This window comes from Geodermatophilus sp. SYSU D01176, from assembly GCF_054050015.1.
Genome location: NZ_JBJGYN010000009.1, coordinates 1 through 112490 on the forward strand (window position 1 = coordinate 1; position 112490 = coordinate 112490).

Here is a 112490-nt window from a genome sequence, read left to right on the forward strand (position 1 = left end):
GTCGTGGCCCACCCGGACCTGCCGGATCCGCTGGCCGCTGTTGTTCACCGCGCGGAGCTGGTGGTGGCTGGCCGCGGAAACCGCCGGGAGGACGGGGCTGGACACGACGACGGCGCCCGCCCCACGCGAGGTGGGACGGGCGCCGTCGGGGGGACTACTGGCCGGCGTTGGCGTTGCGCTTGCCGAACCGCTTCTCGAACCGGGCCACGCGGCCGCCGGTGTCGAGGATCCGCTGCTTGCCCGTGTAGAAGGGGTGGCAGGCGGAGCAGGTCTCGACGGTCAGCGTGCCGCCGGGCGCGGTGCTGCGGGTGGTGAAGGTGTTCCCGCAACCACAGGTCACCGTGGTGGTGTGGTAGTCGGGGTGGATGCCGGGCTTCATGTCGCCTCTTCCGGTGGTCTGTGCCGTTCAGGTGGTCGAACGCCGGTGGCCGGCCGGTCATTCCGGCCGCGGCGCGGGGCTCGGCCGCTCAGTATCCCTGAGTGGTGAGGTGCTGGAACGGCCACCCTTCAGGGACCCGCGCCGAGCTTGCGAGGCGTGGGGGGAAGGGTGGTCCTTCCATCAATCGCGCTCCGGGCCGAGCGTGGTCTTCTGGATCTGCATGAGGAACTCGATGTTGTTGCGCGTCTTGCGCAGCTTGTCGAGCAGCAGCTCCAGCGCCTGCTGCGGCTCGAGCGCGGCGAGCACCCGGCGCAGCTTGATGACGATGGCCAGCTCGTCGGGCGACATGAGGATCTCCTCCTTGCGCGTGCCCGACGCGTTGACGTCGACGGCCGGGAAGACCCGCTTGTCCGCCAGCCGGCGGTCCAGCTTGATCTCCGCGTTACCGGTGCCCTTGAACTCCTCGAAGATGACCGTGTCCATCGTGGAGCCGGTCTCCACCAGCGCCGAGGCGATGATGGTCAGCGAGCCGCCGTTCTCGATGTTGCGGGCGGCGCCGAGGAAGCGCTTGGGCGGGTACAGCGCCGTGGAGTCGACACCACCGGAGAGGATGCGCCCGCTGGCGGGGGCCGCCAGGTTGTAGGCGCGGCCCAGGCGGGTGATCGAGTCCAGCAGGACGACGACGTCGTGGCCCATCTCGACCAGGCGCTTGGCCCGCTCGATGGACAGCTCCGCGACCGTGGTGTGGTCCGACGGCGGCCGGTCGAAGGTCGAGGCGATGACCTCGCCCTTCACCGAGCGCTGCATGTCGGTGACCTCCTCGGGCCGCTCGTCGACGAGGACGACCATGAGGTGGCACTCGGGGTTGTTCGTCGTGATCGCGTTGGCGATCGACTGCAGCACCATCGTCTTGCCGGCCTTGGGCGGCGACACGATGAGGGCGCGCTGCCCCTTGCCGATGGGCATGACCAGGTCGATGACCCGGGTGGTCAGCTGGTGCGGCTCGGTCTCCAGCCGCAGGCGCTCCTGCGGGTAGAGCGGGGTCAGCTTGGTGAACTCCGGGCGCTGCCTCGCCTGCTCGGGCTCCAGGCCGTTGACGGTGTCCAGCCGGACCAGCGCGTTGTACTTGTCCTTCCGCTCGCCCTCGCGGGGCTGCCGGACGGCGCCGGTGATGGCGTCACCGCGGCGCAGGCCGTAGCGGCGCACCTGCGACAGCGAGACGTAGACGTCGTTCGGGCCGGTCAGGTAGCCGGAGGTGCGGACGAACGCGTAGTTGTCCAGCACGTCGAGGATGCCGGCGACGGGCAGCAGGACGTCGTCCTCGCTGACGGTCGGCTCGTTCGGCTCGAACCGCTCGCGGTTGTTGCCCCGGCGGTTGCGGTCCCGGTAGCGGCGACCCCGGCGGCCGCGGCCACCCTCGAAGTCGTCGTCGTCCTCGTCGGTGCGGTCGTTCCCGCGGTCGGTGCGGTCGCTCCGGGTGTCGGTGCGGTTCTCCGGCCGGCCGCCGCGCTCGGCGCGGTCGGGGCCCCGGTTGCCGTCGCGCTCGGTGCGCTCGGTGCGGCCGCGCTCGCCGCCGTCCCGGTTGCCCTCGCGGTTGTCGCGGGCCTCGCTGCGGTTGTCGCGCGTCTCGCTGCGGTTCTCGCGGTTGCCGCCGTCCCGGTCGGGGCGGCTGCGGCCACGGTCGCGGTTGCGCTGCGGGCGGTCGCCCTCGGCGCGCTCGCCGTCGGTCCGCTCCGGGGCCGTGTCGGCCGCCGGCGCGGGCGTCCCGGTACGCGACTCGGGGGTCTCGGTGCGCGGCTCGGGCGCCGCGGGCGCGGCCTCGGTCGCCGGGGCGGTGCCCTCGGCGGCCGGCGCGCCGGCGGGCCGGCTGGCCGCACGACGGCGGCGCGGCGCGGGTTCGGTCGACGCGTCGGGCGACGCGGTCAGCGGGCCGCTGTTGGCGCCGCCGCTGATCGGGGCCTCGAGCGGCGCGGCCGTGGCGGCCACTCCGCGCGCGGTGTCGGCGCCGCGCGCGGCCGGGATGTCGGCGGGGGCGCTCTCGGTGGCGGCGCCACCACTGCCCTCGCCGCCGACCTGGCGGGCGGAGATGGCGGCGACCAGGTCGCCCTTGCGCATCCGGCCGGTGCCGGAGATGCCGAGCTCGGCGGCCAGTCGCTGCAGCTCGGGCAGCAGCATGCCGGAGAGCCCGCTGCCGCGGCGACGGGTGCGGCCCGTCGTCCCAGAAGCGGCAGGTGCCTCGTCGGTGCCTGCGCCCTGCGGCGCGGTGACGAGGTCGGTGGTCTCGCTCACGTACAGGTCCTTCCCTGCGGAGACCTGCGCCTACCGGCGCAGGGGGTGACCCGGTCCCTCCCCCGCCCGATCCTCGATCGGACACAGGGGAAAAACGGGATCAAGTGGGTGCGAGGCGGAATCTGCGGCGACGGACATGCGATCGTCTGCAACGCCCCGCGCGAGGCTCGCCCGACTGGGCGGCTACGCCGTGAGCCTAGTGCGGGCTCACGGACACGACAACACCGGTCGGAACGGGAGTGTTCCTCGTTATCGAGACGATACCTCAGCCGCCCCGACCTGCACGTCCGCCCCGGAGGGATCGACGTCCAGGGGCAGCACCGACCACCCCGGTGGAGTGAGATCTCTCACGTCGCGGACGCCGGTTCCCCCGTCGGTGCGGCGGGCGAGCACCAGCAGGCTCGGCCCGGCACCGGAGACGACCGCGGCGTGCCCGGCGGCGCGCAGCCGCTGGAGCAGTTGCGCCGACCCCGGCATCGCCGCGGCGCGCTGCCCCTGGTGGAGGCGGTCCTCCGTGGCCTCGACCAGCAGGTCGGGTTCGCGGGTCAGCGCGTGCACCAGCAGTGCGGCCCGGCCGGCGTTGAACGACGCATCGGCGTGCGGGACGGCGTCGGGCAGCAGGCCGCGGGCGACGTGCGTGGACAGCGTGGTGTCCGGGACCAGCACGACCGGCAGCACGTCGGGAGAGACGTCGAGCCGCGCGGCCCGGGCGCCGTCGCCGGTCATCCACGACAGCGTCGCCCCGCCGAGCAGGCACGGCGCCACGTTGTCGGGGTGCCCCTCGAGCTCGGTGGCCAGCCGCAGGACGGCGTCGCGGTCCACCCCCTCGACGTCGGGGCACAACGCCCAGGCGCCGACCAGGCCGGCGACGACCGCGGCGGCGGACGAGCCCATCCCCCGCCCCTGCGGAATCCCGTTGTCCGCGACGACCCGCAGGCCCGGCGGCGTCCAGCCCAGCTCGGCGCAGCCGGTGCGGAAGGCCCGGACCACGAGGTGCGACTCGTCGGTGGGCAGGGAGTCCGCGCCCTCCCCCGACAGGACGACCTCGAGCCCCTCGGGTGCGGGAGCGAACTCGACGACGTCGTGGCGGGTCAGGGCCAGCCCGGCGCAGTCGAAGGCCGGACCGAGGTTGGCGCTGGTGGCGGGCACGCGGACCCGCACCGACGGCGAGGTCACAGGCCGAGCTGCGCGGCGGCGGCCGCCGCGTCGACCGGCACCGTCACCGGGGCCGGCGCACCGGAGATCGCCCACTCCGGGTCCTTGAGGCCGTTCCCGGTCACCGTGCAGACGACCCGCTGCCCCGGCTCGAGCTGCCCCGCCTCGGCCACCTGGAGCAGCCCGGCGACCGACGCGGCGGACGCCGGCTCGACGAAGACGGCCTCGGTGCGGGCCAGCAGCCGGTAGGCCGCGAGGATGGCGCGGTCGGTGACCGCGTCGATGCGCCCACCGGACTCGTCGCGGGCGGCCAGCGCCTTGGTCCAGGACGCCGGGTTGCCGATGCGGATGGCGGTGGCGATGGTCTGCGGCTGTTCGACGACCTGCCCGGTGACGATCGGGGCGGCGCCGGCGGCCTGGAAGCCCCACATGCGCGGCGTCCTCGTGGCGGTGCCGTCGGCGGCGTACTCGCGGTAGCCCTGCCAGTACGCGGTGATGTTGCCGGCGTTGCCGACGGGCAGGCAGTGGACGTCCGGGGCGTCGCCGAGGACGTCGACGATCTCGAACGAGGCGGTCTTCTGCCCCTCGATCCGGTACTGGTTGACGCTGTTGACCAGGCTGACCGGGTAGTCGATCGCCAGCTTGCTGGCCAGCGCGAGGCAGTCGTCGAAGTTGCCGTCGACCTGCAGCAGCTTGGCGCCGTGCACCAGCGCCTGGGCCAGCTTGCCCAGTGCGATCTTGCCCTGCGGGACCAGGACGGCGCAGACCATGCCGGCGCGGGCGGCGTAGGCGGCGGCGCTGGCGCTGGTGTTGCCGGTGGAGGCGCAGATGACCGCCTGCGCGCCCTCCTCCTTGGCCTTCGTGATGGCCATGGTCATCCCGCGGTCCTTGAACGACCCGGTCGGGTTGGCGCCCTCGACCTTGAGGTAGACGTCGCAGCCGGTGCGGCGGGACAGCTCCGGCGCCGGCACGAGCGGGGTCGCGCCCTCCTGGAGGGTCACCACCGGGGTGCTGTCGCTGACCGGCAACCGCGAGCGGTAGGCCTCGATGAGGCCCGGCCACAGCGGGGACACGGTGCCCCGGGCGGGCAGCTGCGTCGTCATGACAGTCCTTCCACACGCAGGATGCTGGTGACGCCGCGGACGACGGGCATCTCGCGGAGCGCGGCCACCGTGGCCGACAGGGCGGCATCCGGCGCGCTGTGCGTCACGAGGACCAGCGTCGCGGCGTCCCCGTGCCCGTCCTGGCGCACGGTGGCGATGCTGACCCCGTGCCGCGCGAACTCCTGCGCCACCGTCGCGAGCACGCCCGGCTTGTCGGCCACATCGAGGCTGACGTGGTACCGGGTCGGGGTCTCGGCGATCGGCCGCGCGGGCAGGCCCGCGTAGGTGGTGACGCCGGGGCCGGCCACCCCGGCGACCCGGTTGCGCGCGACGGCGACCAGGTCGCCCAGGACGGCGCTGGCGGTGGCGTCCCCGCCGGCGCCCTGGCCGTAGAACATCAGCTGCCCGGCGGCCTCGGCCTCGACGAAGACGGCGTTGAACGCGCCGCCGACCGAGGCCAGCGGGTGCGTCGTCGGGATCATCGCCGGGTGCACGCGCACGGCGACGGAGTCCCCGCCGTCCCCCGCGACCCGCTCGCAGATGGCCAGCAGCTTGACCGTGCAGCCGATCTCCGCGGCGCGCGCGACGTCGGTGGAGGTCACCGCGGAGATGCCCTCGCGGTACACGTCGGCGGCCGAGACCGGGGTGTGAAAGGCCAGCGAGGCCAGGATCGCGGCCTTGGCGGCGGCGTCGAAACCGTCGACGTCGGCGGTCGGGTCGGCCTCGGCGTACCCGAGGTCGGTGGCCTCGGCCAGCGCCTCGGTGAAGCCGTGCCCGGTCTCCGCCATCCGCGACAGGATGTAGTTGGTCGTGCCGTTGACGATGCCGACCACCCGGCGCAGCTGGTCACCGGCCAGCGACTCGCGCAGGGGGCGCAGCAGCGGGATGGCTCCGGCGACCGCGGCCTCGTAGTAGAGGTCGACGCCGGCCTTGGCGGCGGCTGCGTGCAGCTCGCCGCCGTCCTCGGCGAGCAGCGCCTTGTTCGCGCTGACCACCGGCTTGCCGGCCTCGAAGGCGGCCAGCAGCAGCGAGCGCACCGGCTCGATGCCGCCGATGACCTCGACGACGAGGTCGACGTCGGGCCGGGTCACCAGGCCGTGCGCGTCGGTGGTGAGCAGGTGGGCGGGCACGTCGGGGTGCCGGTCGGGACGGCGGACCGCGACCCCGGCGACCTCGACCGGGCGGCCGATGCGGGCGGCGAGGTCGGCCGCCTGCTCCTCCAGCAGCCGCAGCACGGCGCTGCCGACGGTGCCGCAGCCCAGCAGGGCGACCTTCAACGGTGCGTTCACGATCGGAACCCCACGGGGTGCTCGGGTGCGGGCTGGTCGATCGCCGGGGACGGCGCGGGGACGTCGGCGAGGACGGCGTCGAGGGCGAACACGTCCGACAGTGTCTGACGCCGGACGATCTCCGTGGCGACGCCGTCCTGCACGGCCACCACCGGCGGCTTGAGCAGGTAGTTGTAGTTGCTCGCCATCGACCAGCAGTACGCGCCGGTCGCGGCGACCGCGAGCAGGTCGCCCGGCTGGACGTCGGCGGGCAGCCACAGGTCGCGCACCAGGACGTCGCCGCTCTCGCAGTGCTTGCCGACGACCCGGCACAGCGCCGGCGGGGCCTCGGAGGTCCGGTTGGCCAGCACGCAGCTGTAGGAGGCGTCGTAGAGCGCGGTGCGGATGTTGTCGCTCATCCCGCCGTCGACCGAGACGTAGTTGCGCACCTGCGGGGCGCCGTGCCCGCCGCTGCCCAGGCGCACCGGCTTGATGGTGCCGATCTCGTAGAGCGTCACGGTGCCGGGGCCGGCGATGGCCCGCCCGGGCTCGACCGCCAGCCGGGGGACCGGCAGGTCCAGCGCCGCGCACTCACCGGCGACGACGGCCCGCAGCCGCCGGGCGACGTCGTCGGGTCCGACCGGGTCGTCCTCGGGCAGGTAGGCGATGCCGAAGCCGCCACCGAGGTTCAGCTCCTCCAGCACCTCGCCGGTGGCCTGCCGCACCTGGCCGAGCAGCCCCACCACCCGGTGCGCGGCCGCCTCGAACCCGGCGGTGTCGAAGATCTGCGAGCCGATGTGGCTGTGCAGGCCGGTCAGCCGCAGCGCGGGCTCGCGGATCACCCGGACCGCGGCGGTCAGCGCGTCGCCGGTGGCCAGCGAGAAGCCGAACTTCTGGTCCTCGTGGGCGGTGGCGATGAACTCGTGGGTGTGCGCCTCGATGCCCACCGTCGTCCGGACGAGGACCGGGACCGGCGTGCCACCCTCGGCGACCCGGGCGGCGGCCATCGGGACCAGCCGGTCGATCTCGTCGAAGGAGTCGAGCACGACGTGCCCGATGCCGGCGTCGACGGCCAGCTGCAGCTCGACGAGGGACTTGTTGTTGCCGTGCAGCGCGATCCGCTCGGCCGGGAAGCCGGCGGCCAGGGCCAGGGCGAGCTCGTTGCCCGAGCAGGCGTCGAGGTGCAGGCCGTCGTCGGCGATCCAGCGGGCGACCTGACCGCAGAGGAACGCCTTGGAGGCGTAGTGCACGTCGGCGCCGTCGAAGGCGGCAGCGAAGTCCGCGGCGCGGCCCCGGAAGTCACCCTCGTCGAGGACGAACAGCGGGGTGCCGTGGGTGCGCGCCAGCTCGGTGACCGGCCGGCCGCCCAGGTGCAGCTCGCCGTCGACCCGCCGCGCCGAGCGCGGCCAGACCTGCGGGTCGAGCGTGCCGAGGTCGGCCGGCGGAAGGCCGACGGACGGTGGCGGGGAGATGCTGCCGTGCAGCGGTCCCGCCGGGTGCGCCCTCACATCCGCTCCGGGGCGCTCACGCCCAGCACGCCGAGGCCGTTGCGCAGCACCACCGCGGTGGCCGCGCACAGCCAGAGCCGGGCGACGTTCAGGGCGCCGGCCTCCTCGTCGCCGCGCGGCAGCACGCGGCAGGAGTCGTAGAAGCGGTGGTAGGTGCCGGCCAGCTCCTCGAGGTAGCGGGCGACCCGGTGCGGGGCGCGCAGTTCCGCGGCCGAGGTCAGCACCCGCGGGAACTCGCCGATGGCGCGGAGCAGGTCGTTCTCCCGCTCGTGGGTCAGCTGGGCGACGTCGACGTCCCCCGGCTCGCCGAGGGCGATGCCGAGGTCGGCGGCGTTGCGCAGCACCGAGGAGATGCGGGCGTGCGCGTACTGGACGTAGAAGACCGGGTTGTCGTTGCTCTGCCGGCTCCACAGGTCGAGGTCCAGGTCGATCTGCTGGTCCACCGAGGCCCGGGCGAGGGCGTACCGGGCGGCGTCGGCGCCGACGGCCTCCATGAGGTCCTCGAGCAGGACGACGGTGCCGGCCCGCTTGCTCATCCGCACCGGCTCGCCGTCGCGGACCAGGTTGACCAGCTGGCCCAGCAGGATCTCCAGGTGGGCCTCGGGGTCGTCGCCGACCGCGGCCACCAGCGCCTTGTACCGGCCGATGTAGCCGGCGTGGTCGGCGCCGAGCATGATCACGACCTTGTCGAAGCCGCGGGAGCGCTTGTCGAGGTAGTAGGCGCAGTCGGCGGCGAAGTAGGTGGGGTCGCCGTCGCTCTTGACCAGCGGCCGGTCCTTGTCGTCGCCGAAGTCGGTGGTGCGCAGCCAGGTGGCGCCGTCGGCCTCGTAGACGTGGCCGTTCTCCCGCAGCCGCGCGATCGCCTTCTCCAGCGCGCCGGTGTCGTGCAGCGTGCGCTCGCTGAAGTAGACGTCGAAGTGGACGCCGAACCCCGCGAGCGTCCGCTTGATCTCGGCGAACATCAGCTCGACGCCGCGCTCGCGGAAGCGCTCCTGCTGCTCCGGTTCCGGCAGGTCGAGCACGCCGGGCTCGGCCGCGACGACCTGCGCGGCGATCTCGCCGATGTAGTCGCCGGCGTAGCCGTCCTCGGGCACCGGGCGGCCGGCCGCGGCGGCCATCAGGCTGCGGGCGAACCGGTCGATCTGCGCGCCGGCGTCGTTGAAGTAGTACTCCCGCGTCACCGACGCACCGCTGGCCTCCAGCAGCCGGCCGAGGGCGTCGCCCACGGCGGCCCAGCGGGTGCCGCCAATGTGCACCGGACCGGTCGGGTTGGCCGACACGAACTCGAGGTTGAGCCTCTGGCCGGCCAGCGCGTCGGTGTGCCCGTAGCCGGGGCCCGCGGTGACCGCCTCGACGGCGATCCTCCCGAGCGCGCCCTGCGCCAGGGTGATGTTGAGGAAGCCGGGGCCCGCGACGTCGACGGAGGCGATGCCCGGGTGCGCCCGCAGCTCCTCGGCGAGCAGCTCGGCCACCTCGCGCGGCGGCCGCCCGGCCGGCTTGGCCAGCCGCAGCGCCACGTTGGTGGCGTAGTCGCCGTGCTCGGGGTTCTTCGGCCGCTCGACGACGGCCTCGGCGGGCACCTCGACGGACAGCGCGCCTCGCTCGACGACCGCGCCCACGGCGGTGCGGACGACGGCCTGCAGCTGCTCGGGTGTCACCGCACGAGCGTACTGACCGGCCTCCTGTGCCCCATGCGGGCTTCCCCACCCCAGGAACCCCGCGCTCCCAGGGACCGTTCACCTCGCGCACCTAGACTCGGCCCTCGGACAGCCGCGCGGGAGTCGCCGCGCCACCCGGCCGGCCCCCGCGGGCCCGCGGCCGGAGACCTCTGTCACACACCGAGCACCGAGGAGAGGCCTTGGCCAAGGACCGCAAGCCCGAGCCCGGCCGCCCGAGCGGCGGAGCACGTCGGTCGGGCGCGGCAGGCGGCGGGAGCGGGCGCACCCGTCCGCCGGTGACCAACGTCGTCGCCCCGCAGCGGCCGTGGGGGCTGATCGCCGCCGCGGTCGCCGTCCTGGTGTTCGCCGCCGCCGTCCTCACCTACGCCGTCGTGCAGGTCAACGAGGCCGAGGCCGGCCGGGTGGACTCCGTCGAGGAGATCGGCGGCGTCCAGACCTTCGACTACGCCGCCGGTCAGGAGCACGTGACCACCCCGGTCACCTACGAGCAGTCCCCGCCCGTCGGCGGGCCGCACGACGGTGAGTGGGCCGACTGCACCGGCACCGTCTACGACGTGCCGATCCGGCAGGAGAACGCCGTCCACAGCATGGAGCACGGCGCCGTCTGGATCACCTACGACCCCGACGTCATCAGCGGGGACGCGCTGGACACGCTCACCGCGTACGCCGACGAGTCCGGCCGGATGGTCTCCCCCAACCCCGGCCAGGCCTCCCCGATCAGCCTGCAGTCTTGGAACCACCAGCTGCAGGTCGACTCGGCCGACGACCCGCGGATCGAGCAGTTCGCCGACTTCCTGACCTACAACCAGGAGTTCTTCCCGGAGCCCGGCGCGAGCTGCGAGAACCCGCAGTTCATCAGCGACCCGCTCGTCGTCGGCGACGGCAGCCGCGGCGCCGACGCCATGACGACCGACGCCCCCACCACGCCGACCCCGTGACCGCTGCGCGCAGCCCGCTGCGGGCCCTCCTGCTGGCGGTCATCGCCGTCGGGCTGGTCCTGATCGGCGGGGGCGCCGCGGTCGCCCTGGGCATCGGCCGCGGGGAGCCGGCGCCGGCCGGGGACTCGGTGGCGGCCGGCTTCGCCCGTGACATGTCCCGGCACCACCTGCAGGGCGTGGAGATGGCCAACCTGGCGCTGGAGCGCAGCACCGACCCGGAGGTCCGCCGGCTGGCGTTCGACATCGCCGAGACCCAGCAGAACCAGGTCGGGCGGATGCAGGGCTGGCTGGCGCTGTGGGACCTGCCGCCGACCGGTGGCGAGACCATGGCCTGGATGTCCTCCGGCAGCCACGCGGGCCACGACACGGCGGCCGCGGACGGCGGCCCGATGCCGGGCATGGCCACCGAGGAGGAGCTGGCGCAGCTGCGCGCGCTGTCGGGGACGGCGTTCGACGTGGAGTTCCTCCGGCTGATGATCCGGCACCACCAGGGCGGCTACGACATGGCGCGGTACGCCGCCGAGCACGCCGGCCTGCCCGCCGTCGCGAGCCTGGCCGGCACGATCGCGGAGACCCAGACCGCGGAGGTGACGACGATGGAGCGGATGCTCACCGCGCGCGGCGGCGCCCCGCTGCCCGCGCCCTGACGCACCGCCGTCGGGACGCCGCGGCGGTGCTGGTAGGTTCTACGACGCCCCACCGCAGAGCCCCCGTAGCTCAGGGGATAGAGCACCGCCCTCCGGAGGCGGGTGCGCAGGTTCGAATCCTGCCGGGGGCACCCAGCAGCACCGAGAGGCCCCGCCGTCCGCGGCGGGGCCTCTCGCGCGTCCGGAGGGCTCCCGGGGCACCGGTCCCGCGGTGGTCGGGGCCAGGCATCCAGCTCAGCTGGTGAGCAGCCCGCCCTCGACCGGCAGCGTCGTCCCGGTGACGTAGCCGCCCGCGTCGCTGACCAGGAAGACCAGCGCGGCGGCCAGCTCCATCGGATCGCCCTTGCGGCCGGCCAGCACGCGCGACATCTGGCCCTCGATGTACCCCTCGGGGTACTGGTCGGTCATCTCCGACTCGAAGAAGCCGGGGGCCAGCGCGTTGACCCGGATGCCCCTGCGGCCGGTCCACTGCTGGGCCAGGTCGCGGGTGAGCCCGATCAGGCCGGCCTTGCTCGCCGCGTAGGCCGCCTGGGGCAGCCCGGCCGTGGTGAGCCCGAGGATGCTCGAGATGTTGACGATCGAGCTGCCCGGCTGCATGACCCGCGCGCAGGCCTGCGCCATCCAGTAGCAGCCGTTGAGGTTCACGTCGATGACCTCGCGGAACTGCTCCGGCGTCTCGCGGGTGGCCGGCACGGCGGTGCCCACGCCGGCGTTGTTCACCAGGACGTCGACCTTGCCGAATTCCGCCACGGTCGCGTCGACCAGGCCCTGGCAGTCCTCGGGCCGGGAGACGTCGGTGCGCACGGTGATCGCCTGCCGGCCGGCCGCCTCCACGGCCGCGCGCGTGTCGGCCAGGCGCTCCTCGCGGCGCGCGCCGAGGGCCACGTCGGCGCCGGCCTCCGCCAGGGCGCGGGCGAACACCGCGCCGAGGCCGGAGGACGCCCCCGTCACGATCGCCACCCGGCCGTCCAGCCGGAACATGTCGAGGACCGTCCTGTCCGTCACGTGCACTCCTGTCGTCGTCGGTGGGCCCTGAGCCTGTCGCCCCGGCGGCTCCCCCGCCACCTGCGGCCCCCATCGGTGTGTGGGGTAGACCACGGACGAGACGGGTAGGGGCCGGACCCGTTCCGCGAACCGGTGGGAGGACCCGTGGCCAACCTGGCGCAGCACCTGCTCGACACCGCGGCGGAGCACGGCGACCGCCCGGCGCTCCGCATGGACGACGCCGTCCTGACCTACGACGGCTTCCGCGAGGCCGCCGCCGGGGTGGCCGCGGGTCTGCGGGCCCGGGGCGTGCGGCCCGGCGACCGGGTGGGGATGGTCCTGCCGAACGTGCTGAGCTTCCCGGTGGTGTTCTACGGCGCGCTGATGGCCGGCGCCGCCGTCGTCCCGATGAACCCGCTGCTCAAGGCCCGTGAGGTCGAGTACTACCTGCGCGACTCCGGCGCCCGGCTCGTCGTGGCGCTGGACGCGACCGCCGACGCGGCGACCGAGGCGGCGGCCGCCGTGGGCGTCGACGCGGTGACCGTCGGCCCGGTCGACGTCGCCGGGGGGCTGGGCGGGTCCGGCAGCCGGGAGGCCGAGCCGCGGGAGGACCGGGACGCGGCGGTCATCCTCTACACCTCGGGGACCACCGGCCCGCCCAAGGGCGCCGAGCTGAGCCACGCGAACCTGCGCGGCAACGCCCGCACGACCCAGGAGACCCTGCTGGAGGGCACCCCGGACGACGTGATCATGGGCTGCCTGCCGCTGTTCCACGTCTTCGGGCTGACCTGCGCGCTCAACGCCGGCGTGCTGGCCGGGTCCTGCCTGACCCTGCTCCCCCGCTTCGACGGCGCGAAGGCGCTGTCGGTCATCGAGCGCGACCGGGTGACCGTCTTCGAGGGCGTGCCGACCATGTTCGCGGCGATGCTGCACCAGGCCGACCGGGACCGCTACGACGTCTCCAGCCTGCGGCTCTGCGTCTCCGGCGGGTCGGCCATGCCGGTCGAGGTCATGCGCGGCTTCGAGGAGGCCTTCGGCTGCATCGTGCTGGAGGGCTACGGGCTGTCCGAGACCTCTCCGGTGGCCTCGTTCAACCACCCGCACGCCGAGCGCAAGCCGGGGACGATCGGCACCCCGATCCGCGGCGTGGAGATGCGGCTGGTGGACGACGAGGGCCGCGACGTCCGGCGCGACGAGGTCGGGGAGATCGCCATCCGCGGCGAGAACGTCATGACGGGCTACTGGGGGAAGCCGGAGGAGACGGCCAGGGCGATCCCGGACGGCTGGTTCCGTACCGGCGACCTGGCCCGGCAGGACGAGGACGGCTACTACGCCATCGTCGACCGCAAGAAGGAGATGATCATCCGCGGGGGCTACAACGTGTACCCGCGGGAGATCGAGGAGGCGCTCTACGAGCACCCCGCGGTCGCCGAGGCCGCGTGCGTCGGCGTCCCCCACCCCGACCTCGGCGAGGAGGTCGCCGCCGCGGTCGCGCTCAAGCCCGGTACGGAGGCCGACCCCGGCGAGCTGCAGGCCTGGGTCAAGGAACGGGTGGCCGCCTACAAGTACCCGCGGCACGTCTGGCTGGTCGAGGCCCTGCCCAAGGGCCCCACGGGGAAGATCCTGCGCCGCGCCGTCGAGGTGCCCGCGGAGGTGCGCGCATGACGGAGCCGCCGCTGTGGCGACAGGCGTTCGACGCCGTCGAGCGCCGGGTGACCCCGCGCGCCGAGGAGTTCGTCCGCACCGAGACCTTCGCGGTCGGCGCGGCCCTGACGCGCCGGGCGGTGACCCTGGCCCGGGACACCGCCCGCGGGGCCACGACCCGCGCCTGGCACCTGCTGAACCTGCCGGCCGGGACCGACGTCAGCCGGCTGCGCGCCCAGGTCGGCGCGCTGGACCGCGAGGTCCGCCGGCTCACCCTGCAACTGGAGGCCGCGCGACGGGAGAGCCCGCAGCGCGGGACACCGCACCGCCGCACCCCCGAGGAGACCGATGCCGACAGTGCCCAGCCCGCAGACGGTCCTCGACCGCGTCCGGCGCGACGTCGAACGCAACGCCCTGCGCGCCCGTAACGGGCTCCGGCTGGTCAGCGGCGTCGCCCGGCCGGACGTCGGGCAGACGCCCAGGGACGTCGTCTGGCAGCGGGGGCGGACCCAGCTGTGGCACTACCGCAACGACCCCGACACGTACGGCGGGGTCCGGTACTCCCCGCCGCTGCTCGTCGTGTTCAGCCTGGTGAGCCGCAGCTACGTCCTGGACCTGGCGCCGGGCAACAGCTTCGTCGAGCAGCTGCTCGGCGCCGGCTTCGACGTGTACCTGCTGGACTGGGGCGAGCCGGACGAGCGCGACGCGGGCAACACGCTCGAGGACTACGTCGACGACTACATCCCGGCCGGCATCGACCGCGTGCTGGAGCTCTCCGGGGCCGACGAGGTGAACCTGTTCGGCTACTGCTTCGGCGGGGACCTCGCGCTGCTGCACGCCGCCCACCACCCGGACTCGCCGCTGCGCAGCCTCACCGTGCTGGCCACCCCGGTGGACTTCCGGCACATGGGCCCGCTCGCCGACCTGTTCCGGGTCGGCGGCCTCGAGGTCGCCGACGTGCTCGACGCCGACGGCAACGTGCCCCCGCGGGTCGTCGTCCAGGGGTTCCGCGCCCTCACGCCCACCTCGGAGGTGACCCGCTACGTGACCCTGTGGGAGCGGCTCTGGAACGACGAGTACGTCGCCGGCTACCAGGCCATGACCGGCTGGGCCGACGACCACGTGCCCTTCCCCGGCGCCGCGGCCGAGGAGACGGTCCGGATGCTGGTGCGCGACAACGGCATGGTCACCGACCGGCTGACGGTGGGCGGCGACCGCGTGCACCTGTCCGACATCCGGGTGCCCTTCCTCACCATCCGGGCCGACCGGGACCACATCGTCCCGCCGGAGGCGACCGCGCCGCTGATCGACCTGGTCGGCTCGCCGGACAGGCACGAGCTGCGGCTCCCGGCCGGCCACATGGGCCTGGTCGTGGGCCGGACGGCGGCCCGGACGACGGTGCCGCAGATCATCGACTTCCTGCGGCGGCGCAGCAAGCCGCTGGAGGCCGGGGAGGTCGCCCGGTGACCGCCATCGCCCCGCTGACCGGGACGCACTGCGACGCCCTGCTGCGCTTCTTCGCCGAGCTGCCCGAGGGCGACCGGACGTTCATCCGCGAGGACGTGACCGACCCCGACGTCGTGCGCGGCTGGGCGGCCGGCTCCCCCGCGGTCGACCGCTGGGTCGCGGTGGACGACGGCGACCGCGTGCTGGGGTACGTCGCCGTCCTGCGGCTGCCCGGCTGGTCCGACCACGTCGGCGAGGTGCGGCTGGTGGTCGCACCCGACGCCCGGGGCTCCGGCCTGGGCCGGGAGCTGGCGCGGCACGCCATGGTGCAGGCCCTCGGGGCCGGGCTGACCAAGCTGGTCGTCGAGGTCGTCGCCGACCAGGCGCCGGCGCTGGCCCTCTTCACCGCTCTAGGCTTCACCGGCGAGGCGCTGCTGGTGGACCACATCCGCGACCGGGACGGGCAGCTGCGCGATCTAATGGTGCTGGCCCACCACGTCGGCGAGACCTGGGCCGGCATGAGCGCGGTCGGGCTGACCGAGGCGCTCGGCGACCCCTCCTGAGGCCGACGGCGGACCGTCCGCTCCCCGACCACCGGGTGTCACCGCACCGACACCTGCGCCCGCGACGCTCCCCGTGTGACCCGATCCGCCACGGCCCGTCCCGCTCCGACCTGGTTCCGCGTCGGCGCGACCGTCGCCGCCGGCCGTCTCCGTCCGCCCGTGGGCAACAGCCGGCGCCGCAGCGTCTGCGGCGCCGCCCGGGTGCTGACCCACCTCGGCGTGCGTGTCCAGGTGTACGTGCCCGCGACGGCCTGGCCGCGCACCGGCACCGGGCTGCTGCTCGTGTCGAACACGGCCACGGCCCTCGATCCGCTGGCGCTGCTGACCGTCGTCCCCGGCGCCGCGGTCGCCGGCGTCCCCGACCGGCTCGCCGGGGTGCCCGTGCCGACCGTCCCCGCGGTCTCCGCCCGGGTCGCCACCCACCTGCGCCGGGGGACGACGGTCAGCGTCCGTCCCGAAGAGGGCCGGCACGGCGGCCCGGGCCTGGGCCGCTTCTCCCCCGCCCTGCTGGCCGCGGCGGTGGACGCCGGTGCGGCAGTGTGCCCGGTCGCCGTCCGCTGGCGCGGGGCGGCGTCCCCGCCCCCGGGCGGCCGTTCGACGGTGGCGGCGCTGCACTGGCTGGCCGCCTCCCCGGGCACCGTCGTCGAGGTGCACCTGCTGCCCGCGCTGTCCTCCGCCGGCGCGACGCCGCAGGAGCTCGCGACGACGGCCGAGTACGCGGTCGCGGCGGCCCTGGAGGCCCCGTCCCCGGCCCCGTCCCGAGGCTCGCGCCGAGCGTGCGAGGCGTGAGGAGGACGGGGTCCTCCTCCTACTCGCTGACCCGGCCGTCCGCGACGGCGAGCCGGCGGGTGGTGTCCACCGCGGTCAGCATCCGCCGGTCGTGGGTCACCAGCAGCAGCGTGCCGCGGTAGCCCGCGAGCGCCTGCTCGAGCTGCTCGATGGCCGGCAGGTCCAGGTGGTTGGTCGGTTCGTCGAGGACCAGCACGTTGACCCCGCGGGCCTGCAGGAGCGCCAGCCCGGCCCGCGTCCGCTCCCCCGGCGAGAGGGTGTCCGCCGGGCGCAGCACGTGCTCGGCGGTCAGCCCGAACTTGGCCAGCAGCGTGCGCACCTCGGCGGTCGGCCAGTCGGGCACCTCCGCGGCGAAGGCCTCCAGCAGCGGCTCCGAGCCGAGGAAGGCCCCGCGGGCCTGGTCGATCTCGCCGATCCGCACCGCCGGTCCCAGGCCGCCGCGGCCCTCGTCCAGCGGCACCCGGCCGAGCAGCGCCGCGAGCAGCGTGGACTTGCCGCTGCCGTTGGGACCGGTGATCACCACCCGGTCGCCCCAGTCCACCTGCAGGTCGACCGGGCCCAGGGTGAAGTCGCCGCGGCGCACGACCGCGCCGGAGAGGGTGGCGACCACCGCGCCGGCCCGCGGCGCCGCGGCGATCTCCATCCGCAGCTGCCACTCCTTGCGCGGCTCCTCGACCACCTCCAGCCGCTCGATCCGCCGCTCGGTCTGCTTGGCCTTGGCCCCCTGCTTCTCGGCCGTGGCGCGGTTGTGGGCCTTGATGAACTTGTCGGGGTCCTTCTGCTTCTTCACCGCGTCCCGCACGCCCTTGGCCAGCCAGTTGCGCTGCATGCGCGCCCGGCCCTCGAGTTCGGCCCTGGTCTCGGCGTACTCCTCGTACTCCTCGCGGGCGTGCCGCCGGGCCACCTCCCGCTCGACCAGGTACGCCTCGTAGCCGCCGTCGTGCACCCGCACCAGCTGCTGGGCGAGGTCCAGCTCCACCACGCGGGTCACCGAGCGCGCGAGGAACTCCCGGTCGTGGCTGACGACGACGATGCCGCTGCGGGCCCCGGTGACGAAGCGCTCCAGCTGCTCCAGGCCGGTCAGGTCCAGGTCGTTGGTGGGCTCGTCGAGCAGCAGCACGTCGTAGCGCGACAGCAGCAGCCCGGCCAGCCCGACCCGGGCCGCCTGACCGCCGGAGAGCCCCGTCATCGACGCGTCGAGCGGGACCCCCGGGGCGACCTCGGCGACGACCTGGTCCGCGCGCTCGTCGAGGTCGGCCCCGCCGAGGGACAGCCAGCGCTCGAGCGCCTCGGCGTAGGCGTCGTCGGCGCCGTCCCCGCCCGCGGTCAGCGCGTCGGTGGCGACGTCCAGCGCGGCCTGCGCGGCGCCGACGCCGGTGCGCCGGGCCAGGGCCTGGCGCACCGTCTCCCCCGGACGGCGCTCGTGCTCCTGCGGCAGGTACCCGAGGGTCGCCGTCGGCGGGCTGACGGTCACGCTGCCCGACTCGGCCGGCAGCTCGCCGGCGAGGGTGCGCAGCAGGGTCGACTTGCCCGCACCGTTGACCCCGACCAGCCCGACGACGTCGCCGGGGGCGACGACGAGGTCGAGGTCGGAGAACAGGACGCGGGCACCATGACCGGCGGCCAGGCCGCGGGCGACGAGCGTGGCACTCACAGGAGACCAGGGTGCCAAGCCGCCCGGGAACGACGCGACCCGGTTCAGTCCTCGCCCCCGACATCCTCCTCGAGGACCTCGTCGGCCATCTCGTCGAGCATGGACTCCAACGCGAGGTCGGCCTGCCCCGGGGGACGGCGCTGCACCAGCCAGGGCCGCAGCTCGTCGTAGCCGCGCACCGACACCCGGCGCAGCGGCCGCACCCGGTAGCGGGGCAGCCCGCGCAGGTGCCGGGCGAGGTCCCGGTCGACCAGCAGCGCGCCGGGCCGGGCGAGCGACGTCAGCCGGCTGGCCAGGTTCACCACCGGGGAGTAGACGTCGCCGAGGTGGGTCAGCACGGTGCCGTGGGCCGCGCCGACCCGCAGCGGCGGGCGGTCCTCGGCCTGCCAGGCCTCGGGCAACTCCAGCCCGATCTCCACGGCGTCGATCGCCGAGGCAGCGGTGTAGAGGACGCCGTCCCCCACCGTCTTCACCACCCGGCCGTGGTGGCGGGCGATGACCTCGCTCGCGGTGCTCTCGAAGTCCTCCACCATCGCGCCGAGCTCCCGCCCACCCATGCCGCGGCTGCGGCTGGTGTATCCGACGAGGTCGGCGAAGCCCACGGCGAGCTCCCGGCGGTCCCCGCCGCCGCTGTCCAGCAGCCGCCCGGCGTTGGCGGCCAGGTGGCGCCGCCACACGTAGTCCTGCAGCGCCCGCAGCAGCGGCAGCAGCCGGCGGGTGCCCTCCACCGCCCGCTCCGGGTCGATGGGCGCCGTCCCCGTCTCGTCACCCCGGCCGAGCACGTCGGCGAGCATGTCGGTCTGCCAGTCGGCCAGGCGGGACAGCGACTGCGCCATCGCCCGGACGATCGAGGCCTCGGCGTCCTCGTCGACGAAGCCGGTGTCGATCAGCGCCGAGAGCAGGGCCAGGGCCTGGATGTCGGCGTCGGTGAAGACCAGGTCGTCGTCGGCGGCGTCGGGGAAGCCGAGCGCCCGCCAGAGCCGCCGGGTGCGCTCCGACGGCATGCCGGCCATGCTGCCGACCTGCAGCCGCGTGTACCGCCGCGGGCCGCCGAGCAGCAGGCGCTCCAGGGCCTCCCGGGCGTCCGGCGCGTCCGGGAGGTCGTCGGGTCCGACGGGGGGCAGGGCCGTCAGCCCGTGGTGTGGACGACCAGGACGTCGACCGACGAGCGGCGGGTCACGTCGGCGGGGACCGACCCCATCAGCCGGCCCTTGAGGCTATTGAGCCCGCGGTTGCCGACGACCAGCAGGTCGGCCCGTGCGCGGGTGACGACGTCGAGCAGCGTCTCGACGGGCGAGCCGACGACGGCGAGCGGCTCGACCTCCCCCGCACCGGCGGCGAGGGCCTCCTCGGCGGCGACCCGCACGGTGTCCTCGGCCGGCGCGGTGCCGACGACCTGGTAGGCGTCCTCGCCGAGCTCGTCCTGCGCACGGCGCACCTGGCGCTCGTCGGCGCGGGGCGGCAGGTAGGCGCAGACGATGACCAGCCGGGCGGCGCAGGCGCCGGCCAGGGCCCCGGCCCGGCGCACCGCCCGCAGCGAGGAGTCCGACCCGTCAGTCCCGACGACCACCGTCCGGTAGGCGCTCACGGGCCCTCCTCGCTGGCGTTCCCGGGCCGCCCCGGGCGGCGCTGCTCTGGCGTGCGGGAAGCGGCTCGCCCGCCCGACCGGCCAACCTACCGAACCCGCCGGTCAGGGGATGTGCCCGGGGTCACGCCGCAACACGCCCCGGAGCGGACCGGAGGGTGCCGTTAGGGCCCTCCGGTGCGCTTGGATGGACGCGTCGCCCGGCCACACGAGGAGAGCGCCATCCACCCCGGCAGCAGCCCCCACCGCGGCCCCGTGCGGGTCGAGGTCCGCGGCCTCAGCAAGAGCTTCGGCGCCGTCCGCGCCGTCGACGACCTCAGCTTCACCGTCGAGCCGGGGTCCATCACCGGCTTCCTGGGCCCCAACGGGGCGGGCAAGACCACCACGCTGCGCATGGCCCTCGGTCTCGAGCGGCCCGACGCGGGGACGGCGACCTTCGACGGCGTCGCCTACGCCGACCTCCCGTCGCCCGTGCGCACGGTCGGCGCGGTGCTCGAGACCGCGTTCCACCCCGCCCGGTCCGGGCGCAACCACCTGCGGGTGTACTGCCGGGCCGCGCGCCTGCCGGTCTCGCGCGCCGACGAGGTGCTCGCCCAGGTCGGGCTGGCCGACGCCGGCCGGCGCCGCGCGGGCGGCTACTCGCTGGGCATGCGCCAGCGGCTGGCGCTGGCCACCGCCCTCCTCGGCGACCCGGCGGTGCTGGTGCTCGACGAGCCGGCCAACGGGCTGGACCCCGAGGGCATCCAGTGGCTGCGCGGCTTCCTGCGCCACCTCGCGCACGCCGAGGGGCGCACCGTGCTGGTCTCCAGCCACCTGCTGGCCGAGATGGAGCAGACCGCCGACCGCGTGGTGATCGTGGGCGCCGGGCGGCTGGTCCGCGAGGGCTCGGTCGCCGAGCTGCGCTCCAGCACGCGGGGCAGCGGTGCGGTGCTGGTGCGCAGTCCCGAGGCCGGCCGGCTGGCCGAGGTCCTCACCGCCGCCGGGTTCGCGGTCACGCCGGCCGAGGACAGCCGGGTCACGGTGACCGGGACGACACCGGCGGCCGTGGGGGCGCAGGCCTTCCGGGCGGGCGTGGAGCTGCACGAGCTGCGGGCGGAGACCAGCGGCCTCGAGGAGCTGTACTTCCGGCTCACCGCCGGCCAGGAGCAGTACGCCGCCACCGAGAGGAGCCCGCGGTGACCGCGCTCGTCCGCGCCGAGTGGACCAAGCTGCTCACCACCCGCGTCTGGATCGGCCTGCTGCTAGGCGCCTGCGTGCTGGTGACCGGGTTCGTCGTGCTGTTCACCTCGTTCGCCGGCGGGACCCCCGGCAACGGTCAGGGCGGCCCGCCTGGCGGGCTGCCGCCGGTCGGCACCGAGCAGTTCGAGCAGCTGGTGCTGGCCATCGGCGCCAACGTCACCGTGCTGTTCCTGATCCTCGGCATCATCGGGATGACCCAGGAGTACCGGCACCGCACGGCCACGCCCACGTTCCTCACCACGCCCCGGCGCGGTCGGGTCGTCGTCGCCAAGCTGACCGCCTACGCGCTGGTCGCCGTGCCCTTCGCACTCGTCGTGCTGGCCGTCAACTACGGCGCGGCCGCGGTCGCCGCCGGCGCCCGGGGCGCGGTGCCGGCGCTGACCGGCGACAACCTGCGGGTGCTCGCCAGCAGCGGTCTGGCGCTGGTCATCTACACCGTCATCGGCGTCGGCCTCGGCGCCCTGGTGCGCAACCAGGTGGGCGCGATCGTCGGCGGGCTGGTGTACCTGTTCGTCGTCGAGTCGATCGTCCGGCAGATCAGCGCGATCGCCGGCGCCTACAAGTGGCTGCCCGGCGGTGCGCTGGAGGCGCTGACGGCGACCTTCCAGGGGCCGGACCTCCTCGAGCCGTGGCAGGGCGGCCTGTTGCTGCTCGGCTACGGTCTGGTGGCGGCACTGCTGGGCACCCTGCTCGCCGTCCGCCGCGACGTCGTCTAGCGCTCGCGCACGAGACCGCTCCCACCGGAACGGGGATCCCCCATGACCACGCGCATGACCGGCCCGCGACTGGGCCGGCTGATCGCCGACGGCGACGTCGAGGCCGTCCGCACCGCCGTCCAGGACTCGCCCCGCCTCCTGGCCGCCACCGTGGAGCGCGACGGGCAGGGCGGCTGGACCCCGCTGCACCTGGCCGTGGCCGAGGGGCGGGCCGAGGTCGTGCGGCTGCTCGTCGACGCCGGCGCCGACCTCTCCGCCCGCACCGAGCACGGCCGGGACCCGCTGCACACCGCGCTGGAGTCGGCGTCCGCCCTCGTCCCGCTGCTGCGTGAGCTGGGTGCGCCGGTGGACGCGGCCAGCGCGGCCTACCTGGACGACGCCGAGCGGCTGCGCACGGAGCTGGACGACGGCGCGCCGCTGACCGACCCGGTGACCGGGGTGGACCTGCTGACCCTCGCCGCCGCCGGCGGCGCCGCGGACAGCGCCCGGACGCTGCTGGACCGGGGAGCCGACCCCGACGGTGGGGCGTTGCACGCCGCCGCGGGCGGGACCCGGCTCGAGCTGGTCCGGCTGCTGCTGGCCGCCGGCGCCGACGTCAACCGGCGGGACCCCGACACCGGCCGCTCCGCGCTGCACGCCGCCGTGGCCGCCGGCGGGGGACGCGACGCGCCCGAGGTGGTCCGCGAGCTGCTCGACGCGGGAGCCGACGTCAACGCCACCACCGCCGACGGCGCCAGCGCCCTGGACATCAGCCGGGTCGCCGCGGCCCGCAACCGCCGGGAGGACGCAGGTCAGGCGACCGCGCACGACGCCCTGGCCGACCTGCTCGTGGCCCGCGGCGCCACGGACTGAGAGGACTCCCCTGTCCCCCGGCGATCGTCCGCCCTGGTCCCCCGGCCGCTGGGCGCCCGATCCCGGACCGCCCCGGGCGTAGAATCCAGCCCCCGGTCCAGAGACGTCCACCGACGACGAAGAAGGCACCCGACTCGTGTCAAGCGTGAGCTCATCCCGGCCGTCCTCCACCTCCAACTCCTCAGCGGTGGCGGGATTCGGCACCAACGAGTGGCTGGTCGAGGAGATGTACCAGCAGTACCTCGCCGATCCGTCCAGCGTGGACCAGGCGTGGCACGAGTTCTTCGCCGACTACCGGCCCGGCAGCCCGGTCTCCGCGAGCGACGACCGGAACGGCCCGGCGACCGCTCCGCAGGAGGAGCCCGCCCCGGCACCGGCCGAGCAGCAGGCAGCCGACCAGCAGCCGACCGCCGGCGACGGCGCCCCCTCGCGGGCCACTCGGGTCGAGGAGCGCACCGAGGACACGGTGGTGAGCCGGGCCGCCGACCGGACTGCGCAGCAGCAGCCGGCCGTCAAGGCCGCGCCCACCGCTGAGCCCGCGCCAGCCGCGAAGCCGGTCCCGGCCGCCGAGCCCGCCGCCAAGGCCGCCGCGAAGCCGGCGTCCAGGGCCGACCAGCCCGCCGGTGACGGTCCGAAGCGCGTCCCGCTGCGCGGGGCGGCGGCCAGCGTCGTCAAGAACATGAACGCCTCGCTGACCGTGCCGACGGCGACCAGCGTGCGCGCGGTGCCGGCCAAGCTGCTGGCCGACAACCGCATCGTCATCAACAACCACCTCAAGCGCGCCCGCGGCGGGAAGGTCTCGTTCACCCACCTGATCGGCTACGCACTGGTCCGGGCGCTCGACGACTTCCCGAACATGAACTCGGCCTACGCCGAGGTCGAGGGCAAGCCGACCCTCGTGCAGCCGGAGCACGTCAACTTCGGGCTGGCCATCGACCTGCCCAAGGCCGACGGCTCGCGCTCCCTGGTCGTCGCGTCGATCAAGGCGGCCGAGGAGATGGACTTCGCCCAGTTCTGGGGCGCCTACGAGGACATCATCCGGCGCGCCCGCGCGGGCAAGCTGACCCTCGAGGACTTCTCGGGCACCACGGTCAGCCTGACCAACCCGGGCACGATCGGCACCAACCACTCCGTGCCGCGGCTGACCGCCGGCCAGGGCGCGATCATCGGCGTCGGGGCGATGGAGTACCCCGCCGAGTTCCAGGGGATGAGCCAGGAGGCGCTGACCGACCTCGGCATCTCCAAGATCATCACGCTGACCTCGACCTACGACCACCGGATCATCCAGGGCGCCGAGTCCGGCGACTTCCTGCGCCGGCTGCACCAGCTGCTGCTCGGCGAGGACGGCTTCTACGACGACGTCTTCCGGTCGCTGCGCATCCCCTACACCCCGGTGCGGTGGATGCCCGACGTGCGGATCAGCCGCGAGGGCGAGATCGACAAGGAAGCCCGGGTCATCGAGGTCATCGAGGCCTACCGGCGCAACGGCCACCTGATGGCCGACACCGACCCGCTCGAGTACCGGGTCCGCAGCCACCCCGACCTCGACATCCTCGAGCACCACCTGACGCTGTGGGACCTCGACCGCACGTTCCCCGTCGGCGGGTTCGCCGGCGAGAAGCTGATGGCGCTGCGCGACGTCCTGGGGGTGCTGCGCAACTCCTACTGCCGCACGGTCGGCGTGGAGTACATGCACATCACCGACCCCGAAGAGCGGGAGTGGATCCAGAAGCGGGTCGAGGTCAAGGCCGAGCAGCCCGACCGGGAGAAGCAGAAGCACGTCCTCGGCCGGCTCAACGCCGCCGAGGCGTTCGAGACCTTCCTGCAGACCAAGTACGTGGGCCAGAAGCGGTTCAGCCTCGAGGGCGGGGAGTCGGTCATCCCGCTGCTGGACGAGGTGCTCATCGCCGGCACCGACCACGGCCTGGACGAGGTCGCGATCGGCATGGCGCACCGCGGCCGGCTCAACGTGCTGGCCAACGTCCTCGGCAAGAGCTACGCCAAGATCTTCGGCGAGTTCGAGGGCAACATCGACCCCGGCACCGTGCAGGGCTCCGGGGACGTGAAGTACCACCTGGGCGCCGAGGGCACCTTCGAGAACCCGTTCAAGCCGGGTGCGGCGATCGCCGTCTCGCTGGCCAGCAACCCCTCGCACCTGGAGACGGTCAACCCCGTCCTGGAGGGCGTCGTCCGCGCCAAGCAGGACATGATCGACAAGGGCGAGGAGGGCTTCACCGTCCTGCCGGTGCTGCTGCACGGCGACGCGGCCTTCGCCGGGCAGGGGGTCGTCGCCGAGACGCTGAACCTCTCGCAGCTGCGCGGGTACCGCACCGGCGGCACCGTGCACGTCGTCATCAACAACCAGGTCGGCTTCACCACCAGCCCGGCGCAGTCCCGCTCGAGCCTCTACTCCACCGACGTGGCGCGGATGGTCAACGCGCCGATCTTCCACGTCAACGGTGACGACCCCGAGGCATGCGTCCGGGTGGCGCGGCTGGCCGTGGAGTACCGGCAGGCGTTCAAGAAGGACGTCGTCATCGACCTGGTCTGCTACCGCCGCCGCGGCCACAACGAGGGCGACGACCCGTCGATGACCCAGCCGCTGATGTACGACATCATCGACCGGAAGCGCTCGGTCCGGAAGCTCTACACCGAGGCGCTCATCGGCCGCGGCGACATCACGCTGGCCGAGGCCGAGGAGGCCCTCAAGGACTACCGCGACCAGCTGGAGCGGGCCTTCGCCGAGACGCACGACGCGCAGGAGACCTCGAAGCCGCAGCCGGTCATGGACCAGCCCGCGCAGGAGGAGCCGGTCGCCACGGCGATCACCACCGAGGTGCTCAAGGCGATCGGCGACGCCCACGTCTCCCTCCCGGAGGAGTTCACCGTCCACCCCAAGCTCCAGCGGATGCTGGAGCGGCGCGCGGCGATGGTCAGCGAGGGCGGCATCGACTGGGCGATGGGCGAGCTGCTCGCCTTCGGGTCCCTGCTCATGCAGGGCGTCCCGGTGCGGCTGGCCGGTCAGGACTCCCGCCGCGGCACCTTCGTGCAGCGCCACTCGGTGCTCATCGACCGGCAGACCGCCGCGGAGTACACGCCGCTGGCGAACCTGTCGCCGGAGCAGGCGAAGTTCTTCGTCTACGACTCGCTGCTCTCCGAGTACGCGGCGCTCGGCTTCGAGTACGGGTACTCGCTGGCCAACCCGAAGGCCCTGGTGCTGTGGGAGGCGCAGTTCGGCGACTTCGTCAACGGCGCCCAGATGGTCATCGACGAGTTCATCAGCTCGGGCGAGGCCAAGTGGGGCCAGCGCTCCGGCGTCAGCCTGCTGCTGCCGCACGGCCTGGAGGGGCAGGGTCCGGACCACTCCAGCGGGCGCATCGAGCGGTTCCTGCAGATGGCGGCGGAGAACAACATGACCATCGCCAACTGCTCGACGCCGGGCAACTACTTCCACCTGCTCCGCCGGCAGGCGCTCTCCGACGTGCACCGGCCGCTGGTCGTGTTCACGCCGAAGTCGCTGCTGCGCGCCAAGGCCGCCGTCAGCCCCGTCGCGGACTTCACCGAGGAGTCCTTCCGGCCGGTGCTGCCCGACCCGGGCGTGGGCGGCGAGCCGCTCGACGACGGCGCGGTGCGCCGGGTCCTGCTGTGCAGCGGCAAGGTCGCCTACGACCTGATGGCCCAGCGCGAGGCCACCGGCACCGCCGACACCGCCGTCGTGCGGGTCGAGCAGCTCTACCCGCTGCCGGCCGCGGAGATCGTCCAGCAGCTGGAGCGCTACCCGAACGCGGACGACGTCGTCTGGGTGCAGGAGGAGCCGGCCAACATGGGCGCCTGGCAGTTCATGGCCGTGAACCTGCCCGAGCACCTGCCGGCCGGCCGTCGCCTGCGCCGGGTCAGCCGCCGCGCCTCGGCCAGCCCGGCCGTCGGCTCGGCCAAGGTGCACGAGGTCGAGCAGAAGCAGCTCGTCGGCCAGGCCTTCGCCGACTGACGTGTACTTCACCGACCGCGGCCTGGAGGAGCTGGCCGACCGGCGGGGCGAGGAGCAGGTGACCCTCGCCTGGCTGGCCGACCAGATGCAGGCGTTCGTCGACCAGCACCCCGACTTCGAGGTGCCCGTCGAGCGGCTGGCCACCTGGCTGGCCCGCGGCGGTACGGAGGACGACGCGGAGGAGTAACCCTCCCGGCGAGATCGGCGGTCTCGCACGTTCTGGCGGGTCCAGGCGTGCGAGACCGCCGATCTCGTCGTCTCCGGGGGCGCGCCTGCACGCACCCGGGGTCGGACGACGGCACGCTGTGTCCGTGCTCGGTCACTCCCACGCGCTCTCCGGGCTCGCCGCGGGCGCCGCCACGCTGCCCTGGGCCCCGGTCGGGGGCACCGTCGGACAGGTCGCCTGGATCGCCGCCGTCGGCGGGATGGCGATGCTGCCCGACCTCGACCACAACGGCTCGACCGTCTCGGACATGTGGGGTCCGCTCACCGACGTCCCCTCCGGCGCGGTCGGGCGGCTGGCGCAGGGCCACCGCTGGGGCACGCACGACGCCGTCCTCGCGCCGCTGGCCTTCGGCGCGCTCGCGTTGGCCGCGGCGAACGCCTTCTGGTCCAGCCTGCTGCTCCTGGCGCTCGCGATCGGGCTCGCACTGCGGGCGCTGCACTTCGTCATCCCGGGGCGGGCGGAGAACACCGTCGTCGGCAACCTGGTGCTCTCCTGGGCCGGCGCCTGGCTGCTGCTGGAGCATGCCCCCGGCCCCGCCTGGCTGCCCTGGGCGGTCGCGCTCGGGGTGCTGACCCACATCGCCGGGGACGCCGTCACCACGCAGGGCGTGCCGGTCCCGGTGCTCTGGCTGCTGCGCCGCTCCCGGCTGTCGCTCACCCCGCTGCGCACCGGGACGACGCTGGAGAAGGTCGTGCTGGTGCCGGCGTTCGTGCTCGTGACGGTGTGGTGCGTCTACCTCAACACCGACGTCCGCGGCGCGGTCGACCCGCTGCTGGCCGACCTGGGCGGCCTGGGCGGCCTGGGCTGAGAGTGGCCCCCGTGCAGGATCCCGCCGCGAGCATGCGAGTGGCGGGGGGGCAAGGGGGCCTCTCTCAGCGGGTGACGCCCTGCTCCCGGGCGCAGGCGGCCACCGCGGTGGCCACGGCCTCGGCGACCCGGCGGTCCAGCGGGCTGGGCACCACGTAGTCCGGCCGCACCTCGTCGCCCACGACGTCGGCGATCGCGGTGGCCGCGGCCAGCTTCATCTCCTCGGTGATGCTGGTCGCCCCGGCGTCGATCGCACCCCGGAAGACACCGGGGAAGGCGAGCACGTTGTTGATCTGGTTGGGCTCGCCGCTGCGGCCGGTGGCGACGACGGCCGCGTACCGGGCCGCCATCTCCGGGTCCACCTCGGGGATCGGGTTGGCCAGCGAGAACACGATGCAGTTCGCCGCCATCGAGGCGATCGCCGACTCGGGCACCGAGCCACCGGACAGGCCCAGGTAGACGTCGGCCCCCTCCAGCGCACCGGCCATCGTGCCCGCGTAGCCGGCCCGGTTGGTGTTCTCGGCGAGCCAGCGCTTGATCGGCGTGAGGTCGTCCCGGCCGGTGTGCAGCACGCCGCGGGAGTCGGCCACGGCGATGTCGCCCACGCCGGCCTCCAGCAGGATCTTCGTGCAGGCGACCCCGGCCGCACCGGCACCGGAGACGACGGCCCGCAGGTCCCCCAGTTCCCGGCCGACCACCCGTGCGGCGTTGCGGAGCGCGGCCAGGACGACGATCGCCGTCCCGTGCTGGTCGTCGTGCATGACGGGGATGTCCAGCCGCTCGCGCAGCCGGTCCTCGATCTCGAAACAGCGCGGCGCGCTGATGTCCTCGAGGTTGATCCCACCGAAGGACGGCGCGATCGCCGCCACGGTCTCCACGATCGCGTCGACGTCGGACGTGGACAGCACCACCGGCACCGACGACAGACCGGCGAACTCGCTGAACAGGCAGGCCTTGCCCTCCATGACCGGCAGCGCCGCGGCCGGTCCGATGTCGCCCAGCCCCAGGACGGCGGTGCCGTCGGAGACCACCGCGACCACGCGTGGCGCCCAGGTGTACCGGTCGGCCAGGGCCGGCTCGGCGGCGATCGCGCTGGAGACCCGGGCGACACCGGGCGTGTAGGTGAGCGCGAGGTCCGCGGTCGTCTCGATCGGGCGGGTCGGGCGTACGACCAGCTTGCCGCCCTCGTGCACCGCGAACGCCGGGTCGGCGGCGAAGCGGTCGGCAGTCCCGTCCTGCTGCTGCGCGCTCATGGACCCGGGAGCGTAATCCCCCTCGCCCTGCGCCGTCCTGCCGCACGGGGGACACGGACCGGTCCGGCCGACCTCCGCTGCCCGGCCCCCCGCACCGGGCTGGCTACCGTCCAGGCGTGCAGATCCGTCAGCTCGCCGTCGGCGACGCCTACGCCCTCGACCTCGTGCCGCACGGCGACGCGCGGGGCCGGTTCACCGAGTGGTACCGCGCCGACGTGCTCGCCGACGCCGTCGGCCACACCCTGCCGCTGGCCCAGGCCAACCACAGCGTCTCCGCCCGCGGCGTGCTCCGCGGCGTCCACTTCGCGCTGGTCCCGCCGGGGCAGGCCAAGTACGTCTACTGCCCCTCCGGCCGGGTGCTCGACGTCGTCGTCGACGTCCGGGTGGGCTCCCCCACCTTCGGTGCGCACGACGCCGTCGTCCTCGACAGCGCGCAGCCGCGGGCGGTGTACCTCGCCGAGGGCCTCGGCCACGCCTTCCTGTCGCTGGCCGACGGCAGCTCGGTGACCTACCTGGTCTCCAGCGGGTACGACCCGACGCGGGAGTTCGGCATCTCGCCGACGGACCCGGCGCTGGACCTGCCGTGGCCCGGCGACGTGGAGTTCGAGCTGTCGGCCAAGGACCAGCAGGCACCCACCCTGGCCGAGGCCCGCGAGCAGGGGCTGCTGCCGACGTACGAGCAGTGCCGCGCGCGGTACGCGGAGCAGCGCGCGGGCTAGCCGGGACGCCGGCCGAGCCGGCCCGGCCGCGGCCACAGCCGGCCCACGACCCGGCCGACGACGACGGCCGGGCCGAACGCGCGGCTGTCGTCGGTGACGAGGGAGTTGTCGCCCTCGACCCAGTGTCCGCCCGCCACGGCGTGGCGCACCCGCTTCACCACCAGCAGCTCCGGCCGCGCCGGGAAGCGGGCGAGGACGACGGCGTCGTCGGCCACCGTGCCGCCCGGGGGGACCCGGCGCACCAGCAGCCGGTCACCGGAGCGGACCGTCGGCGTCATCGACGGGCCGGCCACACGGGCCACCACCCACGGCGTGACCAGCGCCTCGACGCCCGCCGTCCGCCCTGTTCCGGACGTGTCCCCGCTGCTCACCGGGAGTAGGGTCGCAGACGAACCGACCCCACAGAACCGGAGGCTCAGCCCATGCGTTTCCGCATGTTCTCCGCCGTGGAGGCCACCGCTCACTGCGACCTCCCCTGCGGCGTGTACGACCCGGCCCAGGCCCGCATCGAGGCGGAGTCCGTCAAGGCCATCCAGGAGAAGTACCAGGCCAACGAGGACCCGGCGTTCCGCACCCGCGCGATCCTGATCAAGGAGCAGCGGTCGGACCTGGTCAAGCACCACCTGTGGGTGCTGTGGACCGACTACTTCAAGCCCCCGCACTTCGAGAAGTACCCGCAGCTGCACGAGCTGTTCAACAAGGCGACCAAGCAGGCCGGCGCCGCCGGCGGCAAGGGCAGCATGGACCCCGCCGAGGGCCAGAAGCTGCTGGACTACATCGCCGAGATCGACAAGATCTTCTGGGAGACGAAGGCCGCCGCCTGACAGAGGGCCACCCTGCCCCCACCGTCCGAGGCCCCCGTCCTCCGCACCCCCGGTGAAGGACCCTCCCCCCACGCCTCGCCCGCTCGGGGCGGGACCCGGGAGGGGCCCGAGCCTCGGGAGGGGGCCGGCGGCGGGACCCTGCAGGGAGGCCGCCCACGCAGCACCGACGACGGCCGGCGAGCACTGCGCTCGCCGGCCGTCGTCGTCCCCGCCACCTGCCTGCGGGCGCTCACCTGGCTGCGGCGCACGTCCGCCGCCGCCCTGGTCGCACGGGGCGCCCACCTCGCCACGGCCGAACGCTGAGCGCCGCCCCCACCGGCAGCCGATGAGTTCCGCGGCCCACGGGGGTCCTCCTCCCGACCCCCTCACCCGGACGCCGTCCGGAAGACCCCTGGAGACCCCATGGCCACTCGCCTGAACCCGTACCTGCACTTCTCCGGCAACGCCCGCGAGGCGATGGAGTTCTACCGTTCCGTCCTCGGCGGCCGGCTGGACGTGATGACCTTCGGTGACGTCGGCGGCGGCGGGGGCCAGTACCCCGACGACGGCGTCATGCACGCCTCCCTGCGCACCGACGACGGGCTCGAGCTGATGGCCTCCGACGGCCACGACCCCGACGCCGCCGGGCCCGACCGGGTCTCGCTGTCCCTGTCCGGGGACGACGCGGCGACCCTGACCCGCTGGTTCGAGGCGCTGGCCGAGGGTGGCAAGGTCGACGTCCCGCTGGAGAAGCAGGTGTGGGGCGACACCTTCGGTCAGGTGACCGACCGCTACGGCGTGCGCTGGCTGGTCGACATCGGGTCCGCGCAGGCCTGACCACCCGGACGTCCGGTCACCGGCCCGCGGGGCCGGTGACCGGTCGTTGGAGGTGCGTGCTCCCCGGTACCGTCTGACCTCGATGCGTATCGACCCGGCCGGGTGGCCGTTCGTCACCGGGCCCCTGGCACCCGCCGCCGTCCTCGCCGCCGCCGGGCGGGCCGCCGACCGGCGCGGCCTGCGGCTCGCGGCCTGGCCGTTCGCGCTCCTGTCGGCCTACATGGTGCTGTTCTTCCGGGACCCCGACCGGCGCTGCGACGTCGAGCCGCCGGCCCCGGACGACGTCCTCTCCCCCGCCGACGGCGTGGTGATGGTCGCGGGCGAGCCGCAGGATGGCGTGGCGCCCCAGGGCGACTGGCAGCAGGTCAGCGTGTTCCTCTCCGTGGTGGACGTGCACGTCAACCGGTCGCCGTACCACGGCGAGGTCACGGAGAGCTCCTACCGGAAGGGCAGCTTCCTGGCCGCCTACCGCAAGGAGTCCGCGCACCGCAACGAGCGCAGCGAGCTGTGGCTGCGCGACGGCGACCGCACCGTGGTGTTCCGGCAGATCGTCGGCGTGCTGGCCCGCCGCATCGTCACCCGCACCGGCGTGGGCCGGCAGCTGGCCACCGGCGAGCGGATGGGCCTGATGAAGTTCGGCTCCCGGATGGACGTCTTCGTCCCCCGGGACTGCGAGGTGCTGGTCCGGGTGGGTCAGCGGGTGCGCGGCGGCGAGACCGTCATCGCCCGCTGGTCCGACGTCGGCTGAGGAGGAACCCGGTGCCCAGCTCCGCGTCCGGCGCACGCCTCCCGCAGACCCGGCGGACGGCGACCGTCGAGTTCGTCCGCGGGTCGGTGCGCGGCACCCGGCGGCGGGCGCTGGCGACCCTGCCCAGCCTCTTCACGCTGGCCAACATGATGTGCGGCTTCGTCGCGATCCTGGTCTCCATCCGCGGCCAGTACACGCTCGCCGCGGTCCTGGTCGGGCTCTCGGTGGTCTTCGACATCGCCGACGGCGCCGTCGCCCGGCTGGTCGGCGCGGTGACCCCGTTCGGCCTGCAGTTCGACTCGCTGGCGGACCTGGTCTCCTTCGGCCTGGCCCCGGCGCTGCTGGCCTTCACGCTGTTCTCCGAGGGCCGGGACGCCTGGGACCCGCTGGGCTGGGTGGTCTGCGGCCTGTGGGTGGCGTGCGCGGCGATCCGGCTGGCACGGTTCAACACGACCATCGACCCGACCGCCGACAAGCGGTACTTCACCGGCATGCCGAGTCCGGGCGCGGCCGGTGTCGTGCTGGCCTCGGTGTTCGCCTTCGGCGACCAGATGCAGGGCCGGGAGCGGCTGTGGGTGCTGCTCATCGTCGCCGTGCCGGCGCTGCTGATGGTCAGCACGATCCGCTTCCGCTCGTTCCGCTCGCTGGTCAGCCCGAAGAGCGGTCGACCGTACGGACTGGTCGCCGCGGTCCTCGCCGTGGTCGTCGGCTTCGCCCTCGTGCCGGTCGTGACCGGCTGCGTGCTGGCCTACGGCTACCTGCTGGCGCCGGTCCTGGTGCCGGTGTTCTCGCCCCTGGGCCGGCTGGTGCCGGCCCGCCTGAAGGAGCTGCTCACGTGACGGTGCGGCCGATCCGCCTCGACGACGTCCCCGCCGTGGTGGGCCTGGTCCGGGAACTGGCCGAGTACGAGAAGGCCGCGCACGAGGTCCGGCTGACCGAGGAGCAGCTGACCACGGCGCTCTTCGGCGACGACCCGAAGCTGTTCGGCCACGTCGCTGTCGCCGACGACGGGGTGGCCGACGGCGCCGTCGTCGGCATGGCGCTGTGGTTCCTCAACTTCTCCACCTGGCGCGGCACGCACGGCATCTACCTCGAGGACCTCTACGTCCAGCCCGGGCACCGCGGTAGCGGGTTGGGCCGCGAGCTGCTGCGCACGCTGGCCGACCTGTGCGTGCAGCGCGGGTACGGCCGGCTCGAGTGGTCGGTGCTGGACTGGAACGCCCCGTCGATCGAGTTCTACGAGGCCGCCGGTGCGGTGCCGATGGACGAGTGGACGGTCTTCCGGCTGACCGACGACGCCCTGACCGGTTTCGCCGGCGACCGCCGGGGACCCCGCTGAGCAGGACCGACGCGGGATCGGCAGGATCGTCGGGGTGAGCATCGACCGCAAGCCGGCGGAGTGCTGGCTGACCGACATGGACGGCGTCCTCGTGCACGAGGGCCAGGCCCTGCCCGGCGCCGCCGACTTCCTCGACCGCCTGGTCTCGGCCGGCCGGCGCTTCCTCGTCCTCACCAACAACTCGATCTTCACCCCGCGTGACCTCTCCGCCCGGCTGGCGCGGTCGGAGCTGCAGGTGCCCGAGGCGTCGATCTGGACCTCGGCGCTGGCCACGGCGGACTTCCTGTCGACCCAGCTGCCGAACGGCTCGGCGTACGTCATCGGCGAGGCGGGCCTGACCACGGCGCTGTACGAGGCCGGCTACACGCTCACCGACACCGATCCGGACTACGTCGTCCTCGGGGAGACCCGGACGTACTCCTTCGAGGCGATCACCCGCGCGATCCGGCTGGTGGGCGCGGGGGCCCGCTTCATCGCGACCAACCCCGACGTCACCGGTCCCTCCCCCGAGGGCCCGCTGCCGGCCACCGGCTCGGTCGCGGCGATGATCACCCGGGCCACCGGCTCCGAGCCCTATTTCGTCGGCAAGCCGAACCCGATGATGTTCCGCAGCGCCATGAACCGGATCGAGGCGCACTCGGAGTCCACGGTCATGATCGGCGACCGCATGGACACCGACGTGGTCGCGGGGATCGAGGCCGGCCTGGACACCATCCTGGTGCTCACCGGCTCCACCCGGGCCTCCGACGTGGCGCGCTTCCCGTTCCGGCCGGGCCGGGTGCTCGACTCGATCGCCGACGTGGTCGATCTCGTCTGAAGGAGGACCCCCTCTCCCCCCAACCCCTCGCAAGCTGGGGGGCGGGACCCGGAAAGGGGCCGACGGGCTCGTGCGGAGCCGGTCTTCAGCGGTCCTCGAACGCGAGCCGGGCCTCAGGCGTGGCCAGCAGGTACAGCTCGGTCCCCACGAGCACCAGGATCGGGACGCCGGCCCACGCACCGCCCCACTCGAACGCCGAGTAGTAGCCGAAGAGCCCCAGCAGCAGCTGCAGGAAGACCACCGGCCCGCGCGACCACGGCGACACCCGCCACAGCCCCACGGCGGCCGCGCCCAACGCGACGGCGAAGATGCCGACGTAGACGACCTCGGCCATGGCCCGCCCGACGCTGTCGGCGGTCGAGGTGAACGTCAGGACGAGCAGCCAGAGCGCGACCGCGGCCAGCGCCGCGGCCTCCACGCCGGCCACCAGCGCCGCCTGGCGCACCGCCCTCGGGGCCGCCGGGCGCTCCCGTCCGGGGTGCCGCGCCGCCGGCTCGGCCGCGCCGCCCAGCAGCCGCTCCGCCCTCCGGCGGTCCCGCGGCGGCCTGGCTCCGGACTGTTCGGTCACGACCGGCACGGTACGCGCCGGCGCACCACCGGGACCTCGTCCGCCCGGCCGCCCGCTCGTGACCCCGCACGCCCGCGCGGGGTGAGCCAGGTCGCTGGCTAGCCTGACTGTCATGCGCGCGCTCGTGGTGGCCAACCCCGCGGCGACGACGACCAACCGAGGCATCCGCGACCGCGTGCTCCGGACCCTCGCCGGCGAGCTGCAGGTCGAGCTCGCGGAGACGACCCACCGCGGGCACGGCAGCGAGCTGGCCCGCAAGGCGTGCGTCGACGGCGTCGACGTCGTCCTCGCGCTCGGTGGCGACGGCACCGTCAACGAGGTGGTCAACGGCCTGCTGCACGACGGCCCCGGCGAGCAGGTCCCGCCGCTGGCCGTGGTGCCCGGGGGCTCGACGAACGTCTTCTCCCGCGCGCTCGGCCGCGCACGGGACCCGCTGGCCGCCACCCGGGAGGTCCTCGACTCGCTGCGCGCCGGCCGCACCCGGCGGATCTCGCTGGGCACGGCCAGCACCCGCGGCGCCACCGCGGCGCCGGCGCGGTTGCCCGACCCGGGGCTCGCGCAGTCCGCCGCCGACGCCGGGGCCGCGGCGCACCCGGGGTGGGGGGACCCGCGCTGGTTCGCCTTCTCCGCCGGGCTGGGCTTCGACGCCGACGTCATCGGCCGGGTGGAGGCCCACCGCGCCCGCGGCGTCCGGTCCACGGGGCTGCTCTACGTGGTGGAGGCGACGAGCGCGTTCGTGTTCGGCCGCGAGCGCCGGGACCCGGCGATCTCGGTCCACCTGCCCGACGGTCCCCCGCTCGACGGGCTGTTCCTCTGCCTGGTCTCCAACGTCTCGCCGTGGACCTACCTGGGCGCGCGGGCGGTGAACCCGACCCCGGACGCCTCCTTCGACAACGGCCTGGACGTCTTCGCGCTCGGCCGCACCGGCATCGTCCGGATGCTGCACCACGTCCGCGAGGTCTTCGCGCCGCGCCCCGACGTCCGTGGCGACGGCGTGCACCGCTGGCACGACCAGGCCGAACTGACCCTCACCGCACGCCGTCCGCAGGGCTGGCAGCTCGACGGCGACCACCTCGGGACCGCGACCGGGCTGCGGGTGCGCAGCGTCCCCTCCGCGCTGACCGTCGTCGTCTGAGGGCGGCTCTGCCGGCGCCCTCCACGCGCTGGGGGCAGGATCCCGCCCGCAGACCGCCGAACGCGCCCGCAGAGCGACGCAGGGAAACGGGCCGGTTCCGGTCGGCGGCCGGTGACCTGCGGTTTCACCCACGGGAGGCGGCGATTGTCAACGCAGCGCGCGAGAGGACCGTCTGGTCGAGTGGCGGCCCTATCATGCCCGTGGTGAGCTTGCTCACGAGGGGTCGACCGATGCCCTCGTTCTGCTTGACAGGTGTCCTCGCCGTGAAAACATCGCGGGAGGAAAGCAACCTGTCGGTAACACATGCATGAAGTCGCTGTGCCATGGCGCTGGTCACCCCGGTGCCGGCCTGCGGATCGGTCCGAGGCCGGCGACGACTGCACCACACCGTAGACGACATCGAGGAGAACACGGCCATGGACTGGCGCCACCGCGCGCTCTGCCGCGACGAGGACCCGGAACTGTTCTTCCCCATCGGGACGACCGGTCCGGCACTCGTCCAGATCGAGCAGGCCAAGGGTGTGTGCCGGCGCTGCCCCGTCGTCGAGTCCTGCCTGGACTGGGCGCTGCGCTCGGGACAGGACTCCGGCGTCTGGGGTGGACTCTCCGAGGACGAGCGGCGCGCGCTGAAGCGGCGCCAGGCTCGCACCCGCGTCCGCACCGCCTGAGGACACCGCACCACCAGCACCGCCACGAGGCCGGCCCGGGACACCCGGGCCGGCCTCTGTGTCGTCCGTCGCCCTGCGGAGCTCACACCGCGGCCAGTGGCCGTCCCCGGGCCGCAGCCCGTGCCCCGACCGGTCGAAGGACCGCCCTCGCCGGCTCGGGGCGGGCCCCTGGGCGGGGCCGTCCGGGGGCCCGCGATCGGCCCGCCTGGCTAGCGGCGGGGTCTCCCCGCGCCGGGCAGGGTGAGGACGACCTCGGTGCCGGTGCGGCCGTCCGCGGGCGGGGAGGGCGGGCTGGTCATGGCGAGGCTGCCGCCCAGCTCGCTGGCGACCAGCGTGCGCACGATCTGGAGGCCCAGCCCGTCGCCGGCCTCGGGGTCGAAGCCCTCGGGCAGCCCCCGGCCGTCGTCCCGCACCCGGACGACGAGGTCGTCGCGGTCCCGCTCGGCCACCAGCTCGATGCTGCCCGGGCTGCCGTCGGGGAAGGCGTGCTCGGCGGCGTTGTGCAGCAGCTCGGTGACCACCAGCACCAGCGGGGTGGCCGCCACCGCCGGCAGCTCCCCGAACTGGCCGACCCGCCGGGTCCGCGCCGCCGGGCCGACCGAGGTCAGGTCGCCCAGCATCGGCAGCACCCGGTCGAGGACGTCGTCGACGTCCACCACGTCCTCGCGGCTGCCGGCCAGCGTCTCGTGGACCACCGCGATGGACGACACCCGCCGCACCGACTCCTCCAGCGCCTCGCGGGCCGCGGGCTCGGTCATCCGGCGCGCCTGCAGCCGCAGCAGGGCCGCGACGGTCTGCAGGTTGTTCTTCACCCGGTGGTGGATCTCCCGGATGGTCGCGTCCTTGGTCAGCAGCGCGCGGTCCCGGCGGCGGACGTCGGTCACGTCGCGCACCAGCACCAGCGCCCCCTCCTCGGCGCCCGGTGCCTGCAGCGGCAGCGCCCGCACCAGCAGCGTCGCCGACGTGCTCTCGACGTCCATCAGGTCGGGGAACCGGCCGGCCACCGCGGCCCGGATGCCGGCCGCGACCGTCTCCCCGGCCACCCGGTCGGCCGCGGCGTCCAGGGTGAGGCGCGCGAGGTCCGCGCCGACGACGTCCCCGGTGACCCCCAGCCGGCGGTAGGCAGACAGCGCGTTCGGGCTGGCGTAGGCCGCGCGGCCGTCGGCGTCCAGCCGCACCAGACCGTCGCCGACGCGCGGGCTCAGCTCGGCGTCCAGCGGCTTCTGCGGCGGGAAGGTGCCGGCGGAGACCATCAGGCAGAGGTCGGCGGCGATGTCGAGGTAGGTGAGCTCCAGGGTGGACGGCGACCGGGTCACCGCCAGGTTGGTGTCCCGCGCCAGGACGGCGACGACGACGCCGTCGTGCCGCACCGGCACGACCTCCCGGCGCCGCGGGGTGCCGCTCGACCAGTCCGGCTCCCCCTCCGTGACCGGTCGGCCCTCGCGGTGCGCCACCAGGAACGGCTCGGCGGCCGGCCCCTCCACCTCCGCGCCCACCAGGTCGTCGGGCTGGCTGGTGGGCGCGGTGAGCGGGCGCACCTGCGCCACGCACCACCACGCGCCGGAGCGCAGCGGCACCCACAGCGTCAGGTCGGCGAACGACAGGTCGGCCAGCAGCTGCCAGTCGGCCACCAGCCGGCGGGCGTGGTCCACCTGCGCCGGCGCGGAGGCCGAGCCGCGGGTGAGGCGTTCGAAGAGGCTCGTCATCGTGGTTCCGAGCGTAGGTCCGTGCGCGCCTACGCTCGGCGCCGTGTCCTCGTCCCCCGACGCACCGCCCCTGACCGTCGACCGCGCCCGTCCCGACGACCACGCGCGGATCGGACAGCTCACCCACGACGTCTACGTGGGCGGTGGGCTGGCCTCCCCCGAGTACGGCGTGCAGCTCCGCGACGTCGCCGGCCGGGCCGACCGCGCCGAACTGCTCGTCGTCCGCGACGACGGGGGCCGCGTGGTCGGCAGCGTGGCGCTGGTGCTCGCGGGCGACTTCGGCGAGATCACCGAGTCCGACGACGAGGCCGCGTTCCGCATGCTCGTCGTCGACCCGGCCGTCCAGGGCCGCGGCATCGGCGAGCTGCTGGTGACCGCCTGCCTGGACCGGGCGCGGGCGGCCGGGAAGCGCCGCATGGTGCTCTCCACCGACCGACGGATGACGGCGGCGCAGCGCCTCTACGAGCGGCTCGGCTTCACCCGGCTGCCGGAGCGGGACTGGCGTCCGACGCCCTGCACCGACCTGCTGGTCTACGCGCTCGACCTGTGAGCCGGCCCCGTCCAGAGGCTCGGCCCGAGCCTGCGAGGGGTGAGGGGGACGGGGTCCTTCGAGGGGTCCTTCATCCGTCGACGGTGGCGATGAGGTCGCCCTCCTGCAGCACCTCGCCCTCGACGACGTGCAGTTCACGGACGGTGCCGGCCTGCTCGGTGAGGACGGGGATCTCCATCTTCATCGACTCGAGGATCACCAGGGTGTCGCCGGCCGCCACCTCGCTGCCCGGCTGGACGAGCACCTTCCAGACGCTCGACACCATCTCGGCGTGGATCTCCTCGACCACCACCAGCACCTCCTCGACCGACCTGGTCCCATCCTGGCACGCGCCCTCCCTCGCGGGCGCACGTCACACGGGGCGGTCGGACGCCAGCCGTTCGAGCACCGCGCACACCTCGGGACCGTCGTGCGGCACGCCCACCTCCGGCACCGCGTCGAGGACGTCGCTGACGGCCCGCGCGGCGGTCGCGGTGTCCCGGGCCCCCGCGCTGATGGTCGCCAGCAGCGCGTCGTACCAGCGGTCCAGCCGGTCGCCCGGCTCGTAGCCGCTCACCGCGACCACGTCGACGCCGGACGTCCCGCCCGGGAGGCGACCCGACCGCGGCAGCCGGCCGGTGACCCGCCCGCCCTGCCCCGGCGGCAGGGTGGACCGCAGCTGCACGGTGACCGCCCGCCGCGGTGGCGCACCGGTCCCGGCGTCGGCGGCCGAGCTCCCCGCGGCACTGCGCAGCGCCAGCTCGACGGCATCCACCCCGTGCGCCCGCTCCAGCACCGTCATGTCGAGGGAGAAGCCGGCCGCGACCTCGGCCAGTTCGCCGTCCGGGGCGATGCCCACGGTGACCAGCCCGCGCCAGCCGATCTCCGGCAGGCGCTTGGCGGTCGGGGGCAGCTCGAACGGCTCGTCCGGGGTCCAGGAGACGCGGGCGATGCCGGCCGCGCGGTCCCGGGACACCGGCGTCGTGCAGCGCAGCCCCCCGTCGGTGACCAGCGCGAGGAACCCGCGCTCGCTGGCCGGCTCGACGCCGTCCCCGCCGAGCCGCTCGAGCACCGCGGCCGACGGGCCGACCCAGGTGAGACCGGCCGCCACCACCGCACCGGCCAGCCGGGCGTTGCCGGCCAGGGCCGGCGGCACCGGGAGGACGGCCTGCGCGCCGCTGCGGCGGGCGGCCTCGACGATCCGGTCCACGGCGAGGTAGGACTCCGCGGCCGGGGCCGGGCCGAGCAGGATCGCCTCGTCGGCCAGCCGCACGTGACGGGCGGAGCGGTCGGCCTCCGAGTGGACGGCGACCGTCTTCACGTCCAGGCGGGAGCAGGCCGCCACCACCGCGCACGCGGCCGGCCCCCGACCCGCCACGAGCACGCTCTCGATCCCGACGTGTGCCACGTCCCGAACCGCCTTCCACCGACCTCGGCGTCGTCCTCCCTCCCAGCCTCACCCCCCGCACCGCCGGACCGCTACAGGGGAACGGCAACACGCGAGCTCGTGAGAGGCTGGAGGTCCAGCCTGACGGGTCCCCCGGCGTCGCAGCGCACCACGCGGCCTCGGGTTCCCCGGAGGTGTCCAGGGGTCCGCCGACGGACCTGCAGCAGCGATGACGGAAGGAGGGCAGCGATGTCCAAGCGTGGACGCAAGCGCCGCTCCCGCAAGGGGAACAAGGCCAACCACGGCAAGCGCCCCAACGCCTGACGAAGGACCCCCTGCCTCCCACCGCTCGCAGGCTCGCGGCGGGACCCCGCAGGGGGCCGTGCGCGAGAGGCCCAGGACCCGTCGGGTTCTGGGCCTCTCGCGTCCAGGCCACCCTCCAGGGCCCGCGCCGCGTGTGCGTGGCGTGGGAGGGGCTGGTCCGTCAGGCGGTGGGGTGCTCCTGCGTGCGCTCCACGCTGACCCGCTCGACGCTGACCTGCGTGCCGTCCTCCTCGAAGGAGACGCTGGTCAGCTGCAGCTTGATCCGGTCCCGCAGCCCGGGCGGCGGGGTGTCGCCCCCGCACCGCCGGCGGACCAGTGCCTTGAACTCCTGCTCGATGCCGAACTGGCGCAGGCAGGGCGAGCAGTCCTCGAGGTGCTCGGCGATGACCTGCCGCCGGGCGGGCTCGGTCTCGTGGTCGAGGAACTCGAACACGTGGGACAGCACGTCGTCACAGGAGTCGATCGAGATCGGCTCCCCGGCGCCCGGACGCTGGTCGCTGGTCACGAGCGGGTCGCCTCCTCCCCGGCACCGGCCCGGACGAAGCCGCGCTCCCGGGCGTAGTCGGCCAGCAGCTTCTGCAGCCCACGGCGACCGCGGTGCAGGCGGGACATCACCGTGCCGATGGGCGTGCCCATGATCTCGGCGATCTCCTTGTAGGCGAACCCCTCGACGTCGGCGAGGTAGACCGCCAGGCGGAAGTCCTCCGGCAGCTGCTGCAGGGCCTCCTTGATGTCGGAGTCCGGCAGGTGGTCCAGCGCCTCGATCTCGGCCGAGCGCAGGCCGCTGGAGCTGTGCTCCTCGGCGGCGTACAGCTGCCAGTCCTGCACCTGGTCGGTGGGGTACTGCTGCGGCTGCCGCTGCTTCTTGCGGTAGCTGTTGATGTAGGTGTTGGTCAGGATCCGGTACAGCCAGGCCTTGAGGTTGGTGCCCGCGGCGAACTGGTGGAACGCCGAGTAGGCCTTCACGAACGTCTCCTGGACCAGGTCCTCGGCGTCGGCCGGGTTGCGGGTCATCCGCAGGGCCGCCGGGTAGAGCTGGTCGAGATAGGGCAGCGCGTCCCGCTCGAAGCGGGCGTCGCGCTCGGCACGGGTCTCGTCGACCTCCGTGCGGCTGCCGCCCTCGCGCGCCTCGGGCACCTCGACCGGCGAGGTGTCCTCGACGGCGTCGGTGGTCGTGGTCTCGGGCGTGCGGTCCGCGGACTCCTCAGGCACCGACCGTCCTCTCTGCGGCGCCCGGGCGCGGGTCACCACCTCCGACGATCCTAGCCGCGCGGCCCCGGGCCGGCCCGGGGGCCGCCGGAGCGCAGGGCGCTGGCGGGCGCTGGTGGAGAGGGTGTTGCTCACGCGGGGTCCAACCCTGCGGGCCGGGCCCGCCATTCCCCGGTGTGCGGCAGAACTACTCTCCCGGACCGTGGCGGCGACCCCCGCGGTGCGGGCTCTGGAACGGGCCCGGGTGGCCCACACCCTGCACCCGTACGACCCCGAGCACCCCGCCGGCCAGGGCCGCGGCGAGGCCGCGGTGGCCGCGCTCGGCGCCGACCCGCGCCAGGTGTTCAAGACGCTGGTCGCCCGGGTGGACGGCGTCCTCACCGTCGCCGTCGTCCCGGTGGCCGGCAGCCTCGACCTCAAGGCGCTCGCCGCGGCCGCCGGCGGGCGCAAGGCCGCGATGGCCGACCCGGCCGACGCGGAGCGGACGACCGGCTACGTGCTCGGCGGCATCAGCCCGCTGGGTCAGCGCAAGGCGCTGCCGACGGTCGTCGACGAGTCGGCGCTGGACTTCGCCACGGTGTTGGTCAGCGCCGGACGGCGGGGTCTGCAGGTTGAGCTGGCGCCGGCGGACCTGGTGCGGCTGACCCGGGGGCGCACCGCGGCGATCGCCCGCTGACCGGCGATTGCCGCGGAGAACGCCGGGGGCTGGACGGGGCCGCAGCTCAGGAGCCGGGCGCGGCGTAGGGCGTGAGCAACTGGTCGACCGGCGCGTGGTCGTCGGTGAGCACCTCGGCGTCGCCGACGAACTCCACCAGCTCCTGCCCGGACGCGACCCGCCAGTCGAGGTCGTGGTCGCGCAGCGCGGCGGCGACCGCGTCGAGCGGCAGCGGCTGCTGCGCGGCCAGGACGACGACGTTGCCGCCGTCCTCCCCCGCGAGGACGGCGTCCCGGGCGAGCAGCGCGACGTGCGGGAAGACCGCATCCAGCGTGGCCAGCTCCGCCCGCACGAACCCCAGCGGCGGGTTGTCGATGAGGTTGGCGACGTAGACGCCGTCGTGGGCGAGCGCGCGGTCGACCAGCTCCAGTGCCTCCACGGTGGTCAGCTGCCAGGGCACCGAGAGCCCCCCGAAGGCGTCGCCGACGACGAGGTCGCGCTCCCCCACCGGTTCCTCGCCGAGCGCCACCCGGGCGTCGGCGACCTCGACCTGCAGCCCGTCGGTCTCGGTCAGCCCGAGGTGCTCGCGGTCCATGGCGACCACCCCGGGGTCGACCTCGACCACCAGGCTGGCGGTGCCCGGGCGGACCGCGGCGAGGTAGCGCGGCACGGTCGCCCCGCCACCGCCGAGGTGCAGCGCCGACAGCGGCTCCCCGGCCGGGGCCATGGCGTCGGTCACCGCGGCGATCGCCCGGACGTAGTCGAACTCCAGGTACGTGGGGTCGGCGAGGTCGACGTAGCTGTGCCGCAGCGTGTCCAGCACCAGCGCGCGGCCGGTCTCCCGCTCGGGGTCGGCGACCACCCGGGCGCAGTGGTAGGCGGTCTCGGCCTGGCAGCGGCTCGGCGCGACCGCCGCGAGCAGCGAGCCGGCCAGGGCGAGCAGGAGCAGTGCCGCCGGCACCCGCCCGGCGATCCCGCCGGTGTGCCGCCGCAGGAGCACGCCGACCGCGACCCCGGCGAGCACGGTCACCAGGCCGGTGCCGACGAGGATGCCGCTGGTCGGGAACACCGCCACGAGCAGGAAGCCGGTGAGGAAGGTGGCGGCGATCCCGCCGAGGGTGCCGATGCCCGACAGCCGGCCGACCACCGAGCCGGTCTCCGCCAGGCTGGCCAGCTGCAGCTTGACCACCATCGGCGGCACCGCCGACAGCAGCGCCGCGGGGACGACGACGGCGACCGCGGCCAGCAGCAGCACGCTGCCGGCGTCGGCACCCGTCAGCAGCGACCCGGCGAAGCGCACCAGCGGCAGGACGGCGACCAGCAGGGCACCGCCGGCGACCATCAGCGGCGCGATCAGCCGGCGCGGGTCGGTGCGGTCGGCCAGGGCGCCGCCCATCCACGCCCCGACCGCGATGGCGGCCAGCGCGAAGCCGATGACCGCGGTGTTGGTCTGCAGGGTGATCCCGACGTACGGGGCGATCAACCGCAGCCCGGCGATCTCCAGGACCAGCACGGCTCCGGAGGACAGGAAGGTGACGGCGGCGGCCACCCAGTCGGGCAGCGCGCCCGCGCGCGGGCGCTGGATGGCCTCGGGCAGGGCCTCCTCGATACCGGCCACCTCAGAAGAGCGCGGGCTGGTCGGCCGGCTCGGCGACCGACTCGGCGCGGGCGGTCAGCCCGACGCCGTTGTTCTTCACGCTGTTGACCGCTGGGCTCACCGGCCGCAGCTCCAGGCCCTCGACCAGCTCCGGCGGGGTCGGCGCGGCCAGCTCGGCGACGTCCTCGCGCGCCGGGTCCAGCCAGTCGGCCCAGCGGTCGCGGGGCAGCACCAGCGGCATCCGGTCGTGGATCTCGGTGAGTGCTCCGACGGCGGGCTCGGTGATGACCGTGCAGGTGTAGAGCCGGTCGTCGCCCTCGCCCCAGACCTCCCACAGGCCGGCGAAGGCGAGCACCGACCCGTCCCGCGGGGTCATGTAGTAAGGCTGCTTGCCGGGCCCGTCGAGCCGCTTCGCCCACTCGTACCAGCCGTCGGCCGGCACCAGGCAGCGGCGCGAGCGGGCGGCGCGGCGGAAGGCGGGCTTCTCGGTGAGCGACTCGACGCGGGCGTTGAGCATCCGGTTGCCGACCGACGGGTCCTTGGCCCAGGAGGGCACCAGGCCCCAGCGGACGGCGCGCAGCTCGCGGTGCGTGGCCCCGGTGGGCGCACCCTCGGGGTCGCGCTCCTTCTTCTGCCGGACGACGTAGACGTCCTTGGTCGGGGCGACGTTGTAGTCCGCCGGCAGCGGGCGCTGCCCCTCGGCCGGGACCGCCTCGAACTCCAGGACGAGGTCCTCGGGACGGCGGCTGGCGGCGTAGCGGCCACACACGGTGGTACCTCCCGGTCGGGGCCGGCTGATGCGGTCACCTGCGACTGTAGGCCCGGGGACGGACGGTTCCCGGCGGCGGCGGACGGGCAGGCCGGTTCGACGTCCCGACGCCCGAGAGACGAGGATCACGCCCGTGACCGCGACCCAGACCCCACCGACCGAGCACCCGAAGACCGCCAGCGAGTCCGGCGAGCGCCGCTACGCGACGGTCAACCCCTTCACCGGCGAGACGGAGCAGGAGTTCGACTTCACCCCGACCGAGGCGATCGACGGGATCATCGGGCGGGCGCACGCCGCCTACCAGGAGTGGCAGCACCGGCCGGTCGAGGACCGCGCCGCCGTCGTCCGGCGCGCCGCCGAGCTCATGGACGAGCGCCGCGAGGACCTGGCCGCGACCATCACCCGGGAGATGGGCAAGCGGCACGACGAGGCCGTCGGCGAGCTGAAGCTCTGCTCGATGATCCTGACGTACTACGCCGACAACGGCCCGGGCTTCCTCGAGCCCACGGCGATCCAGCCGCTGCTGGGCAAGGGCGAGGCGGTCGTCGAGACCCGGCCGGTCGGCGTCCTGCTGGCCATCGAGCCGTGGAACTACCCCTTCTACCAGGTGGTCCGCGTGGCCGGCCCGAACCTGGTGCTGGGGAACACGGTCATCCTCAAGCACGCCGAGATCACCCCCCAGTGCGCGGTGGCGATCGAGCAGCTGTTCACGGACGCCGGGGCTCCCGAGGGCGTGTTCACCAACACCTTCCTGCGGATCGCCGACGTCGAGCAGGTCATCGCCGACCCGCGCATCCAGGGCGTGACCCTGACCGGCAGCGAGCGCGCGGGCAGCGCCGTCGGCGCCCTGGCCGGCAAGCACCTGAAGAAGTCGGTGCTGGAGCTCGGCGGCAGCGACCCGTTCATCGTGCTCGACGCCGAGGACATGGGCGCCACCATCAAGGCCGCGACCATGGGCCGGATGCAGAACACCGGCCAGGCGTGCACCGCGTCCAAGCGGCTGATCGTCCCCGAGGAGCTCTACGAGCCCTTCGTCGAGGGCCTCAAGCAGGCGTTCTCCACCTTCTCCCCCGGCGACCCGGCCGACCCGTCGACGACGCTGGCCCCGCTCTCCAGCGAGCGCGCGGCGCAGGACCTGCACGCCCAGATCCAGGACGCCGTCGACAAGGGCGCCACCGTCGTCGCCGGCGGGACGCGGCCCGAGCACCCCGGCGCGTTCGTCGAGGCGACGATCCTCACCGACGTCACCCCGGAGATGCGGGCCTACCGCGAGGAGCTGTTCGGCCCGGCGGCCGTGGTCTACAAGGTGAAGGACGCCGAGGAGGCCGTCGCTCTGGCCAACGACAGCGACTTCGGCCTGGGCGCCACCGTCATGAGCAGCGACCTCGACCGCGCCCGGGCGGTGGCCGAGCGGCTCCAGGCCGGCATGGTGTGGATCAACCAGCCCACCGGTTCCTCCCCGGAGCTGCCGTTCGGCGGCATCAAGCGCTCCGGCTACGGCCGGGAGCTCTCCGAGCTGGCGATGTTCGAGTTCGCCAACCGGCGGCTGGTCCGGACGGTGCCGGCGAAGAAGGCCGCCAAGCCGGCCGGCGGCTGAAGGAGGACCGCCTCGGCTCCCTGTAGGGTCCTGCCCCGAGCTTGCGAGGGGTGGGGGGCAGGGAGTCCTGCAACGGGCAGGATGAGCGCATGAGCTCGGTCTGGACGACGCCGCACCGCGCGACCCCGGTGGACGCCGTCGTCGCCCTGCCCGGGTCCAAGTCGCTGACCGCCCGGGCGCTGGTCCTGGCCGCGCTCGCCGAAGGCCCGGGCCGGCTGGTCCGGCCGCTGCGCGCCCGGGACACCGACCTGATGGCGGCCGCCCTGCGGGCCCTCGGCGTGCGGGTCGACGAGGACGGCGAGGACTGGATCGTCACCCCCGGCGAGCTGCGCGGCCCGGCCGAGGTCGACGCCGGGCTGGCCGGCACCGTGCTGCGCTTCCTGCCGCCGGTCGCCGCGCTCGCCGACGGCCCGGTGCGGGTGGACGGCGACCCGCGGCTGCACGAGCGCCCCAACGCCGGGCTGATCGCGGCGCTGCGCGACCTCGGCGTGCCGGTCGACGACGGCGGCCGCGGCCGGGCGCCGTTCACCGTGAACGGCACCGGGCGGGTGCGCGGCGGCGCGGTGACCGTCGACGCGAGCGAGTCCTCGCAGATCGTCTCCGGGCTGCTGCTGGCCGCGGCCCGGTTCGACGAGGGGCTCGACCTGGCCCTCGCCGGCGGGGTGCCGTCGATGCCGCACGTGGAGATGACCGTGGCGTCGCTGCGCGGACGCGGCGTGGACGTCGTCGGCACCGCGCGGGGCTGGCGGGTCGCCCCCGGACCGGTCGCGGCGCGCGACGAGGTGCTCGAGCCGGACCTGTCCAACGCGGCGCCCTTCCTCGCCGCCGCGCTGGTGACCGGCGGGTCGGTGACGGTCCGCGACTGGCCCGAGGAGACCACCCAGCCCGGCGGCCGGCTCGACGCGCTGCTGGGCGCGATGGGGGCCGCCGTGGAGCGCACCGGCGACGGCCTGCGGGTGACCGGCACCGGGACGGTCCGCCCGCTGGTCGCCGACCTCGGCGAGGTGGGCGAGCTCACGCCGGTGCTGGCGGCGCTCTGCGCACTGGCCGACGGGACCTCCCGGCTGACCGGGCTGGGGCACCTGCGCGGTCACGAGACCGACCGGCTGCAGGCGCTCGACGAGGTGCTGTCCGCCGTGGGAGCCCGCGTCGAGCAGCTGCCCGACGGCCTGGTGGTCACGCCGGGCCCGCACCGGGCGGCGCAGGTGGGCAGCTACGCCGACCACCGGATGGTGCACGCCGCGGCCGTCCTCGGCCTCGCCGTCGAGGGCGTCGAGGTCCGCGACCCGGAGGCGGTGAGCAAGACGCTGCCGGACTTCGTCGACCGGTGGAACGCGATGCTCGGGGTCGAGCGCTGAGCCCCCGCAGGCACGACAAGCGGTCGGACGAGGACGACGTCCGGGTCCGCCCCAGCCGGCGCGGCTCCCGGCCGCGCACCCGCACCCGGCCGACCCACTCCGACGCCGTCCCGGGGCTGGTGGTCGCGGTCGATCGCGGCCGGATGACCGTGCGCGTCGAGGGCGCCGGCGGCGCCCCGGTCGAGGTGACCGCGATGCGCGCCCGGGAGCTGGGGCGGCACGGCGTCGTCGTCGGCGACCGGGTGCGGCTGGTCGGCGACACCACCGGCCGGCCGGACAGCCTGGCCCGCATCGTCGTCATCGAGGACCGGACGACGTCCCTGCGCCGCACCGCCGACGACACCGACCCCACTGAGCGGGTCGTGGTGGCCAACGCCGACCAGCTGGTCATCGTCACCGCGGTCACCGACCCCGACCCCGCGCTGGGCTTCCTCGACCGGTGCGTGGTCGCCGCCTACGCCGGGGGGCTGGAGCCGCTGCTCTGCCTCACCAAGACCGACCTGGCCAGCCCTCAGCCGCTGCTCGACCGCTACGCAGGGCTGGACGTCGACGCCGTCCCGATGTCGCGGGAGACGCCGCTGGACGCGCTGCTGGCACGGCTGGACGGGCGGATGAGCGTGCTGGTCGGCCAGTCCGGCGTCGGCAAGTCCACGCTGGTCAACCGGCTCGTGCCGGACGCCGACCGGGCGACCGGGGAGGTCACCAAGGTGGGCAAGGGCCGGCACACGTCGTCCTCGGCGGTGCTGCTGGACCTGCCCGGCGGCGGAACCGTCATCGACACCCCGGGCATCCGCTCGTTCGGCCTGGCCCACGTCACCGCCGAGGACGTCCTCGCCGCGTTCGACGACGTCGCGGAGGCCGCGGTCGACTGCCCGCCCGGCTGCGGGCACACCGCCGCGGACCCCGACTGCGCGCTGGACGCCTGGGCCGACGCCGGCCCGCCGGCCCGCCGGGAGCGGCTGGAGAGCCTGCGTCGTCTGCTGGACGCCGTCGGCCAGCTCGGCCCCGGCTACTGACGCGAACCGCGTGCGCGCACACCTCGGCCGCTGCCCGGGGGGCGAGATGCGGACCGTGGCTGTCTCCGGCCGGGTCGGGACGACCGTCGTCCGCATCTCGGTGCGGGGTCGACCGCCGGGTCCCTAGACGTCGACCCAGCCGCCGCTGCGCCAGTAGCGGCCGGCCTCGCGGGTGAGCAGGCCCTCGTCGACCAGGTAGCGGCGCAGCGCGGCGGTGTCGGGGTGCCAGACCGCCAGCAGCGCGTTGACCTCGCGCTCGGGATAGCGGACGCCGACGTCGAAGACCCGCACCAGGTGCTCCAGCACGATCCGCCGCTTGCTCTGCTGCGCCGGGATGGACACCAGCCGCCCGTCGCGGACGAACGCCGACAGGACGGCGTCCTCGGCGGGGTCGTCGGACAGCGGCTCGGGCGGCGGGGCGGCCTCGGCGGCGGCGCGGGCCGCGGCGCCGAAGCGCTCGGTCAGCAGCTCGAGCTCGTGCCGGTCGCGGCGGACGAGGCCGGCCCGGCCCAGCCGGCGCGCGGCCAGGGCGACGTCCTTGAGCGGCAGCCCGGTGGCCTCCGCGACCTCCTCGAGCGTGCCGGCCCCCAGGGCGAGGGCGGCGACGACCTTGAGGCGGACCGGGTCGGCGAGCAGCCCGGCGATCGTCGCGGCGTGCACTCCCCGACGGTATCCGCGCATCGGCCACGGCGGACGCGGGTAGGCCGGGGTCATGGTGAGCCCGATCGACATCCAGAAGGCCCTCAAGGGCATGGACTACCCGGCCACGAAGCAGCAGATCCTGGAGCACGCCAAGGGCGGCGACAAGGAGGTCCTCGACGCGCTGGACAAGATCGACGACCGGGAGTACGAGGGGCCCAGCGGGGTCAGTGCCGCGGTCTTCGACTGAGCGCCGCTAGGTTCGGTGCCCATGACACCGGGCCGGGACTACACGGGGGACATGCACCTGGCGCACGTGCTGGCCGACCAGGCTGACTCGATCAGCCTCGACCGCTTCAAGGCGCTGGACCTGCAGGTCGACACCAAGCCGGACCTCACGCCGGTCACCGACGCCGATCGCGCCGTGGAGGAGCAGCTGCGCATCACCCTCGCCCGCGCCCGCACCCGCGACGCGGTGCTCGGCGAGGAGATGGGCGCGACCGGCCACGGTCCGCGGCGGTGGGTGCTCGACCCCATCGACGGGACGAAGAACTTCGTGCGGGGCGTGCCGGTCTGGGCCACGCTCATCGCGCTGTTCGACGGCGACGAACCGGTCGTCGGCCTGGTCTCCGCGCCGGCGCTCAACCGTCGCTGGTGGGCGGCCAAGGGCGTCGGCGCCTGGACCGGGCGGCGGCTGGAGTCGGCGACCCGGTGCACGGTGTCGGGGGTGGGCCGGCTGGACGACGCGAGCCTGTCCTACTCGAGCCTGTCGGGCTGGGAGGAGCGCGGCCTGCTCGGCGGCTTCCTCGACCTGACCCGGTCGGTGTGGCGCACCCGCGCCTACGGCGACTTCTGGAGCTACGTGCTGCTGGCAGAGGGGGCGGTGGACGTCGCCTGCGAGCCCGAGGTCTCGGTGTGGGACCTCGCCGCCCTCGACGTCATCGTGCGCGAGGCCGGCGGCGCGTTCACCGACCTCTCCGGCGTCCCGGGCCCGGCCGGGGGCAGCGCGCTGGCCACCAACGGCCGGCTGCACGACGCCGCGCTGGGCCTGCTGCGCCGGCCCGAGCCCGCCTGAAGAAGGGCCTCCCTGCCCCCGCCACTCGCACGCTCGCGGCGGGACCCTGCAGGGAGGCCACCCTCCGCCTAACGGCCGCGGCCGCCCTGGAAGCGACGGCGGGCGTCGTCGATCTTCGCCCGGGTCTTCGGGTCCTTGGCCAGCTGCTGGGCCTTCTCGGTGGCCTGCGCGATGACCTGCCGGCCCTTCGGCGTGTTCGCGAACTGGGTCAGCTTGCTGAACAGTGACGCCATCCCTGGGTCCTCCTCGCGTCGTCCGGGCGGCGGCTCCGCCCTCCTGACGGGGTCAACGCGGCTGCCGCCCACCCCGTTCCGCACGCCAGCGCTCCAGCGCCGCCGCCAGCTCCGGGGTGGGCCCCGGCTCGACCGCCCGGCCGGCCTCCTGCCGCGTGGCGACCACGGTGCCCGTGCCCCGGGCGGCCAGCAGCGCCGCACCCACCGCGGACGCGCTGCGGATGGGCAGGTACCGCACGGGGACGGCCAGGACGTCGGCGAGCAGCTGCTGGACGACGGCCGGCCGCCCGCCGCCCCCGGTGAGGACGACCGGCCCCTCCCCACCCAGCAGGTCGGCCGCCGCTCCCACCGCGAAGACGACGCCCTCCACCGCGGCGCGGGCCAGCTCGGCGCGGGTCGTGGACGCGGACAGCCCCGTCCAGCCGCCGCGGTCGGCCGGGCCGGCCACGCCCCCGCGCTCGCCGGTGAGGAACGGCCGGAACACCACTCCCCCGGCGCCGGGCGGGACCGCGGCCGCGGCGTCGAACAGCTCGGCGGGCGTCATCCCGAGCACGCCGCCCACCCACGTCCACGCCAGCCCGCCGTTCTGCAGCGCCGCCATGGCGTACCAGCCGCCCTCGACGTCGGCGTAGCCGTGCACCGGCGGGTCGTCGGCCGGCGCCGGCGTCCACCCCGGCAGCAGGACCTGCGCGCCGGTGCCCAGGTTGACCTGCCGGCCGGTGCGGGTGCCCGCGGCGAGCAGGGCCAGCGGGGTGTCCCCGCCGCCGACCACGACGGGCACCCCGCCGACCGGGAGCGCGGCGGCGCCCACGACCTCGGCCGACGGCCGCACCGCGGGCAGCAGCGCCGGGTCGACGCCGGCCGCGGCGGTCGCCTCCGGGGACCAGCCGTCGGCGCCGACGTCCCACAGCAGGGTGGCCGAGGCGTCGCTGCGGTCGGTGACCCGCGGGTCGGCGTCCGGGACGAGCGCGGCGCGCAGCACGTCCTTGGGCAGCAGCACCGCGGCCGCCCGGCGCAGCAGGCCGGGCTCGTGCGCGGCCAGCCAGGCGAGCACCGGGCCGGTCATCCCCGGCGCCAGCGGGTTGGCCAGCGCGGCGCGGGCGCCGTCGGGCAGGGCTCGCCAGCGGTCCACCTCCGCGACGGCGCGGGCGTCCGGCCAGAGCACCGCGGGCGCCAGCGGGACGCCCGCCGCGTCGACCAGGACGGTGCCGTGCATCTGCCCGGACAGGCCCAGCCCGGCCACCCGGCGACCGGCCAGGGCCGGAGCCACCCGGGCGAGCGCGTCGTCGAACGCGGCCCGCCAGACGGCTGGGTCGGTCTGCGCCCAGCCGGGGTGCGGGCGGTCGACGTCGTAGCCGGACTCCGCCTCGGCGAGGACCGTCCCGGCCCCGTCGAGCGCGACCAGCTTCAGCCCGCTCGTGCCGACGTCCGCGCCGAGCAGGACGTCGCTCACCGGTGCGCGGCGCCGCTGCGGCCGTTGCGGTCGGCCAGCAGCCCGGCCAGCGTGCTCAGCGCGATCTCGGCGGGGGTCCGCGAGCCGATGTCCAGCCCGATCGGCCGGTGCACCCGGGCGACCTCCTCCGGCGGCACCCCGAGCGCGGCCAGGGCCGCGACGTGCGGGCCCTCGTGCCGCGGGTTGCCCATCACGCCGACCCAGCGCACCGGCCGGGCCAGCGCGTCGCGCAGCACCTCGCCGAGCTCGGGCCGGTGGTGGTCGGTGACGACGACGTCGGCGTCGGCGAGGTCATCGAGGTCCGCGAAGCCGGTCACCTCGGCGCCGCGGGCGGGGTCGGGGTCGAGCAGCACGGTGCGGAAGCCCAGCTCGGGCGCCCAGCGGGTGAGCACCTCGGCCACCGGTGAGGCGAAGACGGCGACGAGCACCCGCCCGGTGGCCTCCGGCGCGGGCGATCCGTGGGCCACCCCGCAGGTCGGGTCGGTCACGCCGCCTCCCCGAGGAAGTCCACCAGTGCCGCGGCGAAGGCCGGCGTCCGGAGCGCGGTCGAGTGGTCGCCGGGGACGAGGGTCACCCGGGCACCGGGGATGGCCGCGGCGAGCGCCTCGGGCCGGGCCGCCAGCGGGTCGGCGTCGCCGGCGAGGACCAGCGTGGGCGCGGTGATCGCGGCCAGGTCCGGGTCCCGGGCGTGCACCGCACGGGCGTGCGCGGCCAGGGCGCGCCGGTCGGCGCCGAGGGCGTCCGCGATCCGGCGGAAGACGGCGGTGGCGGGATCACGCACGTCGGCGGCGTCGGCCGCCTCCAGCGCGGCGGCCAGCCCGGCCATCAGGACGGCGTGGCGCTCGGCACCGCCGGGCTCGACGAACGCGGCGCCGGCACCGCCGACCACCAGCCGGCGCACCCTCCGGTCGGTGGCCGCGGTCAGCATGGCGACCGTCGCGCCCATCGAGTAGCCGGCCAGGTCGAAGGAGTCGTGGCAGAGGGCGTCGGCCACCCGCCGCAGGTCGTCGGCCATCCGCAGCTCGCCGTAGGCGCCGGGGTCGTGCGGCTTGTCCGACCTGCCGTGCCCGCGGGCGTCGACCCCGACGACCTCCCGCCCGGCGGACAGGAGGACCGCGACCGTCCCGGTGCCGACCCAGTTGAGCCGGGTGTCGGCGACGAAACCGTGCTGCAGGTAGACCGGCGGGAGCTCGCCCGGGGACCCCCACCGGTGGACCGCGACCGCGACGCCGTCGGCGCCGGGCACCCGCAGCGGAGCTGTGGTCGTGGTCGCGCTCACGCCACCCTCTCCGGGCTGTCCCCGTACGCGTACGAGGAGTCGACGTAGCGGCCGCCCTGGGCGACCCCGGGTGGCGCGATCGCGCCCAGCCGCGCGACGTCGTCGTCCGACAGTTCGACGGCCGCGGCCGCGACGTTCTCCTCCAAGTATGCGCGCCGCTTGGTGCCGGGGATCGGCACGACGTCGTCCCCCTGCGCGAGGACCCAGGCCAGCGCCAGCTGGCCGGGCGTGCAGCCCACCTCCAGCGCCATAACGCGGACGGCGTCGACGAGCCGCAGGTTGGCCGCGAACGCCTCGCCGGTGAAGCGCGGGTGGCCGCGGCGCCAGTCGTCCTCGGCGAAGTCCTCCGGGCTGCGGATCGCCCCGGTGAGGAAGCCGCGGCCCAGCGGGCTGAACGGCACGATGCCGATGCCGTGCTCCCGGGCCACGCCCAGGACCTCTGCCTCCAGGTCGCGGGTCCACAGCGACCACTCGCTCTGCAGGGCGGCGATCGGGTGGACGGCGACGGCGCGGCGGATGGAGGTGGCCGACGCCTCCGACAGCCCGAGGTGCCGGACCTTGCCCTGCTGCACCAGCTCGGCCATCGCGCCGACGGTGTCCTCGATCGGGACCCGCGGGTCGACCCGGTGCTGGTAGTACAGGTCGATGACGTCGACGCGCAGCCGGCGCAGGCTGTCCTCCGCGCGGGCCCGCACGTTCTCCGGGCGGCCGTCGATGTCCATGCCGCCGCGGTCGTTGCGGGACAGCGAGAACTTCGTCGCCAGCTGCACCTCGTCCCGCCGTCCGGCGATGGCCTCCCCCACGAGCTCCTCGTTGTGTCCGTCGCCGTAGACGTCGGAGGTGTCGAGGAAGGTCCCGCCGAGGTCGAGCGCCCGGTGGATCGTCGCGATCGACTCGTCGCGGTCCGCGGCGCCGTACATCTGGCTCATGCCCATGCAGCCCAGGCCGAGGGCGGAGACGACGAGGCCGCCGCGGCCGAGCGTGCGGGTACCGACAGGAGAGGGAGAGCTCACGGGGGCATCCTCACCCCGGCGCTCAGACCCGCGCCAGGCCGTCGACCCGGGCGACCTCGTCGTCGGTCAGCGCGAAGCCGCCGATCGCCAGGTTGGCCCGGATCCGCTCCGGGGTGGCCGACTTGGGGATGACGACGACGCCGTGCTCCACGTGCCAGCGCAGCACCACCTGCGCCGGGGTGACGCCGTGCGCGTCGGCGACCTCGCGCAGCACCGGGTCGCCGAGGTCGGTGTTCTTGAAGGGGCTGTAGCCCTCCAGCACGACGCCGCGCTCCCGGTGCCCGGCCTCGACGGCCGGGTCGTACTTCGCCGGCGCCCAGCTGACCTGGTTGACCTGCGGCGTCACCCCGGTCGCGGCGGTCAGCTCGTCGACCTGCTCCAGCGAGTAGTTGCTGACGCCGACCGCCCGCGCCCGGCCGGCCTCGCGGGCGGCGACGAAGCGCGCCCAGACGTCCGGCCGCGCGCCACCGGGCGGCCAGTGGACCAGCCACAGGTCGACGGCGTCGACGCGGAGTGCGTCCAGCGACGCCGCCAGGGTCCGGTCGGCGCTGCCGGCCTCCCGGGGCGGCAGCTTGGTGGTCACGAACACCTCGTCCCGGTCGACGCCGGAGTCGCGCAGCGCCCGCCCGACCTCGGCCTCGTTGCGGTACATCGTCGCGGTGTCCAGGTGCCGGTACCCGGCGTCCAGGGCGGTGCGGACGGCGTCGTAGCAGGCGGACCCGGTCAGCTGCCACGTGCCGAAGCCGAGCAGCGGCATGGTGCCGCCGCCGGCGAGCGGCACGGCGGGGACGGTCTCGGTCATGCCAGGCCGGTGCCCGGCTCGGGGCCGGGCGACACCCGGCGCGGCGGCGTCCCGTCTGGTGGGATGGACGGCGACGGGCCGGCGATCGGCCGGCCGCCGAGGAGGGCCGCCCGTGCAGTACGCCGAGAACGTCATCGAGCTGGTCGGGCACACCCCGCTGGTCCGGCTGACGTCCGTGACCCGCGACCTCGGGCCGGACGCGCCCCTGGTGCTGGCCAAGGTCGAGTACCTCAACCCCGGCGGCTCGGTGAAGGACCGGATCGCGGTGCGGATGGTCGACGCGGCCGAGGCCAGCGGCGCGCTGCAGCCGGGCGGGACGATCGTCGAGCCGACCAGCGGCAACACCGGCATCGGTCTGGCGCTGGTCGCCCAGCAGCGCGGCTACCGCTGCGTCTTCGTCTGCCCCGACAAGGTGGGCAAGGAGAAGATCGACGTGCTCAAGGCCTACGGCGCCGAGGTGCACGTCTGCCCGACCGCCGTCGACCCGGCCGACCCGCGCTCCTACTACTCGGTCTCCGACCGGCTGGCACGCGAGCTGCCCGGCGGCTGGAAGCCCGACCAGTACGCCAACCCGGCCAACCCCCAGTCCCACTACGAGACCACGGGGCCGGAGATCTGGGAGCAGACCGACGGGAGGGTGACCTGCTTCGTCACCGGCGTCGGGACCGGCGGCACGATCAGCGGCACCGGCCGCTACCTCAAGGAGGCCTCCGGCGGGCGGGTGCGCGTGGTCGGCGCCGACCCCGAGGGCTCGGTCTACTCCGGCGGCACCGGGCGGCCCTACCTGGTCGAGGGCGTGGGCGAGGACTTCTGGCCCGATGCCTACGACCGCACGATCGCCGACGAGATCATCGCCGTCAGCGACGGCGACTCCTTCGCCATGACCCGCCGGCTGGCCCGCGAGGAGGGCCTGCTGGTCGGTGGCTCCTGCGGGATGGCGGTGGTCGCCGCGCTGCGCGCCGCCGAGCGCCTGACGAAGGACGACGTCCTTGTGGTGCTGCTGCCCGACGGCGGCCGCGGCTACCTCGGGAAGATCTACAACGACGACTGGATGGCCGACTACGGCTTCCTGGAGCAGGCCACCCAGGGCACCGTCGGCGAGCTGCTGGCCGGGAAGGGCGGGACGACGCCGGAGCTGGTGCACACCCACCCGAACGAGACGGTGCGCGACGCCATCGACATCCTGCGCGAGTACGGCGTCAGCCAGCTGCCGGTGGTGCGCGCCGAGCCCCCGGTGACCGCCGGGGAGGTCGTCGGGTCGGTCGAGGAGAAGGCGCTGCTCGACGCGCTGTTCGCGGGACGGGCCAACCTCTCCGACCGGGTGGAGCGGCACATGTCCCCGCCGCTGCCGATCATCGGCTCTGGTGAGCCGGTCAGCGCCGCGGTGGCGGCCCTGGGGACGGCGGACGCGCTGCTGGTGCACGAGGAGGGCAAGCCGGCCGGCATCGTCACCCGCCAGGACGTGCTCGGGCACCTGGCAGGCGCGAGTGGGGCTCAGGACCACGCGCCGGCCCACTGACACCCCGATCGGCTGCTCCCCCAGGACCCGAGTGGCCGCGGCGACCCGGGCAGGCGGGGGTCACCGCCCCTGCCCTCACTGCGGCTCGCGCCACATGGCGTGCAGCACAGGCCCGTCGTCGGGGAGGACGAGGGTCTCCACGTCCACGAACCCATGGCGCAGGTAGAAGGACCGGTTCCGCTCGCTGGTCGCCTCCAGGTAGGCCGGCAACCGTTCCCCGTCGCAGCGCGCCAACACCGGGCGCATGACCGCGGCACCGATCCCGGCACCGCGCCGGCGGGACTCCGTCCCGAGGTAGTAGAGGTACCAGTGGGGTCGCTGCGGATGGTGCTCCTGCATGACGCTCAGCACCCTCGATGCGACGGCGGCCTGTGCACCGAACACGCGGATGGCCGTCGGCGTCTGCCACAGCGCCTCCCAGCTGCTGGGTCGCCACGTCCCCGGTGGGTACCAGACCGCCGCCGCCGCTCCGTCGGACGAGATCCAGGCGCCACCCAGGCGTGTGCTCCGTCGGACGTCCATGCCGAAGAGTCGTCGGATCCGCTCCTCTCGCCGGCGGATCCCGTGGGGCAGCATGTGCTCGAAGACGGGGTCGTCGGCGAAGGCGTCGGCCAGCACGTGGACGACGTGAGATCGATCTGCCCTGGTGGCCGGCCGAGCGGGCGGCTCGGATGCGGTCATGCGGGGAGCATGCTCGCGGGCCGGCCCTGAGGGAGTGGATGCGAGGAGCCAGCCGCGAGCCCGGAGGACCGCCCGCGCCGGACGGTCACGCGACCTCGACGGGCAGCCGCGGACGGCTGCGGTCCGGTGGCCGCGGCGCCGTCGTTCCCGGGGACGCCTACGGTCGACGCATGAACGGCTCCCCCGGCTTCAACACCCGTGCCATCCACGCCGGGCAGGACCCGGACCCGGCCACCGGCGACGTCGTCGTCCCGCTGCACCTGGCGACCACCTTCAAGCAGGACGGCGTCGGCGGGCTGCGCGGTGGCTACGAGTACGCCCGCAGCGCCAACCCCACCCGGACGGCGCTGCAGGAGGCGCTGGCCGCCCTCGAGCAGGGCCGCACCGGGCTGGCCTTCGCCTCCGGGCTGGCCGCCGAGGACACCCTGCTGCGGACGGTCTGCGAGCCCGGCAGCCACGTCGTCCTCGGCGGGGACGCCTACGGCGGCACCTTCCGGCTGATCTCGAAGGTCGCGTCGCGCTGGGGCGTGGAGCACACGCCGGCCGACCTCAACGACGCCGACGCGCTGCGGGCGGCGATCCGGCCCAGCACGCGGGTCGTCTGGTGCGAGACGCCGACCAACCCGCTGCTCAACATCGCCGACATCGCGCTGACCGCCGAGGTCGCACACGACGTGGGCGCGCTGCTCGTCGTCGACAACACCTTCGCCTCGCCCTACCTGCAGCAACCGCTGACGCTGGGCGCCGACGTCGTCGTCCACTCGACGACGAAGTACCTCGGCGGGCACTCCGACGTCGTCGGCGGGGCGCTGGTCGTCGACGACGAGGACCTCGCCGAGCGACTCGCCTTCCACCAGAACGCGATGGGCGCCGTCTCCGGCCCCCTGGCCGACTGGCTGGTGCTGCGCGGGATCAAGACCCTCGGCGTCCGGATGGACCGGCACCAGGACAACGCCGCCCAGGTCGCCGAGTACCTTCTCGGCCACCCCGCGGTCACCGAGGTGCGCTACCCCGGGCTGCCCGAGCACCCGGGGCACGAGATCGCCGCGAAGCAGATGTCCGGGTTCGGCGGGATGCTGTCGTTCCGGCTCGCCGACGGGGAGGACGCCGCACTGCGGGTCTGCGAGCGGGCGCAGGTGTTCACCCTCGCGGAGTCCCTGGGCGGCGTGGAGTCGCTGATCGAGCACCCGGCGCGGATGACCCACGCCAGCGCGGCCGGCTCGCCGCTGGAGGTGCCGGGCGACCTGGTGCGGCTGTCGGTCGGCATCGAGGACGTCGAGGACCTCATCGCCGACCTCGACCGAGCCCTCGCCTGAGCTCCGGCTCCGTCGCTGTGAGCTCGTGGTCGTGTCCCCGGCCGGGAACCGACCATGAGCTCACAACGGCGGCTCAGCGCGGGGCAGTGAGGATGCGGGGACCGTCGCCGGTGACCGCGACCGTGTGCTCGACGTGCGCCGCGCGGCTGCCGTCGGCGCTGTACAGCGTCCAGCCGTCGGCGGCGACCCGGTAGTCGTCGCTGCCGCCTGCCAGGAACCAGGGCTCGATCGCGATCACCAGGCCGGGGCGCAGCGGCAGCCCCCGCCCGGGCCGGCCCTCGTTCGGGACCGACGGCGCCTCGTGCATCGTGCGGCCCACTCCGTGCCCGCCCTGGTCGGTGTTGATCCCGCAGCCGCCGGCCCGGCCCACCGCACCGATCGCCGCCGAGATGTCGCCGACCCGGTTGCCGACGACGGCCGCGGCGATCCCGGCCGCCAGCGCGGCCTCGGTCGTCGCGACCAGCTCGAGGTCCTCCGGCCGCGGCGTGCCCACCGGGAAGGTGATCGCGGCATCGCCGACCCAGCCGTCGAGGGTGGCCCCGGCGTCGACGCTGAGCAGGTCGCCGTCCTCCAGCTCCTGCGGGGTCGGGATGCCGTGCAGCGCGACGTCGTTGACCGACAGGCAGACGACGCCCGGGAACGGCGGCGTGGTGGCCAGCGGCGCGTAGCCGAGGAACGGTGAGCCGGCGCCGGCGTCAGCCAGGACGGCGCGGGCCACCTCGTCCAGCTGGGTGAGCCGGACGCCCGGTGCCGCGGCGGCGCGGACGGCGGCCAGCATGTCGGCCACGACCGCTCCCGCGGCGCGCATGGCGTCCAGCTCACCCGGCGTGCGCAGCTCGATCAACGGTCCTCCTCGGGCCGGCGAGATCGCCGGTGTCGCGCGGATACGGGCCCCCAGCGTGCGAGATCGCCGATCTCGCCGGGAGGGCGGGTTCATCCGGCCAGCTGCTCCTCGACCCAGGCGCGCGCCCGGGCGTTGCCCGTTCGGCCCCGCTCCCCCGCGGCGCGTACCCGCTCGGCCAGCTCACCGGACAGGCAGCGCTCCAGCGCCGCGTCGAGGGCCCCGGCGGTCAGCTCCTCGGCCGGGACGACGAGCGGCCAGTCCAGTGCCGCGGACTGGCTGGTGACCTTGGCGCCGCCCGCGACGGGGTCGCAGGCGACCACCGGCCGGCCGTGCTTGAGACCGAGCACCAGCGCGTGCAGCCGCATGCTCACCACCACGTCGGCGCGGCGGACCAGCGCCTCGACCTGGGCCGGACGGCGGGCGTGCGGCTTCTCGTAGAGGTCCATGTCGAGCTCGAACCAGGGCAGCGCCCGGTCGGCCAGCCACTCCTCGATCGCGCCGCGGACCCGCTCGGCCTGGCTGCGCTCGCCGTACTCGCCCTGCACCGGCGTGAACGCCACCGCGACCACCGGCACGTCGGGCTCCGGGCCCTCGACGGCGAGGTCGGGGCGGGCCACACCGGGGGCGTCGCGCTCCCACACCCGGTCGAACAGGCGGCGGGCGGGCTCCTCCACCACCGAGACGTTGACCGCCCAGCGCTGCACGCCGGCGAAGGTCTCGGTGAGCTCGCGCAGCAGCGGCCGGTCGGCCAGCGGGCCGCTGACGAACACCAGGTGCGTGTAGTCGGCCGGGTCGACGTCCCGCCAGTCCACGCCGCGCTCCAGGTACGGCGCCCAGGCGACGTCGTGGTCGATCTCCAGGTCGGCGAGCCAGCCGGCCACCACGTCGGCACCGAGTTCGTCGCCGACGGTGGCGATGACCTCGTCGAAGGAGAACCACCCGGCGAGGAGGACACGCATGGCCACCACCCTCGCACCCACGGGTGACCAGGACGTGCCGGGGGAACGAGATCCTGGTCGCAGCGGTTGTCCCGACCGTCGTCCGTCCTGAGGAGATGCCCCGTGAGTGACACCGCCAGCGACCTGGACCTGACCGCCATCGAGCGGGAGCGCAGCCGGATCCGGGAGGCCCATCTCAAGCCCTCGGGCGAGCGGCCGGCGTCGACCGCCCGCGGCCTGCACCACACCGCGCTGATCAGCAGCGACGTCGAGCGGACCGTCCGCTTCTACCAGGACGTGCTGGGCTTCCCGCTGACCGAGCTGATCGAGAACCGCGACTACCCCGGCTCCTCGCACTTCTTCTTCGACATCGGCAACGGCAACCTGATCGCCTTCTTCGACTTCCCCGGCCTTTCCGTCGCCCCCTACGCCGAGGTGCTCGGCGGGCTGCACCACATGGCCATCAGCGTCGACCCCGAGCGCTGGCAGGAGCTGGTGCGGCGGCTGACCGGCGCGGGCGTCCCGCACGAGGTGCACAGCGGGGTCTCGGTGTACTTCCGCGACCCCGACGGTGCCCGGATCGAGCTCATCGCCGACCCGCTCGGCGAGATGTACGGCCACTACGTCCTCTGAGCCGCCGGCCCCGTCCCGGGCACCGCCCCGAGCCTGCGAGGGGTGGGGAGGACGGGGTCCTTCTTCACGCGGGGGCGTCGACCAGGTCGGCGTAGTCGGGGTGCCGGTCGATCCAGGCGCGGACGAACGAGCACCGCGGCACCGCGCGTCGCCCGTGGGCCCGGACGTCGTCCAGGGCGCCGCGGACCAGCGTGCCGCCCACGCCGCTGCCCTCGGTGTCGGGGTCGACCTCGGTGTGGGTGAACACGACCCGGTCACCCTGCTGCTCGTAGGCGGCCAGGCCCAGCACCCGGTCGCCGGCACGGGCCTCGTAGCGACCGGCCTCGGGGACGTCGGTGACGGTGAGATCCATGCCGGCTCCCTACCCCGCTCGCGGCGTGGAACCGCCCGGACGCGACGAGGGCCCGGTCACCGTGGTGACCGGGCCCTCGTGTGCGAGTAGCGGGGACAGGATTCGAACCTGTGACCTCTGGGTTATGAGCCCAGCGAGCTACCGAGCTGCTCCACCCCGCGTCGGTGACACCACCATACACGCCCCCGCCCGGCTCCCGCCGAACCCCCGGCGGTCAGAGCGTGCCGGTGTAGACCACCTGCTCCGCCAGCTGGGACACCTTGACGTTGCGGCGCATGCTCTCCTGCCGGAGGACCTCGAACGCCTCCTCCTCCGTGCACTGCAGCCGGGCCAGCAGGATGCCGATGGCCATCCCGATGCGGCGGTTGCTCGCCACGGCCCGCTCGAGGTGCTCGGCCCGCCCCTCGGCCGCCTCCGCCCGGGTGCGCAGCTCCGCCAGCTCGTCGGCCCTCGGCTCGACGGGGCGCCGGTCGCCGCGACCGGTCGTCGCCCGGTACTGCCGTCGTCGCTCGTCCAGCTGCACCCGGAGCTCGGCGGCGCGGGCGCGCGCCTCCCGGCCCGAGGCCCGCACGGCCTCCGGGTCCACGGACGCCCGTCCCGGGTGGATCGGCCGGTCCACGTTCTCGGTGGTGTCGGTCATCGGTCGTGCCGTCGTCTTCCTGCGACGCGGGGCCGGGGCACGTGGGTGAACCGCCGGCTGTAGCAACTCCATCATGACGGCCATCCCGGCCGTCCGCCGCCCCCTGCGGGTCGACGCCGGCCCGCCTGCCGGGCCGGTTGCCGCACTCAGGCGGGGCGCGGACGGGCGCAGGTCCTCGCGGGAGCCTGCGCCCGTCCGCGCGCCCGGTGGGTGGGAACGGGTCCCGGGGTCAGACGGGTGCGGGCCCCACCGGCTGGTCACCGCGCAGCGTGATCCGGTGCATGACGCGGCGCTGGTCGCCGTAGTCCCGGTTGGCGTAGTGGACCGTCGAGCGGTTGTCCCAGATGACGACGTCGCCGACCGACCAGCGGTGCCGGACGATGTGCTCGGGCTTGGTGATGTGGGCGTAGAAGAGGTCGAGCAGGTACCGGCTCTCGGCGTCGGAGACGCCCGTGATGTGGGAGACGAAGCCGGGGTTGACGAACAGGCTCCTGCGCCCGGTCTCCGGGTGCACCCGGACCACCGGGTGCTCGACCGGCACGAGGGCGCGGAACTCCTCCCCCTCCCACCTCGTCCGCTTCTCGCGCTGGGCGAGGTAGTAGCCGAACTCCCGCGTGCCGTCGTGCACCGCGACCAGCCGGTCGGCCAGCTGCCGCACCGGCTCGCTGAGCGAGGCGTAGGCGAGCTCGAGGTCGGCCCACTGGGTGTCCCCGCCCGTGGGCGGCAGGACGACGGCCCGCAGGACCGACCCCAGCGGCGGGCGGCGCACGAAGGTGACGTCGGTGTGCCAGACGTCGGCGAAGCCGCCCGTGGCGCTGTCGAGCGCGTAGATCTCCGGGTGCTGCTCGTCGACACCGGGGACCACCGGGTGCGACTCGGTGACCTCGCCCAGGCGGCGACCGAGCGCGATCTGGCTGTCGGGGTGCAGGTCGTGCTGGCCGGTGAAGAACAGCACCTTGTGCTCGGCGAGGGCGGCGCGGATGGCGCGGACCTGGTCGTCGGTCGCGCGGGCGAGGTCGACGCCGTGGACCCGGGCGCCGATGGACGGCTCGAGGCGCTCCACCTCGAGCAGGGCGGGCTCGGCGGCGGGGAGGGCTGCGGTCGCGGGGGCAGCGAGCAGGGTCATGGGAACAGGACTCCGGTGGCGAGGCGGAACGGGTGGCTCGGACGGCGTCAGGCCGGACAGAGCGCGCTCGCGCACCGCAGCAAGTCGACGTGCCGGCGCGCGACGAGCGCAATCCGCACAATCCCGACCAACTGCATGCGGATTACCGTAGCGGCTGTTCCCCCTCCCGTGTCGAGAGGGTCTCGTGGTCGTGCGTGTCCCGTCGCGGACCGCGGGGCGGGAGGCCGCGGGGCCGGGCGGCGACACGCTCCAGGAGCGGGCGGGAGCAGTGCGGGAGACCGGGAGCCGAGCTCCACCGGCCCGGCCGGGTACCTCGAGGTCGAGCCCGTGCAGTGTCATCCGACGCCGGGTCCCGGCGCCGCGGGGCGGTACGGCGTCCCTGGAGCCCACCGGACGATCCCGCCTGCCCCGGGACGAGGTCGGCGGCGTGGTCGCCGCGGACGAGGTACCCGTGGATGCGCGCGGGGGCCACGGCGCGTGTGCGCCGTGGCCCCCGAGCCGTGGTTCAGAGAGCGCGGACGTTCTCCGCCTGCGGGCCCTTCTGGCCCTGCGTGACGTCGAACTCGACCTGCTGCCCCTCGTCCAGCGACTTGTAGCCGGTGCCGCTGATGGCGGAGTAGTGGCAGAAGACGTCGGCGCCGCCGTCGGCCTGCTCGATGAAGCCGAAGCCCTTCTCCGCGTTGAACCACTTCACAGTGCCCTGAGCCATGTCGTTCTCTTCTCCGTGCTGGGGGTGTCGGGACCGACAGGCGCCGGTCCCGGGTCGCCGCACCGACCGGCAGGACCGAGAGGAACGTCAGGCAGAGACGACTGCGGACGTCCGGGAACGAAGCAGAGGTACGACAGCGACCGCGGGCCACTGTACGCGTCGTCCGCCGGGTTCCGGGAAGTGGACGTTCGTCACACGGACGTCACGACGGTCGACGACCGCCACCTGTACCGGGCGACGGTGGTGCTCCGTGATCCGCACGACCCCCCGGGCAGGTCGGGCTGCCGGCGTGGGTCGTGCGGTTCCGCCCGCCCGGCCGGCTCACCGTGGTCCACGGCGGGGCCGAGGCCGCTGTGGTGGCGCTGCGCTGTACCCGACCGCCCGGGTCCTGGAGCTCTCCGACCTCGGCGAGGCCGGCCCCACGGCACACGGCGCCACGGACAGCTGAGGTCCACGCCGGGCCACGTGCGGGGCCGGCCGGCGCCCGGGCCCACGACGGCTGTCGGGCCGGTCACCTCGATCACCTGGCCGACCCGCGGGGCCGCGATGTCGTGCATGGGGACGACGACGTGGCCGCGCTCGCGTCCGGTGTCGACGCAGCGGTGCGCCGCGGCGATGTCGTCGAGGTCGTGGATCCGATCCGGGCCGCCGGAGCGGCGGTGGACCGCGGCCCTCATCGGACGGCCTCCGAGGGCCGGAGCGCGGCGACGGCGGACGGCCGGAAGCCCTTGACGGTCAGGTAGATCCCGAGGGAGAACTCCCAGACGGCGATCGGGATCGTGGCGATCGCAGCGACGGGGGCCATCCGGTCGTAGAGGCCGAAGAAGACCGCGATGTCCGAGGCCAGCAGCAGCGGGGCGCCGACGAGGCCCATCGCCGGCAGGATGCGCGGCACCAGGCCGGAGCGGTACAGGACGTAGCCCAGGCACAGCGCGTTGGAGACCGGCATGAGGCTCTGCGAGAGCAGGAACGTCCAGTCGTAGGCCGCGGCCAGGGCCTGGCCCGTCGTGAGCAGCGAATCGGCGTCCGCGCCGACAGTTCCGGCGACGTCCTGCCGCAGGGTGACGACGGTGAGGACGCTCACGACGCCGACGATGATCAGGGTGGCTTCCACGACCCGGGAGGCGACGAAGCCGAGGGCGGCGGTCTCGCTCTGCCGCTTCGCCACCGGGAACAGCACCACGGCCGTGCCGACGCACGCCACGGCCACGACGACCTCGGAGAAGGCCGCCAGGAGCACGCCGGTGTCGCTGCCGGCGCCCAGGACGAAGTCGGCCTCGCCCCGCACGCCCTGGTACAGCGCGAGGGTGGGCATGGACACGAACGTGAGCAGGTAGAGGATCCCCGCGGCGCGGGAGGTGCGCCGCATCGGGTCCGTCGCGGGTGGGGTCGCTGCCGGGGTGTGCACGGTGGTGCTCATGTCGCGTCCCTTCCAGGGCGGGTGGGGTGGGCGGTGGGGTGGTGCGGCGGGTGCGGGTCGAGCGGGGTGACCGAGATCAGCGGCAGTCCGGTGTCGCGCACCTTCTGCAGCACGCCGTGCAGCGCGGCCTGGTCGACCACCGGGCCACGCAGCGCCGTCGTGCCGTCGTCGGCGGTGCTGAGGCTGAGCCCGTCGAACCAGGCGGCCCACCGGGGGTCCAAGCGGCCCTCCAGCCGGATCTCGTACCGCAGGGGTGATGCGCTCATCGCGTGCTTCTCGCTCTCGTCGGTGCGCGAAAGCTAGGAGCAGAGGTGGTGGGCGGGGATCACCACACCTGGTGATCGGGGTGGTGATCCCTGCCGCGACGAGGGTCAGGCCCGGGACCGGGCGAGCAGGTCGAGCTCGGCCGCCCGGCGGACCGCCGCCCGGCGGCTGTTCACGCCGAGCTTCGCGTAGATGTTCTTGGTGTGCGTCCGCACCGTGTTCAGCGACACGAACAGCTCGCGGGCGATCCCCGGGCCGTCGAGGTCGGATCCGAGCAGCCGGAGGACCTCCAGCTCACGCCCGCTGAGCGGCTCGACCAGGCCCTGCTGCACGGGCGTCCCGCCGTCGGCGGCGGGGACGGCGGCCAGCACCCGGTGGACGTACGCGGGCGAGTCCCCCTGCTGGGCCAGGACCTCCAGGAGTGGGGCCATCGACGGCCCCTCGTCCAGGAAGACGCGGACGTAGCCCTCCGGCTCCGCGAGCGTCAGCGCACGTGCCAGGGAGCCGAGCGCGCCCGTGAGGTCGCCCCGGGCCTGGTGGGCGAGCGCCAGCAGGACGAGGAGCTCGATGGCACTGCCCGTCCGGCCACCCCCTTCAGCCGCGTGCAGCAGACGCTCCAGGAGCCCGGTCGCCTGGCGCACCGGGACCGGGTCGCCCGCCGCCACGTGCTGCGCCAGGAGCGCCCGGGCCAGCGTGACGTGCTCGAACTCGTGCAGGTAGGACAGGTCGTCCTCGGCGGACAGCCCGCGCTCGCGGGTCCAGCCGAGCGCCTGCCCGACCCGGCCCTGGGCGAGCCGGACCCGTGCGCGCACCGCCGCGATCGGCCGCACGTCGGGGAACATGTCGCTGACGTACAGCCGCTGCGCCTCGTCCAACAGCTCGACGGCACCGTCGAGGTCTCCCTCCGCCTGGCGCACCCGCGCCATCGCGACACACCAGCGATGACGGTTCTGCGGCAGGCCGGCGTGCGCGCCCAGTGCCGCGCTCGCCGCCAGGTGCTGCGTCGCGGCCTCGAGGTCGTTGCGCTCGCGGAGCAGTTCGCTGATGCCCACGTGCATGTCCGCCGTGCCGTGCAGCACGGAGGAGCCGTGCGCCGCCGCGACGTCGAGTCCGTGCCGGTAGGTGGCCATCGCGTCGCCGAGCCGGCCCTGCGCGATCGAGATGTCGGCCAGCGCGAGGGCGACGCCGAGGGTGTCCGAGTGGTGGCCGGCCTCCTCCAGGTCACGACGCGACTCGGTCCACCACCGGTGCCCGGCCTCGAGGTCGCCGCTGCTCCAGTGCGCGAGCCCGAGCAGTCCGGCGGCCGACCCGCGCACCAGGTGGTCGTCGTCCGAGGCGAGGTCGAGCACGCGCCGGGCGTGGGTGACGGTGCCGGCCAGGTCGCCGGTCATCCGGGCCTGCGCGGCGCGGTACACCGCGACCTGGGTCCGCACGGCCCGGACCACGGCGTGGTCCGCCCCCGACGCCGCAGCGCCGTCCAGCCAGCGCTCGGCGTCGCGGAGGTGCTCGTCCACGCCGTCGAGTTCGCCGTGGACCAGGATCGCGCCCGCGTACCCCGCGCGGAGGACCGGCCGGTCCCGGAGCACCTCCTCGGGGAGCTGCCGGAACCAGTGGCGCAGCGTGGTCTCCTGGCGGTTCCGCCGTGCCGCGGGCATGGCCAGCTCCACGAGGTCCGCGGCCCGCTCGGCGTCCCCGCCGGCCAGCGCGTGGCGGATCGCCTCGGACGGCTCGCCGTGGTCCGCGTGCCAGCCGCTGGCCCGCCGGTGCAGCTCCAGGACGCGGTCGGGCTGCTCGGCCAGCAGCCGCGCGTGCAGGACGTCGGCGAAGAGGTGGTGATAGCGGTACCAGTGCCGGCGGTCGTCGAGCGGGACCAGGAACAGGTTCGCGCGGTCGAGGGCCTCCAGCACCGCCGTCCCGCCGTCCCGGCCGACGACGACGTCGCACAGCGGGCCGCTCAGCCGGCCGAGGACGGACGTCTGCAGCAGGAAGGACCGGACGTCGTCGGGCTGACGCTGCAGGACCTCCTCGACGAGGTAGTCGACGACGTACCGGTCGTCGCCCGCGAAACCGGCGATGAAGCCGGCGACGTCGTCCCGGCCCTGCATCGACAGCGCCGCCAGCTGCAGCGCGGCGATCCACCCCTCGGTGCGCGCCTCGAGCGCCGCGACGTGCTCGGCCGTCAGCGCCAGCCCCATCCCCTCGTCGAGGTACACCGCGGCCTCCTCGGCCGTGAAGCGCAGGTCCCCGGCGCGGACCTCGACGAGCTCACCGCGCGCCCTCCACCGGGCCAGCGGCAGCGGCGGGTCGGCGCGGGTGGCGATCACCAGGCGGATCTGCGGGGGCAGGTGCTCGAGCAGGAAGGCGATCCGCTCGTGCACGTCGCGCGCGGCGATGACGTGGTAGTCGTCCAGGACCAGGACCACGTCGTCCGGGACCGCGGCGAGCTCGTTGACCAGCGTCGCGACCACCTCGTCGATCGACGCGTGGGGCTCGCGCAGGAGCGTGCGCGCGCCGGCCGCCACCCCGGGCACCGCCGTCTCCAGTGCGGAGAGGAGGTAGGTCCAGAACACGACCGGGTCGTCGTCCCGCTCGTCGAGGGAGAGCCAGGCGGTCGACCGCCCGGCGGCGGCCAGCCACTCCGTCAGCAGCGTCGTCTTCCCGAACCCGGCGGGCGCCGAGACCAGCGTCAGGGCCGCCTCGTCCGCGCGGTCCAGGCGCTCGCTCAGCCGGGGCCGCACCACCAGGCCGCGCCGCCGCCGCGGGACGTGCAGCTTGGTCGTGAGCAGGGGTCCGATCACGACCACCTCCCTCGAGGGGTCAGACCCCGGCGTCCTCGGCAACTCGTCGCCGGCCACACCGTCGGCTCAGGACACGCATCGTGCCAGCCAGGACCGGACGCTGTCGACGGACCCCGAACCGGCCGCGGCCGACGCGCTGCGCCCGCGGCGACCTCCGGCGGATCGTGGGCGGCCGGGGCCACGACGTCACCACGTCGATCACATCGTGTGGTGATCCGCGGTCACCACGTCGCTCCCTACCTTCGGTCCCGCTCGCGGCGCCCGCCGCGGCCACCCGGGACGAGGGACACCGCCATGACCGCCTCCAGCACCCAGCCTGCTCCCGTCGCCGACCGCGGCGTCCGGGGCGACCTGCCGCCCTGGCGTCTGAACCTGATGCGGGTCGGATACGCCGTCATGGGCATCGGCCTCGCCGTGGTGAAGTGGCCGGTCGTCATCGGCTACGACGACTCCCTGCCGCTGTACGAGGGAGTCGTCGCGGTGCTCCTGACCGCCCTGTCGATCCTGGCGCTGCTGGGGCTCCGGTACCCGGTCCGGCTGCTCCCGGTCCTGCTGTTCGAGTGCCTGTGGAAGCTGATCTGGCTGCCGGTCGTGGCCCTGCCCGCGGTGCTGGCCGGGGACGTGGACGCGGCCCTGAGCGAGACGATCACCGATTGCTCGCTGGTCGTCGTCGTCCTGGCCGTCGTCCCGTGGCGGTACGTCTGGCAGCACTACGTCGTGGTGAGGGGCGACCGGTGGCGGTGAGCAGCCGCCTGACCGGCAGGTCGACGAGGCACGCCGGGCGGAGGCGGCCCAGCTGGTCGGCACCGCGGGCGGGGCGGCCGTCGCCGACCCCCGCACGTGCGACAGGGGCCCTCACAGGATCTGTGAGGGCCCCTGTCCGGTGGTAGCGGGGGGACCGGCCGAACCACCGCTCCCACTGTTGGACTTCGTCCGTTTCCGCAGCTCACAAGCCGCTGCACAGGCATCTGCACACCCCCGCCCTGGTCCGTTTCCCGACCCGGCTTGCTGGCCCGCCGGGATACGCCGATGATCTTGGCACGTGCCACGGACAGCGGTGCGTGACCGATGGAGCCGATCCGAGGTCCGGCTCCGTAGGGTCTCCCGTACGGCGGGTGATGGGTGTAGCACTGGTGCGTGAGCGGTCGCAGGACCGACTTCTTCATCAGCCACGCCGGCCGGGACACCGCCTGGGCCGAGTGGCTGGCCTGGCAGCTGCAGCAGGCGGGGTACTCCGTCGAGCTGGATGTGTGGGACTGGGCGCCGGGTGAGGACTTCGTGGCCCGCATGCAGACGGCGCTAGAGCGCGCGGACCGGCTGCTGGCGGTGTGCACCGATGCCTACTTCTCCAGCGCCTTCGGCGGCGCGGAGCTGCGCGCGGCCTTCGCCCAACACGCAGTCGCGGAGGGGCGGATTGTGCCGGTGCTGGTCGAACCGGTCACCCTGCCACCGCTGTACGCACCGCTGATCCACGTCGACCTGACGGGTTTGGACGAGGCCGCGGCGGCGACCCGGCTGCACTCCCGGCTGACCGGTGGGCGGCCCACAGCCGCGCCACCGTTCCCGAGGGCCGGAGCGGCGCCGACGGACAGGCCGCGGTTCGCCGGCGCCCTGCCGGCGGTGTGGCGAGTGCCGCCGCGCAACCCACGGTTCACCGGCCGCGACGGCATGCTCACCGAACTGCGCCGGCGGCTGCACGCCGGCGAGGCCACGCTGGTGGTGCAGGCGCTGTACGGGCTGGGTGGGGTGGGCAAGACCCAGCTGGCGATCGAGTACGCACACCGGTTCGCCGCCGACTACGACCTGGTGTGGTGGATCGACGCCGAGCAGCCCGTGCTCATTCCCGACCAGCTCGCCGCCCTCGCCGCCCGGCTCGACATCCCAGCCGGGCCCACGGTGACCGACACCGCAGAGCGGCTGCTGGCCGCGCTGCGCGGCCGGACCGGTTGGCTGCTGATCTTCGACAACGCCGAGCGGCCCGGCGACGTCGCCGGCTACCGACCCGGCGGCGCCGGGCACGTGCTGATCACCTCCCGCTACCCCGGCTGGGGCGCGCTGGGCGGGCGGCTGGAGGTGGACGTGCTGACCCGAGCGGAGACGGTCGCGCTGCTGCAGGCCCGGATCCCAGCCCTGAGCCAGGAGCTGGCGGACGAACTCGCCGCCGAACTCGGGGACCTTCCGCTGGCCGCCGCGCAGGCCGCCGGCTACCTGGAGCAGACCGACCTGCCACCGGCGGACTACCTGCGCCGCTTCCACGCCCACCGCACCAGCCTGCTGGCCCGCGGCGACGTGGTCGGCTACCACGGACGGCTGGACACCACCTGGGCGCTGTCCCTGAACCGGCTCCGTGTCGAAGACCCGGCCGCGGTGCAGCTGCTGGAGCTGGCCGCCTTCCTCGCACCCGAACCCATCCCACTCTGCCTGGTCAGTGACCATGCCGCACTCCTCGACGAGCCGCTACGCAGCGCCGCCGTCGACCCCGACGTGCTCGTCGACAGCGTCGGCACGCTGGTGGGCTACTCCCTCGCCCGCCGCCATCCCGACGGTTTCCAGGTGCACCGGCTGGTGCAGGCGGTGATCCGCCACCGGCTTCCCCCCGACCGGCAGCAGGCCACCGCCCAACGGGTGGCAGCGATGCTCACCGCGGCCTCCCCCGGCGACCCGGAGGATCCGGTCAGCTGGCCCGCCTACAGCCAGTTCGCTCCGCACGTGCTGGCCACAGGCGCGCTGGGTGACCACTCTCCCGTCGGCCGGCGACTGGTCTTGGACACCATCCGCTATCTCCAGTCCCACGGCGACAGCCACGGTGGCCGAGCCGTCGTCGAACAGCTGCTCGACCGCTGGCGGTCGATCCTCGGCGCCGACCATCCCGACACCCTGAGCGTCGCGAGCACCCTCACCCTCGCCCTGATCTCGGTGGGCGAGGCGGGGCCGGCCCGGGCCCTGGGCGAGGACACGCTGCAGCGGAGCCGCCGGGTCCTCGGCCCCGACGACCCGACCAGCTTGTGGGCGGCAGTGGCCCTGAGTCAGGCCTCGAACGAGCCGGGCGGGGCGGGGCCGGCCCGCGCGCTGGGCGAGGACACGCTGCAGCGAAGCGGCCGGGTCCTCGGCCCCGACCACGCCACCACCCTGTGGGCGGCGAACGCTCTCACCCTCGCCCTGGACCTGTTGGGGGAGGTCGAGCCGGCCCGCGCCCTGGGCGAGGACACGCTGCAGCGGAGCCGCCGGGTCCTCGGCCCGGACCACACCACCACCCTGTGGGCGGCGGCCGCCCTGACCCATGCGCTGGTCGCGGTGGGCGAGGCGGAGCCGGCCCGCGCCCTGGGCGAGGACACGCTGCAGCGGAGCCGCCGCGTGCTCGGTCGCGACCATGCGATCACCTTGTTGGCGGCGGCCGCCCTCACGCTCGCCCTGGCTGAACTGGGGCAAGCCGAGCCGGCCCGCGCCCTGGGCGAGGACACGCTGCAGCGCTGCCGCCGGGTGCTCGGCCCAGACCACCCGACTTGCCTGTTGGCGGCGACCGCCCTGACCCTGACCCGCGTCCAGGTGGGCGAGGCGGAGTTGGCCCGCGCGTTGGGCCAGGACACCCTGCGGCGCTGCCGCCGGGTGCTCGGCCCAGAGCACCCGATCACGTTGCACTTGACCCGGGCCGCCGATGTCGGCCCTATACCCGGTAATGATCCTGCCGCCGACCGCCCGGGCCGGCCGCCGTGAACGTGGACCCATGGAACTCGTGCCGCGTCGCGGAAGAGGACGCCACAGACCGAACGTGGGTGATCCTGTCCGACCAGCGAGCTACGTTCCGACCATGTCCACGAAGCCGCCCACACCGCGCTCCTCCCCCGCCGGGGACGGCCGCTGGTGGGACGGCTCCCACTTCGCGGTGCCCGAGTCCCCCTTGAGCACGCAAGGCGCGTGAGGCGAGGGCCGTTCAAGGGCCAGCATCGGGGTCCTTGCCGGGGCGCTTGCACGATCCCGCGCCGCTCGAGACAAGTCCTCCGTCGGCGTCGGTCCGTGACGAGCAACACAGCCAAGACGGTTGCGAACCGTGCTGACTCGGGACGGTGATCGATGTCGGTGGCTCGATCCGCCCCGCATCGCCTCGGAATTCGCGCCGATCTTGACAGGCTTCTCGGACGGACCTGATCTCCGGGACGATCCCTCGAGGCTCTGAGGCCCTTCTGTCCCGGCCGGCGAGGGTGCAGCGGAAGGACCCCTGTGCCCGGCGGTCCCCGCCGCCGCAGCAGGAGACCAGTGCGGTGGGAACTGCAAGGCGCTACCTCGGGAACCGCCGGCCGAGCAGCATCCCGGTCAGCGGGGCGAGCGGGTCGCCGGCCGAGCATCTCGTCGGCGGCGTCGTCCTGGGCGATGCGGAGGGTCGGTACGCGACGATCCTGCCCCACCCCGCGACCACGACGTCGCTCCCGTCGCACCGCACCACGGCCGACGCGGACGGGCGTCCTCTGATCAGGCCGGCACGTGGCGGCGGAGGGGCCGGGCCAGCGCCGCCCGCAGCGCAGCGACGGCGGCGTCCGGACGTTCCCAGCAGGGGTCGTCACGGGTGTCCTCGATGACCTCCAGCGGCCAGCCGAACCGGGCGGCCGCGGCCTCGGCGATCCGCAGCCGGTTCTGCAGGTCGTGCCGCCCCCAGATCATGGACACCGGCATGGAGAGGCGGGCCAGGTCGCGGCGGCGGATCGGCAGCATGCCGAAGGCGCTCACCAGCGAGAACACCGCCGACCGGCTGCCGGGCTGCCGCGCGCGGTCGAGCGCGTAGTCGGCGAAAGGATCCCAGCGCGGCCCCAGGTCCCGTCGCATGCCGTCGAAGTCGTACATGCAACGGCCGAGGAAGCGGTCGCGGCTGCGTTCGGTCGGGTGCGCGAGGAACCCGGCCAGCGGGCCCGCGAACGACGGCGCGGGTCGGCTGGCGGCCAGGCCGGTCGAGTCAATCAGCACGATGCGCTCCGTCGGTCCGCCGTTGATGGCGTGGCGGAGCGCGAGGGCGCCGCCGGCGAGGTGACCGACGAGCGCGGGCGGCCCGGGGCAGGTCTGCGCGACGAGGGCGCGCAGCCAGTCCAGCCAGCGCTCGGCGTCGAGCGGCCCGTCACCGGGAATCCCCGAGGCACCGTGGCCGGGCAGGTCGGGCACCACCACGCGGTGGGTCTCCGTGAGCGGGGCGACGACGCGGCCCCACAGGGCGGCGAACTCCCCGGGGCCGTGCAACAGCACGACGGTCGGGCCCTCGCCGCCCTCCAGGACGACGGTCGGGATGCCAGCCGGCTCGAGCCGTCGCTCGGCCACCGGCAGGTCCCGGACGGTGCCCGCACGGATGCCCACGTCGGTGCCCGGGCGGGTCCGGCCCGTTCGGTTGGTGGATCGCATGACGGCCTCCTCGGTCTCGTCCGTCTCGGATGCCGTCGACGCTAGGAACCCGGCCGTGTCGTCGGCATCGACCAGGAGGACCAATCCGGCGAGCCGCCCGCGTGGTCCGAACGGTCCACAGTCAGGGCCCATCGCCACCGGCGAGAACCCGCTCCCGCGGCGATCAGACGAGGTCGTGCTGCACGGCGAAGGCCACCGCGGCCGCGCGGGAGGAGACCCCGAGGCGGCCGAACACGTTCTGCAGGTGCCGCCGCACGGTGTGCTCGCTGAGGAAGAGCGCGTCGGCGATCTCTCGATTCGTGCGCCCCTGTGCCACGAGCCGGAGGACCTCCAGCTCCCGCTCGGTCAGCCCGCTGGGACGCGAAGGGGTCTCCGGGGACAGCAGGGCAGCCACCCGCGCCAGATCGTCGACCGCGCCCAGCTCCTCGAAGGTGTAGCGGGCGGCGTCCCACTCGAGCAGCGCCCCGTCGGTGTCGCCGAGCGCCGCACACACCTCGCCGAGCAGGATGCGCACCCGCGCCGCCTCGTACGGCACGCGCAGCTCACGCCAGTCCCGCCAGGCGCGGCGGAGGACAGGCCCCGCCTCCCGCGCTGCCCCCTCCGCCAGCAGGACGGATCCGACCGCGGTCGCGGCGATCGCCCGCAACCACTCCCCCGACTGCCCGTGGGCCACCGCGTCCAGCTCGTCCGCGGCCTCGCGGGCGGCGACAGGGTCGCCACACGCGCAGCGCACCTCGCTCGCCGCGGCCAGCAGGGGCCAGCGGTCGGCCGTGGAGGTCGCCGTCGCCAGCGCGGCATCGACCGCGGAGCGGGCCTCCGAGCTGCGCCCCTGGGCCAGGCGCAGCAGGAGCAGGCCGGGCTGCGGCGGATGACCGTGCCGGCTCGCCAGCCGATAGCAGTCCTCGGCGTCGTCGTGCCGCCCCTGCCGCCGATGCAGCTCGCCGGTCTCGTACCAGGCCATCCCGACGGCGGGCTGACCGGCGGGATCGGCCAGCCGCGCCCGCGCCCGGGTGATCTCCGCCATCGCCTCCGGCCAGCGGCCCTCCATCGTGAGCACCTGCGCGCGGTGTACCAGGCACTGCCCGCGGTAGGGCACGAGGTCCGGCTGGGCGGCGCACCACCGGGTGAGCACGCCCGTCCACTCCCGCGCCCGCTGCAGGTCGAACGCCTGGTGGCAGGTCCGGATCACCGCGCAGTAGACGATGCCGACGGTGACTGGTGAGACGTGGTCCGCCGTGACGGCGACCATCGCCTCGTCCAGGAAGGCCAGCCCGGTCTCGCGCCGGCCCCGCGCGATCATCGCCTGCCCGCTGCCGCAGACCCCGAGAGCCGTGACGTCGGTGTCGCGGAAGCGGGTGCCGATCGCGACCACCTGCTCGAACACCTCCGAGGCGGCTTCGCCGTCCCCGGACGAGAGGTGCTGCAGAGCCGTCGGAATCAGCAGGAGGCCCTGCTCCGCGCACGACGGGTTCCCGGCGTCGGTGAGGGCGCGGTGTGCGCGGGACAGCCAGCCCCCGCCCCGGGCGGGCTCGTTCCGGAGGAACAGGGCGAGGGCCAGCCAGAACGCGTCGCGTGCGGCCCGGCGGGGGTCGTCCGCGTCGAGGAGCAGCCGCACGCAGCGCTCCATCGCCTGCTCGTAGGCGTCGTCCCGCCCGCTGAGATAGGCCGCCAACGCGAGGCGTTCCAGGTCGTCCGCCTCCAGGTCGCCGTCCCGGTCAGCGGTGCGGAATGCGTCGTAGGCCCGAGTCCACTCCCGTGCGCGCATGGCGTCCCGCCCCGCCGCGACTTCCTCCGCGAGCGTCATGCCGCTGCACCCCCACCCAGGGAACCGCACCACGTCCGAACGGTCTAGGCTTGCGGCCCCGTCTCCGGCAGATCGTCAGGAGCCCTCGGAGACGGGCCGACCCGGACTGCCGTCAGCCGGCTGCCGGCGGTCGCCCCGCCACCGTGCCGACGAGGGGCCACAGGCTGACGACGAGGGCGGCAGCGCCCACGATCAGCGCTGCCCCGAACGGGAGGAATCGGGACACACCCGCCACGGTCAGCGCTCCGACGACCAGCGCGGTCGCCGATCGGCCGAGGACCCCGGCGCGCACGACGGCACAGGCGACGCAGGCCAGGCCGACCGCGAAGACCGCGGCCGAGCCGACCAGCAGCGGCCGGAACCAGGCGTCCAGCTCGAGCAGCACAGCCTCGGCATCGGCCCCGGCCAGGGAGGCCGCCAGCACCGCGATCTCCATAGCGGGCAGCAGCGCGAACAGGGTGCTGCCGACGACGACGAACGGCACCGAACGACCACTCCACCGCCACTCGCCACGACGCCGCACGGCCGCACCGACCGCGAGGAACGCGAGTGCGACCAGTGCCGAGGCGACGGCCACCCCGAGGTGGGCGAGGGACCACCTGGTCGTGTCCACGGTCAGCGCCGCCGCGACGTCGTGCTTGTGCCGGAGGTCGGCGACGAACGGGTGGTACACGAGGGCACCGAGCAGCACAACCGGCCCGACGGCGACGGTCGCCGCGGCCAGGGTGCGCCGCGCACGGCTCCACGCCCCTGGGCCGGACCCCGCCGAGCGCACTGAGGACGACGGTCCGGTCGTGCCGGCCGCACGTCCAGGGGACGTGATCGCGGTCATGCCCGCACCCCCGTCACGATGCGGTGGAGCGGCCAGAACTCCGGGGACGGCGGCGGGCCCTGGGCGCCGGCCGCGCGCAGCGCCGGCGCGAGCTCCTCGCGCACGAACCGGCGCGCCTCATCCTCGCTCTCCCACACCTCGATCACGCGCCAGCCGCCCTGCAGGCCGGGCCCGGCCACGTGGACGCTGCCGCCGAGCGGCAGGGTCATGCCGGACGAGGCCCGCTCGTAGATCTCCTGCGAGCCGTACGAGTTGTCGATGAGCATGACGACGGACATTCCGACCTCCTCGGATCCCGGAGTGGTGTGCCTGACGTCCACCGACGCTAGGAATGCCGGGGCGGCGCCACATCGACCGAAGCAACCAACCCACGACGTCGGCGGGGTGGTCGGAACGGACCATCCGGCGCAGACGGCGGCTCGGTCGAGCAGCCCAACCGGACGCCGAGTCACCGCCTTCTCGGAGACCACGGGACAGCCGGTCCCGAGAGGACATCCGAGGCCCTGGGCGAGGACACGGTGGAGCGCTGCCTCCAGGTGCTCGGCGCCGACCACCTGATCACACTGCTGACGGCAGCCCGCAGGTGACCGTGGTCGGCATCGACGTCCTGCCCAGCGTGCTCGCCCTGGCCGAGCAGGTCCGCGCGGCCAGCCCCGCGGCCGACCGGGTGGTGCTCCGCCAGCAGGACGTCGCGACGCTCGATGTGCAGGACACCTACGACCTGGGCTGGGTGCCGGCGCCGTTCGTCCCCGGACCCGCGCTGCGGCCGGGCCTCTGGGCAGTCACTCGAGCTCCGGCCAGGCGGCTGGCTGATGCCCGGCCACGGCAAGTACGTCGGCAACCCGGTCGACGACGCGCTCAACCGGTTCAAGACCGTCGCCTACGGCGACACCGCCCTCGACGACGCCCGGGCGCAGCAGGCGCTGGTCGACGCGGGACTGGACGCGGTCACCACCACGCCCACAGCCCTCGGCAGCCCGGCCATCACCGTGGGTCGCAAGCCGGCCTGACCGCCTCGCCGGCTGTGACGCGCAGACGCGACAGACGACACATCCCACGACCTCATTGCTTCCCCGCGAGGGCCCGGGACGGTGGTCTCCAACGCCGAAGACCCGGCCCCCTGCGGGTGAGCCGGGTCCTCGGACTGTGTAGCGGGGGGACCGGCCGAACCACCGCTCTCGCTCTTCGACTTCGCCTCTTTCCGCAGGTCATGGCCTCATGCCTACGCATCTGCACACCCCCGTGGTGGTCCGTTTTCCCAACCCGCCGTCGTGGAACGCCTGGATTCGACGATGATCATGACACCGGTGTCGGACAGCGTGATCTCGCCGACGCCGCGGTCCGTCCGACCGCCGCGCCGGCCCACCGCGTCCGCGTGGCGGCGGGACTCCGGGCCCAGCGGCTACGGCTTGGCGAGCCCGTGCTGGTACGCCCATCGGACCGCCTGGGCGCGGTCGCGCGCGGCGATCTTGGCGAAGATCCGGTTGATGTGCGTCTTGACCGTCGCCTCGGAGACGACCAGCCGGGTGGCGATCTCGACGTTGGACAACCCGTCGGCGATGAGCGCGAGCACCTCGGTCTCCCGGTCGGTGAGCGGCGCCGGACCGCCTCCGGCGGTGCGGCCGTGCAGTACCTGGGCCTGCACCTGGGGATCGAGCAGCGCCTGGCCGGCGTCCGCGGCGGCGACGGCGCGGGCGATCTCGGCCATGCCGGCGTCCTTCGTCAGGTAGCCGCGGGCGCCGGCGCGCAGGGCGGCGAGCACCGAGTCGTCGTCCGCGTGGGTGGTCAGCACGACGACCTCCACGTCGGGGTGGTCCCGGCGGATCCGGCGGGTGGCCTCGACGCCGTCCATCACCGGCATCCGCAGGTCCATCAGGACGACGTTCGGCCGCTGTTCGGCGACCAGGTCGATCGCCTGCGCGCCGTCCTCGGCGACGCCGACGAGCTTGAGGTCGTCGACCAGTTCGAGCAGCGCGGTCAGCCCCTCGCGCACCAGGCGCTGGTCGTCGACGACCAGGACCCGGATCACGCCGGGACCTCGAGACGGACCCGGAACCCGTCTTCGGCCGGCCCGGCATGCAGCCACCCGCCGAGCAGGGCCGCGCGCTCGGCCAGACCGGACAGGCCGTGCCCGCCGCCGGTGCCGTGCAGCGCGGCCCGCTCCTGGCCGCCGCGGTCGTGGACCTCGACCACCGCACCGTCGGGCCGCCAGTCCAGCCGGACGTGCACCGGAGCGCCGGCCGCGTGCTTGCGGGCGTTGGTCAGCGCCTCCTGCACGGTGCGGTAGACGGCCAGCGACGCCTCGGGGGCCAGCGGCACCGGTTCGCCGCGGACGTCGAGGGAACACGGTGTGCCGGTGGCCGCCTCGTGCTGCGCCAGCAGCTCCGGCAGCGCGTCGGGTCCGGGCACGACGTCCCCGCGCAGCGTGGAGACCGCCTGCCGGGCCTCAACCAGCCCGCCGCGCGCCAGTTCGTGCGCGCGGGCCAGGCCGCCGGCCAGGGGGTCGGCGGCGCGCTCGGCCCGGACGGCGAGGGCTTCCAGCTGCAGGACCAGCGCCGAAAGCGTGTGCGCGAGGACGTCGTGCATCTCCCGCGAGATCCGGGTGCGCTCGGCGAGCGCCGCGGAGGCCTTCTCCGCCTCCCGGCTGCGTTCCAGCTGCACGACCAGCTGATCGGCCCGCGCCCGCTGCTCCTGCTCGCTCTGCAGCAGCAGGCCGAACAGGAAGAACAGCGCCGCGCCGCCGGTCACCACGGTGATGAAGACCCCGGCGTTCGGCGCCTCGAGCGCCAGAACCACGTCGAAGAGCAGCACGCTGACGGCGGCGACCGCCACGGCCGTGCGGCGCGGCAGCCGCAGCGGCGCGTAGGCCACGCCGAGGTACAGCCCGATGCCGCCGGTGCCGGTCGGGTCGCCGTGCCGGGCGGCGGCCGAGGCCACGGCCATCACCAGCAGCAGCACCACGGTGATCCGGATCGGTGCGTCGAACCACAGCAGGAAGACCAGCGCCGCCGCGGCGTAGACCGCCACGGACAGCGTGACGAGCAGGGCGTCGCCGGAGGTCCCGAGCCCGACGCTGCTGCCGGCGTTGGCGACCACCACCAGCGCGACGACGGCGAGCCCGACCGGGAGGACCCACCGCCGCTGCCCGTGCACGGACGACAGTCTCCACCCACGGGTGGACGCCGGAGATCAACCCGCGCGCCGACGATCCGGCGGCTCCGCGGCGGCACCGTTTCCGCATGCTCGTCGCAGCGCAGGGCCTCAACCTCGCCGTCCGCTTCGGACTGGAGCTGGCGCTGCTGGCCGTCGTCGCCGTCGCCGCGTGGCGAGGCACCCGGTCGCGGGCCGCCCGCCTGGCCGCCGTCGTGCTGCTGCCGGGCGCCGTGGCCGTCGGCTGGGTGCTGCTCGTACACGGCCCCTCCGTTTCGGGGCCGGTACAGATCGCCGCCCAGCTGGCGGCGCTCGCCGTCGGCCTCACCGCACTCCGGCTGCTCGGCGCCCGCCTGCCCACTACCGCTGCGGTCGCCGCGCTCGCCGTTGGCAACGCCGTGCTGCTCGCCATCTGGAATCAGTGACACCCCACCACCCGAGGAGATCCGCCGTGCAGACCGCCATCCCCACCCCCGCCGCCGTGCGTTCGCCCAACGCGCCCGCGGTCGCCGCTGTCGCGTACGTGCTGTCCTGGATTGCCGGCCTGCTGCTGGCGCCGGCCGCACCCGAGCGCGAGGCGCCACCCACGGAGATCACCCGCTTCTACGCCGACCACGGACCGGCCGTGATCTCCTCCGCGCTGCTCGTGCACGGGACCGCCGGCGTCGCGCTCGCCCTACTCACGGTCGGGATCGCCCGGGTCAGTGGCGTCTACGGCGGGCTGCGCCGGGCCGTGGTCGGGATCGGCCTCACCGCCGCGGCGCTATCCCTCCTGCAGTTCGCCCTCGCCGTAGCCGCCGTCGTCGGCGAGCACGCCGACATGACCAGCCGCACGCTTCTGGTCGGCGTCGACTACGTCGACGTGCTCAAGATCGCCCTGCTCGCGGCCTTCGTCGCGGTGGCGACCACCGCGGCCGCACGAGCCGGCGCCGCACCCCGCTGGCTGCAGGTCACTGCAGCCGTCCTCGTTCCCCTGCTGCTGGTGGGCAGCGCATCGCTCTTCGGCGTCGGAGCCCTGATGCCGGTGCTCGCCGTCTCCCTGCTGCTCCTGCTCGCCTGGGCGGCCGCGACCGGCTACCTCGTCTCGCGCTCCGCCCGCTCGCACGCCCAGCCCCAGCCGGCTGGCACCGCCTGACCGGACGCCGCATCCGAGGAGGAGTCATGAGCACCGCGACCCTGATCAACTGCTTCGAGGTAGCACCCGGGCAGGACGAGCGCTTCCTGCAACTGTGGCACCAGGCCGACGGCCTGCTCCGCAGCAGGGGCGGCTACCGCACGACGCGCCTGCACCGGGCGCTCGGACCGCAAGCCCGGTTCCGCTACGTCAACGTGGCCGAACTCGACTCGGTGGAGACCTGGCAGTCCGCCCTCAACACTCCCGAGTTCGCCTCCACCGCCGCGCAGATGGCCGAGTTCTTCCCCTCCCCCGGCCTCTACACGGTGGAGGTCACCCACGGCACGGCAGAGCCGGAGCACGACCGATGAGGGCTGCGTCGGCGGTGCTGAAAGGAGCAGGGCCGGCCGGACCCTCCGATCTAGGCAAAGCCCACGTCGCCCTCCGCCACATCGCCGCAGGTGGTCACGTGGTGGCGGTGACCGTCCGCGGCACCCGGTCCACACCGGCCACACCTGCCGTGGTCATCGTCCCCGGCGCCGGTGACTGCCAGGCGTCCTGGGCACCGGTCGCCGACCGGATGGCCCAGCACACACTGGTGATCAGCTACGACCGGGCCGGCCTGGGCGGCAGCAGCCCCGGCCCGGCTCCGACCGTGCAGGGCTATCTCAACGAGCTGCAGGCCGTGCTCGACAGCTGCCTCCCGGAGGGCCGGTACGTGCTGGTCGGGCACTCCCTCGGGGGTCTGATCACACGCCTGCACGCGCAGCAGCACCCCGACCGGCTGGCCGGCCTCGTGCAGGTCGACGCCACCCCGGAGCAGATCGCCGACGACCGAGCGGTGCGCATCGGCTTCGCCGTCACGGGTGGGCTCGCCCACCTGATGCAGGCCCTCACGCCACTCGGGGTGGTTCGGGCGCTCCTGCGCCTGCGGCGGTTCCCGCTCTACCCGGAGCAACGCACGTTCGAGGCCCGGCTGCGCGACGAGGAGCTCCGGGAGTGGATCGCCGCGGTCAACCGCAGCTTCGGCCTCCGGGGCGCGGCCGGAGCCGAACTCCGCTCCGTGCTGTCCTGCGCCCGTGAGGCGCGGCGGCGCACCACCGGCCTGGTCCGACCCCAGGTCGGCGACCTGCCACTGGTGGTCCTCACCAGCCGAACGTGGGGCGAGAAGTGGCTGACGATGCACCGCGAGCTGGCCTCCCGCTCCAGGTGCGGGATCCACCACGTTCTCGACGACCGCCGGCACAACATCCACATGGCGCATCCCGACGCAGTCGCCGACGCGGTGACCGCCCTCCTCCCGCCTACCAGCACTCCGACCAACCGCTGACCCGCAGCCCGACAAAGCGTCGTCGTGGGCCGGCCTCTCGAGGCCGCCGACTCCATCGACAGCACAGGCCCGTGCTGCCACGATGCGTCTCCGGGAGCCCACCGTCGTAGTCCCCGGCAGTGCACGCCGGTCCGACGGCAGTTGGATGCCTGCCGCTCACGGGAGGTGGTCAGGGTGGGCCCACTGCTCGAGACGAAGCTCCATGTGCCTCGTCGGCGACGCCGTCTGGTCGCCCGTCCCCGGCTGCACGAGCGCCTGAACCGCGGAACGGAGTCGGCGGTCACGCTGGTCTCCGGCCCGGCAGGCTTCGGAAAGACCACGGTGCTGACGGACTGGCTGGCCTCCGACCGGACCGAGGGCCGGTCGGTGGCGTGGCTCTCGCTCGACCAGCGGGACAACGATCCGGCGGTGTTCTGGACCTACCTCCTCGCCGCACTCCGAACCGCGGCGCCGGAGGTGGGCGCGGGCGCGCTGGCACTTCTGCAGTCGCCGCAGGCGTCGACCGAGGCGGTCCTCGCGACGCTGGTCAACGACCTCTCCGCCCTCCCGATCGACGTCGTGCTGGTGCTCGACGACTACCACGTCATCGAGGCACCCGAGGTGCAGGCCGGGATGTCGTTCCTGGTGGAGCACCTGCCCGCGCAGATCCATCTGGTGATCGCCGGCCGCGCCGACCCGGCGCTGCCGCTGGCGCGGTTGCGTGCGCGAGGTGAACTCGCCGAGCTGCGCGCCGCCGATCTGCGCTTCACCAGGGACGAGGCCGCGGCGTACCTCGACGTCGGGATGGGACTGGCGCTGACCGCCGGCGACGTCGCCGTGTTGGAGCAGCGGACCGAGGGCTGGATCGCCGCGCTGCAACTGGCGGCGCTGTCGATGCAGGGCCGGGAGGACGTCAGCGGCTTCATCGCCGGCTTCGCCGGAGACGACCGCTACGTCGTCGATTACCTGGCCGAGGAGGTCCTGCAGCGCCAACCCGAGCTGGTGCGGACCTTCCTGCTGCAGACCTCGATCCTGGGCCGGCTGACCGGCCCGCTCTGTGACGCCGTCACCGGCCAGGACGGCGGCAAGGCGATGCTGGAGGCGCTGGACCGCGCCAACCTCTTCCTGGTGCCGCTCGACGACCGTCGCCGCTGGTACCGCTATCACCATCTGTTCGCCGACGTCCTCCAGGTGCGCCTGCAGGACGAGCAGCCTCACGTCGTCGCCGAACTGCACAGGCGGGCCGGCGAGTGGTTTGAGCGCAGCGGGGAACGGGCGGAGGCGGTCCACCATGCACTGGTTGGCGGGGACACCGCCCGTGCGGCGGACTTGGTCGAGCTGGCGCTGCCGGCGCTGCAGCAGGGCCGGCAGGAGGCCACCATGCGCCGCTGGCTGGAGGCGCTGCCGGACGAGGTGATCCGGGTCCGCCCCGTGTTGAGCGTCGGCTACGCCGCGGCGCTCATGGTCAGCGGCCAGGTCGAAGGCGTCGAGGCGCGACTACAGGACGCCGAACGATGGCTGACCCCGACCCCGGACAGCGGGCAGGACGCCCGGGCGCCGGCGACGGAGATGGTGGTTGCGGACGACGCGGGGTTCCGCCGGCTGCCCAGCGCGATCGCGCTGTACCGCGCCGGGCAGGCCCTGCTGTCCGGCGACGTGGCCGGCACCGTGACGCATGCCCGGCGGGCGCTCGAGCTGGCGGGCGCCGAGGACCATCTCGGGCGCGGCGGGGCGGCCGGTCTCCTCGGCCTCGCCTACTGGGGCAGCGGCGATCTGGATGCCGGGCACCGCTGGTACGCCGAGGCCGCGACCAGCCTGGAGAGGGCTGGGCACCTGTCGGACGTGACCGGCTGCGCGATCGCGCTGGCCGACATCCGCCTCGCACAGGGCCGGCTCGGCGAAGCGATGACGACCTACGAGCGGGCGCTGCGGCTGGTGACTCCCGAGAGCGGGCCGGTGCTGCGCGGCGCAGCGGACATGCACGTGGGCATCGCCGGCGTCCACACCGAGCGCGGGGACGTCGACGCGGCCCGGCGGCACCTCCAGGTGAGTCGGGATCTCGGCGAGCACGTCGGCCTGCCGCAGAACCCGTACCGCTGGCGGGTGGTGATGGCCCGCATCCGCGAGGCAGAGGGAGACGTCGCTGGGGCGCTCGGCCTCTTGGAGGAGGCGGAGCGCCGCTACGTCGGTGACTACTTCCCCGAGGTGCGGCCGGTTGCGGCGCTGCGGGCGCGCGTGCTCGCCCGGCAGGGCCGGTGGGCCGACGCGCTCGCCTGGGCGCAGGAGCAGGGGTTGTCGGTCGAGGACGGCCCGGACTACCTGCGCGAGTTCGAGCACCTCGCCCTGGCCCGGGCGCTCGCGGCACGCTCCGCGGCCGAGGGCGACGCACGGCCGGTGTCCGGGGCCACGCGGCTGCTGGAGCGACTGCTGCACGCGGCGGAGGCAGGCGGAAGGACGGGCAGCGTCCTCGAGGTGCTGGTGGTCCAGGCGCTCGCCCAGCAGGCTCGCGGCGACCTGCCTGCCGCGCTGGCGGCCCTGCGCCGCGCGCTGGCGCTGGCCGAATCCCAGGGTTACGTCCGGATCGTCACCGACGAGGGGCCCCACCTGGCCGTTCTGCTGCGAGGGGCCGCGGCGAAGGGCGCCGGCGCGGGCTACGCCCGCCGGCTCCTTTCGGCCCTGGAGACCGGCGAGGGCAGCGCGCCTGATCCGGCGGGCCTGGTGGACCCGCTGAGCGCTCGCGAGCTGGACGTGCTGCGGCTGCTGGGCAGCGACCTCGACGGCCCGGACATCGCCCGCGAGCTCTTCGTGTCCGTCAACACCGTCCGGACCCACACCAAGAACATCTACGCCAAGCTGGGCGTGACCAACCGCCGCGCGGCCGTCCGCCGGGGTGAGGACCTCGACCTGCTGCCGCGGCATCGCGACCACCCCGGCCGCGTGGCCGTCTCCGACCGGTAAGCCCAGGCGTCCGTCGAGGTTCGCCGGCGGGGCCGGCACCGGCCGCTCACCGCCGCACGCTCCCAGCTCGGATCACCATCCGGATCACCAGACATGGTGATCCGCTCTCACCATCCCCCTCCCTACGTTCCTTCGCACCGGCCCAGGGCGGACCGCCGGCCATGACGACCGGGGTGCCCGGCGGCGACGCAACCGCCGCCACCGGGACGGACCTGCCCTGTGAGGAGGAGATGTGACGGAGACCCGAACGCCGTACCCAGTTCGCGTGGACGCGTCGGAGGACGCGCCGTCGCGAGGACTGTGGCTGGTGAAATGGCTGCTGCTCGTTCCGCACTTCGTGGTGCTGGTGCTCCTGTGGCTGGCCTTCTACGTGGTCGGCGTGATCGCGTTCTTCGCGATCCTGTTCACCGCGCGCTATCCGCGGGGACTGTTCGACTTCAACGTCGGCGTGCTGCGGTGGAGCTGGCGGGTGCACTACTACGGCTACTGGGCGCTGGGCACCGACCGCTATCCGCCGTTCACGCTTGCCGACGTGCCGGACTACCCCGCGCACCTCGACGTCGCCTATCCCGAGCGGCTCTCCCGCGGGCTGGTCTTGGTCAAGTGGTGGCTGCTGGCCATTCCGCACTACATGATCGTGTCGATCTTCGTCGGTGGCGGGATCTGGCTGGCCACCCGGACCGGTGACGCCGACAGCAGCTGGGAGGCCAGCGTCAGCCTGCTGTCCCTGCTGGTGTGCATCGCGGCGATCGTGCTGCTGTTCACCGGTCACTACCCCAAGCCGCTGTACGACTTCATCTTGGGCGTGGACCGCTGGGTGCTGCGGGTGGCCGCCTACACCGCGCTGATGACCGACCGCTATCCGCCGTTCCGGCTCGACCAGGGCGGCACCGACCCCGGCTCGGTGCCCACCGGTCCCCCGCCGCCGGCCCCCGCCGGCGAGCCGGCGACCGTACCGCCGGCCCCGGCCGCGCCGGCGCGGTGAACACGCGCCGACCCGGTCCATAGATCCGGAGCGGGCAGGACAGCCGGCGCAGCCCGTCGCTCGCCCGCCACCCGCCGTGCGCAGCCCGACCCCGGGCCGCTCACCTGGTCGTCGGCCACCACCCCAGTCGCACCGGACAGGGGGACTCGATGACGAAGCAGACCGCCGGCCGCTCGTCCGACTCGAGCCGCTACGAGATCCGCCTCGGGGGCCACCTCGAGCCCCGGTGGGCCGCCTGGTTCGACGGAATGGCCCTCATCCAGCAGAGCGACGGCACCACGGTCATCCAGGGCCCGGTGATCGACCAGGCCACGCTGCACGGGCTGCTGCAGCGCGTCCGCGACCTGGGGCTGCCGCTGCTCGGGGTCACCCAGCTCGACCCGGACCAGCCGCACACCTCCAGCAACTCATCCCATCCGTCCCGGAAGGACAAGCCATGACCACCACCGCGCTCACCCCCGCGGCGACCCGACCGTCGCCCGACCCGATGCGTCGGACCTCCCTGGCCGCCGGCGTCCTCTACCTGATCACTTTCGTGTCGATCCCCACCCTGATCGTGTTCCAGCCGGTGCGGGACGGCGCCGCCTTCGTCTCGGGCGCCGGCAGCGACGCCGGCGTGCTGTGGGGGGCCTTCTCCGAGGTCATCGTCGCCCTCGCCGGCATCGGCACGGCCGTCGTGCTGTTCCCGGTCGCGAAGCGGGTGAGCGAGACGGCCGCCCTCGGCTTCGTCACCTCCCGCGTGGTCGAGGGCGCCCTGATCATCGTCGGCGTCGTCAGCGTTCTCACATTGGTCACCCTGCGCACCGACGTCGCCGGCACCACCGGCGCGGACCCGGCATCGCTGGGCACCACCGGCCACACCCTGGCCGCGACCTACGACTGGACCTTCCTGCTCAGCCAGAGCCTCGCGCCGGTCTTCAACGCGCTGTGCCTCGGCTACGTGCTGTACCGGTCCGGCCTCGTGCCCCGCATCCTGCCCACCATCGGGCTCATCGGCGCCCCTCTGCTGCTGGCCGCCGACATCGCGATCTTCTTCGGCGTCTTCGACCGGACGGGCCCGATCGCGCTCGCCGCGCTGCCGATCGCCGTGTGGGAGTTCTCGCTCGGCGTCTACCTGACCGTCAAGGGCTTCAAGCCCGCAGCCGTCGCGGCCCTCCCCCGGTTCGCCGCAGACCGGAACCCCGACCTGTCACCGGCCTGAGCGCGCACCGTTCCCCGCTCCGGTCGCTCCGCACTCGCGGAACGGCCGGGGTCGGCTTCGACACCACGATCTGAGCGGGGCCGGCCGGTGCAGGCGGAAGCGGTCGCGCTACCGGACTCGTCGGCGGCGGAGCAGTGCCGCTCCGGCAGCGGTGACGAGCCAGGGGTGGGCGCTGGCCCAGAGGGTGGCGCGCAGAGCGCGGCGCAGCAGGTCGGCCTGTCGCGCGGAGGAGGGCGGCGCCCCCGCGGGTGTCCAGTCGAAGGTCCGCAGGTGCCCGAGGAAGCCCTGCCAGACGCAGCCCTCGAGGCTGTGCACGTAGATCTGGTCGGTGAAGTGCCGGGCCAGGCGCAGATCGCGGGTGAACTCCTCCCAGGTCTGGGTGGGCATCTGCGGATGCCCGGGAACGTCCGGGCCGCCGCCCGTGGTGCCGACCGCGATGGCGGTCGCCTCGGGCCCGTAGCTCCACAACAGCCCGGGTCCGACGCCGCGCATGAACGAGGTGTACTGCATGTACACCTCGCGGTCGGTGCGCACGTCGACCAGGCCGAGGACGCGCTGCAGCAGGGTGGAGCCGGCCCGGCGTTCGTCGGCGATCAGCGGGAATTGGTAGTTCTCCACCGGCCAGCCGTCGGCGTGGATGCGCTCGACCAGGGCGGCGTAGTCGGCCCGCGCGCGGGCCGGCCGTGCGGTGTCGGCCAGCCGCGGACCGAGTACCCGCAGCAGCCCCCAGGGGTTGCGGCTGGCCTGCCAGTAGACGGCGACGTCGGGTTCGATGTCCAGGCCGACGGCGTCCCAGCGCAGGCCGTGCTCCTTTGTCCACTCGGTGAACCGCGCGTAGCTGGCCCGGGCCTGCGGCACGTTGTCCGGCGTGAAGTAGTAGCCCTGATCGGCCGGGAGCAGCGGCACGCCGACGACGGGGAGCCCGGCTCCGTTCAGCAGTTGGACGACGCGGGCCCGCTCGGCGGAGTAGTCGGACAGCATCAGCACGACGCGGGCCTGCAGTGCCTGCAGATCGGCGAGCACCGACGCGTCGTCGAACAGAGCGGTGAGCCGCGGGGCGTCCAGCTCGCAGGCGAACGACAGGGTGGGTGGCTGCATCGGGTCCTCTCCTGCGGCCGGTGGGCGGCCGCTCACTGGAACACGGCGTCGGTGATCTCGGCGCGGAAGAACTCACCGGCCTCCTGCCGGTCGGTGCCCCACCACCAGCCGGCGCGCAGGACCGACGGAAGGGTCACGCCGCCGAAGGTGCGTTCGGCCTCGACGGCGACGCCGAACGGGTACCGGCTGAACGGCTGCCGGTCCGGGTTGCCCCAGCGCTGAACCAGCGCCTCTCGCAGCCGCCCGTCCGGGCCGACGCGCAGCTGCACGGACTCCTCGTGATCGCCGATCCGCCAGGTGGCCACCGCGGTGTCCGGCTCGGGGCCGGCCGACCAGGCGGCACCGCCGAAGGCGGTCGGCAGCCAGCAGATGCCCTCGCCGGCGAGCCGGCCGGCGGCGCTGCGGGTGACGTCCGGCCCGGCGCCGGTCATCACCGGGATCAGCCTGAGCAGCCGCCAGCGCATCTGCCCGGTGCCGGAGCTGTACCGGTCGAAGCCGGTGACCGGCAGCCCGGCGAACCGGGTGGTCGCCGCCCAGATGAAGCCGTGCGGCGGGGCAAGCAGCTGGCGGGCGGTGAACGGCCGCCACGCCCCGAGCTTGATGTGCCCGCGCATCGTCAGCTGGACCGACGACCACAGCGGTGTGCCGGCCGCGACCGCGTGGGTCAGCCAGCGGCGCGCCGCCGCCGGCAGACCGGTGACGAGGTCGGCGGCGAACCGCCCCGGCGGCGCGCCCGCGGTGGCCAGGCGGGCCCACTCGGCACGCACCGGCCGCGCCGCGCTAGGCGCCTTCGCCAGGTCGGCGGTCACGCGCCCTGCCGGGCGGCGCCTGCGGCCGGTAGCCGGGGCCGCGCCCGGCGGGCCGGTTCGGTCGGCGCGTGCCGCGCGCCCGCCGCGGCGGCGCCCAGCACGGCTGGCGGTCCCATGCGGCCGCAGCATAGGACTGCGCGCAGGCTGCACGTTCCCGACCACCCGCGAGGAGAGCCCAGCATGCGCCCCGACGAACGCCACGAGACCCGGCCCTTCCTGAAGATCCGCCGCGCCTACATCGACGTGCTGACCGCCGGGCAGCGCAAGCACCTCATCCACGGCCTGGTGCTGCTCGACGTGACAGAGGCCCGGCGGCGACTGCACCGCGACGGACCGGGTCCGGCCCCGCTGTCGTTCACCGCATGGGTGCTGCACTGTGTCGCGGGTGCCGTTGACGCCGACCGGCTCGTGCACGCCTACCGGCGGCGCGATCGGCTGTTCCTCTTCGCCGACGTCGACGTCAACACCCAGGTCGAGGCCGACCTCTCCGGACAGAAGGTGGTCAAGTCGATCATCGTGCGGGCCGCGAACCGGAAGACGGTGCAGCAGATCAGCGCCGAGATCCGCGCCGCCCAGCAGGAGCAGCCCGGCGACGGGCGCCGGTACCGCGGCACCCTCGCCGTTGTCGGCCTACCCCGCCCGCTCCGCTCCCTGGGCTGGCGGGCGGTGATGCGGAACCCGCGTTGGATCAAGCGGTTCGGCGGCACGGTCGGTCTGTCCGCGGTCGGCATGTTCGGCACCGACGGCGGCTGGGGCATCGTCGCCGCCCCGCCGACGCTGATGGTCGTTGTCGGCGGCATCTCCACCCAGCCGCGGCTCATCGACGGCCAGCTGCAGGACCGGCAGTTTCTGCACGTCACCCTCAGCTTCGATCACGACGTCGTCGACGGCGGCCCGGCCGCGCGGTTCGCCGCCCGCCTCGCTGAGCTGGTCGAGAGCGCCGACGGGCTGCCGGCCGTGGCATGAGCGGGGTCCCACTCCTCCGGGCGGATGAACACCGCCGGGCTGCGCACCGCGCCGACGCCGGCCGAGCGGACGCGGCGCACCCGGCCCAGCGGGGTGGCCGCGGCACAGGCCCACGCCGTCGTGCACGCCCACCACGCCGCCCGCCACCGTGATGGGCACGGTCACGGGCGCGGTGACGCGCACGGCACTACTGAGCCCCGGCCGACCGGTACGCGCAGGGAGGAGCACGAAGGGCACGCGCACCACTGAGCAGCACTCCCGCCGCACAGCAGCGCGGAACGAGGCCCGGGCCGTCAGTGCCGCGGCGTTGGAACGGCGAACGCGGCGGGCACCGCCTGCACGTTTGGCGTCGACTTACTCGCGGGCGACCGGGTCCCGCGTGATCAGCAGCCGGGTCCACAGCCGGCCGATCAGCATGTCGATCAGCAGTTCCTGGTCGACCGACGGGTCGAGCGCGCCGCTCGCGACGGCCTGATGTCACCGCTGGGCGGGTACGCCAGATCCTGCGTCGCGGGAGTGAGCCGGCCTCGGGCCGCCAGGGTGACCTGCAGCGAACCTCGGCCGACGTGCCGCCCGGACGGGCGGCACGTCCTGTGGGATCAGGCGGCTGTTCTGCGCCACGGGTCGCCCTTCGCCGTGACGTACCGCTGCCAGACGTACCGCCAGGGCGTGACGGCCACGATGATGACCTCCGGCGCGAAGCTGACGATGATCTCGCTCATGGCCGGGTCGACGTCGCCGGCGAGCACCGCGGGCAACCCCACGACGGACAGCCAGATCACCTTCCACAGGGTCTCGAACAGCAGGATCGGCAGTAGCCGCACCGGGTAGCGCAGTCCGAGGAACGCCAGCAGCGACATGGCGGTGAGCAGGACGGCGACGACACCCTCGTACAGCGGGAAGTCGCGGTCGTAGCCGATGACGATCGGCCACTTCACCAGGGCGAGACCGACGCCCATCACCAGGTAGCCGATCCGCATCAGGTTCAGCCGCCAGGTCGGCAGGTCCGCGGGGGTGGCGGCCTTGCCCGTTGGGTCGAGGGCGGTCCGGGCGACGGTCATGGCGGTCTCCTCGGGTCGGTGTCGCGGCGACTGCCGCGGGCGTCGCTGAAGCTAGGAGCGGTCGCGGTGGGCGCGGATCACCACACGATGTGAGAAGGCGTGGTGATTTCGGCGCGGCGGCCCAGATCAGTGGGCGGGTTGGCGGGCGAGCAGCCGGGCGCGGAGCCGGTGCAGGCGCGGCATGAGGCCGTACATGACGATCGGGACCGCGATCGTGGCGACGATGACGGTGCGCAGCACGACCGGGGTGCCGGTGAGCAGGCTGCTCAGCGCGACGTTGAGCACGATCAGGGTCGGCAGCACGGCGAGCCAGATCATCAGCGCCAGCTGGTGCTTCGACGGCGGCGGGACCGGCGTGGGCGTGCGGTGCGCGGGGTCGGTGGGCATGGTGTTCTCCTCGTGAGGTGCCGCGGTCCGTCTGGCCGCGGCGCAGGTGGGTGACCGCCCCGTGGGCGGCCGCTGGGTGGGGGCCGGGTGGCGGCTACAGCCCGTGCCGGCGCGCGCCGAGCAGGGCGGTGGTGAGCCGGGCCTCGGTCGCGGCGGAGAAGACGCCGCCGGCCGTGTGGTGCTCGTCGACCGCGCGGTCGATGTCCTCGGCGACCAGGTCGGCGTTGATCGCTATCCCCGCAGTGTTGCCGGCGCCGGCCGCGGCGATGACCTGCCCGCGTGGGTCGACGACGTTGCCGGCCGCCCAGACTCCCGCGGTGCTGGTCCGGCCGGTGGCGTCGACGGTGACGAACCCGGCGTCGTCGGTCCGGCAGCCCAGCCCGCCCAGCAGGCCGTCGGGGTGTGGGGTGTTGCCGGGGCGGAGGAACACCGCGCTCCGCGGCACCACCCGGCCGTCGGCCAGCTGGACGCCGGTCAACCGGTCGTCCTCGACCACGAGCCGGGCCACCTCGCCGTGCACCAGCTGGATGCCGCGGGCCCGCAGCTGCTCCCGCTCGAGGGCGGTCAGCGGGTGGATGTGGGCGAAGAAGACCACGTCGTCGGACCACTGGCGGATCAGCTGCGCGTGCGCGACCGCACCCGGGCCGGTGTTCAGCACGCCGAGCGGGGAGTCGCGGACCTCCCACCCGTGGCAGTACGGGCAGTGCAGCAGGTCCCGGCCCCACCGCTCACGGACGCCGGGGATGTCCGGCAGCGCGTCGCTGACGCCGGTGGTGAGCAGGATCCGGCGGGCGTGGAGCACCCGGCCGCCGGCGAGGCGGAAGACGAAGCCTGGCTCGATGCCGACCACCCGGTCAGCGACGAGTTCGACGCCGTAGCCGGCGATCTCGGCCCGCCCGGCGGCCAGCAGTTCGGCCGGGGGCATCCCGTCGCGGGACAGGAAGCCGTGCATCTGCGCGGCGGGGGCGTTGCGGGGCGCGCCGGCGTCGACCACCGCCACCCGGCGACAGGCCCGGCCCAGCACCAGCGCCGCGCTCAGCCCGGCCGCGCCGCCGCCGACCACCACCACGTCGCGAACCTTCGTCTCCATGACGATCACCTCCGCGCCGAAGGTTCGGGGGGCGCGGCGGCCGGTGACAACGATCGTTGCCATTTCCGGGAACGGCTGATGGGGTGACCGGCGTGCGACACTCGGCGGCGATCGCGGCGGCGCTGGCCGAGGTGGGGCCGCGGCTGAAGCGGGTGCGAACCCAGCGCGGCATCACTCTCACCGAGCTGGCCGCGGCCACCGGAGTCTCCAAGAGCACCCTGTCCCGGCTGGAGTCCGGGCAGCGCAAGCCCAGCCTGGAGCTGCTACTGCCGATCGCGCAGGCGCACCGGATCCCGCTGGAGGAGCTGATCGGCGCACCCGAGGTCGGCGACCCCCGGGTGCGTTTCACCCCGCGGCGGCGCAACGGCCGCATCGTCGTCCCGCTGACCCGCAACCCCGGCGGGCTGCAGGCCTGGAAGACGATCATTCCGCCCGAGCCCGGCGAGCCCGAGCTTCGCACCCACGAGGGCTACGAGTGGCTCTACGTGCTGGCCGGCCGAGTGCGGCTGATCCTGGCCGACCACGACCTCATCCTGTCTCCCGGCGAGGTCGCCGAGTTCGACACCCGGCTGCCGCACTGGTTCGGACCCGCTGACGACCAGCCGGTGGAGATCCTCAGCCTGCTGGGCCGTCAGGGGGAACGCATCCACGTTCGGGCCGCCCCCCGCCGAGCCGACCGCACCTGATCGTGCTGGAGCGGAGCGAAGAGCATCGACACCGTCCGTATCCGACTGCCACGATGCGTCTCCGGAGCCGACGGTGTGGCCGGTGACCAGAGCCGTCGACGCCGGGGCATGGCCCCTCCAGGAAGGTGGTGGCGGTGGGGCCCCTGTTCGCCACCAAGCTGCACGTGCCCCGCCGACGACGTGGCCTGGTGGCGCGCCCCCGGCTCAGCGAGCGCCTGGACCGCGGGGTCGATGCCGCGCTGACCCTGGTGTCCGCGCCGGCCGGGTTCGGCAAGACCACCCTGTTGACGGAGTGGCTGGCCGCTGCCGACCGGCGCTCGACGGCGTGGCTGTCCCTCGACGCCCGGGACAACGACCCGAGCACGTACTGGACCTACCTCATCGCCGCGCTCCAGACGGCGGTGCCCGGCGTGGCGGCCGGCGCGCTCGCGCTGCTGCGGGAGCCGCATGCGTCGCTCGACGAGGTGCTCACGACCCTGGTCAACGAGCTGGACGCGGCCCCCGACGACCTGGTCCTTGTGCTCGACGACTACCACGCCATCGCCACGCCCCAGATTCACGACCGGATGGCCTTCCTCGTGGAGCACCTGCCTCCGCACGTACACCTGGTGATCGCCACCCGCGCCGACCCGGCCCTGCCGGTGGCCCGGTGGCGGGCGCGCGGCGAGCTCGTCGAGGTCCGCGCCGACGACCTGCGTTTCACCGCCGAGGAGGCCGCGGCCTACCTCACCGAGGCGATGGGGCTGGCGCTGACCGCCGAACACGTCGCGGCGCTGGAGGCGCGCACCGAGGGCTGGGTCGCGCGCTGCAGCTGGCCGCGCTGTCGATGCAGGGCCGCGACGACCCCGGCGACTTCATCACCGGGTTCGCCGGCGACGACCGGTACATCGTCGACTACCTCGCCGAGGAGGTGCTGCAGCGCCAGCCCGACGACGTCCGCCACTTCCTCCTGCGGACCTCCATCCTCCACCGGCTCACCGGCCCGCTGTGCGACGCCGTCGTCGGCGGGGACGGCGGCCGGGCACGGCTGGAGGCCCTCGAGCGCGCCAGCCTGTTCCTGGTGCCGCTCGACGACCGTCGGCGGTGGTACCGCTACCACCACCTGTTCGCCGACGTGCTGCACGCGCGGCTGCTCGCCGAGCAGCCCGACCGGGTACCCGAGCTGCACCGGCGGGCCAGCGGCTGGCACGCCGAGCACGGTGAGCCGTCCGAGGCGATCCGGCACGCCCTCGCCGGTGGGGACGCCCAGCGGGCCGCCGACCTGGTCGAGGCCGCGATGCCGGCGGCCCGGCAGAACCGCCACGACACCACGCTGCGCCACTGGTTCAGGCAGCTGCCCGAGCACGTGCTGCGCAACCGGCCGGTGCTGCGCGCCGGCTACGCGGGCGCCATCCTGGTGCACGGCGAGCTGGACGGGGTGGAGGAGCACCTGCGCGACGCCGAGCGCTGGCTGGACTCGCTGGCGCCCGCCGACGCCGCCCCGCAGGACACCACGCCGGCCGCCACGCCCACGGAGGACCCGGCGCTCGTCCGGGCCGTGCGCAGCCAGGTCGCGGTCTACCGCGCCGCGCAGGCCCGGGTGACCGGCGACCTGGCCGGCACCATGACCCACGCGCAGCGCGTGATCGACCTTGCCGACCCCGACGACCACCTGGTCCGAGGGGCGGCCGCCGGGCTGCTGGGGCTGGCGCACTGGAGCAGCGGCGAGCTGGCGGCCGCGCACCGGTGGTGGAGCGACTCCCGCGGCGAGCTGGAACGGGCCGGGCACCACTCCGACACCCTCGGCGTCGCCCGCGCGCTGGCCGACATCCGCATCGCGCAGGGCCGGCTCCGCGACGCGCTGGCCACCTTCCAGCACGGGCTGGCCGCCGCGACCCGGCACGGCCCGACGGTGCTGCGCGGCGCGGCCGACATGCACGTCGGCCTGAGCGAGCTGTGCCGGGAACGCGACGAGCTCGACGCCGCGCGCGAGCACCTGGCCGCCGCCACGCAGCTCGGCGAGCACGCCGGCCTGCCGCAGTACCGGCACCGCTGGCGGGTGGCGATGGCCCGGGTGCGGGAGGCCGAGGGAGACCTCGACGGCGCCGTCGACCTGCTCGACGAGGCCGAGCGGTGCTACGTCAGCGACATGTTCCCCGACGTGCGGCCGATCGCGGCGCTGCGCGCGCGGGTGTGGCTGGCCCAGGGCCGGCTCGGCACGGCGTTCGACTGGACCCGCCAGCGCGGGCTCGACCCCGCCGACGACCTGTTCTACCTGCGCGAGTTTGAGCACGTCACGCTGGCCCGGGCGCTGCTGGCCGAGCACGCCACCTCCGGCGACCGGACTCCGCTGCAGCAGGCCACCGGGCTCCTGGAGCGGCTGCTGGCCGCTGCGCGGGACGGCGGACGGGCCGGCACGGTCATCGAGCTGCTCGTGCTGCGAGCGCTGGCCCACCAGCACCAGGGCGACGTCCCCGGCGCGCTCGGCGCGCTGGAGCTCGCGGAGCCCGAAGGCTACGTGCGGAGCTTCGTCGACGAGGGTCCGCCGCTGGCCGCGCTGCTGAAGGCCGCCGTGCATAAGGGGTCCGCACCCGAGTACGCCCGTCGACGGCTGGGCGCCGCCACGCAGGCCGGCGGCGGGATACCCGCGCCGCGGGGCCCGGTCGAGCCGCTGAGCGCCCGCGAGCTCGAGGTGCTGCGGCTGCTGGGCACCGATCTGGACGGCCCCGGCATCGCCCGCAAGCTGTTCGTCTCGCTGAACACCCTGCGCACGCACACCAAGAACGTCTACGCCAAGCTCGGGGTGAACAGCCGCCGCGCCGCGGTCCGCCGCGGCGAGGAGCTCAACCTCATGGCCCGGACCGGGCAGCGCCCCGGCCGCACGGTCGGCGACCGGTAGGCCCGGCCCGAATCACCACCCGGATCACCACACATGGTGATCCGCTCTCCCCACCCCAGTTCCTACGTTTCGTCCGCACCGAAACGAACGCCGGAACGCCGCACCGCAGCCCTTCCGGCCTGGCCCGGACAGGGGGACCCGATGACCAAGACCACCGGCGGTCCTCCGCCCAGCCCCAGCCGCTACGAGATCCGGCTGCGCGGCCGCCTCGACCCGCGCTGGGCCACCTGGTTCGACGGGATGACCCTCACCACCGCCGACGACGGCACCACCGCCCTGCGCGGCCCGGTGACCGACCAGGCCGCACTGCACGGCCTCCTGCAGAAGGTGCGCGACCTCGGCCTGCCGCTGCTCTCGGTCACCCCGCTCGACGCGGAGCACCCGCGCACCGCCACCACCTGACCCGCCACCACACCCGAAGGGACCCCGCCATGAGCATCAGCTCACCTCCCGCCGCGACGACCCGACCCGCGACGGACCCGATGCGACAGACCGCATTCCTCGGCGGCCTGCTGTACGTCATCACCTTCGCTGCCTCGATCCCTGCCGCCTTCTACTTCCTTGCCCCCGTCCTCGACAACCCGGACTACGTCCTGGGCTCAGGGTCCGACGCGCGCGTCATCACCGGCGGCCTGCTCGACGTGGTCACCGCCATCGCCGGCATCGGCACCGCGGTCGTGTTGTTCCCGGTGGTGAGGCGGCAGAACAGAACTCTGGCGCTCGGCTTCGTCACCTCCCGCCTGCTCGAAGCCGCGATCATAGTCATCGGTGTCGTCAGCCTCCTCGCGATCGTGACGCTGCGAAAGGACTTCGCCGGAGCGCCCGGCGCCGACACGGACTCTCTGTCCACCACCGCCGCATCACTCGTCGCGGTCCGCGACTTCACCTTCCATCTCGGTCCCGGCTTCATGGCAGCGGTGAACGCCCTCTTGCTCGGCAGCCTCATGTATCGCTCCGGCTTGGTTCCGCGCGTCATCCCGGTGATGGGCCTCATCGGAGCCCCGCTGCTCCTCGCGGCCAAGATCGCGACGGTCTACGGTGTCAACGACGACTCCACGATGTGGTCGGTGATCGCCCTGGCGCCGATCTTCTTCTGGGAGCTGTCGCTGGGCATCTACCTGGTCGTCCGCGGCTTCCGGCCCTCCGCCGTCGCCGCGCTGCCGCCCGCGCAGGCCATCCGATGAGGGCCGCGGTCTACCGCCGCTTCGGCGGCCCGGACACCGTCCACGTCGAAGAGGTTCCCCGGCCGCCGGTCGGCCCGGACGACGTGCTCATCCGTGTGCACACCAGCACCGTCAGCGCCGCCGACCACCGCGCCCGCACCCGCGAGGTGCCCCGCGGGCTCGCCCTGCTCGCCGCGGCGGGGATCGGCGTCTTCCGGCCGAAGCACCCGGTGCTCGGCTTCGACGCCGCCGGCGTCGTCGAGGCCGTCGGTTTCCGGCTGGAGCGGTTCCGGACCGGCGACGAGGTACTCGCCATGACGGGCGGGCAGTTCGGCGGGCACGCCGAGTACGCCCGGGTGCCGGGCGGGGCGGCGATCGCGCACAAGCCGCGGAACATGTCGTTCGAGGACGCGGTGACGTTGGTCTTCGGCGGCCTGACCGCCCACGCCTTCCTCAAGCAGGCGTCGCTGCGACCGGGTGCAGCGGTGCTGGTCAACGGGGCCTCGGGCGCGGTCGGCACCGCCGCCGTGCAGCTCGCCGCGCACGCCGGCGCCCACGTCACCGGCGTGTGCAGCGACGCCAACCGGGAGCTGGTCACCTCGCTGGGCGCCGACCGGGTGATCGACTACACCACCGAGGACTTCACCGCCGGGCCGGCCAGCTACGACGTGCTCGTCGACTGCGTCGGCAACGCCCCGTTCGAACGGGTGCGGCACCTGCTGAAGCCGGGCGGTGCGCTGCTGCTGGTGATCACCGACCTGCGCGGGCTGCTGCTCGCACCGCTGCGCAGCCGGCGGACCGGCCACCTGGTCACCGCCGACGTCGGCAAGCCCACCGCCGAGGACCTGGCCCACCTCGTGGACCTCGCGGAGGCCGGCTCCTTCCAGGCGGTCCGCGACCGGACCTACGACCTCGCCGACATCGTCGAGGCGCATCGCTACGTCGACACCGGCCGCAAGCGCGGCAACGTCATCGTCCGCATCCCCGGCGCGGCGGCCGGACCCCGCCAGTCGTCCAGCACCACGAGCACCGAAGAGGCATCGCCATGATGGAGGCGCAGGAGCTGACCAAGCGCTGCCGCGGCACGTCCCGAGGTGCAGCGGGGCCCCCTCTCCGGACGGACCGGCGCCGGGATGCAGTGTGGTGTCGGTGCGGTCAGGTCGCCGGCGCGGCGATGCGGGCGCGCAGCGCGGCGGCGTCCAGCCACACCTCGTCGACGTCCACGGCATCCTCGTCCACGCAGTCCAGCGCGGCCGGCGGGACCGTGCGGTACGGGGTTCCGGCCTGCCAGCCCCGGCTGTCCGGATGGCGCCCCTCGGGGTCCTCCTCCAGGTCCGCGACGCGGATCGCGCCGGGAACGTCATCCCCGTCGACGAGGACGAGGCTCCCGTCGGCGGCGGTACAGACGACGGCGTCCATGTGCAGGTGCGGGAAGATGTCGTGGTCGGTCGGGGTGAAGCCCTTGTCGTAGCGGCAGTCGATGCCCTCGCAGGCGTAGCCCACGACGTGGGTGATGTCCGGGCGGGGCAGCAGCGCGGCGGCGAGGTCGTCCAGGACGGCCTCCATCTCCTCGCAGCGGGCGGCCCAGCGCAGGTCGACGGCGTGGGCGCGCCGGTCGGCGACGCGGGCGGCGAGCCGCTCCTCGGGGGTGGGACGCGGGCGGATCAGCGCGGACATGACGGAACTCCTCGAGCAGACGAGATGGGGCAGGACGCCGCACACCGTCCGCAGCCCGCCGGCATCGGCAGTGAGCCGTTCTCCTCCGACCAACTCCTCATACGGAACGAGGGTGTCCTTAGCTGCTTTGGCGGATTGATTGCCGACGGCGGCTCTCCCGGCACCGTCGCGGCCGTGGACACCGAGACCCTCGTCATGGCCCGCAACCTGTCCGGCCTGGTGCTGCTGTACCGGTCGACCGAGCAGCCCCGGACCTGGGTTCGCACGTCGGCCGGCGGGCGGACCACCCACCGCCTGTACAGCGAAGGTCTCTACGACGCCCGGGTGGTCCACGACCGCACCGCTGGCTGGCGGATGATCCTCGACGTCCTCGCCTGTCCCGACGGCCAGCTCGGCCGCGACGGGAGGATGGCCGACCTACCGGAGGACAGCACCGCGCGTACGGCAAAGACCGCCGTGCTGAGGCACCTGGACGCTCATCTGCACGAGCTGGACGTGGCCCTGCTCGCCGAGACCCGGATGGCCCGGCCCGCCGCCACCCTGCTGGCCGACATGACGCGCCGGGACTGGCGCCTGGTCGATGAGCCGCTCGTCCGGGCCGCCGAGGCCGCCCGCGCTGCAGTCACCTGACCGGCATCGCCTCACGGCCGGCGTCGGTGCGGCGGGGGGACCGGCCGAACCACCGCTCTCGCTGTTCGACGTTGCCCGTTTCCGCAGGTCGCCAGCTCCTGCCTACGCATCTGCACACCCCCGCGGTGGTCCGTTGCCCGCTCGGCCGATCCAAAGACCGGGATACGCAAGTGATCGTCTCAGCCGGCGCGGACGGACGATCGCGTTGATCCGGCCCAAGCTCACGGAGGTGGATGCCTGCACTGGACACTGCGCCGCAGCGGCGCCCACTTCGACGCGATGAACGAGGCCCGACCGCGGGTGATGAGCAGTTGCATGTGCTTGGCACGGGAAGCTGCACATGCCACTTCTTGCGACTGTGCCAATCCTTGCGCCGGTGTCATGGGCTGCGCCGTGCCATCTCTTGCACGCGCCAGAACTTGCACAGGTGACGTCCCTGGAAGTGGTGTAGCTGGTCGGAGGCCCTGAGCTCGTCGGCGTGGTGCCGACGTGCGAGGGGCCACCGCGTGGATCTTCTGCGTGAACCCGCCAAGGAACACTCAGCAGAAAGGCCACGCGATGGCCCTGGACCAGTCTGCCCTGATCGAGCTCCTCGAGGCACTCAAGCTCGCCGACGTCGACGACCGCATCCGCGCCGCGACCGAGACGCTCCACCAAGCCCTGATCGAGGCCGAGCTCACCGCGGTGATCGGCGCCGGCCCGCACGAGCGCACCGAGGCCCGCACCGCCCAGCGCAACGGCTCCCGCCCACGGGTGCTCACGACCACGGCCGGTGACCTGGAGCTGCGGATCCCCAAACTGCGCGCCGGGTCGTTCTTCCCCTCACTGCTGGAACGCCGCCGGCGGATCGACCAGGCGCTGTTCGCGGTGGTGATGGAGGCCTATCTGCACGGCGTCTCCACCCGCAAGGTCGACGACCCGATCCGCGCACTCGGCGCCGACACCGGCATCAGCAAGTCCGAGGTCAGCCGGATCTGCGCCGACCTCGACGAGGAAGTGAGCGCCTTCCGCGACCGGTCGCTGGCCGAGACCGCGTTCCCCTACGTCTTCCTCGACGCCACCTACTGCAAGGCCCGGGTCAACCGCCGAGTGGTCTCCCAGGCCGTCGTCATCGCCACCGGGGTAGCCGCCGACGGCCACCGCGAGGTGCTCGGCTTCGCCGTCGGCGACTCCGAGGACGGCGCGTTCTGGACCGCGTTCCTGCGCACCCTGAAGGCCCGCGGCCTGGCCGGCACCCAGCTAGTCATCTCCGACGCCCACACCGGCCTCAAGCAGGCCATCGGCGCGGTGCTGATCGGGGCCGCCTGGCGGCGATCATCTGCTGACATCACCACTCGACGGGAGGTTCCCGTCGGTCACCTCCGCCGCCGGGAGAGGACCTTGGCAGCGTGACCCTCGAGGTCCAGCGGCAGACCCGTCCCTCCCGGCGGCGGCGGGCTCGGTACTGGCCAGTGGGAGTCGTGCCTCGAGCACCGAGATGAGCGTCCAGCCGAGCCGGCCACGAGGTGACCGGACTCGAAGGGCCCAGGTGCATGGGAAGCAAGAACACGATCAAGCTCGGCGTCGACGAGGTCTTCGTCGGCATCGACTGGGGCGCCAGCCACCACCAGCTCCGCGCGGTGAACAACAGCGGCCAGCGGATCCGGCAGGTCCGGGTGGGCCACGACGTCGCAGGCCTGGCTCAGCTCGACGCCGAACTCGCCCGGCTGGGAACCGGCTTGCCGATCTGCGTGGAACGCGCTGAGGGACTGCTGGTCGAGCGGCTGCAGGCCGGCGGGCACCGCGTCTTCCCGGTCAACCCCCGGATCGCTGCCCGCGCCCGCGAGCGCTACCGGGTGGCCAGCAGCAAGGACGACGTCTTCGACGCCTTCACCCTGGCCGACACCCTGCGCCACGAGCACCCGCACTGGCGCCCCCTGCCCATCGCCTCCCCGGCCCTGGCCGAGCTGCGCGCGCTCTCCCGCGACCGGGACCGACTGCTGGAGTCCCAGCAGCGCGTCGAGGCGCAGCTGCGCGCCATCCTGGATGCCTACCACCCGGCGCCGGCGCAGCTGTTTTCCTCGATCGACCGGGACATCACGCTGGCCTTCATCGCCGACTATCCGACCCCGCAGGCGGCCGCCCGGATCGGTGAGCAGCGGATGGCCGCCTTCTGCCGCCGGCAGTCCTACCGCGGCCGGGTCGACCCGGCGGTCCTGGCGCAGCGGCTGAAGGACCACCTGCTCTCCGGCGCCGAGGGCACGGTGGCCGGCAAGGCGCATTCGGCGCTGGTGTTCGCCGAGCTCCTTGGCCTGCTCAACCGCCAGCTCGCCGACTACGACCAGCGTCTCGGGCTGGCCCTTGCCAAGCATCCCGACGCGGAGATCTTCCTGAGCTTCCCCGGCGTTGGCCTGCTCACTGCGGCCACGCTGCTGGCCGAGATCGGTGAGGACCGCGACTACTACTCGGCGGTCGGGGTGCTGCTGGCCGAGGCCGGGCTGGCGCCGGTCACCCGGTCCAGCGGCCGCTCCCACCGGGTCGGCTTCCGCTACGCCGCCAACGCCCGGCTGCGTGAGGCCTGCATGTGGTGGGCCTACAACTCGCTGAAGACCTCGCCGTGGGCGCGCGCCGCCTACGACGACGCCCGAGCTCGCAAGCAGCACCACCACCGAGCACTGCACGGACTGGCCCCCGCTGGATGCGCGTGCTCTGGCGCGCTTGGACCGACGGCGTCCCCTACGACCAGGCGCGGCATCTCAAGACCGATCCCGCCAGCGAAGACGTCCCCGTCGAGTCGAGCAGCGCGACCGCCGCGGCCTGACACGCACTCCTCACACCCGCGCGCTCCTCACGCGCCGCGCGGGCCGTTGGCATGCCCCGTTCCCACCCACCAACCGGCGCCTGACCTGCGAAGTCGACAGTGGGAGTCTGCCGGGTGCACTTCATGCGCAACGTGCTCGCCCGCGTCCCGAAGGGCAACGCCGAGATGGTCGCCGCCGCCATCCGCACCGTCTTCGCCCAGCCCGACGCCGAGCACGTGCACACCCAGCTCGACGTCATCGCCGGCATGCTCGGCCGCCAGTTCCCGCAGGTCGAGACCATGCTGCGGGAGGACCAAGACGACCTGCTGGCCTTCACCGCCTTCCCGCTGGCGCACTGGAAGAAGATCTGGTCGACCAATCCGCAGGAACGGCTGAACAAGGAGATCAAGCGCGCACCGACGTCGTCGGCTGGGGGCACCTCCCGCTTGCGGGGGACTTTCCCAACCCCGCCGCCCTGCTGCGGCTGGCCGGCGCGGTCCTGGTCGAGGCCCACGACGAATGGCAGGTTTCCGACCGCCGCTACCTCGCCGAAGGCTCCATGGCCCTGCTCAACCGACCCGACGAGGAGGTGGCGCAGCCGGCACTGATCGCGTCATAGTCCAAGCCGCAGAAGACCCCGCGAACCGAACCGAGTTCCACCACTCAGCGGGACGTCACCCTTGCACGCGCCAATCCCGCCTGGGTAAGGCGTTGCGTCAGGTCAGGAGGAGAGACTGCCTGTGCGCGCTGGGCTGTCGCCCAACGCGGACCGCGCGTCGACGGCGCGCCGGTGCGTGCGCCGCCAACCGGCGAGGCGCTCGCCGATCGGATCAGGCAGAGGGAGCAGACGCGTGAACATGGGCGGCGTCGCGCCGGAGGAATACCACCAGGCGCTCATCGAGGCGATCACCCTCACCCGGGCTGACGTCGTGGCCGCCAAGCAGGTCGCCCTGGAGACGCTCGCGGACCGTGCGTTGCACGTCAGAGCGACATCAGGTCGGTGGTCCGTGTGCGCGAGGGCGTGCCCGCCGCCGCGGGATGGTCCGGCGAGTCCCTCGACTTACCCCGGGGTGGAAACCCGGCCGACGTCGTGCGCAGGGACGATCCACAGCTTGCGGGCCAGCGGATCGAGAGCGCCGTGCGCCGGGCCCTGGCCGAACTGCAGGCCGAAGGGGTCATCCTGCCCGTGGAGAAGCTCGACGCGCACGCACAGGTCAGGGTCTCCAGCGGCAACATGTCCGGGAGCTCCTCCCCGCCGGTGGTTATGGTGGCCGCCGCCTCCGCCTACCAGCTGACCTCCCCTACGCCGGAGGGCGCGGCCGGGCTCCTGGACTCGGACGTCTACACCGCCGACCTGGCCGACCTGCTCGGTCCGCGGGGCGAGCGCTGCATCGCCGAGGCGTTCCGCGCGCACCGCCGCGGGCCTACTCCTGGCCGCGCTGAACATGTTGGGTGCGGCGAGCGAGGCGGCCTGGTACACGCTCGGCGCGCGGTTACGCGGCCAGTCGCCCCAGCTGGCGAAGGCGCTGGACGCGGACACCCGCACGGCCAGCGTCATCAGCCTCGTGCACGACCTGCTCGGCCCGATGAAGCTGCCCGGTGGGTCGCGGGTGAACCTGGACGAGCTCCGCGCGCACGCCACCTACCTGCGCGACCTCCGCGACTACGGTCTTCATCCTCGCGGCAAGGTCAGTGACGACCTTGAGCACCACTTCACAGAGCATGCCGCCGCGCTGACGTTTATGACGAGCCACCGGTACTTCATGCGCCTGGAAGCGATCGCCGAAGCTCTGCCCCCTGTCGCTCCGACCGCCGACGCGCACGCAGACCACCGACGGCCACGTCGGCAGTCCCAGCGGGGCCGAGGAGCGCCCCGGCGGCCCACGGCCGCGGCGCCGGGCCGGCTGCGACCGGAGAGATGACGACGGAGCCGATGGCGGCCTCGGCCGTGCGGCCGGGGCTGCGGCGGCCCCGCCGATGGCCACCGGACGCGACGGACCGGGCTCCGTGGCCGGACCACGACCTGCCGACCAAGCGCAAGTGCGGGATCGCAGCCACCGGCCGCAATCGCTCTCCGCGGCGGGCTCCGGCCGCGCTGCCCGCCCGGTGCCCACCCGCGTGCCGACGCGGCCGGCGCAGAACCCCTGCTCAGGCCGGGGGCACAGCAGGGCGGCGTGCGAAGGATGCCCGGGCAGCGCCCACACAGATGCCGGGGCATCGCCGGAGCACCGACGGCTCCGCACCGCGGCCGGAAACGGCACCGGCCCCTCCGCCAAGCGGTAGGGGCCGGTCCGAGACAGCGGAATCGCAAGTCCGCGTAGTAGCGGGGGCAGGATTCGAACCTGCGACCTCTGGGTTATGAGCCCAGCGAGCTACCGAGCTGCTCCACCCCGCGTCGGTGAGACCACCATACCCCGCTGCGGGCCGGGCGTGCACCGGCGGCCGGCGTGGGCCCCACCACAGGTGCGGACCCACGCCGGCGCGCCGTCAGCCGCCCGGCGTCGCGGCCGGCGGGGCGGCCTGCGCCTGCGCCTGCGCGGCCTGGTACGCGGTGACCGCGGCCTGCAGGTCCTCGAGGGCCTGCCCCTGGGCGGCAAAGTCGCCGGCGCGCTGCGCGTTCTCCAGCGCGGTCAGCGCGCTGTTGATCGCCTCGACCGCCGCCTGCATCTCCGGCGTGCTCGGGGTGTCCGTCCCGCCGTCGGCCGGCGGGGCCGGGGTGGGGGTTGCCGGCGCGTCCGGCTGGTCGGGGGCCGTGGGGGTCTCGCCGCTGTCGACGGCGGCCTCCCCGGCGCCCGCGCCGAACACCTGGTCCAGCGCCTCGGCCAGGGTGTTGGCGTACCCGACCCGGTCGCCGTAGTTGACCAGCACCTTCTGCAGCAGCGGGAAGGAGTTCTCCCCCGTGCCCTCGACGTACAGCGGCTCGACGTAGAGCAGACCGTTGTCGCCGATCGGCAGGGTCAGCAGGTTGCCGAACACCGCCCGGGACTCGGCGCTGTTGAACAGCGTGAGGTCCGGCCGCACCTGGTTGTTGGTGATGAACGACTGCTGGACCTGCTGCGGACCCCGGAAGGGCGTGTTGCCCGGCAGGGTCAGCACCTGGATCTGCCCGTAGGTGTCCGGCGCGCTGGAGGCCGACACGAACGCCGACAGGTTCTCCCGGCGGAACGCGTTGAGCGCACTGGTCAGCTGGAAGCTCGCCTGCGGGTCACCCGGCCGCTGGGCCAGGATGTAGTACGGCGGCTGCGGCTCCTGGGTGTCCTGGGTGGGGTCGGCGGGGACCGCCCACCGGTCGTTCCCGCTGTAGAAGTCGCCCGGGTCGCTGACGTGGTAGCGGGTCAGGATGTCCCGCTGCACCTTGAACAGGTCCTCCGGGTAGCGGACGTGGCTCTCCAGCTCCGCGGCCATCTCGTCGCGGGGCTGCACGAGACCCGGGAAGGCCTTCATGTAGGTCTGCAGGACCGGGTCCTCGGTGTCCCACTCGTACAGCGTGACCGTGCCGTCGTAGGCGTCGACGGTGGCCTTCACCGAGTTGCGGATGTAGTTGAACGTCTCGTTCGGCAGCGCCGTCGTCCCGGTGCCGGTCAGCGCGTCGGTGGCCGCCTCGCCCAGCTCCATCTGCTCGGAGTAGGGGTAGGAGCCCGAGGTGGTGTAGCCGTCGAGGATCCAGGTGACCCGGCCGTCGATGACCGCGGGGTACGGGTCGCCGTCCACGGTGAGGAACGGCGCGGCCTTCTCCACCCGGTCCATCGGGTCGCGCACGTAGAGGATCCTGGAGGCGTCGTTGACAGCGCTAGAGAGCAGGAAGTTGCGCTCCCGCTCGTGGATGGCGAACACGAGCCGGCGGAAGAAGCTGCCGATCGCGACGCCACCCCGGCCGTCGTAGGTGTTGTTGATCTGCCCCTCGCCGTCGCTGCCCTCGGGCAGGTCGAACTCCCGCGGCTCGGCACCCTCGGGGGCGCCGACGACCGAGTAGTCCTGGACCAGCTCGCCGTAGTAGATCCGCGCGCCGTCCTCGCTGACCTCGATGGTGCCGCGGGTGGGCAGGTCGCGGGTGGTGAAGCGCGGCTCGCCGCCCTCCTGGCCGGCGACGACCTCGTTGGCCGGCGCGGCGACGAACCCGTTGCCGTGGGTGTAGACGGTGTGCCGGTTGATCCAGGTGTCCTGGTTCTCGCTGAGCCCCCGGCTGTTGAGCTCGCGGGCGGCCACCACGTAGTCCTGGGTCTCGCCGTTGACCGTGTAGCGGTCGATGTCGAGCTTCTCGGGGAAGCCGTACACGTTCCGGATCTGCTGGCGCGCGGTGAACGTGGCGGACAGGACGTTGGGGTCCAGCAGCCGGGCGTTCGGGATCGTCTCGGTGTCGTTGCGCAGCTCGGCCAGCGCCGCGGCCGGGTCGACCTCCTCGCCGGTCTCCTCCTGGGCGTAGTCGACGTACTCCACCTCGGCCAGGTCGTAGGCCTCGCGGGTGGACTCGATCGCGCGGGCGATGAAGTCGGCCTCGCGCTCGTTGGCGCTGGGCCGGACGACGAACTGCTGGACGATCGCCGGCCAGGCCACGCCGATCACCAGGCTGGAGATCAGCAGCAGCACGAGCGCCGCCGCCGGCAGCCGGAAGTTCCGCAGCACGATGTTGGCGAAGAACGCGACCGCGCAGACGGCCGCGGCGAAGACCAGGATCGTCTTCGCCGGCAGCAGCGCGTTGACGTCGGTGTAGCTGGCCCCGGTGAACAGGTCACCGCGGTCGGAGTAGACCAGCGCGTAGCGGTCCAGCCAGTAGGCGACCGCCTTGAGCGCCACGAACAGCCCCAGCAGCACCGACAGCTGCACCATCGCCGCGCCGGTCAGCTTCTGCCCCGGGGTCTGCAGCCGCAGGCCGCCGAACACGTAGTGGGTGAGCAGCGAGCCGATCAGCGCGAGGATCACGATCGCGAAGCCGAAGCTCAGCAGCAGCCGGTAGAAGGGGTAGTCGAAGACGAAGAACGAGATGTCCAGGCCGAACTGCGGGTCGGCCCGGCCGAAGTCCGTGCTGTTGCGGAACTGCAGCCAGGTCTCCCAGCTGCCCTGCGCGGTGAACCCGGCGAACAGGCCCAGCACGACGGCGACCGAGGTGAGCACGAGGGTGCGGCGCGGCTCGAGCGACTGCCGGTAGCGCTCGAGGTTCTGCTGCTCCAGCGACATCGGCCGGAACGTCGGGCGGAACCGGTAGGCGAGGTAGATCGCCAGCGCGGTGAGGCCGCCGGTGGCCACGCCGGCCACGGCGAACAGCAGGGCGCGGGTCTGCAGCTCGGTCCAGAAGACCTCGGTGAAGCCGGTCTCGTCGAACCAGAGGTAGTCGACGTAGACGTTGGTGAGCGTCCCGATGGCGGTGAACAGCACCAGCAGGACGGCGATGGCCCCGATGACCACCTTCGCGCGCCGCGACAGGGTCGGCACGGACACGGGGGGCCGCATGGCCACGAGGGTCTCCTTCAGTCGCGGTCGTGGCGGAGCGCCACGGACGGTGCCGGCCTCGGACGGTCGGGCCGGGCCCGGTCGGGCCCCCGGGCACCGATCCGGTCGCCCAGACCAACGCTCGGGGCCGTGCGGGGTTCCCCGGCCGCCCGCTCCGGCCGACAGCTTCCCCCACCGGGGGACGCCGGTGTCGCCGGGGCGGCGTCAGCAGGGCTGCGGGGTCCGCCCGGCGCGGAAGTCCTCGAGCGCGGTCAGCGCGTCGTCCAGGTCCGCGACCCGGGCGAGGGTGAGACCCGGCTGTGGAGCACCCAGGGCGTCGGCGCAGTTGCCGGCCGGGACCAGGAACAGCTCCGCGCCGATCTCCTCGGCGGCGATCATCTTCAGCTGGATCCCGCCGATCGGGCCGACCTCACCGCCGGCGGTGATCGTGCCCGTTCCGGCCACCGTGGCACCGTCGGTCAGGTCGGTCTCACCGACCAGGTCGAGGATGCCCAGGCTCAGCATCAGGCCGGCCGAGGGGCCGCCGACGTCCTCGACGGCGATGTCGACGTCGAAGGGCGCCGCGGGCTGCTCGCGGACGAGCACCCCGAGCAGCGAGCCCTCCTCGTCCTCCGCCGCCCGGGTGGTCACCGTCGCCGTCCTCGGCTGCCCGAGCCGGGTGTACGCGACGGGCACCGTCGTGCCGCCGGGGATGCCGGCCAGGACGGCGTCCAGCGCGGCGAGGTCGGGCGTCGGCCGGCCGTCGACGCTCTCGATCGCGTCGCCCTCCTGCAGCCGGCCCTCGGCGGGCGAGTCGTCCGACAGCCCGCGCACGACGACCTTGACCGGGTAGCCGAGCTCGGCCAGCGCCGCGGCCTCGGCCGCTTCCTCGGAGGTGAGGAAGGCCTGCCGGTTGGCGTCGCGGGTCTCCTGCTCGGAGCGCCCGGGCGGGTAGACCGTCTCCTCGGGGACGACGCTGACCTCGCTGTCGAACCAGCCCTGCACCGCCTCGACCAGGCTCAGCCCGGCCCGGCTGACACCGACGGTGGTGAGCGTCAGCTCCCCCTCGCTCTCGTTGCGCTCGCGGCCCTCGACGCTGATGATCGGCTCGCCGTCGACCTCGCCGAGCGTGTTGAAGGTCGGCCCCGGCACCTGCGCGACGTAGGGCACGGGCACCGCCGCACCCAGGACGCCGAAGACCACCAGCAGCACCACACCGACGCTGAGGACGGCCATCCGACGGGTCACGACCGGCCAGCTTAGGAGGCTGTGCTGGCAGGGGCCGTCAGTGCGGCGGACCTGCACGATTCCGCTCCCGGCGGACGGGGCGTCCACCCGGGGACGGCGCGTCTACGGTGGGGACATGAGCGATGTCCCGTTCGGCTTCGGCCTCCCCGACCGCGACCCCGAGCGTCGCGACCAGTCCGGGTCCGGTGCCGGGAACGACCCCTTCGGGTTCGGTGCCCTCTTCGGCGGCGGGGCTGCCGGCGGGGGGACGCCGGAGGAGCTGCTCGCCAAGATGCCGCTGTTCGCCGAGCTGCAGAAGCTCATGACCTGGTCCGGCGGGCCGGTCAACTGGGACCTCGCGCGCCAGGGGGCGATCAGCTCGCTGGCCGCCGGGTCGCAGCCGACGTCCGAGGCCGAGCGGGCCGCCGTCGCCGACGCCCTGCGCCTGGCCGACCTCTGGCTCGACCAGGTCACCGAGCTGCCCTCCGGTGTGGACCGGCCGCTGGCCTGGTCCCGGGTGGAGTGGGTGGAGCAGACGCTGCCGGCCTGGACCACTCTCATCGACCCGCTCGCCGAGCGCGTGGTCGGCGCCATGACCAGCGCGCTGCCCGCCGAGGCGGCCGCCATGGCCGGCCCGCTCGCCGGGATCATGGGGCGGATGGGCGGCCTGATGTTCGGCGCCCAGGTCGGCCAGGCCCTCGGCCGGCTCTCCGGCGAGGTGCTCACGAGCAGCGAGATCGGCATCCCGCTCGCCCCGGCCGGCGCCGGCGTCCTGCTGCCGCAGAACGTCGCCGAGTTCGCCACCGGCCTGGACCGCCCCGCCGACGAGGTCCGGCTCTTCCTGGCGTTGCGCGAGGCCGCCTCCCAGCGGCTGTTCGTGCACGTGACCTGGCTGCGCCAGCAGCTGCACGACGCCGTCCACGCCTACGCGCGCGGCATCCACGTCGACCGCGAGGCGATCGAGCGCGGCATCAACGAGGCGATGGGCTCGATGGGCGGGATCGACCCGACGAACCCCGAGGGCATCCAGGCGCTGCTGGGCAGCGGTCTGCTGGAGCCCGAGGAGACCCCCGAGCAGCAGGCGGCGCTGCGCCGGCTGGAGACCCTGCTGGCCCTCGTCGAGGGCTGGGTCGACAGCGTGGTGGCCGCGGCCGCCGGCAATCGGCTGCCCGGGCACGGCGCGCTGGCCGAGACGATGCGCCGCCGCCGTGCTTCCGGCGGCCCGGCCGAGCAGACCTTCGCCACGCTGGTGGGCCTGGAGCTGCGGCCCCGGCGGCTGCGCGACGCGGCCACGGTGTGGGGCGCGATGGCGCAGCAGCACGGCAACGCTGAACGCGACCGGCTGTGGTCGCACCCCGACCTGCTGCCGACGTCGGACGACCTGGACGAGCCGCTGGACTTCGTCGCCCGCCAGGGTGCCGACGACGAGCTGCGCGCCCTCACCGCCGACGACGCCGAGAAGCCGCAGGACGAGGACGGCGACTCCGGGTCCTGAGCCCGACCGGGCCACGGGCAGCGGCTCGACGGCGGCCCCGCCCCGGTTCCGCTGGCCCCCTGCAGGGTCCCGTGGCGAGCCTGCAAGTGGCGGGGCAGGGGGTCCTTCTTCAGTCGACGAGGTCGTCGGCGTCGGTGCCCGCCGGCGCACCGCTGTTCGCCGCGCCCAGCTCGACGCCCTCGAGGAAGCCGCGCGCCCGCTCGGCCCGCGGGTAGCGCGCCACCAGCGACCAGAACCGCGCGTCGTGGCTCGGCTCGATCAGGTGCGCCAGCTCGTGCACCAGCACGTAGTCGACGACGTACTCCGGCATGGCGCGCAGCCGGCCGGAGAGCCGGATGGTGCGGTCGGCCGGCGTGCACGACCCCCAGCGCCGGTTCTGGTTCTCCACCCACCGGACGCTCACCGGCTGGGGCACCCCGTCGAGGTGGGCCGCGGACAGCGCCCGCGCGCGGGCCATCAGCTCGTCGTCCCCACCGAGGGACCGGCGCCGCCGCTCCTCACGGGTCTGCAGCTTGGCCACCATCTGGGCCACCCAGCGCTGCTCCTCGGCCCGGCTGAACGCCGCCGGGATGAGGACGACCGTGCGCCCGGACTCCCGGTAGGCGGTCACCGTCCGCCGCCGCCGGCTGCTGCGCCGGACCTCGACGGGCCCCTCGGGCAGCGTGGCGCCCGCCGTCCGCGCCGACCGGTCGGCGGGGACGGCGCGGGAGCTCCGCGGGTCCTCTCGGACCGAGGAGGCGCGGTCGGGGCGACGCTGGGTGTCGGGAGGGGTTCCAGGCACGGGGGCACCGTAGCCACCGGCGCGGCGGCGCGCCCCGGCGGTCGCACCGTCGTCGGTCCATGTCGCACGGACGGTGGACATCAGCCCGCCCGGTCCGGGGACGGGTCCGGAACGGGCGCCGTCCACAGCGTCGCAGCGGCTGTTCCCGCAGGTGGGGCGGCGCGTCGCCGGAGACCGGGCCGGCGCCGCCCCGGCGCCTGTCCCCTGGTCGCGCACAGCGACACGCCGCGGGGTCCCCACGTGCTCCACAGGCCTGTCCACAGGCTGTGGGCAGCGGATGCCCGCGGGTTCGCCGTCGCGCCGGGAACCGCCGTACCCCCGGGTAGCGTTCCCGGGGGACGGCGCCCCGCGCGGGACGCCGGGCGGACGCGAGACGAGGAGGCACCGTGGCGGAGAGCTACAACGGCTACTGCGTGAAGTGCAAGGAGAAGCGTGACTTCGACGGCGAGGTCAAGGTCAGTGAGTCCGGCCGTCGCATGGCACAGGGCACCTGCCCCGTGTGCGGCACCAAGATGAACCGGATCCTCGGCAAGGCCTGAGAGAGGACCACCCTCCTCCCACGCCTCGCCGGCTCAGGCGGAGGGCCCCTGGAGGGTGGCCGTTCGAGCACGTCACCACGGACGGCGGTGCCCGCACGACGGGCACCGCCGTCCGTCGTCCGTGCCCCCGGCTCGGCCCTGTGGACGCATGGAGCGCACCGGGCCGGTGCGCTGGCACCCTGCGCGGGTGGCCGACACCGCACACCCCCTGCTGCCCCCGAGCGTCCCGCTGCTGCGCCTGGCGGGGCCCGACGGCACCGAGGACGTCCAGGTCGGCGGGGCCGACTCGACCGACGGGCTGCTCGTCTCCCCGGCCGCGGCCGGGCTCACCACCCTGCTGCGCGACCTGGACGGACGACGGACGCAGCGCACGGTGCTCGCCGAGGCGGTCCGCGCCGGCCACGACCCGGCCGCGGTGACCGCCGTCCTGGACGGCCTGCGCGCCACCGGGCTGCTCGTCGACCTCGACCCCGCCGACCTGCTGGCCGCCGACGCCGGGCCGGCCGCCGCGGTCCGGACGCGGACCGAGCTGCCCACCGCCACCGGCCGGGCCTGCGGGTCGCGCTGGCGCGGACGGCGGGCCGCGACGGTCGTCGTCGACGGCGCGACACGGGTGGGCGTGCCGCTCGCCGCGGTGCTGGCCGCGAGCGGCGTGGGCCGGGTCAGTGTCCGGGACGACGGGCTGACCACGGCCGGGGACGCCGTCGTGGGCGGGCTGGGCGCCGACGACGAGGGCCGCCCGCGGGTGCTGGCCGCCGCCGACGCCGTCCGCCGCGCGAGCCCGTTCACCGACCTGCGCCCCCTGGCCGCCGGCGGCACGGCCGACCTCGTGGT

The 112490-nt window shown here is 74.4% G+C and carries 109 protein-coding genes, 3 tRNA genes and 5 pseudogenes (1 of these 117 running past the window's edge); 60 read left to right on the top strand and 57 right to left on the bottom strand.

The genetic code is table 11. The features are described from left to right. Nucleotides 1-154 precede the first annotated feature (154 nt). The 7 genes from rpmE to argS all read right to left on the bottom strand — a co-directional run bounded on the left by rpmE (nt 155) and on the right by argS (nt 9360). Nucleotides 155-379: a 50S ribosomal protein L31 gene (gene rpmE, locus ACI78Z_RS07105; protein ID WP_091212718.1), complete on the bottom strand. Its 225-nt coding sequence runs from the start codon at nt 377-379 to the stop codon at nt 155-157. Between the two features lie 180 nt (nt 380-559). Further along, on the bottom strand, nt 560-2668 hold the full coding sequence (rho, locus tag ACI78Z_RS07110) for a transcription termination factor Rho (protein WP_457035830.1): 2109 nt from the start codon (nt 2666-2668) through the stop codon (nt 560-562). A gap of 249 nt (nt 2669-2917) precedes the next feature. Then, complete coding sequence (gene thrB, locus ACI78Z_RS07115) at nt 2918-3817, bottom strand: homoserine kinase (RefSeq protein WP_457035831.1); 900 nt, start codon at nt 3815-3817, stop codon at nt 2918-2920. A 23-nt stretch (nt 3818-3840) separates the two neighbouring features. Then, nucleotides 3841-4926 carry a threonine synthase gene (gene thrC / locus ACI78Z_RS07120; RefSeq protein ID WP_457035832.1) on the bottom strand — a complete coding sequence of 362 codons (1086 nt, stop codon included), beginning with the start codon at nt 4924-4926 and terminating at the stop codon, nt 3841-3843. Further along, nucleotides 4923-6215, bottom strand: a complete 1293-nt coding sequence (locus ACI78Z_RS07125) for a homoserine dehydrogenase (protein WP_457035833.1) — start codon at nt 6213-6215, stop codon at nt 4923-4925. The genes thrC and ACI78Z_RS07125 overlap by 4 nt, the downstream gene beginning before the upstream one ends. Continuing rightward, nucleotides 6212-7702 (bottom strand): diaminopimelate decarboxylase, encoded by a 1491-nt coding sequence (gene lysA / locus ACI78Z_RS07130; RefSeq protein ID WP_457035834.1) that lies wholly within the window; start codon nt 7700-7702, stop codon nt 6212-6214. The genes ACI78Z_RS07125 and lysA overlap by 4 nt, the downstream gene beginning before the upstream one ends. Further along, nucleotides 7699-9360: an arginine--tRNA ligase gene (argS, locus tag ACI78Z_RS07135; protein WP_457035835.1), complete on the bottom strand. Its 1662-nt coding sequence runs from the start codon at nt 9358-9360 to the stop codon at nt 7699-7701. Before argS ends, lysA begins: the two co-directional genes overlap by 4 nt. A gap of 296 nt (nt 9361-9656) precedes the next feature. Here argS and ACI78Z_RS07140 point away from each other — a divergent pair, with 296 nt between their 5' ends. The 3 genes from ACI78Z_RS07140 to ACI78Z_RS07150 all read left to right on the top strand — a co-directional run bounded on the left by ACI78Z_RS07140 (nt 9657) and on the right by ACI78Z_RS07150 (nt 11097). Beyond that, entirely contained in the window at nt 9657-10319 is a 663-nt protein-coding gene (locus ACI78Z_RS07140; protein WP_457035836.1) for a DUF3105 domain-containing protein, read from the top strand. Further along, on the top strand, nt 10316-10966 hold the full coding sequence (locus tag ACI78Z_RS07145) for a DUF305 domain-containing protein (RefSeq protein ID WP_457035837.1): 651 nt from the start codon (nt 10316-10318) through the stop codon (nt 10964-10966). The genes ACI78Z_RS07140 and ACI78Z_RS07145 overlap by 4 nt, the downstream gene beginning before the upstream one ends. 59 nt (nt 10967-11025) lie before the next feature. Beyond that, nucleotides 11026-11097: transfer RNA gene (locus tag ACI78Z_RS07150), tRNA-Arg, on the top strand. A gap of 103 nt (nt 11098-11200) precedes the next feature. On the opposite strand, the gene ACI78Z_RS07155 is transcribed toward ACI78Z_RS07150, so the two are convergent. Further along, entirely contained in the window at nt 11201-11971 is a 771-nt protein-coding gene (locus ACI78Z_RS07155) for an SDR family NAD(P)-dependent oxidoreductase (RefSeq protein WP_457035838.1), read from the bottom strand. Nucleotides 11972-12115: 144 nt separating this feature from the next. On the opposite strand from ACI78Z_RS07155, the gene ACI78Z_RS07160 reads away from it, so the two are divergent. The 5 genes from ACI78Z_RS07160 to ACI78Z_RS07180 all read left to right on the top strand — a co-directional run bounded on the left by ACI78Z_RS07160 (nt 12116) and on the right by ACI78Z_RS07180 (nt 16392). Further along, nucleotides 12116-13615, top strand: coding sequence for a long-chain-fatty-acid--CoA ligase (locus ACI78Z_RS07160; RefSeq protein ID WP_457035839.1), 1500 nt, complete (start codon nt 12116-12118; stop codon nt 13613-13615). Next, entirely contained in the window at nt 13612-14022 is a 411-nt protein-coding gene (locus ACI78Z_RS07165) for a hypothetical protein (protein ID WP_457035840.1), read from the top strand. Before ACI78Z_RS07160 ends, ACI78Z_RS07165 begins: the two co-directional genes overlap by 4 nt. Further along, nucleotides 13943-15061, top strand: a complete 1119-nt coding sequence (locus tag ACI78Z_RS07170) for an alpha/beta fold hydrolase (RefSeq protein WP_457035841.1) — start codon at nt 13943-13945, stop codon at nt 15059-15061. The genes ACI78Z_RS07165 and ACI78Z_RS07170 overlap by 80 nt, the downstream gene beginning before the upstream one ends. Further along, nucleotides 15058-15603 (top strand): N-acetyltransferase family protein, encoded by a 546-nt coding sequence (locus tag ACI78Z_RS07175; protein WP_457035842.1) that lies wholly within the window; start codon nt 15058-15060, stop codon nt 15601-15603. The genes ACI78Z_RS07170 and ACI78Z_RS07175 overlap by 4 nt, the downstream gene beginning before the upstream one ends. A gap of 75 nt (nt 15604-15678) precedes the next feature. Beyond that, on the top strand, nt 15679-16392 hold the full coding sequence (locus ACI78Z_RS07180; protein ID WP_457035843.1) for a hypothetical protein: 714 nt from the start codon (nt 15679-15681) through the stop codon (nt 16390-16392). A 19-nt stretch (nt 16393-16411) separates the two neighbouring features. On the opposite strand, the gene ACI78Z_RS07185 is transcribed toward ACI78Z_RS07180, so the two are convergent. The 3 genes from ACI78Z_RS07185 to ACI78Z_RS07195 all read right to left on the bottom strand — a co-directional run bounded on the left by ACI78Z_RS07185 (nt 16412) and on the right by ACI78Z_RS07195 (nt 19634). Then, entirely contained in the window at nt 16412-18046 is a 1635-nt protein-coding gene (locus ACI78Z_RS07185) for an ABC-F family ATP-binding cassette domain-containing protein (protein ID WP_457035844.1), read from the bottom strand. A gap of 44 nt (nt 18047-18090) precedes the next feature. Continuing rightward, entirely contained in the window at nt 18091-19050 is a 960-nt protein-coding gene (locus ACI78Z_RS07190; RefSeq protein WP_457035845.1) for an adenylate/guanylate cyclase domain-containing protein, read from the bottom strand. A gap of 125 nt (nt 19051-19175) precedes the next feature. Then, a complete protein-coding gene (locus ACI78Z_RS07195) occupies nt 19176-19634 on the bottom strand; it encodes a universal stress protein (protein ID WP_457035846.1) in 459 nt (152 codons plus the stop codon). Nucleotides 19635-19886: 252 nt separating this feature from the next. Between ACI78Z_RS07195 and ACI78Z_RS07200 the strand changes: the two genes are divergently transcribed. The 6 genes from ACI78Z_RS07200 to ACI78Z_RS07225 all read left to right on the top strand — a co-directional run bounded on the left by ACI78Z_RS07200 (nt 19887) and on the right by ACI78Z_RS07225 (nt 27460). After that, nucleotides 19887-20810, top strand: a complete 924-nt coding sequence (locus tag ACI78Z_RS07200; RefSeq protein ID WP_457035847.1) for an ABC transporter ATP-binding protein — start codon at nt 19887-19889, stop codon at nt 20808-20810. Further along, entirely contained in the window at nt 20807-21586 is a 780-nt protein-coding gene (locus tag ACI78Z_RS07205) for an ABC transporter permease (RefSeq protein ID WP_457035848.1), read from the top strand. Before ACI78Z_RS07200 ends, ACI78Z_RS07205 begins: the two co-directional genes overlap by 4 nt. Nucleotides 21587-21628: 42 nt before the next feature. Then, complete coding sequence (locus ACI78Z_RS07210) at nt 21629-22438, top strand: ankyrin repeat domain-containing protein (protein WP_457035849.1); 810 nt, start codon at nt 21629-21631, stop codon at nt 22436-22438. Nucleotides 22439-22583: 145 nt separating this feature from the next. Continuing rightward, on the top strand, nt 22584-26426 hold the full coding sequence (locus ACI78Z_RS07215) for a multifunctional oxoglutarate decarboxylase/oxoglutarate dehydrogenase thiamine pyrophosphate-binding subunit/dihydrolipoyllysine-residue succinyltransferase subunit (RefSeq protein WP_457035850.1): 3843 nt from the start codon (nt 22584-22586) through the stop codon (nt 26424-26426). A gap of 1 nt (nt 26427) precedes the next feature. Further along, nucleotides 26428-26613: a DUF6104 family protein gene (locus tag ACI78Z_RS07220; RefSeq protein ID WP_457035851.1), complete on the top strand. Its 186-nt coding sequence runs from the start codon at nt 26428-26430 to the stop codon at nt 26611-26613. 124 nt (nt 26614-26737) lie between these two features. Further along, complete coding sequence (locus tag ACI78Z_RS07225; RefSeq protein ID WP_457035852.1) at nt 26738-27460, top strand: metal-dependent hydrolase; 723 nt, start codon at nt 26738-26740, stop codon at nt 27458-27460. 64 nt (nt 27461-27524) lie between these two features. On the opposite strand, the gene ACI78Z_RS07230 is transcribed toward ACI78Z_RS07225, so the two are convergent. Beyond that, complete coding sequence (locus ACI78Z_RS07230; RefSeq protein ID WP_457035853.1) at nt 27525-28712, bottom strand: NAD(P)-dependent malic enzyme; 1188 nt, start codon at nt 28710-28712, stop codon at nt 27525-27527. Nucleotides 28713-28828: 116 nt separating this feature from the next. Between ACI78Z_RS07230 and ACI78Z_RS07235 the strand changes: the two genes are divergently transcribed. Continuing rightward, nucleotides 28829-29431 (top strand): dTDP-4-dehydrorhamnose 3,5-epimerase family protein, encoded by a 603-nt coding sequence (locus ACI78Z_RS07235; protein WP_457035854.1) that lies wholly within the window; start codon nt 28829-28831, stop codon nt 29429-29431. Here ACI78Z_RS07235 and ACI78Z_RS07240 read toward each other — a convergent pair. Beyond that, nucleotides 29428-29802: a S26 family signal peptidase gene (locus ACI78Z_RS07240; RefSeq protein ID WP_457035855.1), complete on the bottom strand. Its 375-nt coding sequence runs from the start codon at nt 29800-29802 to the stop codon at nt 29428-29430. The two genes, ACI78Z_RS07235 and ACI78Z_RS07240, sit on opposite strands and share 4 nt — an antisense overlap. Before the next feature lie 51 nt (nt 29803-29853). Here ACI78Z_RS07240 and sodN point away from each other — a divergent pair, with 51 nt between their 5' ends. The 6 genes from sodN to ACI78Z_RS07270 all read left to right on the top strand — a co-directional run bounded on the left by sodN (nt 29854) and on the right by ACI78Z_RS07270 (nt 33975). Beyond that, nucleotides 29854-30255, top strand: a complete 402-nt coding sequence (gene sodN / locus ACI78Z_RS07245) for a superoxide dismutase, Ni (protein WP_072918931.1) — start codon at nt 29854-29856, stop codon at nt 30253-30255. A 402-nt stretch (nt 30256-30657) separates the two neighbouring features. Then, the gene (locus tag ACI78Z_RS07250) at nt 30658-31071 is read left to right on the top strand and encodes a VOC family protein (RefSeq protein ID WP_457035856.1); all 414 of its coding nucleotides are present in this window, start codon (nt 30658-30660) and stop codon (nt 31069-31071) included. An 82-nt stretch (nt 31072-31153) separates the two neighbouring features. Further along, nucleotides 31154-31819, top strand: a complete 666-nt coding sequence (locus tag ACI78Z_RS07255) for a phosphatidylserine decarboxylase (RefSeq protein ID WP_457035857.1) — start codon at nt 31154-31156, stop codon at nt 31817-31819. A gap of 11 nt (nt 31820-31830) precedes the next feature. Then, nucleotides 31831-32658, top strand: a complete 828-nt coding sequence (pssA, locus tag ACI78Z_RS07260; protein ID WP_457035858.1) for a CDP-diacylglycerol--serine O-phosphatidyltransferase — start codon at nt 31831-31833, stop codon at nt 32656-32658. Next, nucleotides 32655-33158 carry an N-acetyltransferase family protein gene (locus tag ACI78Z_RS07265; protein ID WP_457035859.1) on the top strand — a complete coding sequence of 168 codons (504 nt, stop codon included), beginning with the start codon at nt 32655-32657 and terminating at the stop codon, nt 33156-33158. The genes pssA and ACI78Z_RS07265 overlap by 4 nt, the downstream gene beginning before the upstream one ends. A 34-nt stretch (nt 33159-33192) precedes the next feature. Further along, on the top strand, nt 33193-33975 hold the full coding sequence (locus tag ACI78Z_RS07270) for an HAD-IIA family hydrolase (RefSeq protein WP_457035860.1): 783 nt from the start codon (nt 33193-33195) through the stop codon (nt 33973-33975). A gap of 85 nt (nt 33976-34060) precedes the next feature. On the opposite strand, the gene ACI78Z_RS07275 is transcribed toward ACI78Z_RS07270, so the two are convergent. Continuing rightward, nucleotides 34061-34543 (bottom strand): hypothetical protein, encoded by a 483-nt coding sequence (locus ACI78Z_RS07275; protein WP_457035861.1) that lies wholly within the window; start codon nt 34541-34543, stop codon nt 34061-34063. Between the two features lie 112 nt (nt 34544-34655). Between ACI78Z_RS07275 and ACI78Z_RS07280 the strand changes: the two genes are divergently transcribed. Next, a complete protein-coding gene (locus ACI78Z_RS07280) occupies nt 34656-35678 on the top strand; it encodes a diacylglycerol/lipid kinase family protein (protein WP_457035862.1) in 1023 nt (340 codons plus the stop codon). 416 nt (nt 35679-36094) lie between these two features. Then, a complete protein-coding gene (locus ACI78Z_RS07285; protein ID WP_448609908.1) occupies nt 36095-36346 on the top strand; it encodes a WhiB family transcriptional regulator in 252 nt (83 codons plus the stop codon). A gap of 209 nt (nt 36347-36555) precedes the next feature. Here the strand turns inward: ACI78Z_RS07285 and ACI78Z_RS07290 are convergent, their stop codons facing one another. Further along, complete coding sequence (locus tag ACI78Z_RS07290) at nt 36556-38052, bottom strand: sensor histidine kinase (protein ID WP_457035863.1); 1497 nt, start codon at nt 38050-38052, stop codon at nt 36556-36558. 43 nt (nt 38053-38095) lie between these two features. Here ACI78Z_RS07290 and ACI78Z_RS07295 point away from each other — a divergent pair, with 43 nt between their 5' ends. After that, a complete protein-coding gene (locus tag ACI78Z_RS07295) occupies nt 38096-38602 on the top strand; it encodes a GNAT family N-acetyltransferase (protein ID WP_457035864.1) in 507 nt (168 codons plus the stop codon). A 70-nt stretch (nt 38603-38672) separates the two neighbouring features. On the opposite strand, the gene ACI78Z_RS07300 is transcribed toward ACI78Z_RS07295, so the two are convergent. Both ACI78Z_RS07300 and ACI78Z_RS07305 read right to left on the bottom strand, forming a co-directional pair. Next, nucleotides 38673-38894 (bottom strand): biotin/lipoyl-binding carrier protein, encoded by a 222-nt coding sequence (locus ACI78Z_RS07300; RefSeq protein ID WP_083606275.1) that lies wholly within the window; start codon nt 38892-38894, stop codon nt 38673-38675. Nucleotides 38895-38954: 60 nt separating this feature from the next. Beyond that, on the bottom strand, nt 38955-39989 hold the full coding sequence (locus tag ACI78Z_RS07305; protein ID WP_457035865.1) for a biotin carboxylase N-terminal domain-containing protein: 1035 nt from the start codon (nt 39987-39989) through the stop codon (nt 38955-38957). Nucleotides 39990-40217: 228 nt separating this feature from the next. Here ACI78Z_RS07305 and ACI78Z_RS07310 point away from each other — a divergent pair, with 228 nt between their 5' ends. Beyond that, nucleotides 40218-40292, top strand: a complete 75-nt coding sequence (locus ACI78Z_RS07310; protein WP_014377707.1) for a 50S ribosomal protein bL37 — start codon at nt 40218-40220, stop codon at nt 40290-40292. A 160-nt stretch (nt 40293-40452) separates the two neighbouring features. Here ACI78Z_RS07310 and rsrA read toward each other — a convergent pair whose 3' ends face one another. Together rsrA and ACI78Z_RS07320 are read right to left on the bottom strand one after the other, a co-directional pair. Then, complete coding sequence (gene rsrA / locus ACI78Z_RS07315) at nt 40453-40797, bottom strand: mycothiol system anti-sigma-R factor (protein WP_457035866.1); 345 nt, start codon at nt 40795-40797, stop codon at nt 40453-40455. Then, nucleotides 40794-41504: a sigma-70 family RNA polymerase sigma factor gene (locus tag ACI78Z_RS07320; RefSeq protein ID WP_457035867.1), complete on the bottom strand. Its 711-nt coding sequence runs from the start codon at nt 41502-41504 to the stop codon at nt 40794-40796. Before ACI78Z_RS07320 ends, rsrA begins: the two co-directional genes overlap by 4 nt. 199 nt (nt 41505-41703) lie before the next feature. On the opposite strand from ACI78Z_RS07320, the gene ybaK reads away from it, so the two are divergent. After that, nucleotides 41704-42177 carry a Cys-tRNA(Pro) deacylase gene (ybaK, locus tag ACI78Z_RS07325; protein WP_457035868.1) on the top strand — a complete coding sequence of 158 codons (474 nt, stop codon included), beginning with the start codon at nt 41704-41706 and terminating at the stop codon, nt 42175-42177. Between the two features lie 46 nt (nt 42178-42223). Here the strand turns inward: ybaK and ACI78Z_RS07330 are convergent, their stop codons facing one another. Next, nucleotides 42224-43774 carry a fused MFS/spermidine synthase gene (locus tag ACI78Z_RS07330; protein WP_457035869.1) on the bottom strand — a complete coding sequence of 517 codons (1551 nt, stop codon included), beginning with the start codon at nt 43772-43774 and terminating at the stop codon, nt 42224-42226. A 1-nt stretch (nt 43775) separates the two neighbouring features. After that, nucleotides 43776-44522, bottom strand: coding sequence for an SOS response-associated peptidase (locus tag ACI78Z_RS07335; protein WP_457035870.1), 747 nt, complete (start codon nt 44520-44522; stop codon nt 43776-43778). Nucleotides 44523-44655: 133 nt separating this feature from the next. Between ACI78Z_RS07335 and ACI78Z_RS07340 the strand changes: the two genes are divergently transcribed. From ACI78Z_RS07340 to rsgA, 3 genes are all read left to right on the top strand, one after another. Then, nucleotides 44656-46119 carry an NAD-dependent succinate-semialdehyde dehydrogenase gene (locus tag ACI78Z_RS07340; RefSeq protein ID WP_457035871.1) on the top strand — a complete coding sequence of 488 codons (1464 nt, stop codon included), beginning with the start codon at nt 44656-44658 and terminating at the stop codon, nt 46117-46119. Between the two features lie 89 nt (nt 46120-46208). After that, nucleotides 46209-47477, top strand: coding sequence for a 3-phosphoshikimate 1-carboxyvinyltransferase (gene aroA, locus ACI78Z_RS07345; protein WP_457035872.1), 1269 nt, complete (start codon nt 46209-46211; stop codon nt 47475-47477). Beyond that, nucleotides 47447-48493, top strand: a complete 1047-nt coding sequence (gene rsgA / locus ACI78Z_RS07350) for a ribosome small subunit-dependent GTPase A (RefSeq protein ID WP_457035873.1) — start codon at nt 47447-47449, stop codon at nt 48491-48493. Before aroA ends, rsgA begins: the two co-directional genes overlap by 31 nt. Nucleotides 48494-48616: 123 nt before the next feature. On the opposite strand, the gene ACI78Z_RS07355 is transcribed toward rsgA, so the two are convergent. Then, nucleotides 48617-49153: a DUF2087 domain-containing protein gene (locus ACI78Z_RS07355; RefSeq protein WP_457035874.1), complete on the bottom strand. Its 537-nt coding sequence runs from the start codon at nt 49151-49153 to the stop codon at nt 48617-48619. A 52-nt stretch (nt 49154-49205) separates the two neighbouring features. Between ACI78Z_RS07355 and ACI78Z_RS07360 the strand changes: the two genes are divergently transcribed. Together ACI78Z_RS07360 and ACI78Z_RS07365 are read left to right on the top strand one after the other, a co-directional pair. After that, nucleotides 49206-49382 (top strand): DUF2795 domain-containing protein, encoded by a 177-nt coding sequence (locus tag ACI78Z_RS07360; protein ID WP_072918029.1) that lies wholly within the window; start codon nt 49206-49208, stop codon nt 49380-49382. A gap of 21 nt (nt 49383-49403) precedes the next feature. After that, nucleotides 49404-50207, top strand: coding sequence for an inositol monophosphatase family protein (locus ACI78Z_RS07365; RefSeq protein WP_457035875.1), 804 nt, complete (start codon nt 49404-49406; stop codon nt 50205-50207). Between the two features lie 68 nt (nt 50208-50275). On the opposite strand, the gene ACI78Z_RS07370 is transcribed toward ACI78Z_RS07365, so the two are convergent. The 6 genes from ACI78Z_RS07370 to ACI78Z_RS07395 are packed head-to-tail and all read right to left on the bottom strand — an operon-like array spanning nt 50276 to nt 54987. Then, nucleotides 50276-50440, bottom strand: coding sequence for a hypothetical protein (locus ACI78Z_RS07370; protein ID WP_198588103.1), 165 nt, complete (start codon nt 50438-50440; stop codon nt 50276-50278). Nucleotides 50441-50492: 52 nt separating this feature from the next. Continuing rightward, nucleotides 50493-51893, bottom strand: a complete 1401-nt coding sequence (locus ACI78Z_RS07375; protein WP_457035876.1) for an FGGY family carbohydrate kinase — start codon at nt 51891-51893, stop codon at nt 50493-50495. After that, complete coding sequence (locus tag ACI78Z_RS07380) at nt 51890-52381, bottom strand: XdhC family protein (RefSeq protein ID WP_457035877.1); 492 nt, start codon at nt 52379-52381, stop codon at nt 51890-51892. The genes ACI78Z_RS07375 and ACI78Z_RS07380 overlap by 4 nt, the downstream gene beginning before the upstream one ends. Beyond that, entirely contained in the window at nt 52378-53172 is a 795-nt protein-coding gene (locus ACI78Z_RS07385; RefSeq protein ID WP_457035878.1) for an alpha/beta fold hydrolase, read from the bottom strand. The genes ACI78Z_RS07380 and ACI78Z_RS07385 overlap by 4 nt, the downstream gene beginning before the upstream one ends. Beyond that, nucleotides 53169-54185: an aldo/keto reductase gene (locus tag ACI78Z_RS07390; RefSeq protein WP_457035879.1), complete on the bottom strand. Its 1017-nt coding sequence runs from the start codon at nt 54183-54185 to the stop codon at nt 53169-53171. Before ACI78Z_RS07390 ends, ACI78Z_RS07385 begins: the two co-directional genes overlap by 4 nt. A 22-nt stretch (nt 54186-54207) precedes the next feature. Beyond that, nucleotides 54208-54987: an aldo/keto reductase gene (locus ACI78Z_RS07395; protein ID WP_457035880.1), complete on the bottom strand. Its 780-nt coding sequence runs from the start codon at nt 54985-54987 to the stop codon at nt 54208-54210. Nucleotides 54988-55099: 112 nt separating this feature from the next. Here ACI78Z_RS07395 and ACI78Z_RS07400 point away from each other — a divergent pair, with 112 nt between their 5' ends. Then, entirely contained in the window at nt 55100-56506 is a 1407-nt protein-coding gene (locus ACI78Z_RS07400; RefSeq protein WP_457035881.1) for a cystathionine beta-synthase, read from the top strand. 75 nt (nt 56507-56581) lie between these two features. On the opposite strand, the gene ACI78Z_RS07405 is transcribed toward ACI78Z_RS07400, so the two are convergent. Further along, nucleotides 56582-57187, bottom strand: coding sequence for a GNAT family N-acetyltransferase (locus ACI78Z_RS07405; protein ID WP_457035882.1), 606 nt, complete (start codon nt 57185-57187; stop codon nt 56582-56584). A 170-nt stretch (nt 57188-57357) separates the two neighbouring features. Between ACI78Z_RS07405 and ACI78Z_RS07410 the strand changes: the two genes are divergently transcribed. After that, nucleotides 57358-58503: a cystathionine gamma-synthase gene (locus ACI78Z_RS07410; protein WP_457035883.1), complete on the top strand. Its 1146-nt coding sequence runs from the start codon at nt 57358-57360 to the stop codon at nt 58501-58503. A gap of 73 nt (nt 58504-58576) precedes the next feature. Here the strand turns inward: ACI78Z_RS07410 and map are convergent, their stop codons facing one another. Beyond that, nucleotides 58577-59347 carry a type I methionyl aminopeptidase gene (gene map / locus ACI78Z_RS07415; protein WP_457035884.1) on the bottom strand — a complete coding sequence of 257 codons (771 nt, stop codon included), beginning with the start codon at nt 59345-59347 and terminating at the stop codon, nt 58577-58579. 89 nt (nt 59348-59436) lie between these two features. Further along, the gene (locus ACI78Z_RS07420; RefSeq protein WP_457035885.1) at nt 59437-60306 is read right to left on the bottom strand and encodes a polysaccharide pyruvyl transferase family protein; all 870 of its coding nucleotides are present in this window, start codon (nt 60304-60306) and stop codon (nt 59437-59439) included. A 102-nt stretch (nt 60307-60408) separates the two neighbouring features. Between ACI78Z_RS07420 and ACI78Z_RS07425 the strand changes: the two genes are divergently transcribed. After that, the gene (locus ACI78Z_RS07425) at nt 60409-60918 is read left to right on the top strand and encodes a VOC family protein (protein ID WP_457035886.1); all 510 of its coding nucleotides are present in this window, start codon (nt 60409-60411) and stop codon (nt 60916-60918) included. Nucleotides 60919-60982: 64 nt separating this feature from the next. Here ACI78Z_RS07425 and ACI78Z_RS07430 read toward each other — a convergent pair whose 3' ends face one another. The 9 genes from ACI78Z_RS07430 to ACI78Z_RS07470 form a co-directional block, all read right to left on the bottom strand. After that, complete coding sequence (locus ACI78Z_RS07430; protein ID WP_457035887.1) at nt 60983-61270, bottom strand: GNAT family N-acetyltransferase; 288 nt, start codon at nt 61268-61270, stop codon at nt 60983-60985. Nucleotides 61271-61357: 87 nt separating this feature from the next. Then, a tRNA-Met gene (locus ACI78Z_RS07435) sits at nt 61358-61431 on the bottom strand. Between the two features lie 53 nt (nt 61432-61484). Beyond that, nucleotides 61485-61910, bottom strand: coding sequence for an ANTAR domain-containing protein (locus tag ACI78Z_RS07440; protein ID WP_457035888.1), 426 nt, complete (start codon nt 61908-61910; stop codon nt 61485-61487). A gap of 229 nt (nt 61911-62139) precedes the next feature. Then, on the bottom strand, nt 62140-63036 hold the full coding sequence (locus ACI78Z_RS07445; protein ID WP_457035889.1) for a TauD/TfdA dioxygenase family protein: 897 nt from the start codon (nt 63034-63036) through the stop codon (nt 62140-62142). A 47-nt stretch (nt 63037-63083) separates the two neighbouring features. Continuing rightward, on the bottom strand, nt 63084-63173 hold the full coding sequence (locus ACI78Z_RS07450) for a putative leader peptide (protein ID WP_457035890.1): 90 nt from the start codon (nt 63171-63173) through the stop codon (nt 63084-63086). 368 nt (nt 63174-63541) lie between these two features. Further along, the gene (locus ACI78Z_RS07455) at nt 63542-63745 is read right to left on the bottom strand and encodes a cold-shock protein (RefSeq protein WP_457035891.1); all 204 of its coding nucleotides are present in this window, start codon (nt 63743-63745) and stop codon (nt 63542-63544) included. A gap of 673 nt (nt 63746-64418) precedes the next feature. Next, complete coding sequence (locus ACI78Z_RS07460) at nt 64419-65165, bottom strand: DUF4386 domain-containing protein (protein WP_457035892.1); 747 nt, start codon at nt 65163-65165, stop codon at nt 64419-64421. Next, on the bottom strand, nt 65162-65431 hold the full coding sequence (locus ACI78Z_RS07465; RefSeq protein WP_457035893.1) for a hypothetical protein: 270 nt from the start codon (nt 65429-65431) through the stop codon (nt 65162-65164). The genes ACI78Z_RS07460 and ACI78Z_RS07465 overlap by 4 nt, the downstream gene beginning before the upstream one ends. Nucleotides 65432-65536: 105 nt before the next feature. Further along, nucleotides 65537-68227, bottom strand: coding sequence for a LuxR C-terminal-related transcriptional regulator (locus ACI78Z_RS07470; protein ID WP_457035894.1), 2691 nt, complete (start codon nt 68225-68227; stop codon nt 65537-65539). A 294-nt stretch (nt 68228-68521) separates the two neighbouring features. Here ACI78Z_RS07470 and ACI78Z_RS07475 point away from each other — a divergent pair, with 294 nt between their 5' ends. Both ACI78Z_RS07475 and fxsT read left to right on the top strand, forming a co-directional pair. Further along, nucleotides 68522-68971 (top strand): hypothetical protein, encoded by a 450-nt coding sequence (locus ACI78Z_RS07475; protein WP_457035895.1) that lies wholly within the window; start codon nt 68522-68524, stop codon nt 68969-68971. A 393-nt stretch (nt 68972-69364) separates the two neighbouring features. Beyond that, entirely contained in the window at nt 69365-71941 is a 2577-nt protein-coding gene (fxsT, locus tag ACI78Z_RS07480; RefSeq protein ID WP_457035896.1) for an FxSxx-COOH system tetratricopeptide repeat protein, read from the top strand. Nucleotides 71942-72694: 753 nt separating this feature from the next. On the opposite strand, the gene ACI78Z_RS07485 is transcribed toward fxsT, so the two are convergent. The 4 genes from ACI78Z_RS07485 to ACI78Z_RS07500 form a co-directional block, all read right to left on the bottom strand. Further along, nucleotides 72695-73609, bottom strand: a complete 915-nt coding sequence (locus tag ACI78Z_RS07485; RefSeq protein WP_457035897.1) for an alpha/beta fold hydrolase — start codon at nt 73607-73609, stop codon at nt 72695-72697. A 163-nt stretch (nt 73610-73772) separates the two neighbouring features. Further along, nucleotides 73773-75413 (bottom strand): LuxR C-terminal-related transcriptional regulator, encoded by a 1641-nt coding sequence (locus tag ACI78Z_RS07490; RefSeq protein WP_457035898.1) that lies wholly within the window; start codon nt 75411-75413, stop codon nt 73773-73775. 112 nt (nt 75414-75525) lie between these two features. Further along, complete coding sequence (locus tag ACI78Z_RS07495; protein ID WP_457035899.1) at nt 75526-76245, bottom strand: hypothetical protein; 720 nt, start codon at nt 76243-76245, stop codon at nt 75526-75528. After that, nucleotides 76242-76523, bottom strand: coding sequence for a hypothetical protein (locus ACI78Z_RS07500; protein WP_457035900.1), 282 nt, complete (start codon nt 76521-76523; stop codon nt 76242-76244). The genes ACI78Z_RS07495 and ACI78Z_RS07500 overlap by 4 nt, the downstream gene beginning before the upstream one ends. Before the next feature lie 534 nt (nt 76524-77057). On the opposite strand from ACI78Z_RS07500, the gene ACI78Z_RS07505 reads away from it, so the two are divergent. Then, a complete protein-coding gene (locus ACI78Z_RS07505; protein ID WP_457035901.1) occupies nt 77058-77255 on the top strand; it encodes a hypothetical protein in 198 nt (65 codons plus the stop codon). Nucleotides 77256-77647: 392 nt separating this feature from the next. Here ACI78Z_RS07505 and ACI78Z_RS07510 read toward each other — a convergent pair whose 3' ends face one another. Together ACI78Z_RS07510 and ACI78Z_RS07515 are read right to left on the bottom strand one after the other, a co-directional pair. Beyond that, on the bottom strand, nt 77648-78274 hold the full coding sequence (locus ACI78Z_RS07510; protein WP_457035902.1) for a response regulator transcription factor: 627 nt from the start codon (nt 78272-78274) through the stop codon (nt 77648-77650). Then, on the bottom strand, nt 78271-79398 hold the full coding sequence (locus ACI78Z_RS07515; protein ID WP_457035903.1) for a sensor histidine kinase: 1128 nt from the start codon (nt 79396-79398) through the stop codon (nt 78271-78273). The genes ACI78Z_RS07510 and ACI78Z_RS07515 overlap by 4 nt, the downstream gene beginning before the upstream one ends. A gap of 86 nt (nt 79399-79484) precedes the next feature. On the opposite strand from ACI78Z_RS07515, the gene ACI78Z_RS07520 reads away from it, so the two are divergent. The 8 genes from ACI78Z_RS07520 (at nt 79485) to ACI78Z_RS07555 (ending at nt 86962) form a co-directional block, all read left to right on the top strand. After that, nucleotides 79485-79820 carry a DUF2568 domain-containing protein gene (locus ACI78Z_RS07520; protein ID WP_457035904.1) on the top strand — a complete coding sequence of 112 codons (336 nt, stop codon included), beginning with the start codon at nt 79485-79487 and terminating at the stop codon, nt 79818-79820. A gap of 26 nt (nt 79821-79846) precedes the next feature. Then, the gene (locus ACI78Z_RS07525) at nt 79847-80530 is read left to right on the top strand and encodes a hypothetical protein (protein ID WP_457035905.1); all 684 of its coding nucleotides are present in this window, start codon (nt 79847-79849) and stop codon (nt 80528-80530) included. Nucleotides 80531-80556: 26 nt separating this feature from the next. Further along, complete coding sequence (locus ACI78Z_RS07530) at nt 80557-80880, top strand: antibiotic biosynthesis monooxygenase family protein (RefSeq protein ID WP_457035906.1); 324 nt, start codon at nt 80557-80559, stop codon at nt 80878-80880. A 98-nt stretch (nt 80881-80978) separates the two neighbouring features. Beyond that, on the top strand, nt 80979-81839 hold the full coding sequence (locus ACI78Z_RS07535; protein WP_457035907.1) for an alpha/beta fold hydrolase: 861 nt from the start codon (nt 80979-80981) through the stop codon (nt 81837-81839). A 174-nt stretch (nt 81840-82013) separates the two neighbouring features. Beyond that, a complete protein-coding gene (locus ACI78Z_RS07540) occupies nt 82014-84776 on the top strand; it encodes a LuxR C-terminal-related transcriptional regulator (protein WP_457035908.1) in 2763 nt (920 codons plus the stop codon). Between the two features lie 265 nt (nt 84777-85041). Continuing rightward, a complete protein-coding gene (locus ACI78Z_RS07545; RefSeq protein ID WP_457035909.1) occupies nt 85042-85761 on the top strand; it encodes a DUF4389 domain-containing protein in 720 nt (239 codons plus the stop codon). Between the two features lie 149 nt (nt 85762-85910). Further along, nucleotides 85911-86201: a hypothetical protein gene (locus tag ACI78Z_RS07550; RefSeq protein WP_457035910.1), complete on the top strand. Its 291-nt coding sequence runs from the start codon at nt 85911-85913 to the stop codon at nt 86199-86201. Further along, entirely contained in the window at nt 86198-86962 is a 765-nt protein-coding gene (locus ACI78Z_RS07555) for a DUF4386 domain-containing protein (RefSeq protein ID WP_457035911.1), read from the top strand. The genes ACI78Z_RS07550 and ACI78Z_RS07555 overlap by 4 nt, the downstream gene beginning before the upstream one ends. A 108-nt stretch (nt 86963-87070) precedes the next feature. Here ACI78Z_RS07555 and ACI78Z_RS07560 read toward each other — a convergent pair whose 3' ends face one another. Both ACI78Z_RS07560 and ACI78Z_RS07565 read right to left on the bottom strand, forming a co-directional pair. Further along, complete coding sequence (locus ACI78Z_RS07560; protein ID WP_457035912.1) at nt 87071-88060, bottom strand: hypothetical protein; 990 nt, start codon at nt 88058-88060, stop codon at nt 87071-87073. Between the two features lie 32 nt (nt 88061-88092). Beyond that, a complete protein-coding gene (locus ACI78Z_RS07565; protein WP_457035913.1) occupies nt 88093-88869 on the bottom strand; it encodes a DUF6544 family protein in 777 nt (258 codons plus the stop codon). A gap of 180 nt (nt 88870-89049) precedes the next feature. Between ACI78Z_RS07565 and ACI78Z_RS07570 the strand changes: the two genes are divergently transcribed. Further along, nucleotides 89050-89835, top strand: coding sequence for a 2-oxo acid dehydrogenase subunit E2 (locus ACI78Z_RS07570; RefSeq protein WP_457035914.1), 786 nt, complete (start codon nt 89050-89052; stop codon nt 89833-89835). 354 nt (nt 89836-90189) lie between these two features. Here the strand turns inward: ACI78Z_RS07570 and ACI78Z_RS07575 are convergent. The 4 genes and pseudogenes from ACI78Z_RS07575 to ACI78Z_RS07590 all read right to left on the bottom strand — a co-directional run. Continuing rightward, nucleotides 90190-90297 (bottom strand): annotated as a pseudogene (locus tag ACI78Z_RS07575) (hypothetical protein); the annotation flags it as partial. A gap of 137 nt (nt 90298-90434) precedes the next feature. Then, nucleotides 90435-90896 (bottom strand): hypothetical protein, encoded by a 462-nt coding sequence (locus tag ACI78Z_RS07580; RefSeq protein ID WP_457035915.1) that lies wholly within the window; start codon nt 90894-90896, stop codon nt 90435-90437. A gap of 126 nt (nt 90897-91022) precedes the next feature. Further along, on the bottom strand, nt 91023-91283 hold the full coding sequence (locus ACI78Z_RS07585) for a hypothetical protein (RefSeq protein WP_457035916.1): 261 nt from the start codon (nt 91281-91283) through the stop codon (nt 91023-91025). A gap of 94 nt (nt 91284-91377) precedes the next feature. Continuing rightward, the gene (locus ACI78Z_RS07590; protein ID WP_457035917.1) at nt 91378-92373 is read right to left on the bottom strand and encodes an NAD(P)/FAD-dependent oxidoreductase; all 996 of its coding nucleotides are present in this window, start codon (nt 92371-92373) and stop codon (nt 91378-91380) included. Between the two features lie 92 nt (nt 92374-92465). On the opposite strand from ACI78Z_RS07590, the gene ACI78Z_RS07595 reads away from it, so the two are divergent. The 6 genes and pseudogenes from ACI78Z_RS07595 to ACI78Z_RS07620 all read left to right on the top strand — a co-directional run bounded on the left by ACI78Z_RS07595 (nt 92466) and on the right by ACI78Z_RS07620 (nt 98149). Next, entirely contained in the window at nt 92466-93059 is a 594-nt protein-coding gene (locus ACI78Z_RS07595) for a helix-turn-helix domain-containing protein (protein ID WP_457035918.1), read from the top strand. A gap of 248 nt (nt 93060-93307) precedes the next feature. Beyond that, nucleotides 93308-93613: pseudogene (locus tag ACI78Z_RS07600) on the top strand (helix-turn-helix transcriptional regulator); the annotation flags it as partial. A 272-nt stretch (nt 93614-93885) separates the two neighbouring features. Then, on the top strand, nt 93886-95937 hold the full coding sequence (locus ACI78Z_RS07605; RefSeq protein WP_457035919.1) for a LuxR C-terminal-related transcriptional regulator: 2052 nt from the start codon (nt 93886-93888) through the stop codon (nt 95935-95937). Nucleotides 95938-96078: 141 nt separating this feature from the next. Next, nucleotides 96079-96339 carry a hypothetical protein gene (locus ACI78Z_RS07610; RefSeq protein ID WP_457035920.1) on the top strand — a complete coding sequence of 87 codons (261 nt, stop codon included), beginning with the start codon at nt 96079-96081 and terminating at the stop codon, nt 96337-96339. A 29-nt stretch (nt 96340-96368) separates the two neighbouring features. Further along, nucleotides 96369-97121, top strand: coding sequence for a DUF4386 domain-containing protein (locus ACI78Z_RS07615; RefSeq protein ID WP_457035921.1), 753 nt, complete (start codon nt 96369-96371; stop codon nt 97119-97121). Continuing rightward, the gene (locus tag ACI78Z_RS07620; RefSeq protein ID WP_457035922.1) at nt 97118-98149 is read left to right on the top strand and encodes an NAD(P)-dependent alcohol dehydrogenase; all 1032 of its coding nucleotides are present in this window, start codon (nt 97118-97120) and stop codon (nt 98147-98149) included. Before ACI78Z_RS07615 ends, ACI78Z_RS07620 begins: the two co-directional genes overlap by 4 nt. Nucleotides 98150-98255: 106 nt before the next feature. On the opposite strand, the gene ACI78Z_RS07625 is transcribed toward ACI78Z_RS07620, so the two are convergent. Beyond that, nucleotides 98256-98777: a hypothetical protein gene (locus ACI78Z_RS07625; RefSeq protein ID WP_457035923.1), complete on the bottom strand. Its 522-nt coding sequence runs from the start codon at nt 98775-98777 to the stop codon at nt 98256-98258. A gap of 174 nt (nt 98778-98951) precedes the next feature. Between ACI78Z_RS07625 and ACI78Z_RS07630 the strand changes: the two genes are divergently transcribed. From ACI78Z_RS07630 to ACI78Z_RS07650, 5 genes and pseudogenes are all read left to right on the top strand, one after another. Then, nucleotides 98952-99407: a hypothetical protein gene (locus ACI78Z_RS07630; protein WP_457035924.1), complete on the top strand. Its 456-nt coding sequence runs from the start codon at nt 98952-98954 to the stop codon at nt 99405-99407. A gap of 558 nt (nt 99408-99965) precedes the next feature. Continuing rightward, nucleotides 99966-100721 (top strand): annotated as a pseudogene (locus ACI78Z_RS07635) (IS256 family transposase); the annotation flags it as partial. Nucleotides 100722-100939: 218 nt separating this feature from the next. Continuing rightward, nucleotides 100940-102052: pseudogene (locus ACI78Z_RS07640) on the top strand (IS110 family RNA-guided transposase); the annotation flags it as partial. 263 nt (nt 102053-102315) lie between these two features. Then, nucleotides 102316-102806, top strand: a pseudogene (locus ACI78Z_RS07645) (transposase); the annotation flags it as partial. A gap of 826 nt (nt 102807-103632) precedes the next feature. Next, nucleotides 103633-104109: a hypothetical protein gene (locus tag ACI78Z_RS07650; RefSeq protein ID WP_457035925.1), complete on the top strand. Its 477-nt coding sequence runs from the start codon at nt 103633-103635 to the stop codon at nt 104107-104109. Nucleotides 104110-104508: 399 nt separating this feature from the next. Here the strand turns inward: ACI78Z_RS07650 and ACI78Z_RS07655 are convergent. From ACI78Z_RS07655 to ACI78Z_RS07665, 3 genes are all read right to left on the bottom strand, one after another. Beyond that, nucleotides 104509-104582 (bottom strand) — tRNA-Met (locus ACI78Z_RS07655). Nucleotides 104583-104674: 92 nt separating this feature from the next. Beyond that, a complete protein-coding gene (locus ACI78Z_RS07660) occupies nt 104675-107635 on the bottom strand; it encodes a UPF0182 family membrane protein (RefSeq protein WP_457035938.1) in 2961 nt (986 codons plus the stop codon). A gap of 204 nt (nt 107636-107839) precedes the next feature. After that, the gene (locus ACI78Z_RS07665) at nt 107840-108862 is read right to left on the bottom strand and encodes a YlbL family protein (protein WP_457035926.1); all 1023 of its coding nucleotides are present in this window, start codon (nt 108860-108862) and stop codon (nt 107840-107842) included. A gap of 115 nt (nt 108863-108977) precedes the next feature. Between ACI78Z_RS07665 and ACI78Z_RS07670 the strand changes: the two genes are divergently transcribed. Continuing rightward, nucleotides 108978-110336, top strand: coding sequence for a zinc-dependent metalloprotease (locus ACI78Z_RS07670; protein WP_457035927.1), 1359 nt, complete (start codon nt 108978-108980; stop codon nt 110334-110336). Nucleotides 110337-110445: 109 nt separating this feature from the next. On the opposite strand, the gene ACI78Z_RS07675 is transcribed toward ACI78Z_RS07670, so the two are convergent. Beyond that, nucleotides 110446-111117: a M48 metallopeptidase family protein gene (locus tag ACI78Z_RS07675; RefSeq protein WP_457035928.1), complete on the bottom strand. Its 672-nt coding sequence runs from the start codon at nt 111115-111117 to the stop codon at nt 110446-110448. Between the two features lie 386 nt (nt 111118-111503). On the opposite strand from ACI78Z_RS07675, the gene ACI78Z_RS07680 reads away from it, so the two are divergent. Together ACI78Z_RS07680 and ACI78Z_RS07685 are read left to right on the top strand one after the other, a co-directional pair. Then, nucleotides 111504-111656, top strand: a complete 153-nt coding sequence (locus ACI78Z_RS07680; protein ID WP_012950213.1) for a DUF5679 domain-containing protein — start codon at nt 111504-111506, stop codon at nt 111654-111656. A 187-nt stretch (nt 111657-111843) separates the two neighbouring features. After that, a protein-coding gene (locus ACI78Z_RS07685; protein WP_457035929.1) for a ThiF family adenylyltransferase crosses the window boundary here: on the top strand, nt 111844-112490 show its 5' portion. The gene runs 421 nt beyond the window's last position; 647 of the gene's 1068 nt are visible here — the first part of the coding sequence; it begins with the start codon at nt 111844-111846; its stop codon lies off the right edge, out of view.

Bases quoted from the DNA above. Each gene is read 5' to 3' on its own strand.
- ACI78Z_RS07370 (WP_198588103.1), bottom strand. From the start codon at position 50,440: ATGGCGTCACTGTTCAGCAAGCTGACCCAGTTCGCGAACACGCCGAAG.
- ACI78Z_RS07445 (WP_457035889.1), bottom strand. From the start codon at position 63,036: ATGACCCTGCTCGCTGCCCCCGCGACCGCAGCCCTCCCCGCCGCCGAG.
- ACI78Z_RS07255 (WP_457035857.1), top strand. From the start codon at position 31,154: ATGCGTATCGACCCGGCCGGGTGGCCGTTCGTCACCGGGCCCCTGGCA.
- ACI78Z_RS07170 (WP_457035841.1), top strand. From the start codon at position 13,943: ATGCCGACAGTGCCCAGCCCGCAGACGGTCCTCGACCGCGTCCGGCGC.
- ACI78Z_RS07410 (WP_457035883.1), top strand. From the start codon at position 57,358: ATGAACGGCTCCCCCGGCTTCAACACCCGTGCCATCCACGCCGGGCAG.
- ACI78Z_RS07585 (WP_457035916.1), bottom strand. From the start codon at position 91,283: ATGCCCACCGACCCCGCGCACCGCACGCCCACGCCGGTCCCGCCGCCG.
- ACI78Z_RS07485 (WP_457035897.1), bottom strand. From the start codon at position 73,609: ATGCGATCCACCAACCGAACGGGCCGGACCCGCCCGGGCACCGACGTG.
- ACI78Z_RS07530 (WP_457035906.1), top strand. From the start codon at position 80,557: ATGAGCACCGCGACCCTGATCAACTGCTTCGAGGTAGCACCCGGGCAG.
- ACI78Z_RS07550 (WP_457035910.1), top strand. From the start codon at position 85,911: ATGACGAAGCAGACCGCCGGCCGCTCGTCCGACTCGAGCCGCTACGAG.
- ACI78Z_RS07495 (WP_457035899.1), bottom strand. From the start codon at position 76,245: ATGACCGCGATCACGTCCCCTGGACGTGCGGCCGGCACGACCGGACCG.
- ACI78Z_RS07365 (WP_457035875.1), top strand. From the start codon at position 49,404: ATGACACCGGGCCGGGACTACACGGGGGACATGCACCTGGCGCACGTG.
- ACI78Z_RS07605 (WP_457035919.1), top strand. From the start codon at position 93,886: ATGCAGGGCCGCGACGACCCCGGCGACTTCATCACCGGGTTCGCCGGC.
- ACI78Z_RS07620 (WP_457035922.1), top strand. From the start codon at position 97,118: ATGAGGGCCGCGGTCTACCGCCGCTTCGGCGGCCCGGACACCGTCCAC.
- ACI78Z_RS07290 (WP_457035863.1), bottom strand. From the start codon at position 38,052: ATGACGAGCCTCTTCGAACGCCTCACCCGCGGCTCGGCCTCCGCGCCG.
- ACI78Z_RS07660 (WP_457035938.1), bottom strand. From the start codon at position 107,635: ATGCGGCCCCCCGTGTCCGTGCCGACCCTGTCGCGGCGCGCGAAGGTG.
- ACI78Z_RS07610 (WP_457035920.1), top strand. From the start codon at position 96,079: ATGACCAAGACCACCGGCGGTCCTCCGCCCAGCCCCAGCCGCTACGAG.
- ACI78Z_RS07580 (WP_457035915.1), bottom strand. From the start codon at position 90,896: ATGACCGTCGCCCGGACCGCCCTCGACCCAACGGGCAAGGCCGCCACC.
- sodN (WP_072918931.1), top strand. From the start codon at position 29,854: ATGCGTTTCCGCATGTTCTCCGCCGTGGAGGCCACCGCTCACTGCGAC.
- ACI78Z_RS07165 (WP_457035840.1), top strand. From the start codon at position 13,612: ATGACGGAGCCGCCGCTGTGGCGACAGGCGTTCGACGCCGTCGAGCGC.
- ACI78Z_RS07670 (WP_457035927.1), top strand. From the start codon at position 108,978: ATGAGCGATGTCCCGTTCGGCTTCGGCCTCCCCGACCGCGACCCCGAG.
- ACI78Z_RS07560 (WP_457035912.1), bottom strand. From the start codon at position 88,060: ATGCAGCCACCCACCCTGTCGTTCGCCTGCGAGCTGGACGCCCCGCGG.
- ACI78Z_RS07285 (WP_448609908.1), top strand. From the start codon at position 36,095: ATGGACTGGCGCCACCGCGCGCTCTGCCGCGACGAGGACCCGGAACTG.
- ACI78Z_RS07520 (WP_457035904.1), top strand. From the start codon at position 79,485: ATGCTCGTCGCAGCGCAGGGCCTCAACCTCGCCGTCCGCTTCGGACTG.
- thrC (WP_457035832.1), bottom strand. From the start codon at position 4,926: ATGACGACGCAGCTGCCCGCCCGGGGCACCGTGTCCCCGCTGTGGCCG.
- ACI78Z_RS07210 (WP_457035849.1), top strand. From the start codon at position 21,629: ATGACCACGCGCATGACCGGCCCGCGACTGGGCCGGCTGATCGCCGAC.
- ACI78Z_RS07250 (WP_457035856.1), top strand. From the start codon at position 30,658: ATGGCCACTCGCCTGAACCCGTACCTGCACTTCTCCGGCAACGCCCGC.
- ACI78Z_RS07190 (WP_457035845.1), bottom strand. From the start codon at position 19,050: ATGCCGTCGGAGCGCACCCGGCGGCTCTGGCGGGCGCTCGGCTTCCCC.
- ACI78Z_RS07420 (WP_457035885.1), bottom strand. From the start codon at position 60,306: ATGCGTGTCCTCCTCGCCGGGTGGTTCTCCTTCGACGAGGTCATCGCC.
- ACI78Z_RS07405 (WP_457035882.1), bottom strand. From the start codon at position 57,187: ATGACCGCATCCGAGCCGCCCGCTCGGCCGGCCACCAGGGCAGATCGA.
- ACI78Z_RS07230 (WP_457035853.1), bottom strand. From the start codon at position 28,712: ATGAGCGCGCAGCAGCAGGACGGGACTGCCGACCGCTTCGCCGCCGAC.
- ACI78Z_RS07475 (WP_457035895.1), top strand. From the start codon at position 68,522: ATGACCGCCTCCAGCACCCAGCCTGCTCCCGTCGCCGACCGCGGCGTC.
- ACI78Z_RS07615 (WP_457035921.1), top strand. From the start codon at position 96,369: ATGAGCATCAGCTCACCTCCCGCCGCGACGACCCGACCCGCGACGGAC.
- ACI78Z_RS07505 (WP_457035901.1), top strand. From the start codon at position 77,058: ATGCCCGGCCACGGCAAGTACGTCGGCAACCCGGTCGACGACGCGCTC.
- ACI78Z_RS07360 (WP_072918029.1), top strand. From the start codon at position 49,206: ATGGTGAGCCCGATCGACATCCAGAAGGCCCTCAAGGGCATGGACTAC.
- ACI78Z_RS07430 (WP_457035887.1), bottom strand. From the start codon at position 61,270: ATGGATCTCACCGTCACCGACGTCCCCGAGGCCGGTCGCTACGAGGCC.
- ACI78Z_RS07280 (WP_457035862.1), top strand. From the start codon at position 34,656: ATGCGCGCGCTCGTGGTGGCCAACCCCGCGGCGACGACGACCAACCGA.
- ACI78Z_RS07590 (WP_457035917.1), bottom strand. From the start codon at position 92,373: ATGGAGACGAAGGTTCGCGACGTGGTGGTGGTCGGCGGCGGCGCGGCC.
- ACI78Z_RS07450 (WP_457035890.1), bottom strand. From the start codon at position 63,173: ATGCAGTTGGTCGGGATTGTGCGGATTGCGCTCGTCGCGCGCCGGCAC.
- ACI78Z_RS07570 (WP_457035914.1), top strand. From the start codon at position 89,050: ATGCGCCCCGACGAACGCCACGAGACCCGGCCCTTCCTGAAGATCCGC.
- rpmE (WP_091212718.1), bottom strand. From the start codon at position 379: ATGAAGCCCGGCATCCACCCCGACTACCACACCACCACGGTGACCTGT.
- ACI78Z_RS07500 (WP_457035900.1), bottom strand. From the start codon at position 76,523: ATGTCCGTCGTCATGCTCATCGACAACTCGTACGGCTCGCAGGAGATC.
- ACI78Z_RS07650 (WP_457035925.1), top strand. From the start codon at position 103,633: ATGTTGGGTGCGGCGAGCGAGGCGGCCTGGTACACGCTCGGCGCGCGG.
- aroA (WP_457035872.1), top strand. From the start codon at position 46,209: ATGAGCTCGGTCTGGACGACGCCGCACCGCGCGACCCCGGTGGACGCC.
- ACI78Z_RS07625 (WP_457035923.1), bottom strand. From the start codon at position 98,777: ATGTCCGCGCTGATCCGCCCGCGTCCCACCCCCGAGGAGCGGCTCGCC.
- ACI78Z_RS07455 (WP_457035891.1), bottom strand. From the start codon at position 63,745: ATGGCTCAGGGCACTGTGAAGTGGTTCAACGCGGAGAAGGGCTTCGGC.
- ACI78Z_RS07555 (WP_457035911.1), top strand. From the start codon at position 86,198: ATGACCACCACCGCGCTCACCCCCGCGGCGACCCGACCGTCGCCCGAC.
- ACI78Z_RS07440 (WP_457035888.1), bottom strand. From the start codon at position 61,910: ATGACCGACACCACCGAGAACGTGGACCGGCCGATCCACCCGGGACGG.
- ACI78Z_RS07465 (WP_457035893.1), bottom strand. From the start codon at position 65,431: ATGAGCGCATCACCCCTGCGGTACGAGATCCGGCTGGAGGGCCGCTTG.
- ACI78Z_RS07460 (WP_457035892.1), bottom strand. From the start codon at position 65,165: ATGAGCACCACCGTGCACACCCCGGCAGCGACCCCACCCGCGACGGAC.
- ACI78Z_RS07490 (WP_457035898.1), bottom strand. From the start codon at position 75,413: ATGACGCTCGCGGAGGAAGTCGCGGCGGGGCGGGACGCCATGCGCGCA.
- ACI78Z_RS07395 (WP_457035880.1), bottom strand. From the start codon at position 54,987: ATGACCGAGACCGTCCCCGCCGTGCCGCTCGCCGGCGGCGGCACCATG.